The organism is Huijunlia imazamoxiresistens, assembly GCF_037132455.1.
GTDB lineage: Bacteria > Bacteroidota > Bacteroidia > Chitinophagales > Chitinophagaceae > Flavisolibacter > Flavisolibacter imazamoxiresistens.
This window is the reverse complement of the sequence record NZ_JBBBEI010000015.1, coordinates 1-115,343: the sequence shown is the minus strand read 5'-3', so window position 1 is coordinate 115,343 and position 115,343 is coordinate 1. Positions and strand designations below refer to the sequence as shown.

Sequence of the window (115,343 nt, the reverse complement as noted above, 5' to 3'; positions counted from 1 at the left end):
TCAAGGGCATCAACGGCAACCTGGCCGACGAACCCACGGTGGACCTGATCAACGCCTTCCGCGACAGCGACAAGCGCAAGGCCGTGACGCTGGCCTCCAGCTATACCATCGGCACCACCACCTACAAGGTAGACCCGGCGCAGAACGACGGCCTGAGCTACGTGGTGAACAAGTATTTCGATCCCGAGCTGCCCGGCAACCTCAATGAATCGGGCATCAACGTGCCGATCATCCGCTACGCCGAGGTGTTGCTGATCAACGCCGAAGCCAACAACGAGCTGCACGGCCCCAACAGCGATGCGTACCAGAACTACAACCTCATCCGCAGCCGGGCCGGCCTGCCCACCTTTACCGGGCTGACGGCCAACCTGACGAAGGACCAGTTCCGCGACTCGCTCTACCGCGACCGGCGGCTGGAACTGACCTTCGAATACCACCGCTGGTTCGACCTGATCCGCGAGATCGACAAGGACGGCAACCGCATCATGGTCAAGACCCTGCGGGCCATCGGCAAGCCCAGCGCCAGCAACAAGCACCTGCTGTACCCCGTGCCCCAGGTAGAGCGGGACATCAACCCCCTCCTGACCCAAAACCCCGGCTGGTAAGGCCCGGCAATAAAATCAAAACCGGTTGCCTTTAGCTGTAATAAACCAACAAAAAGCCTCCTTTGCTATGAAACAACAAAAGCAGTATCGTTCGCTTCCCTATACACGGCATAAAATGGCCCTGGTGGGCCTTTCCCTGGCCGCGCTGACCGCTTCGGCCCAGCACGACCCTACGCCGCCCTTTGGCGGCAAGATCGCCAAAACCGCTGCCGAGACCCGCCAGTGGCTGCCCCAACGCAAAAAAGCCCCCGCAGGGGCGCCCAACATCGTCTACATCATCCTGGACGATGTGGGCTACGGCGCCACCTCCGCCTTTGGCGGCCTGATCGAAACCCCCAATATCGACCGGCTGGCGAATGCAGGCCTGCGGTATATCAACTTCCACACTACCGCGTATTGCGCCCCCACCCGGGCTTCCCTGCTCACGGGCCGTAACCCGCACTCGGTGCACTTCGGCTTTTTTGCCCACAACTCCTACAACGTGCCGGGCTACGACGGCTACCTGCCCTTTGAAAAGGCCACGGCCGCCGAGATCTTGCGCGAAAACGGCTACAACACCTTCGCGGTGGGCAAGTACCACCTGACCCACCCGGCCGATGCCACCCAGGCCGGTCCCTTCAACCGCTGGCCCACCGGCCGCGGCTTTGACCACTATTTTGGCTTCCCGCCGGAAGCCTGGGGTACCGACCAGTGGCACCCCACCCTGTACCGCGACACCCAGCGCGAGCCCGAGGACCCGCAGGGGCGCCACGTGACCGAGCTGCTGGCCAACGAAGCCATCCGCTATATCTCCGACCAGAAGGCCGCCGCCCCGGAAAAGCCCTTCTTCCTGTATTTCGCTCCCGGCGCCGCCCACTCCCCGCACCAGGTGGCGCAGCAGTGGATCGACAAGTACAAAGGCAAATTTGACCAAGGCTGGGACTGGTACCGCCAGGAAGTGCTCCAGCGCCAGAAGCAGCTGGGCGTGGTGCCCGCCAACACGCCGCTGCCGCCCCGCAACAATGGTGGCAAGGCCTGGGACCAGCTTTCCGCCGATGAAAAGAAGGTGTACCTGCGCCACATCGAGGTCTATGCCGGCTTCGTGTCGCAGACCGACCACGAGATCGGCCGCATCATCGACTTTATCGAAAAAACCGGCCAGCTCGATAATACCCTCATCGCCGTGCTGATCGGCGACAACGGCGCCGAAGGCGGTGCCCGTGAATACGGCCGTTTCCTGCCCGGCAGCCGCGACGAGGGGCGGGAAAAAACCCTGGCCAACGAAGTGAAAAACCTCGATAAGCTGGGCACCGAAGCCTCGCAGGCCCTGTACCCCGACGGCTGGGCCGCTGCCACCAATACGCCCTTCCGGTACTACAAAAGCTACGGCAACTTCGAGGGCGGCACCCACGACCCGCTGATCCTGTTTTATCCCAAAAAGATCAAGGACAAAGGCGCCATCCGCGACCAGTACTCCTACGTGAGCGACGTACTGCCTACCACCCTGGAGCTGGCAGGGGCGCAGGTGCCCTCCCTGATCAACGGCTATGCCCAGGAGCCCATCGAAGGGGTAAGCCTGGCTTATACCATCGATCCCAAAAACAAAAACCTGCCCGAACGCCACAACGTACAGTACCACGAGATGACCGGTTCCTATGCCGTTTATAAAGACGGCTGGAAGGCGTCGTTCCCGCACGACCGCACGAAGCGCATACCGGCAGAAGAGGAAAAGTGGCATTTGTACAACACCCGCGAGGACTTTAACGAAACGAACAACCTGGCCGCCCAAAACCCCGAAAAGGTGAAGGAGCTGGCCGAACTGTTCGAGGCCGAAGCCTGGAAGTACAATGCCTACCCGCTGAAGGACAACTGGCAGATTAACAACCCGAACATCTTTGGCGACGCCAGGCGCGTGGTGCTGCGCCCGGGCAACTATTTTACCAGCTTTACGAGTTTCCGCTTTTACAACAGCTCCTATTCCATCACCGCCTCCGCGGAGCTCCCCAAAGCCGGGGCGCAGGGCGTGTTGCTGGCCGTGGGCGGCAATCCCGGTGGCCTCAGCTTTTATGTAAAAGGCAAAAAGCTGGTGCTGGCCTACAGTGCCGAAGGAAGGCTGGTAGAAGTGGTGTCCTCCAGGCCGCTTCCCGCCGGCAAGGTGGAACTGCGCGCCGATGTCACCTACAGCCAGGAGGGGGACAACAAAGCCCTTGCCCTTTACATCAACGGCGAGCAGGTGGCGGCCAAAGACCTGGGTAAGTTCGGCACGGCCCGTCCCGGCGTGGAAGGCGTGGAAGTGGGAGAGGACCGGGGTACGTCGGTGACGCCGGCCTACAAAGCGCCTTTTGCCTTTACCGGCAAGATCAACGAGGTAGTGATTGAAACAAAATAAAACAGTTTACCATGCTCTTCTTAGCAGCCTGGCTTTATTACGCCTACAAGCGCCGCTACAAAGGCGCACAAAGCCCCGGCCCATTATAGGCCCTTTCCTCCATACCAATCAAACCAACCATTATTAGGCATGAAAAAACAAAAACGTTATCGCCCTTATCACCGCAAATGGTACGGCCTGGCGGTGGCGGGGCTGGCACTGGCCTCCCAGACCGCCTCGGCCCAGCACGACCCCCTTCAGCCCTACCAGGGAAAGATCGGCAAGACCTTCAAAGAGACGCAGCAATGGTGGCCCGAGCGCAAAAAGGCCAAAGCCGGCGCCCCCAACATCGTCTACATCGTCATCGACGATGCCGGCTACGGCTCCTCCAGCGCCTTCGGCGGCCTCATCCCGACGCCCACCCTCGACAGCCTGGCCAATAACGGCCTGCGCTACACGAACTTTTACACCACCGCCATCTGCTCGCCCACAAGGGCCTCCCTGCTCACCGGCCGCAACCAGCACTCGGTGCATATCGGCGAAAACCAGGGCGCCGGCACCCCCGGCTACGACCGCATCATCCCCTTCGAAAAAGGCTTTGCCAGCGAGATCCTCCGCGAGAACGGCTACAACACCTACGCCGTGGGCAAATGGCACCTGACGCCCCTCTACGACCAGACGCAGGCCGGGCCCTTCCACCGCTGGCCCACCGGCCGGGGCTTCGACCACTTCTACGGCTTCCTGCCCGCCGCCACCGACCAGTGGCACCCCCTGTTGTGGGAGGATAACTACAAGGTGGAAAAAGACGACCACGACCACCAGCCCTTCACCACCCTCATCACCGACAAGGCCATCCACTACGTGGCCGAACAAAAATCCATTGACCCCGACAAGCCCTTCTTCCTGTACTATGCACCCGGCGCCACCCATGCCCCCCACCACGTGCCGAAGGAATGGATCAACAAGTTCAAGGGGAAGTTCGACCAGGGGTGGGACCGCTACCGCGAAGAGGTGCTGGCCCGCCAGAAAAAGCTGGGCGTAGTGCCCGCCTACGTGCAGCTGCCGCCCACCACCTATGGCGTGGAAAAATGGGACGAGCTGTCTCCCGAAAAGAAAAAGCTCTATGCCCGCTACTTTGAAATTTACGCGGCGCAGTTCGCCCACCTCGACCACGAGATCGGCCGGCTGGTGACGTACCTGAACGACATCGAGCAGCTGGAGAACACCCTCATTTTCGTTTCTATCGGCGATAACGGCGCCAGCAAGGAAGGCAATACCGACGGTACCCCCGGCTTCGTGCTGGACCCCCAACTGAGCGAGGCGGAAAAGCTGAAACAAACCCTGGCGAAAATCGACCTGCTGGGCACCGAGTATTCCTCGCCCAACTACCCCCAGGGCTGGGCCCAGGCCACCAATACGCCCTTCCGCTATTTAAAGCAGGACGCCAATGCGGAAGGCGGCACGCACAACCCGCTGATCGTTTTCTGGCCGAAGGGGATCAAGGAAAAGGGCACCCTCCGCAAGCAGTTCGCCCATGTAAGCGACATCCTGCCCACCACCCTGGAGCTGGCCGGCGCCCGGGTGCCCGAGGCCATCAACGGCTATGCCCAGGAGCCGCTGGAAGGCACCAGCTTTGCCTATTCGCTGGGGCAGCCCGGTCAGCCCAGCCGCCACACGGTGCAATACTTCGAGATCAAGGGCTCCCGCGCCATTTACAAGGACGGCTGGAAGGCCGGCGCCTACCACGTGGGCGGCACCGGCTACGCCACCGACAAATGGGAATTGTTCAATTTGAACGAAGACTTTAACGAGCGTTTCGACCTGGCGGCCCAATACCCCCAAAAGCTGCAGGAGCTTAAAGACCTCTTTGACGCGGAAGCCTGGAAGTACAACGTGTACCCGCTGAAGGACCGTACCGAGACCCCCGCAGTGCAGGAGCCCGGACCCTTTGACGGCAGGGACCATATCGTGCTGTACGGGGGCATTTCGCAGGTGACGCAGGGCCCGAACCTGAACAACCGTTCGTTCAGCGTCACCGCCAACGTCGTCCTTCCTGCCGGCGGGGCCGAAGGCGTGCTGTTCTCCAACGGCGGGCATTTCGGGGGCATCAGCCTTTTTGTCCAGAACAAAAAGCTGCAGGTGGTGTACAACAACGGCTTTGAGCAGTATACCCTGGTCGCCGACAAACAGCCCCTGCCTACCGGCGCGGCACAGGTGAAGCTGGACTTCCAGCTGGAAAGCCCCGGAAAAGGCGGCCTGCTGTCGCTTTCCGTCAACGGCGCCCCTGCCGGCCAGACTACGGTGCGCAAACTGATCGGCCGGACGGCGGAAGGCATCTCGGTAGGAAAGGATATCCTGACGCCCGTCAGCCCGAAGTACCAGACGCCCTTTGCCTTTACCGGTACGGTCAAAAACATCACCATCGACATCGATGCCGGCGGCAGCCGGCAGGCTTCCCGGAACCGCCCCGCAGGCGGCGCCCGTTAGTACCGGGTAAAATATGTTACCCAAAACCTTTAATCCCTTCAGATGAAGCAACAAAAATCTACGCATAAAAGAACTGCAGCGCAGCTGGCGCTCTCCCTGCTGGTGCTGGGCGGCACTGCCCACCCGGTCTTTGCCCAGCACGATCCCGTGCAGCCCTACCAGGGGCAGATCAGCAAATCCTATAACGAAACCCGCCAGTGGTGGCCCGAACGCAAATCGGCGCCCGCAGGCGCCCCCAACGTGGTCTGGATCCTGCTGGACGACGTGGGCTTCGGCGCCGTCAGCACCTTCGGTGGTTTGATTCAAACCCCTACCTTCGACAGCCTGGCCAATAACGGCCTGCGCTATACGAACTTCCATACCACCTCCATCTGCTCGCCCACGCGGGCGGCCCTGATCACGGGGCGCAACTCCCATTCGGTGCACATGGGCCTTTTCCCCAACACGGGCGGCGGCACGCCGGGCTACGACGGCTACATGCCCTTTGAAAAAGCCACGGTGGCCGAGATTTTACGCGAGAACGGCTACAGCACCTTTGCCGTAGGCAAATGGCACCTGACGCCCACCTCCGACGCCACCCCCATCGGTCCCTTCAACCGCTGGCCCACCGGCCGGGGCTTTGACCATTACTACGGCTTCCTGGGCGGCGCCACCGACCAGTACTACCCGGTGGTGTGGCAGGATACCCGCAAAATATTGCCCGAGAAAGGAAAGACCTTCAATACCGTGATGGCGGACAAGGCCATCGGCTTTATCGCCGAACAAAAGTCGGCCAATCCCGAAAAGCCTTTCTTCCTGTACTTTACCCCCGGTGCCGGCCACGAGCCGCACCAGGTGGATCCTTCCTGGAGCAACCGCTACAAGGGTAAGTTCGACGGGGGCTGGGACCGCTACCGCGAGCAGGTGATCGAAAACCAGAAGCGGCTGGGCCTCATCCCCAAAGATGCCGTGCTGCCCGACCGCGGTCCGGGCGTAAAAGCCTGGGAAACCCTGTCCGCGGACGAGAAGAAGCTCTATGCCCGCCTGGTCGAAGTGTATGCCGGCTTCGTGTCGCAGATCGATTTCGAGATCGGAAGGGTGGTGAACTATCTGAAAGACATCAACCAGCTGGAAAACACCCTCATTTTCGTTTCCATCGGCGATAACGGCGCCAGCAAGGAAGGTACTTATGTAGGCCAGGTCAACCGCAACTACGACCCGAACCTGACGGAAGAACAGCGCCTGAAAAAGAACATCGAGCAGATCGACCTGATCGGGACGGAATATTCGCGGCCCAACTATCCTTTAGGCTGGGCGCAGGCCGCCAACACGCCCTTCAAGCACTGGAAGCAGGACGCCAATTCGGAGGGCGGCACCCACAACCCCCTGATCGTGTTCTGGCCCAAAGGCATCCGGGACAAGGGTTCCATCCGCCAGCAGTACGCCCACCTGATCGACATCCTGCCCACCACCATCGAGCTGGCCGGCGCCCGGGTGCCCACCGTCATCAACGGCTACCGGCAGGAGCCGATCGAAGGCACCAGCCTGGCCTATTCCATCAGCAATGCGGCGGCACCGGCGCGCCATACCGTGCAGCACTACGAAGTCATGGGCTCCCGCTCCATCTACAAGGACGGCTGGAAGGCCGGGTCGCTGCACGTCAAGGGGCAGGACTTTGACAAGGACAAATGGGAGCTATACAACCTAAATGAAGATTTCAACGAGCGCAACGACCTGGCCGCCAAACATCCCGAAAAGCTGAAAGAGCTGCAGGAGCTGTTCGAGGCCCAGGCCTGGAAATACAACGTCTTCCCGCTGAAGGACGGCACGGAAGGTTTGGCCTCTCCCTCCGTTTTCGACGGCCGCAACCGGATCGTCCTCTACCCGGGCATCGGGCAGATCTTCGAGGGATCGTCGCCGCGCCTGGGGTCGCGTTCCTTTGCTATTACTGCCGATGTGGAGATCCCTTCCAAACAAACCGAAGGCGTGCTGTTGTCGGTAGGCGGGCGCGCTGCGGGCATCAGCCTGTATGCCCAGAAGGGCAAGCTGTGGTTCGTGTACAACAACGGCAGCGAGAAAGTGTATGCCCAGTCGGGTGCTGCCGGCCTGCCGGCGGGCCACCACCAGCTGCGGGTGGAGTACGCCTATGAAGGCAGCGGGCTGGCACCCAAACAAAGCGTTCCGGGCACCGCCACCCTGTATATCGACGAGAACAAGGTGGGCGAAGTCAGCGTCAGCCGCAGCCTGACCGGCAATATCGGCCAGTACGAAAGCATCGAGCTGGGACGGGACGTGGTTACCGCCGTTACCGATAAATACAGCGTGCCTTATGCCTTTACCGGCAAGATCCGCAAGGTCACGATCGATTTGAAATAATACCGGCCTGGCCCCAGATTGGGGGAAATAAGGCCTGGTACGTGCAAACGTGCCGGGCCTTTTCCTTAAAGGCGTATGGCTTATATTTGGTAGGCAGGCCGGGAAACCGGCCCCATCACTCTATAAACCAGACGAAAGCTATGCAAAAGATCATCCCTCATTTATGGTTCGACAAGGAAGCCAAAGAAGCGGCCGCGTTTTATACATCCGTATTTCCCCAGTCGGCCATCACCGATACCTACGTGCTCCGCAACACACCTTCCGGCGATTGCGATGTGGTGTCGTTTAACCTTTGGGGTTATTCGTTCATGGCCATCAGCGCCGGGCCCCTGTTTACCTTCAACCCCTCCATTTCCTTCATGGTCAACTTCGATCCCTCGCAGGACCCCCAGGCAAAGGAGCGGATCGACACCATCTGGCACCAACTGTCCGGGGGCGGAAAAATATTGATGCCGATCGACACGTACCCCTTCAGCGAACGGTACGGCTGGGTGCAGGACAAGTACGGCCTTTCCTGGCAACTTATCCTCACCAATCCCCAGGGGGAGGAGCGGCCCCTGATCATCCCGTCGCTGCTGTTTACCGGCGAGGTGAGCGGGAAGGCCGAAGCGGCGCATGATTTTTACCTGTCCGTGTTCCGGAATGCGAAGAGCGGCGGCATCGTCCGTTATGGCAAGGAGCAGGCACCTGAAAAGGAAGGTACGGTGATGTTTACCTCTTTCCGGCTCGAAGGGCAGTGGTTCGCGGCCATGGATAGTGCCCGGCAGCATGGCTTCGGTTTCAATGAATCGGTTTCCTTTATCGTCAATTGTTCCGGCCAGCAGGAGATCGACCGCTTGTGGGAACAGCTGTCGGCCGTACCCGAGTCGGAGCAGTGCGGCTGGCTGAAGGACAAATTTGGTGTTTCATGGCAGATCGTGCCGGCGGCTTTCGAGAAGATGATGCGCAGCAGCACGCCCGAACAGATGGACCGCCTTTCCGGGGCTTTTATGGCCATGAAAAAGTTCGACCTGGCAAAGCTGGAAGCGGCTTACGAAGGAAAAGAAGGATAATGCATCCGCATAAAAAAGTAAAAGCCCGGAAATCCGGGCTTTTACTTTTTTATGCGGATTTCTTGTGCCGTAGGCACAACTGGTGGGTAGCAAAGGTTTGGTTGGTAGCCTCCGTTCCGTTAGGAACGGCTGGTAGGTTGCAATTACCAACCGTTCCTGACGGAACGGAGGCTTTCTGGTGGTGTTTCCTACCCACCAGTTGTGCCTACGGCACAAGGAGGCTGACAGCTGGACATGACTGGAAATTCAGAACAGGGTTTTTAGGTTTCAGGACGGCGCTGCTCTTTCTAAAGCAATTATTTAGTCAGCAGGTATTTGGCCAGGGAGACGTCGTAGGTAGGGGCCGACTTATCGGCAACGATACCCGAAAGCTGCTCCTTCAATACCGCAAGGTCAGGGGCGCTGACCGATTGCAGCACGTTGAGGGCCTGCACCCGGGCCATGTGGTTGGTGCTGTGCAGCGACGCCCGGAGCACTTCCAGTGCTTTTTCCTTTACGCCCAGCTTGTAGGCCGCTTCCGCCGCTGCAATGCGTACCGCAATGCTCTGGTCTTCCAGCAACGCCACTGTTTGCTTCTTTGCCGGCAGCGCTTTGCGGCCCAGGATGGTGATGCCGGTAGCCGCCCAGTAGCGCACCGTGGCGTCCCCATCGGCCAGCCTTGTCACCAACACCGGGAGCAGCCTGGATTCCCGGGAGGAAGCGATCTCGGCCGTCTCCAGCACCTTTTCCACAGGGTAGCTTTTCGATTGTGCATAATCGTAAGGAGCGGTGCTTTGGGAAATCTCTACGATCTGCGCTTCGGGGATCAGCCCGGCATCCCGGGTGTCCCTTAGCTGCCGGTGCAGTTGTTTGCGAAACCGTTCCAGGGTGGCCTGGTGCTCTTTTTTGCCGGCCAGGTTGTGGATATTATGCGGGTCGGCGAGCACGTCGTAGAGTTCCTCCACGGGTTTTTCCTTCCAGAAGGAGGACTGGGCCTCGTTCAGCGTTCCGGCCTTGTGCGCCCGTTCCCAGGATTGCATGGAGGCGGCATTCCACAAGTACGTGACGTGCTGTCCATAGATCTTGTGGGGATAAAAATTGCGTACGTAGCGGAAGCGCTTGTCCCGCAGCGACCGCACCTTGTCGTCACTCTCGTCCATCCGTCCGCGGAAGCTGAAGGCGTATTCATTTTCCGGGGGTGTGTTTTTTCCCAAAAAGGGTTTACCCTGCAGGTAGGCGGGGAGGCGCAGGCCGGCCAGGTGCAGCACCGAGGGGGCGAAGTCCACGAAGGTCACCAGCCGGTCGGACCGCGTGCCGGCAAGGCCCGGCGCCAGGTGCCGGTATTTTGGGGGCAGGCGTACGATCAGGGGCACATGCAGGCCCGACTCGAACATAAAGCGTTTGCTCCGGGGCAGCACGCCGCCGTTGTCGGCGAAGTAGAACACGATGGTGTTGTCGGCCAGGCCGGAGGCTTCCAGTTCCTGCAGCAGGGCGCCGGCCTGTTCGTCCATTTTCTGCACCTTGTCGTAGTACAGCGCCCAGTCGTGCTTCATTTCCGGGGTAGCGGGGTGGTAGGGCGGCAGCGGTGCTTTTTCGGGGTCGTGCTGGAGTTGGGGCTGGTTGCCGAAGATGTTGCTTTCGTGCGATACGAACAGGTTAAAGACGGCGAAGAAGGGCTGGCCCGGCTTGCGGTTTTTATAAGTAGCCGTATTGCTCGATTCGTCCCAGGCCTCCGCCTGGTCGGTGGTGTTGTAGTCTTTCTTGGAATTATTGGTGGTGTAATAGCCCGCTTCCCGCAGGTACTTTGGAAAGAACTTTACAAAGGAAGGGGAGGGGTAGGTGCTTCTCATGTTCTCGGTGCCCAGCGAGGTGGGCAGCATGCCGGTAATGAGGGTGCAGCGCGAAGGAGCGCAAACGGGGGCCGTGGAAAAGGCGTTCTGGAACAGGATGCCCTGGGTGGCCAGCCGGTCCAGGTTCGGCGTGGTCGCATACGGGTCGCCGTAACAGCCCAGGAAGGTACTGTTGTCTTCGCTGACGATCCAGAGGATGTTGGGTTGGTCGTCCTGGGCCTTTACCTGCTGATAAAAGCCCAGGATCACCAGTAAGGTGATAATTTTTTTCATGGTATCGATAAATTAAAAGGTTGTTTTTTCAGGTGGGTTCTTTGGGGTTATAGGGCTATTCGCCTTGCTCATTCGCTCCCGCCTGCAGTTCGTATCCCGGGCGGATTTTTTTAGGCTGGCCGGGGTCGCCGGGTTTCCAGGAGGGCAGTTTGGCAAATTCCTCGGTAAAGCGTTTACGAACGGTTTCTGCTGCCGTGGAACCCTTTCCCAAGGCAATGGGGTGTTGCTCTTCGTAGTCCTGCTCCAGGTCGTAGAAGCGCCCGTCCTGGTACAGTTTATAGCGATGGTCGCGGAAGAAGCGGGCCGCCTGCTGGTTGACGCCGGCGGAATGCAGGGGATTGTAATGGCTAAACACCCATTGGCGGGGCGTGCCTTTTTCCCCCTTGATCTGCGGAAAGATGCTGTGCCCGTCCGTCTGCCATTCCCGGGGAACTTTTTTGTGAACGACATCGGCGATGGTGGGCAGGATATCGGTAAAGTCCACGAGGTCGTCCGTTACGTGTTTTCGATAGCGCCCGCTGCCCCAGTTGACGATCAGGGGCACATGGTGCCCGCGGTCGATGGTCAGGCCTTTTCCGCCGCGCACCTGGCTGCCGTCCTTCATGGGCGTCACCACCGGCCGGCCGGTGCCGTTATCGCCGGTAAACACGAGGATGGTATTTTCATAGAGGCCCAGTTCTTTTAAGCGGGCGACGATTTTGCCCACGTTCTTATCGCAGTAGGCTACCATATCGCGGAAGTTCAGCGTATCGTTTTTATGCCGTGCTGCCGGCTGTCCGTTCCAGCTTTTGCTGTCCGGGGTCGGCAGGAAGGGCGCATGCACCAGGGCCATGGGGTAGTATGCCAGGAATTGGTTGTCTTTGTTTTTCGTGATAAAGTCCAGCAGGAAATTCACAAAGATGTCCGGGCCGTAATCATCATCCGTGGAGTTGACCACTTCGCCGTCCCGTTCGATCAGGGGGCGGGCGTAGCGTTCGCCCTTGCTTTTGCCGTAAGTAAGCTGCCACAGGCAGTATTGGTCAAAGCCGAAGAGACCCGGCAGCTTGTTGTTGGCGCCCAGCTGCCATTTACCGGCGATGGCGGTCTTGTAGCCGGCCTCCCGGGCCAGGTGGGCAAAGGTTTTCTGATAAGGGTCCAGGTAGCCGAACTCCACGTAGTTTTTATAGTTGTACTGGCCGGTCATGATCTGGACGCGGGTAGGAGTACAGAGGGGTTGGGAGAAGCCGTAGTTGAATTTCAGTCCTTCGCGGGCCAGCTGGTCGAGGTGGGGCGTGGGATACGTGCCGCCGTACGTGCCCAGGCACTCCCGGCCCATGTCATCGGCCAGGATCAGGATAATATTCGGCCGGTCATCCGACTGCTTGTTTTTTGTTTGGGCCAGGAGTGCCTGGGACAGGATCATTGCCCCTGCAAGGAGCAGGGCAAGCGTTGCTTTTGGAAACATGGTAAAAGGATTAGGTAACAATCATCCTCTGCGAACTGGTCACGTAACTTACGGGGCGGTCGGAAGGGAGTGCCGGCACCAGGAGGCTTCCTGGCTTGCAGAAAAAGTACCCGTTTCGGGCGGCCCAAATATAGAAGGAATTTTTTACTCTATAAAATTTGTAGACTAAGGTGGCGGAACCGGCCGGCAATAAAGTTCAGGGGTGGCCGTTAGTGGGTTTATTCACCAAACCTGCTTTCATATGAAAAAGATGCTAACTGCCCTCATCTTCCTTACCTGCTCCCTTTATGGCCAAACACAAAACATCCAGGGCCGGTATTTCGCAACCCAATCCATTGATCACCGGATCGACACCATGGGTTGGGTAGAATATTATCCTTCCAGGTACCTGCTGAAGCACGAGTGGTTCTTTAATGTGTCGGTGACCATAAAGGATAACCAGATCTTCGTGGTAAAGCAGGCGGTTACCCGGGATAGCCTGGGAAATAAGCTTTATTCCGACCCCAGCGTCAATGCGTACCGGTATGCCGGTTATTTAAAAAAGGTCGACGGCTGGTATGTGACGCACATACAGCTCACCAACAGTCCTGCCTTGTTTCCCTACGTGGCCGGGACGTCTGCCTGGGACGAAAGGAGACCTAATGAACAGGCACTCACGCCCATAAAAAGGAGGGACCAGTTTGGGCACAGGCTTCATGCGTACCGGGACGGCAAGTATACCGTCTGGCAGGAAATGCTCGGGCAGGACCTGATCCTTCGTCCCGATGCGGAAGGTGTTTGGATCAATAATGCCTTCTACCGAAAAGTAAAGGACGGCCGTTAGCACCTGCCCGGCCCTGATGCCTGCCCGGCAGATGCGCCTGGTTATATACGCGTTCTTTTCCTGGGCCTGTTATTAACTTCCCTGTTTTCTAACGTATTTGGTAAGAATGATAATGGCCTGGCCTTCGATCTTTGCTTCGATCTGTTCGGTATTGTCCGCTACCAGCCGGATGTTTTTGACCACCGTTCCCAGCCTGACATTGAGGGTGGAGCCTTTCACATCCAGCGATTTGGTGAGGATGACCGTATCGCCCTGCTGCAGCACGGTGCCGTTGGCATCTCGGTGCAGGTCCACGCTGCCGTCCTGTTCGTGGTCGCCGGTGGCTTTGGCCCAGGCCAGCTTTTCGTCGTCGAGGTAGAGCAGATCGAGGTTGTCGGCCGCCCAGCTTTCGTGGCGCAGCCGGTTCAGCATGCGCCAGGCCACCACCTGTACTCCCGGCACTTCGCTCCACATGGTATCGGATAAAACCTTCCAGTGGTTGCTGTCCAGTTCTTCTTTCTTCTCTACCTGGGCCCGGCATTTGGCGCAGAGCAGGATGCAGTTGTCTTCGTTCCGGCGGTCCTGGGGGAGTACTTCAAAAAGCTGTAGATCGTCGGCGGAGCCGCAAAGCTCGCATTGGTTGCCGCTTCTTTGGGCCAGCAGTTCTTCCAGTTTCATTATTGTGCGATTAAGGCGGCGAATTTAGGCAGATACCCGTAAACCGGCCTGTCTTCCCGTACTTCATTTCCCTGCCGGTAAAATATTCCCATAATTTGATACTTTCGGGCCTCGGTTACTTTACTAAACAGGTCCCGTTTTCTTGTTGTCTCCTGATTCGCCATATCATAACGACCCCGAACTGCTTGCCGCTCTTTCCCAGGGAAATGAAGACGCATTGGTATTTATTTACCGGAAATACTGGGAACGCCTGTTCCTGTCCGCATTTAATGTATTAAAGGACAAGGAAGCCTGCGAGGACATCGTTCAGGAGATCTTTATCCAGCTGTGGCAGAAACGCGACCGCCTCACCATCACCGTTTCCCTTTCGGCTTACCTGTTTACGGCCACCCGCTACCAGGTCTTCCATGCCCTGAAGAAAGGGGCCGGGCGGCAGGAGTTGTTCGAGGGGCTGGAAGAACGCCTGACCACCGATGCGCCGGACGTGCCCCTGTATGTCAAGGATATCCAGGCCCGGGTGCATGCGGCGGTGGAAAACCTGCCCGAGAAATGCCGGAATATTTACCAGTTAAGCCGCGAACAGCATCTTTCTTATAAAGAAATCGCCGACCGGCTCCAGGTTTCCCCCAAAACCGTGGAAAACCAGATGACCATTGCTTTGAAAAAACTCCGCGAAGCCCTGGGCGATCTGTTGTTCTTCCTGGTTTGAGGGCGGCGGGGAGGGACTCATTGAAGGTCGTTCGTCCCGTCAGGGACGTTTGGTGGGTAGAAAAAGTTAGTTCGAGGGTCTCCGTCCCGCTAGGGACGGCTGGTAATTGCAGCCTACCAGCCGTTCCAAAAGGAACGGAGGCTTCTGTTGTTACTTTTCTACCTACCAGTTGTGCCTAGCGGCACAAGGTATCCCCCTGCTGAAAATCACTCCATGTCATCGCTATATTTTTTCCCGCCGAAGGCACGGGTTCGTTACTCAGAATGACCGCCTGAAGGTTGCCCCATCCCTGAATTTTTCCCTTTCCTAAAAAATATTTTGCAGTCTTTTGGGGGATACCCTGTTTTTTGAACACTTATTAGAAAACCCCACCGTGACGAAACAGGAATTCTTGGTGCTGATCGATAAATACCTGACGGGCACCGCCAGCGAAGAGGAAATGGACCTGCTCAGCCGGTATTACAACAGCTTCCAGGAACACCGCCAATGGAACGAAGCCGAACTGGGCCCGAAGGCCGGTATGGAACAACAACTGCTGGACCGGATCCGGCAGCAAATAAACGAAGCGGAGCCCGCCCGGGTGATTCCCTTTCGCGAACAGCAGCCGGAACAAAAAGCAAAAAGGTTTCCATGGAGGAAAATGGCGGCGGCCGCGGCGGTGATCGGGCTGCTCCTGCTGGGCGCCTATGCCTGGTGGCACCGGGAAGGACAGGAAAACCGGGAAGCCATGAAGGTAGACCGGCCCCTGCAAAAAGATATCCTCCCCGGCGGTGACAAGGCCGTCCTCACCCTGGCCGATGGTTCGGCCATCGTGCTCGACCAGGCGCAGAACGGCGCCCTTTCCCGCCAGGGCGGCACCAGCGTGGTGAAAACAGGAGGGAAGCTGGCCTATGTGCCGGGAGCACCGGCAGCGCTAGAAGTGCTGTACAACACCCTGACCACGCCCCGGGGCGGCCAGTACCAGGTGCAGCTTCCCGACGGCAGCCTGGTATGGCTGAACGCCGCCTCCTCCCTGCATTTTCCCACCGCCTTTGGCGGGAAGGAGCGACGGGTGGAAATTACCGGCGAGGCCTATTTCGAAGTGGCGAAGGACCGGTCAAAACCGTTTGTTGTAGCGGTGAACGGGGCGGAGGTGCAGGTGCTGGGCACGCACTTCAACGTGATGGCGTATACCGACGAAGGGGCCCTGAAAACCACGCTGCTGGAAGGCTCCGTCCGCTTTTCGGGCGCCGGCCAGACCCGCTTGCTGGAGCCGGGGCAGCAATCACAACTGACAAAGACCGGCGCTGTGAACGTGGTCAGCGGCGTGGATACGGAAAGCGTGGTGGCCTGGCGCAAAGGCATGTTCCATTTCGATAATGCCGACATCGAAACGGTCATGCGGCAGCTGGCCCGCTGGTACAATGTGGAGGTGGTCTTTAAAAATCGAAGGGAATACGACCCGCTGCACGTCTCCATCCCGCGCAGTACCAGGCTGTCCAACGCCCTGAAGATGCTGGAGCTTTCCGGCAGCGCCCGCTTCCGCGTGGACGGCAACCGGATCGTGGTGCTGGACTAGCAGAACGGCATCCCCTTTGACCCAGTTTAATCTAAAAAACCCGCTGACGGAAGTCGGGGGTCGTAAATATGTGAGCGGCTGAAATGAAAACCGTCCCGCGGCCAGGCGGGACGGCAAATAATTCAGGCCGATCCAATAGTAAACCCATGTAGTCTCTTTATTGTTTCACCTAAATCAAAACAAATTTATGCCTTTGATTGCTTGTCGCCCTCCCTTTAAACGAAAGGGGATGGGAAAAACTTTGTTACTGATGAAACTAACAGCCATCCTGTTGCTTGCCATTTGCCTGAACGTTCATGCCCGCGGGTTCTCCCAGTACGTTAACCTGTCGGAGCAGGGCGCGCCCCTGGAAAAAGTCTTTTCCGAAATCAACAAACAAACCGGTTATTCCTTCGTATACCGGAAAATGCTGCTGAAAAAAGCCAAACGCGTAACGGTCAACCTCACCAAAGCCAGCCTGAAACAGGTGCTGGACGTGTGTTTGCAGGACCAGCCGCTGACCTACTCCATCGTCGATAAGGTGGTGGTGATCAAAGAACGGGCGGAAGCCCCCAAGCGCGAACCCATCCATGCCCAGGTCGTGCAGGCGGTCGTCACCGGGAAGGTTGCGAACGACAAAGGCGAGCCCCTGGCCGGGGTGAGCGTGTCGGAAGTGGGCACCACCAACATGACCATTACCAAGGACGACGGCAGCTTTGCCCTGACGGTGACCGGGCCGGACGCCGTGCTGCAGTTCTCGTCGGTGGGTTTTGCCAAACGGCAGGTGCCGGTGAGCGGCCAGTCGTCGCTCCACGTCACCCTGCAGCAGGTGAATGCCAGCCTGAACGAGGTGGTGATCATCGGCTACGGCGCCCAGAAGCGGGCCAACGTCACCAGCGCCGTGGCCACGGTAAAGGCCGAGAACTTCGTCAAAGGTCCCGTTACGGACGCGGCCCAGCTGATCCAGGGTAAGGTGGCCGGCCTGAGCATCGCCACCCCCAGCGGCGACCCTACCGGCGGTTCGCAGATCCTCCTGCGCGGCAATACCACCCTGCTGGGCGCCAACTCCAACCCCCTGGTGCTGATCGACGGCATCCCCGGCGACCTCAAAACCGTAGCCCCCGAAGACATTGAGTCGATGGACGTGCTGAAGGACGGCTCCGCCGCCGCCATCTACGGCGTTCGCGGCACCAACGGCGTGATCATCATCACCACCCGCCGGGCCAGCGGCAACAACATCAACGCGGTGGACTACAGCGGCTCCGTCAGCACCCAGCGCATCGCCCGTAAAATGAATATGCTGACGGCGGAAGACTACCGCAAACAAATCGCCGACGGCAGCCGGGCCTCCTCCTGGGACCTGGGCAGCTCTACCGACTGGCTGGACGAAGTGACCCAAACCCCCATCAGCCATGTGCACAACCTCACCTTCCGTGGGGGGAACAGCCGGACCAACTACCTGGCCAACCTCAACTACCGCTACTTCGAAGGTATTTTCAAAAAATCGGACAACGCCACCTTCACCGGCCGCATGGACGTGAACCACGCGATGTTCGACAACAAGCTGAAAATTAACGTGGGCCTGCTCAATGCCAGCAACCGCTACACCACCACCGGCGACGGCCAGAGCTTCAACGGCTACACCTACCGCCAGGCACTGATCCGCAACCCGACCTCGCCGGTCCGCGATTCGGCCGGCAACTGGTTCGAGCAGGTCAGCCTGTTCAATTACGAAAACCCCCTGGCCCGCCTGTACGAAAGCGACGGCCGCAACAGCTCGCAGAATACACGCCTCAACGCCAACCTGTCGCTGACACCCGTGAAAGGACTGCGGCTGGCGTCCCTGTTCTCCTATACCCGCTACAACCAGACAAGGGGGTATTCCGAGACCAAGCGGCATATTTCCACCCTGCGCGATGCCCGCAACGGCTATGCCTCCGTGGGCAACGACCAGTCCATCGACCGCCTGATGGAGCTGACGGCGGAATATACCCACAACATCACCGACCACCGCATGACCCTGCTGGGCGGTTACAGCTACCAGGAGAATGACTTTATGGGTTCGTGGATGCAGAACTGGGATTTCCCCACCGATATTTTCGGCTACAGCGGCATCGGCATGGGCGACGCCCTGAAACGGGGCATTGCCCCCCAGTCGAGCACCCGGGCCGAAACCAACCTGATCGGCTTTTTCGGCCGGGCTACTTATAGCTACAAGGAAAAATACCTGCTGATGGCCAACCTGCGCCGCGAAGCCGCCAGCCAGCTCTACGGCACAAATAAGCCCTGGGGTACGTTCCCGGCCCTTTCGCTGGGCTGGCGTATCAGCCAGGAAGGCTTTATGCAGGGCCAGCACCTGTTCGACGACCTGAAGCTGCGGGCCGGCTACGGCGTTACCGGCACCCAGCCCACCACGCCCTTCATGGGCCTGGGCACCCTGGCCTACGGGGCGTATATCTACAACAACGGCCGCTGGATCCAGACCCTGGCGCCCGCCCGCAACCCCAACCCGTACCTGCGCTGGGAGGAAAAGCACGAGTCCAACCTGGGCCTCGACTTCTCGCTGCTGAAAGGACGCATCAGCGGGAACCTGGATTATTACCGTCGCCGCATCGAAGGCCTGCTGTACGACTTCCAGGTGCCCACCCCGCCCAACACCTTTGCCACCACCCGCGCCAACGCCGGCGTCATGGAAAACAAAGGGCTGGAAGTGCTGCTGAACTTCGTGCCGGTACAGCAAAAGGATTTTGTCTGGAACACCAGCGTGAACTTCTCCACGAACGCCAATAAGCTGATCAGCCTTTCCACGGAAACCTATACGACCACCAACGATTATTTTACCTCCGGCGGTACCGGCGAGCCGATCCAGACCTTTACCCACATCGTGAAGGTGGGCCAGAACATCGGCGACTTTTACGGCTTTAAAGTGGTGGACGTGACCGACAAGGGCGAGTGGATCTACGAGGACAAGGACGGCAAGGCGGTACCCCGCAGCCAGTTTGCCCAAACCTTTGAAAACAAGAAGGTACTGGGCAACGGCCTGCCCAAGTACTACGCCGGCTGGAACAACAACCTGCGCTACAAGAACCTCGACCTGGCCGTGACCATGCGGGGCGCCTTCGGCTACCAGATCCTGAACTTCCAGCGGATGTATTACGAAAACACCAACCTCCAACAGTACAACCGCCTGAAGTCGGCCTACGACCCGGTCTTCAGCAAGGCCGTGCTGAGCAAGGACATGCCCCTGGAATTCAACAGCTATTATATTGAAGATGGTGATTTCTGGAAGATCGACAACATCACCCTGGGCTATAACCTCAAAAACACCGGCCTGAAGGCCATCCGGTCGGCCCGGGTGTTCGCCTCCACGCTCAACACCTTTATCCTCACCGGCTACAAGGGCATCGACCCCGAGGTAAACCGCATCGGCCTGAACCCCGGCAACGACGACCGTGATAAATATCCTACCACCCGCACCTTTACCCTGGGTGTCAACCTGAGTTTCTAACCAACCCGATGATTGCAAATATGAAAAAGAATACAACCTATATAGTTAGCGGCCTGCTGGCGCTTTCCCTGGGAATGACCGCCTGTACGAAGCTGAAAGATAAAAGTTACAACGAGGTGATCGAAAGCCAGTTCTCCCCGGAAACCAGCCAGGACGTGGCGGCCCTGGTGGGCGCCGCCTACGTGGACTGGCGCCTGCTGCTCAACGACTGGAACGGTGTATGGCGGGCCCAGGAAGTGTCGGGCGACCAGGTGGTGATCCCGGCCCGGCCCAACGGCTGGGTGGACGGCGGCGTGTACCGCCGCATCCACGAGCACAAGTGGACCGCCGACGAAGAGATCGTCACCAACGGCTGGAACCGCACCTACCGCGGCATCACCACCACCAACCGCATCATCTACCAGATCGAGTCCGGCCGCATCCCCGTGACCACGGGCAAGGAGGCGATCCTGGCAGAGTTGAAAGTGCTGCGGGCTTCCTATTACTACGTGCTTTGCGACTTTTTCGGCAACGTGCCCATCGTGGACCGCTTCGACGTGCCCGAAGGCTTTTTGCCGAAGCAGAACACCCGCAAAGAAGTATATGATTTCGTCGTCAAAGAAATCACCGACAACCTGCCGTTGCTCAGCGCGAAAAACGACCCCTCCACCTACGGGCGGTTCAACAAATGGGCGGCCTACACCCTGCTGGCCAAGATGTACCTGAACGCGGAAGTGTACACCGGTACGCCCGCCTGGCAGCAGGTGATCAGTGCCTGCGATGCCGTCATCAACTCGGGCGCGGGCTATACCCTGGAAGGGGCCCAGAAGAGTGTGTTCCGCACCGAGAACCAGAATTCCAAAGAGATCATCTTCGCCCTGCCCTTCGATGAAAAGTACGTGACCAACTGGAACGCCTTCGACCTGCACATGGAAACGCTCCAGCCCGAGAACCAGGCCACCTATAATTTCCAGGGGGCGCCCTGGGGCGGCATCTGCGCCATCCCGCAGTACATCAGCACCTTCGATACCGACGACAACCGCTACAAGCTCAACTGGATCAAGGGACAGCAGTACACGGCCGCCGGCCAGCCCATCAACGCAACCCTGGGCGCCTTTGCCGGCAAGCCCCTGGCGTACGTGAACGAGGTGCCCGGTGTGGACAAGTCCGAAGCCGTGCACGGGTTCCGCCTGGGCAAGTTCGAGTACAAGCAGGGCGCTGCGGTTCAATTGAGCAACGACTACCCTTTGCTGCGCTATGCCGACGTGCTGCTGATGAAGGCCGAGGCCCTGCTGCGGACCGGCCAGGCCGATGCCGCCGCCGCCCTGGTAACGCAGGTGCGCCTGCGCAACTTCCCCGACAACCCGGCCAAAGCCACGGTTACCGGCGCCGACCTGCAAAAGGGAAGCTCCTACAGCTATGGCCTGCGCAACCATCTTACGTCCACCACCGAAGGCGGCGCCGACATCCAGTACGGCCGCTTCCTCGACGAGCTGGGCTGGGAGTTTGAGCAGGAGGGCCGCCGCCGGCAGGACCTGGTCCGCTTCGGCGTCTTTACCCGCAAGTCCTGGCTGTCGCATACCCCCAACGGCGACTACCGTTCCCTGTTCCCCATCCCCCGCGTGGAGCTGAACAAAAACGCCAACCTGGTTCAAAACAAAGGATACTAATAACCAAAGAAATTTCGTCTCGCCCCAGGCGAGACGAAATCCCCAAAGTCATACCTCCATCATGAAGAAAACATTGCTGTCCCTTTCTCTTCTTACATCCCTGGCCTTGTGTGGCCAGCAAAGCGATTATCCCATCCGGGCCGTGAATTTCACCTCGGTAAAATTTACCGACAACTTCTGGCTGCCCCGCCTGCGGTCGAACCATACCGGCACGATTGCCGCTTCCTTTGAGCGCTGCGAAAGCACCGGGCGCGTCAAAAACTTTGAAATGGCCGCCACCCGCCAGGGAGCCTTCTGCACCAAGTTCCCCTTCGACGATACCGACATTTACAAAACCATTGAAGGGGCTTCGTATTCGTTAAGCCTGTTCCCGGATAAAAAGCTGGAAGCCTATATCGACTCGCTGATCGTGAAGGTCGGCAAAGCCCAGGAGCCCGACGGCTACCTGTACACGGCCCGCACCATCGACCCCCAACACCCGCATTCCTGGGCCGGAAAGGAGCGCTGGCAGAGGGAGCGGGAGTTGAGCCACGAGCTGTATAATGCCGGCCATTTGTACGAAGCGGCCGCCGCCCATTACTATGCCACGGGGAAAAAGAACTTATTGAACATCGCCCTGAAGAACGCCGACCTGGTGTGCTCCGTTTTCGGTCCCGGCAAACAGCATGTGGCGCCCGGCCACGAGATCGTGGAAATGGGGCTGGTAAAACTGTACCGCATCACCGGCAAGAAAGAGTACCTCGAAAGCGCGAAGGATTTTATCGAGGAGCGGGGGCATTATAATGGCTACGATGCCAAAAGCAAGGACCCCTGGAAGAACGGGGCCTACTGGCAGGACCACCAGCCGGTGGCCGACCAGGCGGAAGCTATCGGCCATGCCGTACGGGCCGCTTACCTCTATTCGGGTATGGCCGATGTGGCGGCGCTGACCGGCGATCAGAAGCTGCTGCAGTCGGTGGACAAGATCTGGGAGAATGCCGTCAGTAAAAAAATGTATGTGCAGGGCGGCATCGGCGCCGTTCCCAGCGGGGAGCGCTTCGGCGATAATTACGAACTACCCAATGCCACGGCCTACAACGAAACCTGCGCCGCCATTGCCAACGTGTATTGGAACTACCGCATGTTCCTGCTCCACGGCGATGCGAAATACATGGATATTTTGGAAAAGTCGTTGTACAATGCGCTGATCTCTGGGGTGGGCCTGGATGGCAAATCGTTTTTCTACAGCAATGCCATGCAGGTGAAAAACAGCTTTACGCACCATGCCCTGGAGCCGGCCCGCGCCGGCTGGTTCGAATGCTCGTGCTGCCCCACCAATGTGAGCCGCCTGCTGCCGTCCATCCCGGGTTATGTTTATGGTCAGAAAGAAGGAGAGGTGTACGTGAACCTGTTCGTGAACAGCACTGCTACCGTAGCGGTACGCAACAAGCCCGTGATCCTGCAGCAGCAGAACAACTACCCCTGGGACGGCAACCTGAAATTTACCGTGTCGCCTAAAAGCGCCAGCGCCTTTACCCTGCGGATCCGTATCCCGGGCTGGGCGCAGAACCAGGCCATGCCTTCCGACCTGTACACCTTTGCCGGCAACAGCCAGGAAAAAGTGCGCATTAAAGTCAATGGCCAGCCGGTGGACGTTGTTACGGAGAAAGGGTATGCCGGCATCAGCCGTACCTGGAAAAAAGGGGATGTGGTGGAAGTTTATTTGCCCATGGAAGTGAGAAGGGTAGTGGCTAATGAAAAAGTAAAGGACGATGCGGGCAAAGTGGCCCTGCAACGCGGGCCGCTGGTGTACTGTGCCGAAGGGGTCGATAACGGCGGAAAGGCCACCAACATCCTGCTGCCGGCTACAGCATCCTTCACGGCGGCGTACCAGCCCGGACTGTTGAATGGCGTTACGGTGTTGAAAACCGAGGTGCCGGTAATTAACATTGAGCAGAATGGTGCAAGCATCAGCACGGTTCGGAAGACGGTCACCGCCATCCCGTATTATGCCTGGGCCAACAGGGGCCGCAGTGAAATGACGGTCTGGTTCCCGGAAGCGGTCAAAGATGTCGACCTCGTAACCACCAATCCTGAGGGAAAGATTGAATTGAAATAATAGTGAGTGATAAACTAAAAATGCCCGGTTTCCCGGGCATTTTTAGTTGTGGTAGTTCTTATAAAAAGAATAAGCCTCCCGAAAGGAGGCTTATTCTTTTTTGTTGCGAAGGGGAGGATCGAACTCCCGACCTTCGGGTTATGAGCCCGACGAGCTACCGCTGCTCTACTTCGCGGTGCAAATATAGGGGGATTGTCCGAGTGCGAACAATTTATGGTTATGTTTTTTTGGGAAACTATCAAGTACGTATAACCGAAACATTTATCGGCGGAAAAGCGAGCAACAATCATAAGCCCGGTGGCAACCTTTAAGACTGTCATGCCGAACGCAGTGAGGCATCCCGTCGGGAAAGAAGGATTGTTTCTATTCGAAGGAGGGGCTTCCTTTTCCAGAGAAATACTTTTCAGGTACCGACGGGATGCCTCACTGCGTTCGGCATGACAGTCTTAAAGGAACGCTTTTTTCTACTCGTCATTGGCAGGGCAGGCCTGAAAATAAAAAAGCTTCCCGTTGGGGAAGCCTTTTTTCTGTTGCGAAGGGGAGGATCGAACTCCCGACCTTCGGGTTATGAGCCCGACGAGCTACCGCTGCTCTACTTCGCGGTGCAAATATAGGGGGATTGTTCGAGTACGGACAATTTATGGTTGATTTTTTTCCGGATGCTAACAGGAAGGTATAATCGAAATGATGTGGGAATGGGAGGGAGGAAGAAAAAAGAAAAAGGAGAAGAAGTGCAGGAGGTCGGATTCGAACCGACCACCTCGACCGTGTCATAGTCGCGCTCTGCCCAGAGTGAGCTACTCCTGCAATGGGGCTCCAAATTAGGGGATTCCTTTCTATTCATCAAAAATCATTTTTTTTAAAAAAGTAAAATAATCCATGAGAATCGTAAAAAGGTGCACCTGCCGGGGCCCGCGCCCCGCCTACCTTTAACCTGCCGGGAGGGATACCCCCTTCCTGGGTTAACTACTAAACGATTTTGCATATGAAACCCTATGTGCTTGCCATTGGGGGCATGCTGCTGCTGTCTGCCCCTGCCTTCGCCGCACCACATTCCTACAGCAACGACATCCAAAAATTCTTGCAGGCCCACCCGGTCACCGGCGTGGTGACGAATGAAAAAGGAGAACCCCTGTCCGGCGTGACCGTAAGGGTCAAAGGCTCCGGCCTCGCCACCACTACCGACGCCAAAGGCCTGTTCCGCCTGGACCTGCCCACCGGCAAGGAAGTGCTCGAATTCAGCTCCGTCGGCTTTAAGCCCAGGGAACTGGCCATCGGCGGCAAAGCCACCCTCAACGTACGCCTGGAAGAAACCGCCTCCACCCTCAACGACGTGGTGGTGATCGGCTATGGTACCGCCAAACGCAAAGACCTGACCGGCTCGATCTCCACCGTCAAGGCCGCCGATATCGCCCTCAGCCCCGTGAGCAGTCCCATGGAGGCCCTGCAAGGAAGGGTGGCCGGACTCGACATCCAGCGCACCAGCGGCCGCGCCGGCACCAACCCCGACGTGCTGCTGCGGGGCAACCGCTCCATCGACGGCGGCCAAAGCCCACTCTATATTATTGACGGCATCCAGGGCAACATCACCAACCTGAACCCCAACGACATCGAAAGCATCGACGTCCTGAAGGACGCCTCCGCCACCGCCATCTACGGCGTCCAGGGCGCCAACGGCGTGATCATGATCACCACCAAAAAAGCGGCGGCCGGAAAAATCCAGGTGGATGCCAACAGCTATTACGGCGTCAACGGCTTCGCCTCCTTCCCCCGGCCGCTGGACGGCGACCAGTGGCTGAGCTACATGCGGGACCGCTACATCGCCGCCAATGGCAGTGAACCCAACCAGGAAGTGGACTACCTGACCCCCGAAATGATCGCCTTTAAAAACAACGGCCAGTGGGTGAACTGGGTGGACGAGACCCTGCAAATGGGCGCGCAGCAAAACCACCACCTTTCCTTAAGAGGAGGTACCGACAAAACCCGTGGCTATTTCTCCCTCGGCTTTATCGGCGAAAAGGGCATTTATAAAAACGACATGTCGAAAATCCTGAATACCCGGGCGGGCGTCGACCTGACCGTCAACCGCTTCCTCAAGGCCGGTATCCAGACGATCTTCACCGCCCGGAACAACGACGCCACCAACAGCCGCGTCAACAAGGCCTACGGCCTCGTGCCCCTGGGCGTTCCCTACAACGAGGACGGAAGCGTCAACCTCAAACCCCTGGGCGCCACCACGTCTACGATCAGTCCTATCGCCAACTATGCCCCCGGCGTATGGGTGGATAATTCCAAAAACCTGAGCCTGAACCTCAACCCCTATATCGAGCTGACCCCGGTGCGGAACCTGATCCTCCGCTCCAACTTCGGCGGCAGTATCTCCGGCAGCCGCTCGGGCCTGTTCCAGAACGAAAAGTCCTACAACCTGGCCTCCGAAAACCGCGTCACCAAGATCGGGGAATACGACACCGACCTGGGCTACAGCTATACCTGGGAAACCTTTGCCACCTATAACTATACGCTCCGCAACGACCACAACTTTTCGGTGACCGCCCTGACCTCCATGGCCAAGTCGAAGAACGAAGAATCGTCGCTGGTAGTGGAAGGCATGGATTACGACAACTACCAGTTTTACAACATGGACGCGGGCACCAACGTCTCCAGCCGCTCCACCAGCTACGACGAGACCAGCCGGATGTCGTACGGCGGCCGCCTGAACTACAGCTACAAAGGAAAATACCTGCTGACGGCCTCCAACCGCTGGGACGGCGCTTCCCAGTTGTATAAGAACTGGGCGTCCTTTCCCTCCGTGGCCCTGGCCTGGCGCATCAGCGACGAAGCCTTCATGAGCAACACCAAAACCTGGTTCAGCAACCTGAAGCTGCGGGCCAGCTACGGCGTCACCGGCAACAGCAGCATCGCTCCGTATCAAAGCCTGACGGAAGTAGTGTCCAAGGCCGCGAACCTTTCCCTGGGCGGCTCCAGCGTACTGCCGGTCTATGTATTGAAGCAGGCCCTGGCCAACCCCGACCTGACCTGGGAGAAAAGCTATACCACCAACCTCGCCCTGGACATGTCGTTTTTGCGGAACCGGATTGACCTGACGGCGGAAGTGTACCACACCAATACCGACGGCGTGCTGTACCGCCGCAAGATGCCGTTCACCTCCGGCGGCTTCGATGCCAAGAACGCGTATACCCGGGCCTCCAACATCGCCGAAACCGAAAACAGGGGCGTAGAGATTACGCTGAATTCCAAAAATATTTCCACGCCGAAATTCCAGTGGAACAGCACCCTGATCTTCACCGCCGCCCGCGAAAAGCTCAAAGCCATCAACCTCGGGAACAAGGAAGCCGCTACCCAGCTGATCTCCGAAGGCCTGTTCCCCGGCCAGCCGCTGAATACGATCTACGGCTACAAGAAAACCGGCATCTGGCAACTGGGCGAAGAAACCGAAGCGGCCCTGTACGGTGCCGTGCCCGGCGACATCAGGCTGGCTACCGTGCCCAAAACCGGTACCGACGGCACCTCGGACAAAGGGGTCCATGCCTATTCCGCCGCCGACCGCATGGTGCTGGGACACGAAAACCCGGACTGGTTCCTCGGTTTTCAGAACTCCTTTTTCTACAAAGGGCTCGACCTGACCGTGTTTATGAACATGCGCTACGGCCAGACCATCAACGCGCAGCTGCTGGGTTACTGGAACACGACGGCCCAACCGGCGTCGTACAACTACTGGATGCCGACCAACGCCACCAACGATTTTCCCAAGCCGGGCTCCCGATTGAGCCAGACCTACCAATCGGCCCTGTCCATTGCCGACGGCTCGTATTTCAAGATCAAGAACGTGACCCTGGGCTATACCTTGCCCGCGAAGATCGCCGACAAGGTGTCCCTGTCGCGGCTGCGGGTCTACGGCACCGCCTACAACCCCCTGATCGTCACAAAAAGCCCCCTGCTGAAGGATGTCGACCCCGAAACCGGCGGCACGGATTCCTTCCCCCTGTACAAGCAAATCGTCTTTGGTGTTAACGTATCCTTTTAATGCAAGTCATCATGAAATCTATCTATAAACATATTTCCGCCGGCCTCGTCCTGGCCACCCTGTTGTCCACCTCCTGCCAGAAGCTGGATGAATACAACCCCGCCACCATCAGCGTCGACCAGGCGTATAAAGAAAAAACCGGCCTCGAAGGCGCCATCAACGGCTGCTATACCGACCTGTACTTCCTGCACGGGAAGATCGACTTCATCGGGCCCACCGAACTGGGTACCGACAGCTGGATCAACGTGGGCAGCGCTGAATCGGGCTTTTCCATCTACGACAATACCCTCAACACCACCACGGGTACCCTGACGGTGATGTGGAACGCCTTTTATTCCATTATCAATTACTGCAATACGGCCATCAACTATGCAAAGGATGTAAAAGGCTACAACAGCCAGCAGGAAGTGAATGCAAAAGTGGCCGAGGCCTATTTCATCCGCGCTTATGCCAACTTCAACCTGGTGGAACAATTCGGCGGCGTGGTGCTGCTGTCGAAGTCGGCTGCCGAAGGCGGCATCGAGTCGGCGCCTAAAAGAAGCACGGAAAAAGAGTTTTACGACGCCATCATCGCCGACCTGAAGTTCGCCTGCGACAACCTGCCCTACGAGCAGGCCTTGCGGGGCCGGGTCACCAAAAAGGCGGCCTACGGCCTGCTGTCGAAGGTGTACCTGCAGCGGACGCGCCTGGGCGAGAAAGAGCAATATGCCCAGCTGGCCCTGGCCGCGGCGGAAGAATTGATCAATAACCCCGTGAAGTATAAGTGTGCGCTGTATGCCAGCGATGCCGCCAAGTCGGGCTTTACCAAATTATGGGAGGGCGCCAACAACAAGAACAATTCGGAGTTCCTGTTCATCCAGGCCATCGATGCTACCGCCGGCCTGAACCCGGAGGGCTATAACCGCGGCCGCACCCGCCAGTACTACCTGCCCGACCTGGGCGGCAGGGGCGCAGAATGGGGCGCCCGGGAAACCAGCATCCTGTACGGACGCTCCAACACCCGCCGGTTCCGGCCCACGAAGTACCTGCTGACCACCGTTTTCGAGCCCAGCGAAACCACGGCCGATACCCGCTTCAAGGAAACCTTTACCTATAAGTTTTACGCCAATGCCGACAAGAAGATCACCGATGCCATGGCCACCGCTTATAACAAGGACGCCTCCGTGGTAGGGAAGACCATCCTGGGAACGACGGCGCAGTATGCGGGACCGAATTATTTCCTGGGCGCCGGCGCGCAGCTGGAAGAGGAAAAGAACATGACCAATGATGCCGGCCTGGCGGTGTTCACGCCCAACTGGACCATCGATCCGGCGGTGAAAAGAAAGATGCCGATGCTGGTGGCCGATCCCAGCGACCTGTTCAGCACCGCTACCGGCGACTACAAGTCCGGCACCGAAATTCCCACCGGTGCGCCCAACCTGACAAACGTCTTCCCGGCCATGCGGAAGTTCTCTTCCAAGATGTGGGTGTATACCAACCAGTACTGGATGGGCGACATGCCGATCATCCGCTTAGGGGATATTTACCTGGTGGCGGCGGAAGCGGCGCTGCTGGCGGGCAACGATCAGCAAAAGGCGGCCGGCTATATCAACGTGATCCGCAAACGGGCCGCTCTCAAAGACCGCGAGAACGAGCAGGTGATTGCCCCGGCCCAGGCCACCGTCGATTTCCTGGTGCAGGAGCGGGCCCGCGAGCTTTCGGGTGAGCAATGGCGTTGGTACGACCTGAAGCGCACCGGCAAGCTGACCAAGTCGTACTTGCAGGCCACCAACAATGCCGCCTCCGTCAATTTCGACGAGGGCAAACACAAGGTGCGCCCGATTCCCCAATCCACCCTGGATGCCATCACCAATGCCCAGGAGTTCGGAACGAACGGGTACTAATCCGGTACCGGTTTTTTTAATGCATAAATGCAGGAACGTAGCGCTACGTTCCTGCATTTTTTTTGGGGAGGCGTAAAACCTCTCCCCCGGCCCCGCAAGCGGGGCCACCCCCTCCCCACATAGGGAGGGGGGAAGTCAGCGTGGCTTCGCGGGAGACCAGATTTTTTTTAGAACACGATGAAATTGTTGGTTTTCAGTAATTTTTTTCTGGGTGCGAAATGATTTTATGCGGAGCTACGGGACTTAACCCCTCCCTATGTGGGGAGGGGTCGGTTTCGCCTTTGGCGAAACCGGGGGAGAGGTTTTACGCTGGTCGTAAAAGGAAATTTCAGTTTACTACCCGGGGGCGATTTTCCGGAAAAATCCCCTCACTTGTTCCGGGTCGGGGCCGATATAAGAAATATGGTTGTCGGGGCGGAGGAGCACGTAAAAATTTTGTGCGTCGCCGAACAGGCCTTTGGGGATTTCCTGAAAGCGGTAACGCTCCGGTTCTATTTTTCCAGGAGTTGTAAACGCATCATTCTCCGGGGGGCCGAAGAACAGCAGCTTGAAGGCGGGCTGGGCCAGGTAACTGAAAACGGACGTGCCGTCGGAAAAAACAAAAAAGGGCATGCGGTCGCCGGCCTTTACGGTGCCGATGGAGCTTTTGAGGGTCAGTCCGCTGTCGGGGTAGGCAATGCCGGTCTGGGAAAGGAAGGGAAAGATCCGCCGGCGGAAGAACGCCTGCCCCGTGACCCACCGGAACAACAGGGGAAAGAAACGAAGCCGTAAAAAATCCCAAAGCCTGTTGGAGCCCGCCATGATGTCGAACATCCGGTCGGTGGAGCGCAGCAGGCGCCGGGCATTCTGTGACCGCTCCGTTCCATAGGTGGCGAGCACGTCTTCGTTTACGGTGCCCCGCAGGACAAAGGCCAGCTTCCAGGCCAGGTTGTAGGCGTCCTGGATGCCGGTATTCATGCCCTGCCCGCCGGCCGGCGTATGGATATGGGCGGCATCGCCCGCCAGGAAACAGCGCCCCTGTTGAAAAGCGCCCGCCATCCGGCTATGTACCTTGTAGGTGGAGAACCAGCGCAGTTCCTCGAATTGAACGGGGGAAACGATGTCCTTTTTTAATTGTTGGTCCAGTTGTTCAAACGTCCATTGCTCTTCCCCGGCTTCGGGCAGCACCCCCACGATGCGGTAATGACCGGCGCCTTCCATGGGAAAAAAAAGCACGAATCCTTTCCGCACCAGGTAGAGGTACAGCTCATCGCGGCAAATGACGGGGCTGCTCATGCGTACGTCGGCCACGTAAAATAGTTTCGGCTCCGTGCTGCCCGAAAACGGCAGCCCCAACTGGTGGCGTACCGGGCTGCCGGCGCCGTCGCAGGCTACCAAATAAGCAGCCGTAAGACGGTGTTCCTGGCCGTGGCCGTCGCGGTAGCGCAGGGTGACCCCGCTTTCTTCCGGATTCATCTGCAACAGTTCGGCGTTCCAGCGGATGCTTTTTCCCTGTTCCTGCAGGTAATCGGCCAGGAGCTGTTCGGTCTGGCTTTGCTCCAGCGACAGCACAAAGGGAAAAGGCGTCTTTCCCTTGCCCAGGCCGTTCAGGTCGAGGAAGGCCCTTTTGCTGCCCCGGGCATACATATTTAAGCCCATCGTGGTGCGGCCTTCCCCGATGGCTTTGGCGGCAAGGCCCAGCTCTTCGAAAATTTCAAGGCTCCGGGCCTGCACCACCAGGGCTTTGGAAAGGGGGGTGGGACCATCCTTCTTGTCGAGGAGGACAAAGTCGATCCCGAACCGCAGCAGCTGTGCGGCCAGGCTCAATCCTGTCGGGCCTGCCCCGACGATGGCCACCTGGGTGGATAATTGGTCCGGGGAATGCTTCATGGTGCAGGCGGTTGATCGTTTCTAAAATTACGATAATAGTAAAGGTATCCATCAGTACAGTCATATGTGACATTGCCCGGGGATGGCCGGCAAACTACCTTCACTTTCCTGAAAAGCGATTGCTCTTACTTAAACCATAGAAATGAAACGAAACGCACTGCCGCTCCTGCTGACCCTGTGCCTGGCACAGGCCGCCCTGGGCCAAACCGCTGCCCACAACAAAGACGAACAACTCCAATACCAGCAGGTGGTCACCGAACGCTCCCACAAGATCGTGGCGGGCCTGGGAATCACCGACTCCACCAGGTTTTACCAGGTGCGCGCAATCATCGCCCAGCAGTACCGCGACCTCCGGGAGATCCACGATAAGCGCGACCTCCAGCTGAAGGCCGCCAAAGAAAAGCCGGGAGTGGCAAAGGAAAAGGTGGAAGCGCAGGTGGCGGCCATCACGGCTGCGGCCGTGAAGCAGCAGGATAAGCTGCATGCCCGCTACCTGTCGCGGCTGTCGAAGCTGCTGACCGCCGAACAGGTGGTCGGCGTCAAGGACGGCATGACCTACGGGGCGTTTCCGGCCACCTATAACAACTACCTGGCCATGATTCCCTCCCTGACACAGGAACAGAAAGCAACGATCCACGGCTGGCTGTCCGAAGCAAGGGAGCACGCCATGGACGAAGGCTCTTCCAAGGAAAAGCTGGCCTGGTTCGGCAAGTACAAAGGCAAGGTGACCAACTACCTGACCACTGCCGGCTACGACCTGAAAAAGGAAGAAGCGGCCTGGATGCAGCGCATCAAGGCCGGCAAAGGAGCCGGTAGTCCCGAAGCAGCCAAAAAGGCGGCCGTTTTGGCGGAAGGCCTGGGCCTGGAAGGGGCGGAAAAACGCACCCGCGTACAGGCATTGCTGGCCGGGCACCTCGATAGCCTGTTGCTGGTATTCCGGGAGCGCAAAGCGGGCATGGACGAGGCCAAAGCCCTCAGTGGAGCGGCAGCGGAAGAAAAAAGCCGGAAAGCCTGGGATGCTTCCGTAGGCCGGCTGAACAAGATCCATGCGGTTTTTCTGGGAAAACTCTCGGTAGAACTGACGGCCCCGCAGATTGAGCAGCTAAAGGATGCCATGACCGAAGGCGGCCTGCAGCGGGAGTACGATCACTACCTGGAGCTGTTCCCCCATCTTAGTGAACTGCAAAAAGCCCAGGTGATCACTTACCTGAAGGAAGCCCGCGAGAATGCCATGGATGCGGAAACGGAAGAAATGAGAAGCGCCTGGTTCATCAAGTACCGGGGACGTGCCAACAACTTCCTGGCCGCCGCCGGCTACGACCTGCGAAAAGCCACCGAAGAACTGGATGCGAAAAAAGCGGCCGCTAAAAAATAAAAACAAGGCCGGTATTAAAAATAGCAAAAGAGACAGCCGCTACAGCTGTCTCTTTTGCATTTAGGGTCAGATGGGCCGGCATTTTTGCTGCAGCCACCGGGCTTCTTCCGCGTCCAGGTAGGGCGACAGGCTGTGGTACACCCGCTCGTGATAAGCATTCAGCCACTGCCGGTGCGCCTCGGGCAACAGGTCCGGCAAAACAGGCCGGGTGTCAATCGGGGCCAGGGTAAGGGTTTCAAAGCTTAAAAACTCCCCGAACTCCGTGGCGTCGCTGTTGACCGTAAGCACCAGGTTTTCGATGCGGACGCCGTGTTTGCCCGGCCGGTAGATGCCCGGCTCAATAGAGGTGATCATGCCCGGCTCCAGGGCCACCGGCTGCGGTGCCGGACCGATGTTTTGCGGGCCCTCGTGCACGTTCAGGAAATAGCCGATGCCGTGCCCGGTTCCATGGCCGTAGTTGATGCCCTGCTCCCACAGGGGCGCCCGCACCAGTGCATCCACCTGGTAGCCTTTGGTTCCTTTGGGAAACCGGGCGGAGGACCCGGCCAGCAGGGCCGACAGCACCAGCGTATAATCCCTTTTCTCTTCCAGCGAATTTTCGCCCAGCGAAACGGTCCGGGTAATATCCGTGGTGCCGTAGCGGTACTGGCCGCCGGAATCCAGCAGGTACAGCCCCCGGGGCTGCAGTTCGGCCTCGGTTTCGGGCTCGGGGTGGTAATGCGGCAGGGCGGCACTGGCCTGGTAGCCGCTGATGGAAGCAAAGCTGGGACCGGCAAAGTTTTGATGTTGTTCGCGGAACCATAAGGCCTTATCGGCGGCGCTGATCTCGGTGATCTTTTCTTTTCCCAGAAAATCTTCCAGCCACTTGAAAAACCGCGTCAGCGCCAGGCCGTCGGTGATCATGCACTGTCGGAAGTGCCGGAGCTCCACCTCGTTTTTAACGGCTTTGGCAACAGTGGTCGGGTTGGTCTCCAGCCGCACCCGGGTCGTGGCGGGCAGCAGCGTGTACAGTTTATAGTTGGTGCGCCTGTCGTCCAGCAGCACGGTGGCGTCGCCGGGGAGTTGGGCGATGGTGGGAACGATGCCGGTATAAGGCAGCACCGCCAGGCCGTTGGCGGCCAGTGCCTGTTCGGTTGCAGGGTCTATCTTTTCCTTATCGATAAAAAGGGCCGCTTCCTGCCGGTCCAGCAGCACAAAGCTGGTGACCACGGGGTTGTACGCCACATCCTGTCCCCGCAGGTTGCACAGCCAGGCTACGTCGTCCAGGGTGGAAACCAAATGGTGGCTGCAACCGGAGCGGTCCAGGGCGGAGCGCAGCTGTTGCAGCTTTTCGGCGATCGTTTTTCCGCAGGCTTCTTCCGGCAGCAAAAAGGCAGGGGCGGAGGGAAGCGGCGGCCGGTTTTCCCAGAGTAGGCTCATGAGATCCTGGTCGGCCAGCTGCAATTGGCGGCGCTCCAGCTGCTCTTTGAGCTGTAACCCCAATTGAACGGACAGGAGGCGGAAATCAACGGCCACCGTGGCGCCTGCCGGCAGGTGCTCCGCCAGCCAGGCGATGTATTCCGGGGTATGGGGCACCTTGAGCTGTACCAGTTCGTAGCCCGTTCCTTCCAGCTGGCTTTCGGCCTGGGTAAAATAGCGCGAATCCGTCCACAGGCCGGCAAAGCCCTGCGTAATGACCAGGGTGCCGGCGGAGCCCGTAAACCCGGAGGCAAACCGCACCGCTCTGTAATGCTCCGGCAAGTATTCGCTCAGGTGCGGGTCGGAAGAGGGAAGGATACAGGCTGCTACCTGGTTTTCTTTCAGCAACGCCCGTATGGCCGTTAATCGTTCTTTATACATAGTCTGTCCGTTGATTCCTGAAAATAATTGCTATTCCTTTAAAACGCCAGGGACCTTGTTTCTTCTACTTCCTCAATGGTGGTAGGCAACGGTGGTCCCAGCAGCTGCGCACCCGCTTCCGTGACCAGGAAGTTGTCCTCGATGCGGATGCCCGTAAAATTCCGGTAGGCTTCCACCTCCTGGTAATCTATAAACGCTGCGAATTTGTTTTCCGACTTCCACAGGTCGATCAGGAAGGGGTTGAAGTAAAGGCCCGGCTCCACGGTCAGCACAAAGCCCGGTTGCAGCTTTCGGCCCAGCCGCAGGGATTTCAGGCCGAAAAGGCTTTTTTCCTTTTGAAGGGTTTCGTCGTAACCCACATACTGTTCGCCCAGGTTCTCCATGTCGTGCACGTCCATGCCCATCATATGGCCGGTGCCGCATTGAAAGAACAGGGCGTGGGCGCCCGCCGCCACCGCTTCGTCCACATCGCCTTTCATGAGGCCCAGCTCTTTCAGCCCGTGGGCCAGCGTCCGGCAGGCGGTGAAGTGGATGTCCAGGTAGGGCGTGCCGGGCTTCAGGGCGCCGGCGGCCGTGTCCAGGGCCTTCCGTACTATTTCATAAAGGGTTTTTTGACGGTCCGTAAACCGGGGGCCTGCCGGGAAGGTGCGGGTCAGGTCGCCGCAATAGCCCAAGGGCGTTTCGGCGCCGCAGTCGTTCAGCACCAGTTGGCCCTCCTGCAGCCGGTTTTCCCGCGAATGGTTGTGCAGAATATGGCCGTTGACGGTCAGGATGGTGGGGTAGGCGAGGTTGCCGCCGGCGCGTTGGGCCACCTGCTGTACGGCCGCAGCCAGCTCCGCTTCGCTCATGCCCGGCCGGGCGGTCCGCATCGCCAGCAGCTGCATCTCCGCTGATATAGCGACCGCTTTTTCGATCTCCTCCACCTCCGCGGCGCTTTTGATCGCCCGTTGCTGCACCACGGCCCGGATAAAGGCGTTTGATGCCTTTTCCACCGCGGTGGCCGGGTCGATGCCCAGCCAGCGAAACAGCTTTACCCCGTGTTCGGCCCGGTAGGGGGGCAGGAAGTGGATGGGCCGGCCCTGTGCCCTTGCCCGCTGCAGGAAGGAGGGGAGGTCGGCCGCAGGCGAAATATCCGTTATGCCCCCTTTCAGCGCCCGTTCCCGCAGCGTTTCGGTCCGGCCCGTCCACACCAGGTCGTCGATGCCCGCCTCGTCGCCGAACAAAATTTCACGGCCTTCCTCCAGGTCGATGAGGGCGGCGACCGAAGGAACGTTGATGCCGAAATAATACAGGAAACTGCTGTCCTGCCGGAAGGGGTAGGTGTTGTGCTCGTAGTTCATGGGGCTTTCCTCGTTGCCAATAAATAACAACAGGCCCTGGTCCATCTGTTGCCGGAGCACGGCCCTTCGTTGCTGGTACGTTTGCGTGTCGAACATATCCGGGGGTTTGGTAGTATTTGGGAAAAAATGAAGGTAGAAAAACAGGGTCGATTTCCGGTGGCCCGGGAGCAAAGGGGTGAAAATCGGTAAACAATGCATTAATCCCGGAAAACCGGGGCCGGGCTGCCCGGGCTACTTTTGGGGCATTGTCAACCAAGCAAAAATATTTTTATGAATACCGTTTCCTGGCAGGGCGTTTATCCTGCCGTCCTGACTCCCTTTCTGGCCGACGACTCCATTGATTACGCACTCTTCCGGACCAATATCCTCGAACAGCTGGACGCCGGCGTGGACGGCATCATCCTGGGCGGCTCGCTGGGCGAGGCCAGCACCCTGGACAACGAAGAAAAGAAGTCCCTCCTTATCTACACCAAAGAGCTGGTGCAGGGAAAGGTGCCGGTGGTGATGAACATTGCCGAACAAACCACGAAAGGCGCTATACTGGCGGCCCGCGAAGCGGCGGAAGCCGGCGCCGACGGCCTGATGCTGCTGCCCCCCATGCGCTACAAGGCCGATGACCGCGAAACCGTGGCCTTCTTCCGGGCGGTGGCCGAAAGCACGCACCTGCCCATCATGATCTACAACAACCCCGTGGACTATAAAATTATGGTGACCCTGGACATGTTCGAAGAGCTGGCCGACCTGCCCAACATCCAGGCGGTGAAAGAATCCACCCGCGACGTCTCCAATGTAACGAGGATGATCAACCGCTTCGGCAGCCGCTACCGCATCCTCTGCGGCGTGGACCCGCTGGCCATGGAAAGCCTGTGCATGGGCGCCGACGGCTGGGTGGCCGGGCTGGTGGATGCCTTCCCCCGCGAAACCGTGGCCATCTACCGCCTGGTGAAGGCGGGCCGCTATGCCGAGGCGCTGGTCCTCTACCGCTGGTTCCTGCCGGTGCTGGAGCTGGATATCCATCCCAAGCTGGTCCAATACATCAAGCTGGCCGCCACCCTTACCGGCATCGGCTCCGAAGACGTGCGGGCGCCGCGGCTGGTGATCGGGGGCGACGAGCGCCGGGAGGTCCTGGCCATCCTGGAAACGGCCTTGGCCAACCGGCCGGAACTGGGAGACTACCTCCAACTGCAACCGGAGGCTATGCGGGCCTGAGGGAAACGATTGCCTGCCCAAATGGATATCACCTAAAAATCTGTAGCATATGAAAGCGGTAATCATCGGGGGCGGCATCATCGGACTGAGCTCCGCCTACTACCTGAAAAAAAGCGGCTGGGACGTGGTCGTGATGGACAAGACCGACATGCGGGACAGCTGCTCCTACGGCAACCTGGGCATGATCGTGCCCAGCCATTTTGTGCCCCTGGCGGCGCCGGGCATGGTGGCCCAGGGCGTGCGGTGGATGCTCAATAAGAAAAGTCCCTTCTATGTAAAGCCTTCCCTGAACCGCGACCTGCTGTCCTGGGGGCTGAAGTTCGTGAAAAGCGCCACCCCGGCCTCCGTGGAGCGGGCCGCTCCCTACCTGCTGCAGCTGAATACCTACAGCAAGGCCCTGTACGAAACCCTGGCGCAGGAGCCGGGCTTCGACTTCGCCCTGGAGCAGAAAGGTATTTTAATGTATTACAAAACCGAAAAGGTAGGGGAGGAGGAGCTGCACCTGGCGGAAAAGGCCCGGGCTATGGGCCTGGATGCCGTGCACCTCGATCAGCAGCAGGTGCAGGCGCTGGAGCCCGGAACGGAGCTCGATATCCTGGGCGCCGTACATTACCGCTGCGACGCCCACCTGTATCCCAATAAGCTGATGCCGCAGCTGATGGCCGCCCTGGAAACCGCCGGCGTGGTGTTCCGACCGAACAGCGCCGTGGAGCGGGTAGTGATCGAAGGCAAAACCATAAAAAAGGTGGTCACCGCTGCCGGCGAGGAAGCCGCCGACCTGGTGGTCATGGCCGGCGGGTCGTGGCTGCCGCGGCTGGCGCAGATGGCCGGCCTCCACCTGCCGCTGATGCCGGGAAAAGGGTATTCGTTCACCAGCGAAGAGCCCCGCCTGCGGCTGAACGTGCCGGCCATCCTGTGCGAGGCGCGGGTGGCCATCACCCCCATGAACGGGCACATGCGCGTAGGCGGCACCATGGAGATCGCCCCGGTCAACGACCAGGTGAACATGAACCGGGTGGAGGGGATCGTTCATTCCATCCCCCGCTATTTTCCCGGCCTGCAGCTGCCATTGCCCCGGAAGCGGGACGTGTGGTACGGCTTCCGGCCCTGCTCCCCCGACGGCCTGCCCTACCTGGGGCGGTCGCAAAAGATCGCCAACCTGCTGGTGGCCGGCGGCCATGCCATGATGGGGCTGAGCCTGGGGCCCGCCTCCGGCAGGGTCATCGCCGACCTGGCCAACGGCCGCGAGCCCCAGGTGGCGATCGGCGCCTTTGCCCCCGAACGCTTTTCCTAAAAGCATTGACGAACGAAATTGAATGGACCATGCCACAGACTTTCTTTTCCCTTGTGCTGCTGCAATGGCTGCTGATCGTGGGCGTTGTTGCGGTCTTTTTCCACTTGATCCATAAATGGATGAACCGGCATTACGACGTCCGCGAGGAGCAGAATGCCTTGCTGAAAGAAGCGCTGGACCTGCTGAAACAAAAATTTCCCGACAGGTAATTTTTGGGACAAGCAGGAGGCGCCTGCCGTTCCTTCTAAATACATCGCATGAAACGAATTCCCTTATGGTGCTTCCTGGCCTGTTTGCAGGCTGCCCCGGCCGCACAGGGACTGTGCGCCCAGGATAGCGGGCAGCAGCTGTTTTCGAACGCCGCCTTCACCCTCCGGGCCGAACGGCACGGCATCGGGGAATTGTTCCGTACCGGCGACGTGCACCCCACCAACTACATCCGCGCCGGAAAACTTTTTGGCGAACTCACGGTGCGGTATACCCACCAGCGGCGGCTCGATTCGGTCAGCGCCGCGGAAGGAGGCACCACGGTATCGCAGCCCGGCCAGGCGCCAGCCAAATGGAAACCTGTGGCCGCTTCCGTCAAACCGCTGCACCTGTCGCAGTCCTTTTCCCTGGACGGCGGCTCCCTGACCTGGAAGATCCGCCTGCAGAATACCTCCGCCCACCCCCTGAGGGTGGAGGATTTCGTCCTGCCCTTTTTTTACAATGCGGGCGGCGGCGAAAACCCTTTTGAGATCTTCGAGCAGCGGGTGGTAAAGCACCACTTCATCTCGGGACACAACTCCTTTATCTTCTGGCAGCGCCCCACCGGCCTGGGGCCCTACCTGGTGCTGACGCCCCTGCCGGGCACTTCTTTGGAATACTTTGCCACCGGCCGGGACCGGGCCTTCCAGGCTTATGTTCATTCGGCCCTGACCGGCAACAAAGAACTCCGGGGCAGTTGGCGCCAGCCGCACACTTCCCTGGCCCTGGCGCCGGGAGCGGACACCACCTACGGCTTTACCTTCCGCTGGGCAAGGGATTACAACGGCGTCCGCGATATCCTGGCAGCGGAGGGGCTGATCGACGTACAGGTGATGCCGGGCATGAGCCTGCCCCGCGACCTGGAAGCCACCATCGCCCTGCGCACCCGCCACCGCATCGACGCCGTCCGGGCCGAATTTTCTCCGGACACCCGCATCACGTATGCGGGCAAAAACCAACAGGGCGCCCACCTCTATAAACTGAAATTTTCCCGCCTGGGCGAAAACCAGCTGACCATCCGCTACGGCGGGCAGTACCGGACGACCCTCGAGTTTTTCATCACCGAGCCCCTGGAAACCCTTTTTAAGAAAAGAGCCTCCTTTATCGTCAACCGCCTGCAGTTTAAAGATACCGCCCAATGGTACGACGGCCTGTTCGGTCCCTACGACATGAAAAATGCCGCCCTCCGCGGCCCCGACAATGCCGATTATTTCGATACCAGCCGCCTGTCGTACCTGCTTACCTGCGATGATCCCGGCCTGTGCAAAGCGCCCTTCGTGGCGGCGAAGAACGTGGTATACCCCGATGCCAGAGAGATCGCGGCCCTGGAGTACTATGCCGAACATTTTGTCTGGGGTGGCCTGCAGCGCACCGACAAGGAGCAGCCCTACCCCTACGGGGTGTACGGCACCCCCAACTGGCTGGTGAACCGCGATACCGCGGCCCGGAAACGGAACACCAATGACCCGAACCGCGAAAAAATGCACGTGTGGCGGTCGTACGACTACCCGCACATCCTGATGCTGTATTTCCACCTGTACCAGGTCGCCAGCCTGTATCCCGGCAGCACCCACTACCTGGACCGCAAGGGCTACCTGGAGCGGGCCCGGGAAACGGCCAAAGCGTATTTCCGCTATCCCTACGAGATCCTGCCCTGGTACGAAACCTACAAATGGGGCTGCTACAACGAGCTGCTGATCGTGGACCTGGTGGAGGAGCTGAAGAAGGAAGGCTTTTCGGAAGACGCCGCCTGGCTGACCGCCGAATGGGAAAAGAAGGTAAAATACTTTTTGTACGACGATCCTTATCCCTTCCGCTCGGAATACGCCATCGATGCCACCGCCTTCGAATCATCGCATGCCCTGGCCCGTTATGCCCTGGGGCACCGGCTGCAGCCCGACAGCAACCTCTGGTTCGACAAGAACCTGAACCGCTGGTATTCCCATCCCGTAGTACGCCCCGAAGATGCGGAACGGTTTATGGAGCGGCAGCTGCAGGCCAACCTGGCCCTGCGGGGCGTGCTGGAGCCGGCTTATTATTTCCTGGGCAGCGATTTCCGGGGCCGCAGCGACCAGTACACCCTCAGCTACATGTCGCAGATGGGCGGCTGGGCTATTTTGGATTATGCCCTGCATTTCAGCAAAGCGCCGGCCGACTACATCCGCCTGGGCTACCAGTCCTACCTCAGTTCCTTTGCCCTCATTAATTCCGGTACGGCCCAGACCAATTACGGCTACTGGTACCCGGGAATTGAGAACGACGGCGCCGCGGGCTGGGCCTTCGAGCCGCAGAAATTTGCCCACACCTGGATTCAGAAGCCGCAGGGCCGCGGCCCCTGGTTTTACGACGGGGAGATCGACCTGGGCTTTGGCGGCGCCACCCGCATGGCCGCCACGGTGGTAACCCTGGACCCGGTTTTCGGCCTTGTCGCCTACGGCGGCGACCTGCGGCAACAAGGAAACACCCTGGCCGTAACGCCCAGGGACGGCCTGCGCCGTAGACTCTACTACCGCAACGGCCCGGCCCAATTTGACCTGGAACTGGACCGCGACGGCCTGGCCCGCGACCGCGAGCTGCTGTTCACGCCTTCCGAAGGCAAGCTGCAGTTTACCCTCGAAAACCGCACTTCAGATGCCCATACCGTGCACCTGTCCCTTCGTGGCTTATCGGGCGCCTTTACACTGCTGGTCAACGGCAAGCCGGTACGCCCACTACGCCTGAACGGCGAGCAAACGGTGGTCCCTGTTGCATTGGACAAAAGGCCTCTGGCAAATATTGTTTTCCGGAAGCATTGATGCGGTGGTGCGTTATTGCCCGTTTTTTAATTATAAGCTCAAAGAGTTTTTGAACGTAAAGGAAGCCTAAAAGGCTTCACTGTGAATAGCCCCGGGTGCCAACCCGGGGGATACGTGCGATTGGAGGACGCAACCCCATCAGGGGTTGATTGTGTCCTGATCGATTAACAGCAATTTTCAACCCTGAAGGATCCTCTGAAATGCCTTCCTAATCCCGACTTTTCTGTTTGTTGTGGGTCCCACAATCAACCCCTCCAGGGTTGTGCCCTTTGCGGCACCTTTCCCCCGGGTTGGCACCCGGGGCTATTCACAGTGAAGCCTTTCAGGCTTCTTTTTCCCTGCTTGCCTATCATTCCATTCTTTCCGTCCCTTCATTCCGCAGCATGTTAATATCGGTCAACCTTCAGTTAATATCGTTGCCCGGCGCCCCCGGGACTCCGGTGTATTTTTAATCTGTGAAAATTATGTGAAGGGTTGCAGGCGTAACATTCATTTCATCATTCCTGCTGCCACTCCTGTGCACCACGGGCGGACGATTGTTGCCGGTAAAGGGCGTCCGTGCTGCATGATAATTCCTCCCGGCAAATGCCGGAACAGCGCTCCCCCGACCTCCCATATGAAGCTTCCCGGCCATCAACCGCTATCGATAAATCAAACCATTCTGTATGACGTCTACCAAAAGAACCTCCCGGTATGGGCAGCTATTGCTCCTGTTGCTGCTGGTCAGTTCGGTCGCCTTTTCCCAGGCGATCATCAAGGGAACTGTCCAAAACATAAAAGATAATGCGCCCCTGCCCGGCGCCTCCGTCAGTGTCAAGGGAACGTCCACCGCCGTCGTCACGGATGCGGGCGGCAACTTCTCCGTGGAGGCCGACCCCGCTAAGGCCACGCTGGTGGTGTCCAACGTAGGCTTCGTGCCGCAGGAGTTCCGCCTCAATGGCAAAACCTTCCTGTCCGTCTTCCTGTCCGTAGAGGACAAGGCCATGAGCGACGTGGTCGTCATCGGCTACCAGGACGTGCAGCGCCGCAAGACCACGGCGGCCGTGTCCACCGTCAAGGGAAAGGACATTGAGAACATCCCGTACCCCACCTTCGACCAGATGCTGCAGGGGCGCGTGGCGGGCCTGACCGTGCTGTCGGTTTCCGGCGAACCCGGGGCCAACAACATCGTCAACATCCGCGGTACCACCAGCGTGGTGGAGAACGGCGTCAGCTCGCCGCTCTACGTCATCGACGGCATCGTGTTCGACGTGACCGACATGCCCTCCACCTACGGCAACAGCAACCCCCTTTCCTCCATCAACCCCAATGACATCGAAAGCATCGACGTGCTGAAGGACGCCTCCGCCTCGGCCATCTACGGCGCCCGCGCCGCCAACGGGGTTATTTTAGTAAAGACCAAGCGGCCCAAGTCGGGCAAGCCCGAATTCAGGGTATCGTCTTATTTCGGAAAATCCGACCGCCCGGCGCTGAAACCCATCGTGGTGGGGGCGGCGGAACGGCGCATGAAAATGGCCCTGCTGCAGCAGGGGGGTAATTACAGCACGGTGGCCAGTGGGGCCCTGAGTCCTTTTTTGACCGACAGCCTCAACCCCGCCTTTAACAACCGCACCGACTGGCAGGGCCTGTTCCTGCACTCGGCCAACCTTTCCAAGATGGACGCCAGCGTGTCGGGCAACGAGGAAAAATACGGCTACCGCCTGGCGGTCGGCCGCACGGCCGAAGAAGGCGTGATGAAAGGCTACGGCTTCCAGAGCATGACGCCCCGCCTGTTCCTGATGCTGAAGCCCGCGAAAAATGTGACCCTGACCAACAACCTGTATATGAGCTTTGTCAAAAGCCAGCACGGCCGGGGCGACGGGGCCCGCTACCCCTTCTCGGCCTGGGGCTTCCCGTCCTCCTTCTGGAACCTGTCCGAACAGGACATACAGGCCTATATCGGCAGCTACGACAACATCCGCGACGACGACCGCAGCAATACCCTCAACGGCAACACCAAGCTGGAAGTGGCCCTGCTGCCCGGCCTGAGCATCGCCAGCCAGCTCTCCTACAACATGATCAACAACCGCCGCGACTGGCTGTACGACCAGGCGGTGAACCCCTCCGGCCGCACCCAGGCCATCAACATCGTCAACAGCGCCCGCCGCTGGGAACTGGAAAATTATTTGAGCTATTACAAAACCCTCGGCAAGGACCACAACCTCAACCTGCTGCTGGGACAGGGCGCCGAGGAACAGGTGAACCACGATACCTATGTGTCTGGGACCGGCATCCCCCTGAGCGCCATCAAAACCGTACAGGGCGTGGCCCCGGGCAGCGACCTGTACGCCACCTCGGGTACGTCGGAGCGCAGCCGCCTGTCGCTCTTCGGCCGCGCCTCCTATAACTACAAGAACCGCTACATGCTCGACCTGAACTACCGCCGCGACGCCTCCTCGCGCTACGGCAGGGACAACCGCTGGGGCTCCTTCCCGGCCGTGTCCGCCGGCTGGATCGTGTCGGACGAAAAGTTCTTCCAGCCCTTCAACCGCGCCGTTTCCTTCCTGAAGTTCCGCGGCAGCTACGGCATCACCGGCGTGGATCCCGGCAGCTACTACGCCCAGTACATCAACCTCACCACCGATGCCGGCTACTATAATTCGACGCTGGGCCTGGGCGCTTCCGGCCAGATGACCACCTACAACGGCACCACCGTGGCGTATCCGAACTACTACGCCGCGGCGGCGGCCCGCGAGATCTCCTGGGAGCGCAGCCCGCAGGCCAACCTGGGGATGGACCTGAACCTGCTGCGCGACCGCGTGGCCATCACCGCCGACTGGTATGTGCGCGACTCGAAGGACAAGATCTTCGACGTGACCGTGCCCACCACCACCGGCTACAGCACCGTTTCCAACAACTTCGTGAGCCTGCGCAATACCGGCCTGGAGTTCAACATCACCACCACCAACCGGACGCCCCGCTCCAAGCTGCAGTGGAGCACCAACTTCAACGTGGCCTACAACCAGAACTACGTGACCCGCCTGCCCAACGGGGGCCGCGACTTCTACTACGGCCCGCCCTGGATGCGCCGCTCCCTCTCCATCGGCCAACCGCTGTTCAGCTTCCAGGTGTGGCAGGTCGACGGCATCTACGCCAGCGACAAGGAAGTGCCGGTAGACCCGCTGACCGCCCAGCGGATGCGCTGGGGCAGCGCCACGGGCCCCTTCTTCGGCGCCGGCGACCCCGCCCGCCGCGACATGAACGGCGACTACATCATCAACGACCTCGACCGGGTGACCCTGGGCAACCCCAACCCCGATATCACCGGCGGCATCAGCAACACCCTCTCGTATAAAGGCTTTTCGGTGTCGGTGCTCTGCACCTTCATCTCCGGCCGCAAGCTGTGGAACGGCTACCTGTCCGACAAAATGCAGGATGCCGGCACCAACAACCCCTACGCCGTCTGGGGACCCAACAGCGGACCGGCCTCCGACTTCAAGGACGCCCGCTTCTGGCAGCAGGTAGGCGACGACGCCCAGTACCCGGCCCTGATCACCAATTCCGTCGACAAATGGCACATCGCCCAGTCGTTCTACGTGGAGGACGCCTCCTTCTTCCGCCTGAAGACCGTCAACCTGGGGTACGCCCTGCCGCAGCCCCTGGTGAAGCGCCTGAAGCTGAAGAACCTCCGGTTCTACGGCGTGCTCGACAACCTGCTGGTGCTGTCCCGGGCCACCGTGCCCGATCCCGAGGCCGTGGAGGCAAACGGCTATTCTTCCGGCAACGACTACCCGATCCCCAAAAAGATGACCCTGGGCCTGGAGCTGAGTTTCTAAATCCTATCACCACCTATTACTGGAATCAAACTGACCACCATGAAAAAATTTTTTCTGATTTGTGCCGGCCTGCTGTCGCTGCTGTCCCTGGCGTCCTGCAGCAAGTTCCTCGACAAGGAACCCCTCAGCGCCGCCACCGATGAAAATTTCTGGAAAACCGAAAGCGAGGGCAACAGCGCCGTTGCCGGCGGCTATGCCCTGTTGCGCAAGGCCCTGAACGACGGCGTGGCCTTTTATGCCTACGGCGATTTTCCCACCGATGAATTCCTGCCCGACCTGGGGCAGTGGGAGTACGGCCCCATCACCCGCCTGGAGTGGAACCAGTCCATCTCCTATGCCGAAACCGGGCGCGTGCTGATGAAACTGCGCCGCTACGACAATTTTTACCGCGTCATCGACCAGGCCAACCGCTGCATCGCCTACCTGCCAAAAATCCCGCTGGAAAAATTCACCTCCTCCAATGCGGCGGCGGCCCGTGAAAAGCTGGTAGGGGAGGCCTACTTCCTCCGGGCTTTTTCCTACTTCTACATGGCCCGGGTATGGGGCGGCGTGCCCCTGGTGCTGCAGACCAACACCGACTTTGCCAATGCCGTCCACCTGCCCCGCAACACCGAAGCCCAGGTGCTGGCGCAGGCCAAAAGCGATATCGCCGAAGCCCTGAAGCGCCTGCAGTGGGGCGTCAGCACCACCGGCGAACGGGCGGTGCGGGCCAACAAGGGAGCCGCCTTCGCCCTGCTGGCTCACCTGGAAGCCTGGAAGGGCGATTATGCCGCCAGCGCCCTGGCCGCCGACTCCGTGCTGCAAAAGGGCGGCTACCAGTACGTGGCCCGCAGCAGCTACGGCACTATTTTCAAGGGGCAATCCTCCGAAGGCATTTTCGAGATTTCTCAGAACACGTCTAACGAAGGGGTAAGCGCCAGCGGCTACAGCATCGCGGGGCTTACCCTGCGGTCGCCCTACCTGGGTATAGGCATCACGGTGCCCACCCTGCCCCTGGACGAAAGCACCCTTTGGCCTAAATACGCCGATTCGGCCGTGGACCTGAGGGTGAAAAACGGGTTCGCCTTCTTTCAAAGCACCGAGCCCATTTGCACTAAGTACGCCAATATCGTGTATACCGGTTCCAACCAGTCGGGACCCGTGGCGCAGAACAACATGGTGGTCTTCCGCCTTTCGGACCTGGCGCTGCTGAAAGCCGAGGCCCTGGCCGCCACCGGCCAGTTCGGCGAAGCCCGCAACCTGCTCAACGGCATCCGCGCCCTGGCCCAGGCGCCGGCTTATACCGGTGCCGACAGCGGCCTGTTCGAGTACATCATCGACGAGCGGGGGCGGGAGCTGTTTCTCGAAGGCCACCGCTTTTACGACCTCGTGCGGCTGGGCCGGGCCAAGGGTATTTTGAAATTCGGCGGCAACCGCATGACCTCCGCCCAGTTCCAGGAGCAGAAATACTACTGGCCCCTGGAGCCCTACCTGATGACCCTGAACCCCCTGCTGACCCAAACCGATTACTGGAAAACCAGAATGTAAACCGCCAAAACCCTCCCGTTATGAACAACTTAATCAAAGGGCTGAAAGCCCTATTACTACCGCTCTTCCTGCTGGCGACCTCCTGCAAGAAGTCGGAATACCTGACCGATGAAGGCGTGCACAGCGCCGCCACCCCGCTGTCCACCTACGATTACCTGAAAGGGCATTCCTGGCAATCCTTCGACTCGCTGGTGGCCATCATCGACCATTACGGGCTGAAGGACGAAGTGAACGGGGCCAAGACGTTTTTTGCGCCCACCGATTATTCCATCAACCGCTTCTTTGCCCTGAAGAAAGCCGCCCGCGACGAGAACAACCCCTATACGATGGATACGTTGTACAAGGAAATATCCGCGGATTCGATCCGCCAGTACCTTTTTGGTGAAAAGCTCACGCTGGCGGGTGCCTCCGAGGTGCCTGCGGCCCTGCCCACCCTGGGGCATACCCAGGCCTCGGTGGTGAAGATCCGCCAAACCGACGCCGCTTACTACCAGTGGGCCGGTACCCCGGTGTACCAGCTGTATTATACGCGGGTGCGGGGCGCCCTCGACGATCCGAATGCACCGGTGGATCCCAATAATCCCGACCGCGATACGCGGGTGCTCTGCCAGACCACCGGTATCGAAACGGCCTCGGGCACCACCCTGCACGTCCTGGTCAATACACACGTCTTCGTGCGGTTTTAAACTGTCGTTCCTTCTTCATTTCAAAAACGTTTTCCATGAAACGCAATACACTCTTCCTTTCCCTTTTGGCGGCCATGGCGCTGTCGGCCGGCTGCAAAAAGTCCGTGGAAGGATTTTTAAGCGATACCATTTTTTACCGGGCCAATCCCTTCCGGGCGCCCATCGGCCAGGTAGCTTATTCCGCCCCGCTGGAAGTGGACGGCTCCACCTCCCCGCTGTCGGTAAAGCTGCTGGCCATCCGCGACAAGGCCACCGGCAAGATCGCCGACAACATGCTGGCCGAGCAGGACGTGACCACCTTTACCGGCGAGGTCACCTGGCAGGACTCCACCCTGGCCCTGCTCCAGAAAAAGATCACCACCAGCAAGAAAAAGCCCTTTTACGTCAATCCCGTGGGCGGGCGGCTGGAGCTGACGCCGGCCACCACCGGCGTGGGAGCGGGCAATTATACCATCGACCTGGAAGTAAGCAATGTCCGCGGCACCCGCGTGCTGCACGACGTTTGCGAGATCCAGCTGCAAAGCAGCGGGGCGCCCTACGAGCTGCAGTACCAGGCCTGGTCGGCCTCCGACGACAACGGCGTCTTTACCACGCCCCCCGGCGCCTACAGCGTGTCGGTGGACCGGGTGCCTTCCGGGCCCAACAAGATCATCCTGAAGTTCGTGGACAGGAACGGCAGCATATTCAACCCCAAAGGAGGGGAGGTGATCAACCGCGGCGACCGGCCAACCCTAAAAAACTGGGATCCTTATTTTCCCGAAGAAGCCACCGATACCGCGCTGGTATATCCATATCCCAATGTGCCCCAGTTTCCCATCTTCCAGGAAACGATGATGGGATCGGCAAAATGGACCGGCTTTATCTGCTATTACCGCATTCCCGCCCGGTTCACGGATATCAACCGCCACCTGAACCCGGTCTTTACCATCAAGTACAACCTGCCCGGCACCTACATCGTTACGGCCCGGATGGGCGATGTGGTCAAAAAATCCTGATACGTTCCGTTGTTCATTACGCCAAAAAGCCCCACCGCCATGGGGCTTTTTTTTATGGGCCAAACAAGTTAAAATAGGGCAACAGGGTGCTAAAATGCTTCCGCCCTCCCGGCCCGGGGCGGGCTACTTTTAGCCGGTCGTTCCCATTTATTTCACTTTACCTATTTCCTACTTATGCGCAACAGTACCATAGCGCGGGGACTGGCCTTCGCCCTTGTTTCCGTGTTTTCCGTCCAGGGCCCTTCCGTGGCCCAGAAAAGGGATTATCCCATCCAGCCCGTAGATTTTACCCGGGTGCACGTACACGATCATTTCTGGCAACCCAAGATGGAGCTGAATGCGGGGGTGACCATCCCGTATGTGCTGGAAAAATGCCGGGAGACCGGCCGCATCGACAACTTCCTGCGGGCGGCTCACCGCCTTCCCGGCGACAAGCTGACCGAATACACTTTTGATGACACCGACCTGTACAAAGTGATCGAGGGCGCCTCCTACGCTCTCCAGGTAAAACCCGACCCGCAGCTGGAACAATACCTCGACTCGCTGATCGCCATCATTGCCGCCGCCCAGGAGCCGGACGGCTACCTCTATACCTTCCGCACCGTTAAAGCCGCCCAGCCCCACGGCTGGATCGGGGGGCGCCGCTGGGAAAAGGAAGAGGATTTAAGCCACGAGCTGTATAATTCCGGCCACCTGTTCGAGGCTGCCGTAGCCCACCACAAGGCTACCGGCAAAAAGAATTTTTTGGACATCGCCATCAAAAACGCCGACCTGCTGGTAAAGGATTTCGGCTGGGGCAAAGAAGAAAAATATCCCGGCCACCAGATCGTGGAGCTGGGCCTGGCCAAAATGTACCGGGCCACCGGCAAAAAAGAATACCTCGACCTGGCCAAGTTTTTCCTGGATGTGCGCGGGCCCAAAGGCAGCGACTACCACCAGGGGCATAAACGGGTGGTGGACCAGCACGAAGCCGTCGGCCACGCGGTACGGGCCACCTACATGTACACCGGCATGGCCGACATCGCCGCCCTCACCGGCGACGAAAGTTATTTGAAGGCCATCGACGCCATCTGGGGCGACGTAGCCGGCACGAAGCTCTATATCACGGGCGGTATCGGTGCCACCGGCGCCGGCGAAGCCTTTGGCAAACCCTACCAGCTGCCCAACATGTCGGCCTATGCCGAAACCTGCGCCGCCATTGCCAACGTGTACTGGAACCAGCGGATGTTCCTGCTGCACGGCGACGCCCAATACATCGACGTGCTGGAGCGCACCCTGTACAACGGCCTGCTGTCGGGGTTGTCGTTGAGCGGCAACCGGTTCTTTTACCCCAACCCGCTGGCGTCCATGGGGCAGCACCAGCGCAGCGCCTGGTTTGGCTGCGCCTGCTGCATCTCCAACATGACCCGCTTTCTGCCCTCGGTTCCCGGCTATGTATATGCGCAAAATAAAAACAACCTCTATGTCAACCTGTATATGGGCAGCGCCGGCACCATCCTGCTGCCCGGTGGCGAGGTAAGGGTCACCCAGTCCACCCACTATCCCTGGGACGGGCAGGTGGCGCTGCAGCTGGAACCCGCCAAAAGCGGCACCTTTGCCCTGCACCTGCGGATCCCCGGCTGGGCGCAGCAGGCGCCCGTTCCCGGCAGCCTGTATCGCTACATGGACGCGGCAAAAACGCCCGTAAAAATTACCGTCAACGGCAAGCCGGCAGCCTATGCGCTGCAAAAAGGCTATGCCGTGCTGAACCGCAAATGGAAAAAAGGCGACCAGGTAAGCCTGGAGCTGCCCATGGAGGCACGCAAAGTAGTAGCGCATGAAAACGTAAAAGATGATGCCGGCCGCTTTGCCCTGCAGCGCGGCCCTATCGTGTACTGCCTGGAAGGGCCCGACAATAAGGACAGCCTGGTACAGAACATCCTGGTGGCCAAAGATGCGCCGGTGCAGGCAGCCTTTCGCGAAAGCTTTATGAACGGGGTAACGGTGCTGACCACCCGGGGCTCCAGCGCCAAGCGCCAGCTGCATACCGACGCTCTTTTAAAGACCGAGCAGGAGGTGACCGCCATTCCTTACTACACCTGGGCCAACCGGGGAGCCAATGAAATGATGGTGTGGATCCCTTACGAGGAGTCCGCCGCCAAGCCGAAGCCGGCGCCCACCATTGCCGCCACCAGCAAGGTGACGTCCTCTTCGCCCAATGCCCGCGCCAACATGGGTGTGAACGACCAGGTGGAGCCCCTGAACTCGGCCGACCAGAACAACACCTACCAGCACTGGTGGCCGAAGAGCAACACGAAGGAATGGATGCAGTACGATTTTGCCCGGGAGCAGACCGTTTCCCAGGCGCAGGTGTACTGGTACGACGACGCCCCCTTCGGCGGCTGCCGCCTGCCGTCCTCCTGGAGAATTCTTTATAAAAAAGACGGTGCCTGGGTGCCCGTAACCCCCACCACTTCCTACGAGATCGCCAAAGACAAATTCAACTCCGTCTCCTTCGAGCCCGTCAAGACCACCGCCCTCCGCCTGGAAGTGCAGCTGCCCGAAAAGCATTCCGCCGGCGTGCACGAATGGGTAGTGAAGTAGGTATAAAACATTTTCCCGATGAAAAAAATAACTTCTTTGGCTGCTGCCTGCCTGCTGTCCTTTGCCGCGGCGCACAGCCAGCAACAAGCCACCATCACCATCGATGCCGGCCAGCTGGGCGCCCGGGTGGAACCTTCGCTCCACGGCATCTTTTTCGAAGAGATCAGCCATGGCGGCGAAGGCGGCCTGTATGCCGAACTCATTCAGAACCGCGGCTTCGAGGAGTCGCGCCTTCCCCTGGCCGTTGCCCACCAGGACGGCTTTATCGTGCCCCACCGCACCCCGCATTTTTCCCTGCCCGGCGGCAAGGCTACCGACTGGAAAATGGAGTGGGACCAAAAGAGCCCCTGGCCCGCCTGGTCGCTGCAAACGGGAGGCAGTGCCGATATACACCTGGCGCTGACGCAGGAAAGACCCCTCCATCAGGCAACGCCCAATTCCCTCAAAATAACCCTCAATCGCCTGGACGCCAACGGCAAGAACAACCTGGTGAATGAAGGGTTCTGGGGGATTAATACCGTAAAAGGAGAGACCTACAACCTTGCCTTTTATGCCCGCACCGCAGGCTACAAAGGCCCGCTGACCGCCTCTTTGCAGTCGGCCGATGGCACCGTGCTGGCCACTTACCGCTTTCCTTCGGTGGCCGGCGCCGGCTGGAAAAAGTTTTCCTGTGCGCTCACGGCCGCCCAAAGCGATCCCAAAGCAAAGTTCGTCCTGAACTTCGGCAGCACCGGCACCGTCTGGCTGGACCATGTGTCGCTCTTTCCCGCCAAAACCTTTAAGAACCGGCCCAACGGCCTGCGGGCCGACCTGGCCCAGTACCTGGCCGACCTGAAGCCCGCCTTTGTACGCTGGCCCGGCGGCTGCTTTGTCGAAGGCATCAACATCGAGAACGCACCCAACTGGAAGCGCAGCCTGGGACCGGTGGAACAGCGCCCCGGTACTTACAGTCCCTGGGGCTACTGGTCCAGCGACGGTTTCGGCTACCACGAGTTCCTGCAATTTTGCGAGGACATCCAGGCCGATGCCCTCTACGTATTCAATGCCGGCGTTTCCTGCGACTTCCGCAGCGGCACCTTCATCCCCGACGAAGGCGTGGATTCCATCATCCGCGATGTGCTGGACGGGCTGGAATATGCCCTGGGACCCGTTTCTTCCAAATGGGGAAAGCTAAGGGCCGCCAACGGCCACCCAAAACCCTTTCCGCTGAAATACGTGGAGGTGGGCAACGAGCAGGTAGGACCCCGCTATGCCCGCCGCTACAACTGGTTCTATGACGCCATCAAAAAGAAATACCCCCAGGTAAAGATCATCGCCAGCATGGGCATCGCCGATGTGAACCGCCACACCCTCGACAGCATGAAGGCGGTGGAGATCGCCGACGAACATGCCTACAAAGCAGCCTGGTGGTCGATGCGCAACGACGATCATTTCGACAAGTACCAACGGGGCAACTGGGAGATGTATGTGGGCGAATACGCCACCAATGCCGGTGTGGGCCGGGGCAATATGCTGGCCGCCCTGAGCGATGCGGTCTACATCATGGCCATGGAGCGCAACGGCGATCTGGTGAAAATGTCGAGCTATGCGCCCCTGCTGGTCAATGTGAACGATGTGGACTGGCCGGTAAACCTGATCAACTTTGACGCTTCCCGCAGCTTCGGCCGCATTTCCTATTACACTATCCAGCTATTCAACCGGCACCGGGCCGACCGCAACCTGTCCACCTCGATCCAATTTGCTCCTGTCACCCGTCAGGCACCGCTTTATGCCGGCGGCATCGGCCTGGCCACCTGGGATACCGATGCGGAATTCAAGGACGTGCAGGTGCTGGAGAACGGCAACGAAGTGTACCGAAGCGATTTCGCCCAACGGCCGGAGGAATGGAAAGGAGTGCGGGGTCACTGGAAGGCCACGGACAGCAGCTTTGCCCAGGCGGGACCCGGCGCCCAGCGCTTTGCCCGGCTGCAGGGAAAAAGCTTTGGCGCCTACACCCTGAAGCTGAAAGCCCGCAAAACCTCCGACGCCACCAATGCCTTTATCATTCCCTTTGCCGTAAAGGACGACGGCACCATGATGCGGGCGCATATCGGCTCGTATGTCAATAGCCATTGCGTTTTTGAATCGGTAACTAGAGGCATGGAGGTGGCCGACCTGGTTTCCCAGAAGCGGTTGCCGGCGCCCATCGTAAAGGGCCGGTGGTACGATATTACTTTGGAGGTAGGATACGACAAGGTGGACTGCTACCTGGATGGCCAACTGCTTATGAGCTATTCCGAACCTCCAAAGTTTTTTTCCCTGGCCGGCAGGGACGAAAAGACCGGCGACATTATTTTGAAGATGGTGAATGCCGCCGCCGAACCCTTCACCGCGGATCTGCAGTTTGAAGGCGTGCAGCCTGCTGCATCGGCAGTCCTGTCCACCCTTTCCGCCGAATCGCCGGAAGCGGAGAACTCCATGGCCGAGCCGCTAAAATACGTCCCCCGCCAGGAAACGATTTCCGGCATCACTCGCAGCGGGGCGCAGGTGGAACTGAAGCCGTATTCCATCTCCGTACTGCGGCTGAAAGACCCTTCCTGGAAGGGCGTAGCAAAGGCAATAGCAAAATAGTCGGGGTATATTTTTCAGGTGTTTATTTTAAAAAAGCAGGAAGGGGGAGCGATCCCCCTTTTCCTGTTTCGCCTGGCGTAAAACCTCTCCCCCGCCACGCTGCAAGCGTGGCGGGGGAGAGGTTTTACGCCGGCCTAAATAAAATCAGTTACGAAACATTTTGAGAACATATCTAAAGGCTAGAGACGGTGGAGGTCAAAAAAAGGTGCCGTTGGAACAACGGCACCTTTATGCTGTAAGACAGGTTCATTTTATACTTCAGGCTTCCTCGTTTTTTACTTCGTACTTCGTTTCGGGGACTTCATACTTCGTACCGCTTACCTCGTACTTCGTACCTCTTTTTTTCGCCAGCGCCAGGTAATAAATAGGGATGCCTAACAACGTTATGATGAGGCCGGGCCAGGTGAATTTGGGCTTGTAGGCGATCAGCAGGCCGCAGAAGGCCAGTCCCATAACAATGTACAAAAGGGGCAGCACCGGGTAGCCGAAGGCTTTATAGGGGCGGTGGGCGTCGGGACGTTTTTTGCGGAGGATGAAGATGCCCGCAATGGTCAGCATGTAAAAGCCCACCACCACGAAGGAGATCATGTCCAGCAGGTCGCCGTAGCGGCCGCTCAGGCACCAGGCGCCGGCAAACAGGCATTGCAGCCAGAGGGCGTGTTCCGGTACCGCATTTTTATTCAGCGAACCTACTTTTTTGAAGAACAGGCCGTCCTTCGCCATCGTATAATACACCCGGGCGCCGGCCAGGATAATGCCGTTGTTGCAGCCGAAGGTGGAGATCATGATCATCAGGGCGATGGTGATGGTGCCGGCAGTGCCGAAGATACCCTGGGCGGCGGTTACGGCCACGCGGTCCTTGTCGGCGGAGGCGATCTCCTGCAGCGGCAGTATGCCTGCATACACCAGGTTGGTGGCCACGTAAATAAGCGTAACCAGCAGGGTGCCCAGGAACAGGCTGAGGCCGACGTTGCGCCTCGGATTTTTGACCTCGCCGGCAATAAAGGTGACGTTGTTCCACGAGTCGCTGCTGAAGATCGAGCCCACCATAGCGGCGGCAATAGCGCCCAGGGACGCCAGGGTGGTGTACGAAATAGTGGAGCCGTCGGGGTTCAGCCGGTGCATGTCCCAGGCGTGCGCCCAGTTGGCCTGCCATACCTCGGGTTTTAAGGAAAGCAGTCCGAAGAGGATCAGTCCGAAGAGGCTCAGGAGCTTGGTGAGGGTGAACACGGTTTGAATCAGCTTGCCGCTTTTGATGCCGCGGGTATTAATGTAGGTAAGCAGGGTGATCACCGCCAGCGACAGCAGCTGCGCCGGCGATACCGTCAGAAATCCCAGGTCCAGGGCCACGAGGTCTTCGCTGAGGGCGGGCACCAGGTAGGCGGTGAATTTGGCGAAGGCCACGCCGACGGCGGCGATGGTGGCGGTTTGGATGACGGCGAAAAAGCTCCAGCCGTAAAGAAAGCCGATCAAAGGGTTGTAGGCTTCCTTCAGGTATACATATTGTCCGCCGGCCTGGGGAAACAGGGCGCTGAGTTCGCCGTAGCTGAGGGCGGCGGTAAGGGTCATCAGCCCGGTGATCAGCCAGACGACCAGCAGCCAGCCGGCGCTGCCGGTATTGCGGGTGATGTCGGCGCTGACGATAAAGATGCCGGAGCCGATCATGGAGCCGGCCACGATCATGGTGGCGTCGAGCAGGCGAAGCGAGGGCTTGAAGGTGGGGGTATTTTTTTCCATGCAGTATATGGTTTCTTATAGGTGATGAAGTTAGTTACAGGCGTGTCTTTTACAGGCTTTGGCGGCTGGGAGAATATTGACGAGTAATAAGCGAAAATTAACCGCGGAAGCGGCTGTAGGGGAGGAAGCTGTAAATTGAAGCTATATTTTTCGGATCACTTATACTTCCGCCCTATGAAAGTATTGCCCTTTACCATTCCTGTAGCCCACGACAAGACCGTGATCGTCCTGGACGAAGTGCTCCCGCATTTTTACCCGCACCTGCACCGCCACGAAGAAGTGCAGCTGACCTTTGTGCTGCGGGGAGAAGGAACGCTGCTGGTGGGAAGTCACATGCATGCTTTCTGTGCCAACGAGATCTACCTGATCGGCGCCAACATGCCCCATGTCTTTAAAAGCGACGCTTCCTATTTTGACGAAAGCCGGAACCAGACCATCCATTCCCTGACCCTGTTTTTCAATACCGGCGGCAACCTGGCGCCCCTGTTCGACCTGCCGGAGCTCAAAGGCGTGCATTCCTTTTTCGGCAGCTATTACAGCGGCTTCAAGGTGCCGGCATCCGCCTTCGGCGCCATTGCGGGCCGCGTCCTGGGCCTGCGCAATGCCGGCGGGCTGGACCGGCTTTTACAGTTTTTTGACCTGCTGAAAGCGCTCAGCGAGCTGGACCACCTGGTGCCGCTTTCAAGCGATGTGCAGGCGGGTTCGCTGAGCGAGTCCGAAGGGGCGCGCATCGGCAACATTTACCATTACATTCTTCAGCACTACAGCCGGGAGCTGACGCTGGAAGAAGTGGCGGCGGCCGCCTTCATGACGCCCCAGACCTTTTGCCGGTATTTTAAAAAACGTACCCGCATGACGTTTGTTTCTTTCCTGAACGAGGTGCGGATCAACGAGGCCTGCAAAATGCTGGTCGGCGGCGATTACGACAGCGTGGCTTCCGTAGCCTATGCCTGCGGCTTTAACAGCATCACTAATTTTAACCGCGTCTTCAAATCCACGCTGGGTATCTCGCCCCGAGAATACCAGTCCCGTTATTTATGTAAAGTGCGTTGAAGGTTTTCTTATTCCAAAATACTTGCCTGGCTGATGACTTTCTGGTAAAAGCAGTCGATGAATTCCTTGGGTGATTTTTTCACGATCTTTTTAAATACCCGGTTGAAGTTGGTGATGCTGTTGAAGCCCGTATTGTAGGCTACCGAGGCGATGCTGTCGCATTGGTGGTCCAGCAGCATTTTGCGGGCTTCGTTGATCCGCACTTCGTTGATGAAGGACACGAGGGTATGGTTCGTGTATTTTTTAAAATAGCGGCAAAAGGCCTGTGGCGTCATGCAGGCGATGCCGGCCACTTCCTCCAGCGTGATCTGCCGCTGGTAATGCTGCAGGATATAATTGTAGATGGTGGCGATGCGGAGTCCTTCGTGCTCGTTGTGAGCCCCACTCCTGGATTCGGAAGACAGCGGCTGCAGGCCGTCGCAGGAGGAGAGGTGTTTGAGCAGGTCCACGAAATTCAGGAACTGTTCCAGCCCGCTGGTTTCGTTGATGCGGCGCATCTTTTTGGAGATGTCGGGCACACGAAGCTGGGGTACGCGGAAGCCGGAATGGTGCTGCCCGGCAAAGTGTTTCAGGTGCTTTACTTCGGGTATGGAAAAGAAAGAAGCCAGCTGCGTATCTATATTAAAAAATATGTTCAGCGTATGCATGCTTTTGGGAGCGGCCGGCTCCGAAGGGGTATGCTCCCTGCGGAATACGTGCGGCTGGTTGGCGCCGATCCAGTAGATCTCGTTGTTGTGAAAAGGGTGCATGTTGTTGTCGGCTACCAGTGTGCCGGCGCCCTCCAGGATCCAGGTGATCTGTACTTCGTTGTGGCGGTGCAGGTGCGGGTAAAACTCCGGCAGGCTTTCTTCTTTAGTGATGATGGTCTTGTCCTCAGGGGCCGGTAGGGTAAATTCCAAAATTTTCATAGATAAAAAATTTAAATTGAAATTTCATACGGCGATCTGGGTTAAACTTACAATAATTGCTGCAATTATATAGTTTTCAACACGAAAAATGGTTAAAATGTTGCCTGTTTTTTGTAAAATACAATGATTGTCGTCAATTATTATATAATTGTTTTACCTGTTTGCCGCCTGGCGGCGGGCCGGTGCTAAAATCCGTCTAGTATCGGCTAAAAAGCTGGAAGGCGCCCCGAAGGCAGCAGTTGCATCTGCGAGTAACTTTACGCATGCTTATTCAAAGGAGTGTTATCAACCTGTTTTTGCTCGGTGCGCTGGCACTGCCCGCTGCCGGAAAAGAGATCCACCAGCCGCAGGCTGCCGCCGGGATGCCCGGGGATACGACCCGCAAGGAAGGAGGAAAGGAACTGTACCTGCCGCCCAAAGTGTGGCGGGTGCCGGAACAGAACCGTTACGACCAGGACACCAGTGAATTCAGCTACAGCCGCATGGCCCAGTCGGAAAACCTGGCCCTGTTCTGGTCGAAAGAGTTTGGGGCAGACCCGGCCCTGAACCCTGACCCTTCAAAGCGCTTTTTGATCAAAGAGGCGCTGCAGGAATGCGAACGCTTTTACGATTGTTATGTCAATAAGCTCCGATTCGTGGAGAAAGGCCGGTCGGTGACCGATCGCTATAAAGTACTGTTCTATGTCATCGGCGGCAAAGGCGGCACGGCCTTCGGCGGCGGAGCGGAAAAAAAGATCGGCGTGCTGTGGACGCCCGCCGCCCGGATGAACAAAGCACCCTACGGGGCCCTGGCCCACGAGCTGGGACATTCGTTTCAATACCTGGTGAGCGCCGACGGCGCCTGGGGCTTTACCTCCGCCCCCGAGGGCAGCCGCGGGCAGTCGATCTTCGAAATGACCTCCCAGTTCATGCTGTGGCAGGTGTACCCCGAGTGGATGACCTTTGAGAACTACCACCTGGTGGATTTCATGAAAAAAACGCACTACGCCTTTTTGCACGAGACCAACCAATACCATTCGCCTTATGTGCTGGAATACTGGGCGCAAAAACACGGCATCGACTTTATCGGCAAACTGTGGCGCAAAGCCGAAAAAGGCGAGGACGCCGTGATGGCCTACAAAAGGCTGACGGGCATCAGCCAGCAGCAGTTCAACGACGAGCTCTTTGACGCCTACCGGCGCTTTATCACCTGGGACCTGCCCCGGGTGGAAAAAGTGGCGGCCCGCTATGCCAACCAGCATAAAACCTCCCTGAACGCCCAGCCGGAGGGGTGGTTCCGGATCGCTGCATCCCACTGCCCGCAGAATTACGGCTACAACGGCATCCAGCTGCAGGTGCCGGCAGGGGGCACCAAGGTAACGCTCCGGTTCCGGGGCCTGGCCGGAACGGAGGGTTTTCGCACTATGAAAACGGAAAAAGCGGGGTGGCGCTATGGCTTTGTGGCCGTTCGGGAAGACGGCAGCCGGGTATACGGAAAGACGGAGGCTGCGGCGGAGGGCACCAGCACCTTCAAGATTCCCAAGGGCACCAAATATTTATGGCTGGTGGTGAGCGGCGCCCCGACGGAGCATTGGGAACACCTGTCCGACGGCAAGGACGAGAATGACGAACAATGGCCTTACCAGATCCAACTAACAGGAACCGCACCGGATGCTACCGTGCTGGTGCACCCATAAATTTCAACAACATGTGGAGCAATTACAAAAGAATCGTTTTATCCCTGCTGCTGGCAGCAGGGGCGGGCCGGGTGGCGGCACAGAAAACCTTTACCCTGGCGGCGCCGGGCGGGAAGATCCAGGTTTCCGTTTCGGTGGGCGACAGCATCCGCTGGAGCCTGAAGAACGGCAGCGAAACCCTGGTGCAGAATGCCGTGGCCGGGATGGATATAGAAGGAAAACCGTTTGTAGGATACCGTGAACAGGTGAAGACGGCGAAGACCACTGCCGTGGACCAGCAGATCGAGGCAGTGGTGGCCGTGCGGCAAAAGCAGATCCGCGACCACTACAAAGAGCTGCGGCTGCAGTTCAAAAGCGGCCACGCCCTGCTGTTCCGCGCCTACGACAACGGGGCGGCCTACCGCTTCGAAACGGCTTTTCCCGATTCCATCAACGTTACCCACGAAACCGTGGCGGTCCGCTTTCCCCAGGACAACCGCGTCTTCTGGGGCACGGAAAAGAACAAGGAGTTTTTATCCCATTTCGAGCTTATTTTCAAGGATACCGCCCTGTCGGCCTATTCCCGCGACGAGCATTGCGGCCTGCCGCTTTATATGGCCACGCCCAGGGGGTCGCGGATGCTGCTGACCGAGGCGGACCTGCTGGATTATTCCAACCTGTTTTTCTTCGGAAGTGGCGGGCCGGCCGTTGCGGGCGGCTTTCCGAAGGTGATCAAAAAAGAACGCCTGCAGGGCGACCGCACCACCCGTATCGTGGAGAACGAAGCCTATATTGCCCGCACAGCGGGCAAGCGGGCCTTTCCCTGGCGGCTGGTGATGGTGGCAGCCGACGACAAGGACCTGCTGTCCAACAACCTCGTCTACCAGCTGGCGTCGCCCAGCGTGCTGCCCGAAACGGGCTGGATCAAACCCGGCAAGGTAGCCTGGGACTGGTGGAACGACAACAACATCTACGGCGTGCCGTTCCGCTCGGGCATCAACAACACCACCTACAAGTACTACATTGATTTTGCCGCCAAATACGGCCTCGAATACATCGTGCTGGACGAAGGCTGGTCCAAAACCACCTGGGACCTGCTGCACCCCCGCGATTCCATCGACATCCCCGAACTGGTGCAGTACGGAAAGACCAAAGGGGTGGACGTGATCCTGTGGGCCCTCTGGCAGCCGCTCGACCGCGATATGGACCGGGTGCTCGACCAGTTTGCCGCCTGGGGCGTCAAAGGCGTGAAGGTCGACTTCATGGCCCGGGCCGACCAGTACATGGTCAACTTCTACGAAAGGGTGGCGGTAAAGGCGGCGGCGCGCAAGCTGCTGCTCGACCTGCACGGCGCCTACAAGCCCGTGGGCCTTGACCGCAAATACCCCAACATCCTGACCTACGAAGGGGTGCGGGGACTGGAAAACTACAAGTGGAGCAACGACGAAGCCACACCGCCCCACGAAGTGACCCTGCCCTTTACCCGCATGGTGCTGGGGGGCATGGACTTTACGCCGGGGGCCATGCACAATGCCCGCCTGAAGGATTTTCATATCCGCTACAATTCGCCCATGAGCCTCGGCACCCGGGCGCATCAGGCGGCCATGTACGCGGTTTATGAAAGCCCGCTGCAGATGCTGGCCGACAACCCCTCCAATTACCTGCAGGAACCCGCCTGCACCCGCTTTATCGCCCAATTCCCCACCACCTGGGATGCTACGGTCCCGCTGGAAGGAAAGATCGGCGAATACGTGGCGGTGGCCCGCCGCAAAGGCAACAAGTGGTATATTGGCGCCATGACCAACTGGACGGGGCGTACCCTGAAACTGAATCTGGACTTTTTGGAAAAAGGCCGTTCTTATTCGGCCGAGATCCTGGCCGACGGCCCCAATGCCGACAAGTACGCCCAGGATCATACCCTGTCCACCGCCACGGTTGCCGGCGGCGGTTTTTTGGAAATCAACATGCAGCCGGGCGGCGGCTGGGCGGCCGTCCTCTCGGAAAACTAAGGATCGTTTAATGACTCAATTGCAGGAACATGAAACTACAGACAGCCCTCTTCTTTTGCCTGGCGGCGCCCTTGATCGGCCTTTCGCAGGGAGCTGCGGAGAAATCCTTCAGCCGTGCCGATACGCTCCGCGGCAGCATCACGGCGGAACGGTCGTGGTGGGACGTGCAGCAGTATGACATCCGGGTTTGTCCCGATTATACGCAAAAAACCATCGCCGGCCACAACCGGATCACCTACAAGGTGTTGAAAAATGCGGGCGGGCAAAAAATGCAGGTCGACCTGCAGGAGCCCTTGCGCATCGATAGCGTCCTTCTTGACCGGCAACGCCTGGCTTTTAGTAAAGAAGGGGCGGCCTGGCACCTGTCCGTGCCGGCGCAAAAGGCGGGTTCGGTGAACGCGGTGACCGTTTACTACAGCGGCGCCCCCCGCGAGGCCGTACGGGCGCCCTGGGACGGCGGCTGGACCTTTGCCAAAGACTCTCTGGGCCGCCCCTGGATGACGGTCACCTGCCAGGGACTGGGCGCCTCGGTCTGGTATCCCTGCAAGGACCACCAGAGCGATGAACCCGACAAAGGAGCTTCCCTGGAAATGGTCGTTCCCGATACGCTGGTGGCCGTGGCCAACGGCCGGCTGGAATCCCAAAAGAACAACGGCGACGGCACGGCTTCCTACAAGTGGCGCGTGGTCAACCCGATCAACAATTACAACCTTATCCCCTATATCGGCAGATACGAGCATTTTTCGGAAACCCATAAAGGCGAGAAGGGAAAGCTGGACCTGGATTACTGGGTGCTGGATTACAACGAGGCCAAGGCAAAGGATTACCTGCCCAAAGAAGTGCGGAACATGCTGAACGCTTTTGAGCACTGGTTCGGCCCTTACCCGTTTTACGAGGACGGCTACAAGCTGGTGGACGTGCCGCATACCGGCATGGAGCACCAGAGCGCGGTGGCTTATGGCAACTGGTACAAGCCCGGCTACCGCCAGCGCGATGGCTCGGGAACCGGCTGGGGCCTGAAGTGGGACTTTATCGTGATCCACGAAAGCGGGCACGAATGGTTCGGCAACAATATCACCAGCAAGGACCTGGCGGACATGTGGATCCATGAAAGCTTTACCAACTACAGCGAAACCCTTTTCGTGGATTATATTTTCGGCAGGCAGGCCGGCAACGAATACAACTGGGGTACCCGCAAAGGCATCCGCAACGACAAGCCCATTATTCCCGAATACGGTGTGAACCGGCAGGGCAGCGGCGACATGTATCCCAAGGGCGGCAACATGCTCCACGCCATCCGCCACAGCCTGGATAACGATGCGCTGTTCCGCAACATCATGCGGGGGATGAATGCGGCCTTCTACCACCAGACCGTGACGGCGCAGCAGGTGGAAGGGTATATTTCCCGAAAGGGGGGCTACGATTACCGCAAGGTGTTCGACCAGTACCTCCGGACGACGCAGGTGCCGCGGCTGGAGTATTATTTCTCCGCCGACCGCAGCCGGGTTTTTTACCGTTATGCCAACTGCGTGGAGGGTTTTAACCTGCCCCTGGTATTGAAAAACGGGGCGGCCCGCCGCAAGATCATTCCTTCCGAAAAATGGAAAAGCGCCGCCCTGAAACCTTCCGAAGTCTCCCTGTTCGATTCGGCAGCCATTGAAAAGATGTATTATGTGCAACCCGTGCAGGTGCAGCCGAGCTGACCTGTTTTTTCCTCATTGATGCTCCTGATTTTATGAAGCAAATCACGCAACTCTTTCTTATAGCTTTCTTTTCCTTCTTCCTGCAACCGCTGTCGGCGCAATCCCTGCGGGGTGTCAAATGGGCGGCGGATGGCAGCGGTTATTTTGCCCTGGAGGGCAACGCGATCGTCCGGTACCAGCTGCCTTCTTTCCAGCGGTCGGTGGTGGTGGATTCCCTGGGGCTGGTCCCGCCCGGAGGCGGGAGGGCATTGTCGGTCCGCAATTTTTATTTCACGGCCGACGGCAGCCGGGCGCTGTTGTACACCCATACCCAAAAAGTATGGCGCCAGGATACCCGGGGCGATTACTGGCTGTGGGACAAGCCGGCCCGTTCGTTGCGGCAGCTGGGAAAAGGGCGGCCCGCCTCCTCGCTGATGTTCGCCAAGTTTTCTCCCGACGGAAGTAAGGTGGCCTATGTGAGCGAGCATAACCTGTACGTGGAAGAGGTGGCCTCCGGAGCCGTACGGCAACTGACCACCGATGGCAGCAGCCGGGTGATCAACGGCACCTTCGACTGGGCCTATGAGGAGGAGTTCGACTGCCGCGACGGCTTCCGCTGGAGCCCCGACAGCCGGCAGATCGCCTACTGGCAGGTGGATGCCCGCAGCATCCGCAATTTTCTGATGATCAACAACACGGATTCACTCTACTCCTTTACCGTGCCGGTGGAATACCCCAAGGCCGGCGAAGATCCTTCCGCCGCCCGGGTAGGCGTGGTCAGCCTGGAAACAGGCAGCACCCGGTGGATGCAGGTGCCGGGAGACGCCCGCCAGCATTATATTCCCCGCATGGAATGGGCCGTCGACGGCCGTGAGCTGGTGCTGGAGCAGTTGAACCGCAAACAAAACGAAGCCAAAATATTCCGGTGCCAGCCGGCCACCGGGGAGGCCACCCTGATCTATTCCGAAAAAGATGCCGCCTGGATCGACGTCAAGGCGCGCTGGAGCGACGACCCTACCGGCTGGGACTGGCTGAAAGGAGGGGAGGAGTTTTTGTGGGTGTCGGAAAAGGACGGCTGGCGCCACCTGTACCGGCTGGACAAAAAAGGGAAAGAAGTGCTGCTGACCCGCGGCAACTATGACGTGATCGAGCTGAAAGCGGTGGACGAAAAAGGAGGCTACATTTATTTTACCGCCTCCCCGAAGCAGGCCACCCAACAATACCTGTACCGGGTACGCCTGGACGGGAAGAAAGAGCTGGAACTGGTGTCGCCGGCGGCGCAGCAGGGCACGCACGACTATTCCCTGAGCCCTTCGGCTACTTATGCCACCCATAATTTTTCGAACCTCCGGGGACAACGGGTTTCCGAATGGATCCGGGTGGCGGACCATAAAACCATCAAGCCGCTGGCCGCGCAGCTGCAGCCGCAACAGGACCGCGACATCCGCCTGTTCCAGGTAACCACCGAAGAAGGCGTAACGATGGATGGATGGATGATCCTTCCCGACAACTTTGATTCTTCCAAAAAATATCCCGTATTGTTTTACGTGTATGCCGAACCTGCCGGCGCCACGGTAAAGGATGCCGACGGCAGTGCGGGCACCCGCCTGTACCGGGGCAATATGGCGGCGGACGGCTATATCCAGATAAGCCTCGACGGGCGGGGAACGCCGGCTCCGAAAGGCGCTGCCTGGCGCAAGGCCATCTACCGCAACATCGGCACCGTCAATATCCGCGACCAGGCCGGGGCGGCGCAAAAGATCCTGCAGTGGCCCTTTGTCGATACGGGCCGCATTGCGGTCTGGGGTTGGAGCGGCGGCGGTTCCACTACCCTGAACCTCCTGTTCCAGTACCCGCAGATCTATAAGACCGGCATTGCCATTGCGCCCGTGGCCAACCAGCTGCTCTACGACAACATTTACCAGGAGCGCTATATGGGGCTGCCACAAGAGAACCGGGAGGACTTTTTGAAAGGCTCGCCCATCACCCATGCGAAAAACCTGCAGGGCAATCTTCTGGTGATCCACGGTACCGGCGACGACAATGTGCATTACCAGGGCACCGAGCAGCTGATCAACGAATTGATCAAGCAGGGGAGGTATTTCCAGATGATGAGTTATCCGAACCGCACCCACAGCATCAATGAGGGGCCGGGCACGTCGCAGCATTTATCGCAGTTGTTTACCCGCTATTTGCAGGAGCACTGTCCCGGCGGAGGCCGCTAGGGCAGGAGGGAGCGAAAATAAAGGTACCTTCGGGAACAGTATGTTTCCATGAAGGCCAATACACCCAAAAAGGACAAAGAGGAACTGGCAGCCGCCCTGGGAGCGCCTAAATATTATTTAGAGGCTCCCGGCATGGTGGAAGGCGAAACCTATGCCTGGTTCCCTAATATCGGCGACAGCATGACGGATGGGACCGACCGGTCCATTCCCGGGGGCAGCCTGGTGCTGGGGCGCTGGCTGCCAATGAAAAGTGTAGCGGATATCCCTTTGCACCGTCCCATCATAGTGATCCTCGACGATGGGGGCGTTCAGTATTGCCTGCTGAAAAGCTGCTGTGCGCTTCACGACGGTCCCGGCACTGAAGCGGGCATCTGGCTGCGCAGCTACAACCCGGCGCCCCGCTGCGATGATTTCTGGATGCCGTTCGTCCACATCAAATTCGTGTTCGTGGTGGAGCGGGTCCGCCTTCCGGACGGGAGGGAGTTTGTGCCCCGCCAGGAAGAGGTGATCCGGAAAGGCAGCGGGTCTTAGCGTTCCCGTACTTTTGCGTTCCTGATTTATTTATTCCCATGCTGAAACGAATTGCTTCTTTGCTTTTTACCCTGTTTGCCCTTACTGCGGTTGCGCAAAACAACATGCGCCCTTTGAACCAACTGGTCAATAAAGCCGATCCCGGCTGGCCGCTGGTGCAGCAGTGGATCACTGCCGCCAAAAACAAAGTAGAAATTCTGCCCGCCGATACGGCGAAAGCCGGCGATGCCCTTTATAAAACCCAGGTTACTTCTCGTTCCCCCATGGGCGCCATCATCTATGCTACGGGCGGACTGTTGGTCGATGGCGGCTGGATCCGAATCCTCGGCTCAGGACACAGACGGCTGAACCGGTCGCTTCCGGATTGGAATAAAGGGAAGTCCTTCAAAGAGTTCGGCCAGCCGCCTTCATTCCTGTTAATCGCCGATGATGCCGCCGGCGGGTTCTTTGCGCTCAATGGCGGGGCTCTGGGAGGCGATCCCGGCAAGATCTATTACCTCTCGCCCGACAACCTCGAATGGGAGCGGCTGGACCTGACCTACACCCAGTTTTTAAACTTTTGCTTCAATGGCGACCTGGCCGATTTTTACAAAGAACTGCGCTGGAAGGGCTGGCAGGCGGAAGTGGCCCAGTTGGAGAGCAACCGCACCTACAGCTTTTTTCCTTACCTCTGGACCAAAGAAGGCAAAGATATCAACAAGGTTTCCCGGAAAGCCATCCTCGTTGAGGAGCAATTCAGCTTGTTAGTGGATATGCGCAAACAGCTCGGATTGTCGAATAACGGCTTCTAGGAGAAGGGCTACTGTAATATATTTTAGGCGCCGTAGGTGCCCCCTGTTTATAGAAAACCTACAACGGGAGGAACATCGCTCCGGAGGAGCGCCCTGTGGAAATAAGCCATTTCCCTTCCGGTATTGATGCCCTCCGGTTTTCACAGGGGGCTCCCATGGAGCCCGGACTCTTTCCAATGGAGGTTTCTATAAACAGGTGGCACCTAACGGTGCCGTGCATCGTCTTTTTGAAGTCTGACCACGTACCCCGGAATTGCATTCCGGGTAAAGACAAATCAACCTGTTGGGTTCCTTAGAATGAAGTGTACTTTCCCGGAATACAATTCCGGGGTACGTGGTCAGGCATTTATCCGAGGATGCGTAACGGCCTTCGCCTAATCGCCCAGAAGCTTCTCTTTTGGGAAGGATGGATAAATCCCGGCCTCAATAAGCCAATAAATTTGATTAACGGAATGGTTCAGGTGGTATTGTTCGCAGGCATACTCGTCAATCTTTCCGTAAACCGTGTAGGTCCCGATATTGAATCCCTCCTCGATGTCATTATACCATAATACATAATTTCCGAAAAGGCCAACTACCCAAAAGCCTCCGCCCTCATTGCCGTATTCGTCTTCGGACCATTTGACCGGAGGTGTCCGTATGAGTGACCAAAGCCGAAGCTGCTTGGAATCCATTTCTGCCTGGTGCCGGGCCATCATCGATTCCAGTTCCTCCAGTGTTATAGGGGTCCACATTTCCATAGCTGCTTACTTTCCGCCTTAAGATAACCATAAAAAGCCGTTGCATTTTAATTTGTTTATTTGATCCTTCTCCGGTACGTGTTGCCTGCCTTCCCGCTGGTTCGTATATCCTGGTGATGGAGAACCGCCCGCCCCTGAGGTTTTTGAAGCAATAATTTCCGGGAAAGACGCATTGCCAAACGGCCAAGGGCACTGGGACATATTGTTTGTTCCTGGGCCTTTTGTCTTTTCATAGCAACAATCATAAGGCTGGAGGCGAACAGTGAAGCTTTCATGGACACTACAGCACATTTTTAAAAACAGGACAGGGAATTTTTAAAAAAAAGACGCGAAACATTCTTTGATTTGCGGCATTCGCGTTATATTTGTCTACCGATTTGGTAGACTATGTCTGCTGATGATTTTGAAGGGTACTGTTAACCGCCAGCACTACTCAAAACATTCACCCTTAAAGTATACAGCAATGAATCGGCAACAATCCCTGTTCTTATCCCGTATGGCGGTGGAATTTTCGTTCCGGTCTTCCGGGAGCTTCTATTGTCTTCTCCAATGATTCTTTCCTGATACAGGATACAACGTCAGGCGGAGGGGCCTTGCCGCTCCTCCCCAAACGTTCCTTTTGCCTCATGGGCTATTCTGAAGCATGGCCGGCCTGCAGCACGGGGTCGGCGGTTGATTCCTGCGCCTGTGGCCGGCTATGATTCAGGATAACCTTCGGCGCTTGGTGTACGTGTACCCCCGGTGATGTACAACCGTTTTTTACAGCCACGTGGCCGAGTGGAAAGGCCGAGGTCTGCAAAACCTCCTACGATGGTTCGAATCCATCCGTGGCGTCGCTTTAGGCAGCTATCGTTTATGCGCCCCTCTGTTTCTACAGGGGGGTTCTTTTTAATACTTAAAGGCGCGGTAGCTGGGCAGGGCCAGCTGCATCAAATAACTGATCGCGCCGGTGTTATAGTTGACCTCCATTACCCTTGGTTCCGACCCGCAGCCGATAAAGTAGCGGTCGCCTATCTTTTGCACCGATCCCATGAACTGCGAAAAAATGCCGTTGGGCAAGGGAAAAGCTTTGTAGGTCCGAATGGACTTTTCCGCTTCGCCGAGCTGGAATTCCAGTACCCGGCTGTATTCGCGTTCGCCCTTGTTGCCATTATCAAAAAGCAGGAGGGTCTGGTTGTTGTCGGTTAAGGTGGCATGGTGCTGCCGCAGGAATTTTTGGTCGGCCGCCAGCGGGAAGTCGCTGTTGGTGCCGCCCAGCCGCCAGAGGATATCGCCGGTAGTGCGGTTAATTTTCACCACCTGGTTGGTATTGCGGAAAGAACAAATAAGATTGTTATCATTGGGGTCAATGAAAACGGAATTCAGGTGCATGTAGTCGTGCACCGTTCCGGCATTGCTGAACTGGTTGCCTTCCACGCTTTGCTCATAAAATTCAGGGAACCGGCTGGCATCCCATTCCCAGACCACCTGGTCGTTTTCAATTTCCTGGATAATGGGGGCGACCACCTTGCAGTTCGTTACAGGGTTCAGCGAGGCGGGAATATTGTTGACGGCTTTTTCGAAATAAGCGATGGTGATGAAATGGTGGTCATTGAGATAGATGAACTCGTGGGCGTCGATGGCCGACGGATCACCGGCGGTGCGCTCATTATACGGCAGCAGGGAAATCCTTTTGATCTCGTTCAGGTTTTCGTCCAGCACCACGCCCCAGGCCGGAACAATAGATGGCGGGTTGATCTCGTAGGTATTCGTGTTGTGCTCCAGGTAGGTGTACCGGACTGTTCCCTCTACCTCCCATTTCTGAAAATTCAGGGCCTCGGCGGCCGTCTTCTTTTCTTTGAGCGTGTTGCCATAGGCGTCCAATACCAGCAGTTTGCCGCTTTTGGAATTGCCCGCTTCAAATGGGGCCACCAGGATTTCCCCTTCCGCGGGGTCGGTGGCTACGAGCACTTCGGTCTTGTCTTTCGTACAGCCGGCCTGCCCCAGCGCAAGGGCGCATAGGGCGCCGGCGAACAGGAAGTTCTTCAGGTTCATCAAGATCATAAATGGTAAATCTGGAAAATGAAAAACCTGAGAAGGAAGGCCGGCGGGGAAGTTTACCGGCTGTGCCGGTTTATAGACGAATGCCCGACTTTTATCTACCAGGGGTCCGGATAAATACCCGCTGCATCAGTGCGGACCATTCGGGATGCTGTTCCTGGAACTGTTCGGGCTGTTCGAAAAAGTATTCGGCCATCACCGCGAAGCATTCCACCGGGCTGGTGGCGCCGTAGGGGTCGATATCCGAATAGCCCTGCCGGATCTCCTCCATCGTCCGCTCCAAGAGTTGCCGCCAGCGCTCCACGTATTTGCGTTCCAGTAAAATTTCCGGCACACCATCCAGGGTGCCGTCCATTTTATCGATCAGGTGCACGAATTCGTGGATGGCCGTGTTTTGGGTGCTGGCGCTGTGGATAAAGCCCTGGCGCAGCTGCCATTTGGAAACGATCAGCACGTTTTCCAGGGCGCCGGTGCCCACCATGCCGGCTACGGACCGGTTGTATCCCTGCTGCTCGAAGTCAAAATTGAAATTGCCCGGGTATATCAGCACTTCCCGCAGGTTGATGTATTCCCAGTCGGGAATGTAGTACACGGGAATAACCGCGGCGGCGGCGACCAGTACCCGGTCCAGGTCTTCCACTTCGGCCTGGGCGCCGGTGATCTTTACCGAGGAAAGGAACTTTTTGAATTTATCCTCAAAAATCTTTTTGCCCTTTTCGTCGAGGTTGGCATAGAAGCGCACATAGTCCTGGAGCAGTTCCTGGTAGTTGAGCGGCCAGGAAAGGACATGCCGGGTCCGGGGCCGGAAGACAAACAGGATGATCATCAGGACCAGCGATAAGGCAAATATGATCTGCAGCACGGTTATCATCAGGGCTTGAAGGTAAAGCAGGAAGGGGAAACGGTGAGCGATCAATCCTGGCCCGGTTTGATTTTTCGTAATTGCCGGGCCAGTACCACGGCCGGCCGGCCGTCTTCGAAGCGTACGAGCATGTTGGCGTTCTTGCCCCGGATGCACTTGCCGTCGGGCCGCAGCACGGCTGCGCAGCGTTTCCCTTTATAGACGGGATCGGTATGCCGGTCGCCCCGGTAGATATAGTTCATGTTTTTGGCTTTTTTGTTCCGGTTGCCTTTGAACTGCTGCAAAGGCTGTGCTGAAATTGAAATGGTGCTTGGATTGGGCTTTGAAAAGAGTCTATTTGTTTGATAGTGTCCTACAGGTATCGATATTCTTCTACTTTTTGTCTTGGAAACAAAAAGTAGCAAAAAATTCAAGTCGGCCCTCTCGCCTAGGGCGAGACCGGGCCGACAGGCCCACGCACAGGAGGGGCACATCCATTATTTGCCTCGCATATTCATTGTTCTTCGAAGAGTTCGGCGTGCTTTAAGAGAAGCGTAAAGGCGCTGCATTCCGCCTTGCCCTTCATTACAGTAGAAAGAAACGTTAGGTCCGGCGGAATGAGGCGCGTGACCTTTAAGTTTTTACAGGCTCGTGCATTCTTTTACTTCACAGGCATGGGCGCTGCCCAAATGATCGTGGTATTCCCGATAATGTTATTTCGAAAGGAAATATGGAAAGAAATGACAACAACGAATTTCATCCCGTTAGCATTCGTTTGGGCAGCGCCCAAACCTGTTTGTAGAAAAACAGCCATCGCAAAAACATGGGCAGCGCCCATGCCTGTGCAGTAAATGACTGTACGAGCTAGGAAGAGCTTGATGGTCACGCGCCTCATTTAGCCGGACCTAACGTTTCTTTCTACTGTAATGAATGATTAGGCTAAATGCAGCGCCTTCACGCTTTTCTAACAGCACGCCGAACTCTTCGAAGGACCGGAAATATTCGAGGCAAATAATGGATGTGCCCCAATTGTGCGTGGGCCTCGGCTGCCCGGCGGAGCATCGGGCAGCCTTGAATTTTTTGCTACTTTTTGTTTCCAAGACAAAAAGTAGAAGAATATCGATACCCTTAGGACACTATCAAACAAAAAGACTCTTTTCAAAGCCCAATCATAACATTCTTTCAAATAGCAAAGCCTGGCATTCATTCATTTTCGTATTTCGTACCAGGGTGCCCGAAGGCTCCCCCGCCGTAGGTAAAGATGCACGATGTCACCCTTTTGAAACTTATTCCACTGGGCGTGGGGGATCGTTATTTCCTCCGGTTTATTCATGCGTGCCCATGGGGACAGCGTAAGGCGGTAGGAGGTATGCCGCCTCCGGTGTGTTTTTCGTTTTTCCATCACGGTGGTCGTATACTTCCTGGCCTGCGAATCATCCGGCAGGCAATTGGCAAAAATGCAGGCGCAGAAGCTGTAGGCCGCCACCACAAACAGCAGGTACATAAAAGAGGAGAACTTCCGGTACTGACGCGGGAGGCCACCGCCCAGCCGGAGGGCAAAGGCCACCGTCAGCAACAGCGTCAGCACGCCGGTCGGTTGCAGCAGGGGACGGTAACTAACCAGGTGGAAGTCGGTCACGGCCCGGTATACGAGCGCCAGGGTCGGGAAGGCCAGGGGTAGGAGCACCAGGGGAAAGGACTTTCGTCCCCGCTTGCGGCGCAGGGGTGGCTCCAGGTAGCGGGCGGGGGCCGCCAGTACCGACAAAGGTAGCAGCAGGCCAACGGCCAGGGCCGGCCCATAGGGAACCGGAAACAGGAACAGCCAGATCATACTGCCCAGGCCCAGCGTGCCGAGAAGGAGGATAAAGCTACCGCCCGACTCCAGCTTTGCTTTCCGCTCCTCGCGGGTGGTTCCCAGCGACTCATCGTTCAGCAGCTGTTCCTCGTGTTGCTGATGGCGGAGGAGGTCCAGGTCGGGCAGGTGACGCAACAGCAACTCCCTTATCTGGCGTGTTTTTTCCAGGCGCGGATGTACGCGGATGCGGGGATAGCCTCCTTCCGCAGGCAGGATGAATGCCCGGTCCCCGCGCCAAAAGAAGCCGGTGGCCCGGTCAAAGGGCAACTCGCGGGTAGCAAAGGCGCTGACCCGGGTGACCCCCTGGTCGGAGATGATGAGCTTTTCGCGGAAGCAGGCCAGCAGCCGCCAGGCGCTATAGGCTACTACCGCCCCAGACAGGAACAGCAGGAACTGGTCCACCGGGTCCGTGGAGCGGCGCTCCAAAACGGACAGGCCCAGGCGGCCGAAAAGGAACAGCAGGGGGCCCAGGATGATGCACAGCATGACTTTCCAGAGCAGGGCTACCCGGAATTCGTGGATCATGGCAGAAGGTTTTAACGATATGGAGCTGCCTGCCTCCCCTTAATAATGAAAAACAAGGTCGTCGCCGGTACGGAACCGGCCATCACTTCCGGCGGACGTCAGCAGGTAGTCGGTCCCGTCCGGGGAAAGGCGGTATTGGTAGGCCCGGCCCCAGCCATCCGATTTCCAGCCCTGCCGCATGGGATTGTTGCCGATCAGCTCCGACAGGCTGGCGGGGTAGCGGCCGGTTTTTTGGTAATAGCGTTGCAGCGCACCGGTCATCTCCCGGCCATCGGCCCGGGTATCTCTTTTTTTGATCGGCCCCTGGGCCAGTAACAACAGCAGGACGGAGGCGGCGGTCAGGGCCAGGAAAGTCAGCAGGGCCGTCTTCAGTACGTGGAAAAAGAGGCGGGTGGCCGGGGGCGAAAACGCCCGGAGCAGGGCACCCCTGACCCGTTCCTCCGAAAAGCGGACAGGCACCATTTTGAACGGGGCGAATCCGGGGGCGGAGAGGAGAGCGGCCCCCAGCAACAGCAGCAAAATAAAGGCGGGCGCCGGCCAGAAGCCGGAGAGGAGCCCAAGGACCAGCAGTACCAGGCCCAGGATAAAAAGTGTTTTGCCGGTCAGCCGGACCAGGTAGTTCCAGGTACCGGGACCTTCGGATTGGTAAGGCATATGCTTTTCTTTTAGGGTGGCCAAAGGCGTACCAACAACAAGCGGCCGGACAGGGTCCGGCCGCTTGTATAAAGGTAAACGCCAGGGCGTTCCGATAATTGTGCAGTCTTACTCATCCTTGCCGAACAGGCGGCGGAAAAAGCCTTTTTTCTTTTCCTGCGGCTGGTCGTGCGGGTCGCCGATACGGGGTGCCGCGCCGGCGGGGCGGTCTTTCCGGCCGCCCCGGTTATTGCCGTTCGGCGCACGGTTGCCGTCTTCACCCGGGATGGTATAGGTGTCGGCCGGGTGCGCTTCGCCTTCCGTGCCGTTGCCCATCAGGCCCGCATCCATCAGTTCCTGGATAACCGAGCTGTCCGACTGCTGCTGTTGTTCTTCCTGGATAATGCTTTCCGGTTTATGGAAGACGGCATCCGTGCGAATGCCCAGGCGGCCGTCGGCATATATTTTTTTGAAAAACGCTTCCCAGAGGGGGCGTGCCGCCTGCGAGCCCATCCCCAGCCCGCTTTCAATGCGGATGAAGCGGTCGTCGCAGCCGATCCAGGTGCCGGCCAGCAGCTGGGGCGTATAGCCCATGAACCAGGCATCGGCATTGTCGTTGGTGGTGCCGGTCTTGCCGCCCATCTCCAGCGCGCCCAGCCGGTCCATCAGCCCTTTGGCGGTGCCGAAGGTGACCGTGCCCTCCATCATGCGGCACATACGGTAGGCCGTTTCCTCGCTGATCACCCGCTGGCGCTGCTTTTCCTGGTCGAAGTCGCGGAGCACCTTGCCGTTGCGGTCCTCGATGCGGCTGATGATGTAGGGACGGGTGGAAACGCCGGCGCCGGGGAAGATGGAATACGCCCACATCATTTCGTAGAGCGACAGGTCGCAGGTACCCAGGGCAATGGAGGGGTGCGGGTCAATTTTGGTGGGCAGGCCGGTGCGCTTCAGGAAGCGGCTGAACTGGTCGGGGCCCACCTGCTTCATGATATAGGCCGAGGCGCCGTTGCGCGAATAGGCCAGGGCCGAGGCCATGGCCATGGTATCGCCCGAAACCGACTGGGCGGTGGCCGGCACCAGGCGCCCGCCGCCAAAGTCCTGCTGCTGGTCCAGCACCGTGGTGTTGGCCCGGTAGCCCAGCTCCTCCATGGCCTGTGCATACAGCAGCGGCTTGATGGACGAGCCCACCTGGCGCTTGGTTTTGAGGTTGGCGTGGTCGAATTTCCAGGTTTTGTAGTTAATGCCGCCCACCCAGGCTTTTACGGCGCCGCCCTGCGGCTCCATCACCATAAAGGCGGTCTGCAGCATCTGGCGGTGGTACTTGATGGAGTCCAGGGGCGACATCAGGGTGTCCTTCTCCCGCCTGCCGTTCCAGGAAAAAACCTTCATGGCAACTTTGCGCTTGAAGGCTTTCTTGATCTCGGCGTCGGTAAATCCTTCATCCGCCATATGGCGCCAGCGTTCGGAGGTACGCATCTGCGCTTCCAGCACGTTCTCGTGGCCTCTCCATACGCCGCCGGAGCGGATGTTGCGCTGGCGGTTGAGGGCCGCCTGCAGGATGGGCATCTGCTGCTGCACCGCTTCCTCGGCATAGGTTTGCATGCGCGGGTCGATGGTGGTGTAAATGCGCAGGCCGTCCTCGTACACGCTGTAGGCGCCGCCGTCCGGCTTGCCCATACCCTCCAGGGCGTCGTCGATCTCGTCCTTCAGCACTTCGCGCAGGTAGGGGGCGATGCCGTTGTTCTCGTCCAGCTTTTTATAGTTCAGCACCAGGGGCAGGGCCTTCAGGCGGCGGGTTTCGGTGGCGGAGATCATGGCATTCTTTTCCATCTGTCCCAGCACCACGTTGCGGCGTTCTTTGGCCTTGTCGGGATGCAGGCGGGGGTTATAAATGGAGTTGCCCTTCAGCATGCCCACCAGCACGGCGGCCTCCTCGCGCTTCAGCTGGAGGGGCTCTTTCTGGAAAAAGGTACGGGCGGCGAAGCGGATGCCGTAGATATTATCGCCGAAGGGAACGGTATTCAGGTAAAGGGTCAGGATCTCCTGCTTGGAGAACTGCTCTTCCAGGCGGCTGGCAATGATGTATTCCTTTAGTTTTTCGATCAGGCGGGAAGCGATGTTGGTGGCCCGGCGCTCGTGGAACAGGTTGAGGGCGAGCTGCTGGGTGAGGGTGCTGCCGCCGCCTTCCTTGCCCAGCAGGAAGATGGCCCGCAGGGTGGCACGGGTGTCGATGCCGGAGTGCCGGTAGAAGCGTTCGTCCTCGGTGGCCACCAGGGCGTCGACCACGTAGGGCGAAATATCCTTGTAGTTGACATTACTGCGGTTGCCGCCCTGGCGGTAGTATTTGCCCATCAGCGTGCCATCGGCGGCAAATACCTGGGAGGCCTGCATCAGGCTGGGGTTTTTCAGTTCGTCCAGGGAGGGCAGGGGACCAAAGACGCCCTTCATCACGAAAAAGATGATGAGGGCCAGGGTGCCCAGGGCGCCCAGGAGCAGAACCAGGAAGAGGCGGAAGATCTTTTTCATCGGTTGTGTGGCGGGCAGGGGCCGGTGTGATGCCCCTGCAGTGCGCCAAATCTATAGAATTGCGTCTAAACCTCAGGAGCAACGGCCCCGGCGGCGGGCAGGTTTTGCTTTTCGTTAAGGAAGGAAAGGGCCGGTGGCAAGGGTTTTGTTAAAGCCGTGGGGGCAAAACCCCCGTTGCGCACCGCCGGCCGGCGGCTGTAAATTTCATTAAGGGGAAATAAAGGCCCCCGGCGGGGCGTTCTAACACCAGCCTGTGACCGAGTAACTTTTTGATAATGACTAGACTCTGCCTCATTTTCCTGTTCCTGGTCCTTTCGTGTTCCCTTCTGGCACAGCCGGCGAAGAGCCGCCAGAAAATGGAGCGGGAACGGCAAGCCATAAAAAAAGAACTTCGGCTCATCCAGTCGGCCTACCAGCAGGTAAAAGGCCGCCGCGAGGAAACCCTGGGGCAGCTGGGCCTGCTGCAGCGCAAAATGACCGTCCAGGCCCAGTACATCAGCAACATCCACGACGAGATCGGCATCCTTTCGGGAGAGATCAAGCTCAGCAACGAAGAGCTCATCCGCCTCCAGCAGCAACTCGATACCCTGAAGGCCCAGTACGCCCGCAGCCTGGTGTATGCCTATAAAAACCTCAGCGCCTTTGGCTATCTCAACTTTTTATTCTCCGCCATCAGCTTCAACGACGCCCTGAAGCGGGTCCGCTACCTGCGGGCCTACCGGTCGTACCGCCAGCAGCAGGCGGACTTCATCGTGCAGACCCGCCGCGAGATGGAAGAAAAAAAGCAGGAGCTGCTGGGAAAGAAAACGGAAAAGGACGCCGCCCTGGACAACCGGCAGCAGCAGCTGCAGGTGCTGGCGGGGCAGAAAAAAGAAAAGGACCGGGTAGCGGCGAAGCTGCAGGTGCAGGAAAAAGCGCTGCAACAGAAGATCGCCCTGCGCAAGAAGCGCGACGCCCAGCTGCGCAACGCCATTGCCGTGCTGGTGCGCCGCGAGGTGGCCGCGGCCCGCAAAGCCGCCCTGGCCAAAAAGAAGGCGGCCGGCAGCGGGGCGGCGGCCGTACGCACCAAGGCTTCCTCCAAATCCACGGTCAGCGTGCTGGTAGCCACGCCCCGCGATATCGCCCTGAATGCGGGCTTTGAAAACAACCGCGGGCGGCTGCCCTGGCCGGTGGACAAGGGCCACGTGAGCGTGCCCTTCGGCCGCAGCAAGTGGGAGGGCGGCCTCGAGATCGACAACCCCTCGCTGACCATCGCCACGCCGGCGGCCGGACAGGCGGTAAAAGCGGTTTTTGACGGCGAGGTCAGCTCGGTGGCCAACCTGGGCGACGGCCTGATGGTGGCGGTGAAGCACGGCAAGTATTTTACCATCTACGGCAACCTGTCGTCGGTAACGGTGCGCAAGGGCGCGAGCGTGCGCAGCGGGCAGGTGCTGGGCCGTGCCGGCGCTTCCGATGAGGGCCGCGGCGGGCAGGTGGAGTTTATGGTGATCAATGAAACCAAGAATGTGAACCCCCTGCCCTGGCTGAGGCGTTAGGCTTCTTTCTTTTTGGAAATTTGCTTTACCGGCAACAGGATTTCAAAGGCGGCGCCTTCGTTCTCCCGGGCATGGGCCGTGATCGTTCCCCCATGGCGCTCCACGATCTTTTTGCATAGGGCCAGCCCCAGGCCCGTTCCCTCGTACTTGTCCTTGGTATTGAGGCGGGTGAAGGTGCCGAAGATCCGTTCGGCGTATTTCTGTTCAAAGCCGATGCCGTTGTCCGCCACCGTGATACAGGCCCAGTCGTGGCCGTCGCGGGAGGTGCGGACGGCAGTGAGGGTGATGACCGGGGGCGTGCCCGCCCGGGCAAACTTGAGCGAGTTGTTTACCAGGTTGTAAAAAAGCTGGTACAGCAATACCGGGGCGCCCTCCAGCACCGGCAGCCGGTCGTAGCGGATCGTAGCATTTTTTTGTTGGATGGCCACCTCCAGGTCCGTTTCGATATGCTTCATCACTTCGTTGAGGTCCACCGGCTCATAAGTTTGCTCCAGCGCGTTGATGGTGGAATAAGTCAGTACGCCGTCGATCATGAAGAACATCCGGTCCGCGGCGCTTTGCACCTTGTCGATAAAGGAGCGTTCGCGTTCGGTGAGGCGGCCGTTGAATTCCTCCTCCAGGAAGTTGGTATAGGTTTTTATTTTCCGCACCGGTTCTTTCAGGTCGTGGGAGGCTACGTGGGCAAACTGCTGGAGGTCCTCGTTGGAACGTTGCAGCTCGCGGGTGCGTTCGGCCACCAGCACTTCCATCTGTTCCATCATGGTCTTTTGCTGGTGGATGTTGATGGCGGTACCGATGTAGCCGGCTATGGCGTTGTCCTCCAGGCGGGGAACGCCTTTGAACAGGTGCCATTCGTAGGTGCCGGAGGCGGCGCACAGCACGCGGATCTCCATGGTGAAGGGCTGCTGGCGGGCCACGGCCTCGAAGTAGTTGTGGTACACCTGCGGTAGGTCGTCGGGGTGGGTAAACAGTTCCCAGAGTTTGGCCGTTACTTCGGAAGAATGTTTCAGGCCGAGGTAGTCCAGGAATTCCTGGTTGGTATAGGTGACATTCAGCTGGTCATCGGCCATCCATACCCACATCGGCGCCTGGTCGGCCAGGTGGCGGAACCGCTGTTCGCTTTCCTTCAGTTTTTCTTCGGCAATCTTCTGGTCGGTGATGTCCTGGCTGACGCCGGTGAACCGCAGGGGTTTTCCCGCTTCATCAAAGACCACCTTTCCCTTGGAGCGGATCCACCGCAGGCGGCCGTCGGTCAGGCTGATGATCCGGTATTCGGCTTCGTAGCGGCCGCCGCTTTCGGGCCGGAGGGCGTCCATGAGGGATTCCATGGTTTTTTGCCGGTCCTCGGGGTGCAGGGCCTGCAGGAAGGTGGCCTGGTCGGCCTCGGCCTCTGCCGGCAGGCCGAAGAATTCCTTGGAGCGGGCCGACCACTGCAGGGCGCCGCTTTGCGGATTGTAGTTGAAATAGCCCAGCTCGCCGCCTTCCAGGGCGATCCGCAGCAGGTCCTTGCGTTCTTTGAGGGCCGCTTCGTAGTTGCGCTGGTCGGTAATGTCGGTGTTGGTGCCGAACCAGCCGGCCAGGCGGCCGTCGGGCTTGCGTACCGGCACCGCCCGGGATAGGAACCAGCGGTAGGTGCCCTCGCGGTTGCGCAGCAGCAGGGTATCTTCCCAGTCGCTGCCGGCCGCCACCGCCGCCAGGAAGCGCTCCTCCACCCCGGCGGCCATGTCGGGGTGCACCAGCTTCAGCCAGCCCTGGCCCTTCATGTCGGGCGCCTCGGCCCCGGTATAGTCGTACCAGCGCTGGTTGTACCAGTAAATGCGGCCGCGGGCATCGGTCATCCAGGCCAGCTGCGGGATGGAGTTGGCCAGGGTGCGGAAGCGTTCCTCGCTTTCTTTCAGCTTTTCCTGCACCGCCTGGGCCTGGGTAATGTTTTCCGCCAGGCCCACGATATTGCGGGGCCGGCCCTGCTCGTCGCGGATCAGCGACACGCCGATCTTCATCCACACGATGCCGCCGTCCTTGCGCACATAGCGTTTTTCGCAGACAAAGGGCGGGTTTTCGCCCCGCACCAGCGCGTACACCTGGTCCAGGTTCTTTTTCCGGTCGGCATGGTAGGTCACCTCCTTGAAGGTGACGTGCTTCAGTTCTTCCTCGGAATAGCCCGTGATGCGGGTGTAGGCTTCGTTCACCTGCAGGTAATAGCCCTCCAGGTCGGTGATGGCGATGCCTACGGAGGCGTTGGCGAAAACGGCGCGGAAGCGTTCCTCGCTTTCCCGGATCTTTTGTTCGGCGTTTTTCTGGAAGGTGATGTTGATGGAGGAAAACAACACCATGCTGACGCCGCCCGACTCGTCCAGCAGGGGGGTGGCGGAATTGAGCAGCCACAGCACCTCCCGGGATTGTTTGTAATGGATCTGGTAGATGCCTTCCCGGGGCTGCCGGGTGCGGTAGGCCTGGGCGAGCACGGCGGTCTCAGGACGGAGGGGTACCCCGTCCTCGTCCAGCACATCGGCCACGGCGCGCCAGCGTTCCGTGATGGCCCGGCTGTCTTTTCCCCTCAGGTCGGCGGAGGATTTAAAGCCGCGGGAAAGGGCGGCCCGTTCGTTGGCAAACAGGATGAGGCCGTTGCGGTCGAACAGCAGGATGTCGGCAGGAACGTTGTTGAAGGTCAGTTCCAGTTGTTCGCGGGTGATGCGCAGCGCCTGTTCGGTATGCTTTTGTTGCGAAATATCATAGCGGGACACCAGGATCCGGTTGTAGCCGGTTTCCGGCAGCGTAAAGGAAACGGAGCACTGGATGCGGCGGCCCCGGAGGGTTTCCAGCTCGTATTCGCGGTGGAAATGTTTGTCGCCGCTGGCGATGGCCACGATTTTGTCGATAAAGGACGGCAGGGATTTGCCGTTGAAGACGATGTGCAGGCCTTGTTTCAGCTTTTCGACGCTTTCCGCCTCGAACAGGTTCACGGCGGCCTGGTTGGCATCGGTGATGCGCACCAGCGCCATCAGCCGCCGGGCTTCCGCTTCGTTGGCGTTCAGGTAAGCGGTCAGTTCGTTGCCGTGGCGGGTTTTCAGTTTTTGCAGTTCGGGTACCATCAGCGAATGGTCCTCCTCGAACAGGGCCACGGGCAGGTTGTTGAATAGCTGGTGGTAGCGTTGCTTCAGTTCGGTCAGTTCCCGCGGATCCCCTTCGGAAGGGAGCGGGCCGGGGGGAACAGCAGCGGCTGCTATTGCCCCGCCGGTGCAGCCCAGGGCCACGATGCCGGTGACGGTGCCGGTTTCGTTTTTAATGGGGTGGAGCATCACTTGGCAGCATTCCTGGGCCGGGGTTCCGTTGACCGCCGGGGTGAGGGGCAGGCGTCCTACCTCCTGCGGTTCTCCCGTCTGGAACACTTTGCGGCACAGGCGGTCGATGCCCTGGCGGGCGGTTTCCGGGAACACTTCCACCAGCGGCCGGTGGAGCACTTCGCGGGGCGTTTTTCCCAGCCGCTGCAGCAGCTCGTCGTGGAGCATATCGATCCCGAAAGATGCTCCCCGCAAAATGAAAATAGGAAAGGGGACCTGTACCGGAGTAGTAATAACGTCTTTCATCTTTTCTGTAGCATGTATCAGCGAATCCGATCATAGCGAGGTGCCTTCTTGGATAGGGAACTGGAGCGCCAGGTAGTGAAAAAAAACCCTTAATAAAAAACTCTTAGAAGTCTGCTTACCTCCCCAAATTTAGGCCGTTGGCGGCTGCCAGAAAGCGGGCAGAGCCGTATTTTCTCCGCTTTGAAGGGGCCGCAGAAAAAGAAAATTCTGCCGCTAAGGGGAAAGCACTAAGCCGGGCGGGAGGTTCGTGCTTACCCGGGCCCGGACAGCATTTTTCCCGCTTTTATTTCCCATCTTTGTTCCGGCAGTATTCATTCCAAACTGTTTTCAAGCCCCCGGCTATGTAATTCTTTCTCCCATAATTTTCGTTCTTCCCGGCGCTTGTTGCAGGCGCCGCGGCATTTTATTTTTCATTCTTTTACTTTCCGGCCCGGATTTTCCGGCCGGATCCCTCCATAAACGTTATGGCCTTATCCGAAAAATACGGACGAACGGGGCATTATCCCTTTTCCCCCGGCGCCACCCACGACGACCGGGTCCATACCCACTACTGGCACGACCTGCAGGCCATCGGGCAGCTGGTGCATACCGAGAAGCTGGACGGCGAGAACAACTGCCTCAGCCGGCACGGCGTGTTTGCCCGCTCGCATGCGGCGCCCACCACCTCACCCTGGACGGCCACCCTGCGGCAGTACTGGCAGCAGGTAAAGCACGACCTGGGCTTTCTGGAAGTTTTTCTCGAAAATCTCTATGCCGTGCATTCGCTGCGCTACCGGCAGCTGGAACACCATTTTTATGTATTTGCCATCCGGGAGCACGACCGGTGGCTGAGCTGGGAGGAAACCCAGTTTTACGCCGCCCTGCTCGACCTGCCGGTGGTGCCCCAACTGGCCGTGGAACGGCCGCCCGCCAGCCGGGAGGCGTTTGAGCGTTCGCTGGTGCAGCTGGCGTCGGGTCCCGGCGCCTTTGCTCCCGTGGAAGCCTGCTCGGGCCTGCCGGCGACCATGGAGGGGATCGTCAGCCGCGATGCCGCCGGGTACCCGACCGCGGACTTCGCACACCGTGTATTTAAATATGTACGCAAAGGGCACGTGACCACCGACGCGCACTGGACGCGCCACTGGAAGCGGGCCCCCTTAAAACAGGAAGGAGGGAATCATGTGGAAGCTGACTGAACATACCGACTGGCGCTCGCTGGTACAAAAATTCTCCTGGGTGCGCGATATGAAGGGCGTGCCGCAGGACCCGCTGTACCATGCCGAAGGGGATGTGGCGGTGCACACGCGGATGGTGCTCCGGGCCCTGGAGGAGCTGGAGGGCTGGCGGCAGCTGCCGCCGCAGGACCGGCAGGTGCTCTGGGCCGCCGCCCTGCTGCACGATGTGGAAAAGCGTTCCACCACGGTGCGCGAGCCCGATGGCAGCCTGACCTCCAAAGGCCACGCAAAAAAAGGCGCGCTGACGGCCCGCATCCTGCTGTACCGCGACGAGCCGGCGCCCTTCTTCCTGCGCGAGCAGGTGTGCGCGCTGGTGCGCTACCACGGGCTGCCGCTCTGGGCGCTGGAAAAGCCCGACCCCGTGAAAGCCGTCCTCGAAGCCAGCCTGCAGGTGAATACGAAACTGCTGGCGCTGCTGGCCGAAGCCGACGTGCGGGGGCGGGTTTCGGCCGACCAGGAGGAGCTGCTGTACAAGATCGGCCTGTTCCGGCTGCTGTGCGAGGAGCACGGCTGCTGGGGGCAGCCGCGGGCATTCGCCACCCCCAACGCCCGGTTCTGGTACTTTCATAAGGAAGACAGCTATCCCGGCTATGTGCCCTTCGACGAGTTCCGTTCGCGGGTGGTGCTGTTGTCGGGCCTGCCCGGCGCTGGCAAGGACACCTACGCCTGGCACCATTACCGCGACTGGCCGGTGATCAGCCTGGATGATATCCGCCGGGAGCTGAAAATTTCCCCGCTGGACAAAAACGGTACCGGCAAAGTGGTGCAGCTGGCCAAGGAACGGGCGCGCACCTACCTGCGGGCCGGCGACAATTTTGTCTGGAATGCCACCAACATCACGCGGTCGAAGCGGCAGCAGCTGATGGACCTGTTCCTGACCTACAAAGCTTTTGTAACCCTCGTGTACGTGGAGGTGCCCTGCTACCGGCTGTACGTGCAGAACAGCGAACGCGAAGCGGTGCTCCCGGCCGCCGCCATCGACCGGATGATCGAACGGCTGGAAGTGCCCCAGCCCCAGGAGGCACATGAGGTGGTGTACCATGTCGAAGATTTCGGATTTGGTCTCGTTTCAGGCGAGACCAAATCCGAAGTTCCTTAGAGGGGGCTATCCGTTAGGGTTTTGCTTTTTTCACCCAGGCGATGATGCGCAGGGGGCCGCCGCTGCCATTTTTTATCTTCATGGGCAGGGCCACCACGTAAGCGCCTTTTTCGGGCAACAGCTCCAGGTTGGCCACGTTTTCGAAGGCCGGGATGTTTTTTCCCAGCAGGATGCGGTGGGTACGGAAGTCGGTGGACTGGCCGTAGTCGATGCTGGGCGTGTCAAGGCCGGCGGCCTTGATGTTCCGTTGGGTGACCAGCCATTCGGCGGCGGCCGGGTCGATGCCCGGGAAGTGCAGGTGGGGGATGGCGCCGGCGCCCTTTTCGGCGGTGCCGAAATACTTTTGGGCATCGGGGTAAAATTTCCCGTAGCCGGTGCGGAACAGGACGATGGCGCCTTCGGGCAGTTGGCCGTTTTTCTTTTCCCAGCCTTCGATATCGGCCACCGAAATGAGGTAGTCCCGGTTTTTCAGTGCTTTTGCCGAAACGTCGATGACCAGGGCGGCGCCCGTCAGGTGGTCCAGCGGCACCTGGTCGGCCGTTTGCGCTCCTTCGGCAAAATGAACGGGGGCGTCGAGGTGGGTGCCCCCGTGCTCGGGAGCGGAAAAGGCATTGGACGAATAATAGTAGCCGCCCGGTGTGGGGCCGGCCGCCTGGGTGTCGAGGACAAAGCCGGTGGGGTTGTTGGGCCAGTACAAGGTGCGGGACGAGAAGCTGTGGGTGAGGTCGATCCACTGGCCGCCGGCCAGCAGGTCGGGCAGGGTGGGCTCTTTTGTCGGCTCCGCACAGGCGGAAAACACGAGCGGCAGCAGGAGCGACAGGGGCCAGGCGGGCTTCATAAGCGAAGGTTTAGGAGGAAAATAGGCGGTTCCTTTCAAAGTTGGTGAAAAAGCCCCGTAATTGTGTTTATTTTTGCCTGCTTCAATAAAATCAGGAAAAGAGATGCCCATAAGGACGCTGGCCGTTGAAACCGTTGAATACCTCGATACCCATAATCTATCCCTTAAGGAAATGCTGGCCAATGTGTCTCTTTCCGAAAGCGAATTCATCCAGCTGCTGGAGGGTTGTGATGTACTGCCGCCCGACAAGAAAAAGAAGGTCGAGTGGTCGCTGTTTCCCGGCAAGAAAGTGTGTACCAGCTGCGGGCTGGTGTTTCCGCTCAGTCCGGATGCCCGGGTAAAGGGCAGAGGACCGGCCGGCCGGCGCAAGCTGGCCCGGCAGCGGTAGTCCTGCCGGCAGGCCCGGATAAAGTGGGCCCGTTCCATCATATTTAATGCTTGAGCTTCGTTATAGAGGGGTGCGTCCGGGGACAGCGGCGATGGGATGACGTAAAACCGATACTATGGTGGGCTATTTCAAGCTGATTTCGAAGCTTTCCGGTAACGTGGTTACCTTCTTTGCATTGGATATCCGGGGTGACCAGGAGCTGGACCACCTGAATGCTTTGGGCAAGAGCAGCCAGGTCAAACAGATCGGGCGGGCCGAGTACGAAGGACTGATGGCCGAGTTGGAGGAGAAGCTCTATTTCTTTGACGGGCGGCCGTAGGGAAAATGGGGACGGCACCCATGCAGGTGCCGTGGTGAAGGAATATAGGAGGGCGATACGCCCCGGTAAGGTAATTAGAGGGTGATAATGCTGTTGTGGCCGCCGAAGGTATCGGGACCCTGGCTGTCGGCTTCGGGTTCGTTGATCCAGTCGTTGCCGTTGACGCGGTACTTAAATTCGTGTTGGGAGCCTTTGGGCAGGGAAACTTCAGTGGAAAAGGTTCCGTCTTTTTTCTTTTTCAGTTCAATGGGCGTTTGCCAGTCACCGTTTAAGCCAAATACTTCCACGGTTTGAGCGTCGCCGCCGTTATAGGTAAATTTTACTTTACAATGTTCCTTGGTCTTAAAGTATGTTTTCTGTACCATTTGTAGATTTTTAAGAAAAGTTTCCTTCCTACCTTAATACCAATAACCCGGAAAGGTAACCGGTTGCCCCAAAAAAAGCCGATGGCCTTTGCCGGCAGCAGGAGACCCGAGAGTGATTGCCTGTAGGCTTAACAGTCCAAATATAAAAACGGAACGGCTAAAAAGTGCAGCGACCTGTTTATTTGTACGCCTGTCTGTGCGATTTTGCTGTTTCCTGCGCCGCATCCGGCCCCCGGAATTGTCCGATATGCCCCTCTTCTTTCTTCCGATTCCCCCGCATCTTTGTAACCACACCAAATGCATCCCCATATGTCAAAACAGATCTTCGTGAACCTGCCCGTCAAGAACCTGAACCGGGCGGTTTCCTTTTTTACCCACCTGGGTTTTTCCTTCAACCAGGAGTTTACCGATGAAAACGCCACCTGTATGGTGGTGTCCGACAATATCTTCGTGATGCTGCTGGTGGAGCCCTTTTTTCAAACCTTTACGAAAAAAGAAGTTGCGGACGCCACCCGGACGGCGGAAGTGATCGTGGCCCTGTCGGCCGGCAGCCGCGGGGAAGTGAATGACTACATTCGCAAAGCCGTGGAAGCGGGCGGTACGACGCCGAATGAAGCCACGGACCACGGCTGGATGTATGTGCATGGTTTCCAGGATCCTGACGGCCATTTGTGGGAATTTACCTACATGGAACAACAACAGCAATAAGGACTGTACGCGGCAGGAAGAACGTACGTTCTTCCTGCCGCGTACCTGGTTTTACGCTCTTTCCTTCATGGCTCCGGTGATTGCTTTTTCAAATTCAGCGACGAAATTCTCAAATTCGGGCCAGGCGTTGCCCTTCACCTCGCGGCTTTTTTGGTATTCCTCCGTATGCTTTTCCCTGATGTCGGACAGGTTGTTCACGTAGGCCTGCGTGACCTCGTCGTCCGGGGGCGTCCGGCACTCCTGTTCCAGCTTCGCATAAATCTTTTCAAAATTGCTTTCGTTGCTCCGGTGCTCGCGGATAAATTCCAGCACTTCTTCCAGGTGGGCTTTTCCGGTGGCCATAATTTGTTTTGGAGAAACCCCTGCAAACAATGGTCCGTTTTGCGGTGGCCGTTTACCGCACTTGGCATAAAAAAGCCGGCAGGGATCCTGCCGGCTTTTTTTATTACACAACTGTCACCTCTGGACTACTTTTGTTTTTCGTAGGAATAGCTGACCATCCACTGGATGCCGAAGCGGTCGGTCAGCATGCCGAAATAGTCGCCCCAGAACACTTTATCCAGCGGCATGGTCACCTGGCCGCCGGCGGCCAGCCCGTTGAAGATATGGTCGGCTTCCGCCTCGCTTGCCGTGTTGATGGAAAGGGAGAAGTTGGTGCCCACCGTCATGGGGTGGCCCAGGGATTCCAGGGTGTCGGAGGCCATCAGGATATTGCCTTGGCCGATGGGCAGCGCCACGTGCATGATCTTGTCCTGCACATCGGCCGGCACCTCGTGGGCATGCGGCGTTTCCTTAAAGCGCTGCAGCACAAGAAATTCGCCTCCGAATACCGATTTGTAAAAGTTGAACGCTTCTTCGGTGTTGCCGTTAAAATTCAGATAGGGGTTGATCGTTGTCATTATTGGGGGAATTAATTTTTGCTGAGGGGTTGGGGTTGCTCCAGGTTGTTTTTCAGGTTGGCGAGGCCGGTTTGCAGGTCGTCGCCGATCATTTTTTCCATGTCCATGCACAGCAGCATCAGGTTCATGGGGTAGGGCATGCGGCTGGTAAAGCCCCATTTCACCTTGGTTTCCCGGTCCGACACGGCCTCGGTGGTCATGTAGGCGTTGGCCCTGCCTTCAAAGGGTTCGATGAAGTGCAGGTCGCATTCGATCCGCTGTCCCTCCCGGATGCCTATGATCTGCTGCTCGCCCTTGCCCACATCGTCCTGCTTGCTTTCCCAGGCCGAAACAAAACCCACGGTGCCGTCCGTTCCCCGGTACTCTTTTTTCATCTTCGGGTCCATGTTGGCCCATTTGCTGAAGCGGTCCTGGTTCCTGAGGTACTTCACGTAGCCGAACACTTCGTCTTTGGGTTTGCCGACGGTGATCTCCCGTTCCACGGCATAATCGTTCCGGGTAAAGAGGGCGACGGTCAGGGGGACGGCGAGTACGATGGCGACGCCGAGGAGGATTTTGTTTACAATCTTCATGTTGGTCAGTTTTGACGGTTTTAAGGTTTGGGGCGAATATACAGCGATACCGGGGATGGATACCTGCAGCCATCCGGTTGCAATCTTACGGCATTTCATCCTAAAAAAATTAGTTTTTTCTTGCTAATAAAATTCGTAATTTCTGATACAAATGTACCTTGCCGGTCTTAACTTGCCGGGGTGCGGATGGGACATTTTCAGGGGGAGGATGCGGCATTTATTATTTTACATTTACGTCATATGAAACACATTTCCATCCTGGTTCCCCATGGAGCCATACTGGGCAGCCTGGAAGGCTCCCGGCAGTTGCTGACCCAGGTCAATCATTTTTTCCGGGAACGGGGCGAGGCCCCCGTCTTTACCGTACAGCTGGTGGGGCTGACGCGGGAAACGGTGCTCAGCGGCGGCCATTTTACGGCCCATGCGGATGTGCTGCTGGAAGAGGTGGAGGCCACCGACCTGGTCCTCATTCCCGCCCTTGACGGCGACCTCGGGGAGGCCGTGGAAAAGAACCGGGATTTCCTTCCGTGGATCGTTCGCCAGTACCGGGGCGGGGCCGAGGTGGCCAGCCTGTGCCTGGGCGCCTTCTTGCTGGCGGCCACCGGCCTGCTGCGGGGCCGCAAGTGCGCCACCCACTGGCTGGCCGCCCCTGCTTTCCGGCAGCTGTTCCCCGACGTGGAGCTGGTGGCCGAAAAGATCATTACCGACGAGGGCGGGCTGTATTCCAGCGGCGGGGCCTTTTCGTACCTCAACCTGATCCTGCACCTGATCGGCAAATACGCCGGCCGCGATATAGCCGTGCTGACGGCCAAGGTGTTTGCCATTGAAATGGAGCGCGAAAACCAGCTGTCCTTTACCATCTTTCGGGGCCAAAAGGACCACGAGGACGAACCCATCCGCAAGGCGCAGGAGTTCATCGAACGGAATTACAGCGAAAAGATCTCGGTGGAACAGCTGACCTCCATGCTGGCGCTGAGCCGGCGCAACTTCGAGCGGCGCTTTAAGAAAGCCACCGCCAATACGGTGACCGAATACATCCAGCGGGTAAAGATCGAAGCCACCAAGAAAGCCCTGGAAACCAGCCGCCGCAGCGTCAGCGAGCTGATGTTCGACGTGGGCTATAATGATACCAAGGCCTTCCGCACGGTGTTCAAAAAAGTAACCGGCCTGTCGCCGGTGGAATACCGCAATAAATACAACAAGGAAGCGCTGGCCGTTTAACGGGAGCGCTTTTCCCGGGAACGGCCGGCGGCTCCGAAAAGCAAAAGCGTTCCGGCCTCCCCGTTACGGGTGCCGGAACGCTTTTGCGTTCTTGGAAATATTTTTTGGGTATCCTACAGTTTTTCCAGTGTAATGGTGGCGGTTGCCTCGGTCTTGTAATTTACGCGGACGCCCTGCTCCAGTTCGGAGGTGGCCATGTTGGACTTCATGGTCATCGACAGCCGGTTTCCTTCCAGTTTCAGCTTGGCACCCACGGGAGCCGTTTCCAGTTCCGTGTCCAGCATGATCATGGAGCCTTTGTCAAAGTAAACGGAGTCGTTGCCGACAACCTTGTAAGGAACCGAACCGCTAGAGGTGGGGACGTCAATCGGCAATTCAAATTCCATCGTATTGAACAGTTGGCCATTCATGTAGCTTTTTCCTTCCATGTCACAGTTGTACAAATAGCCCAGCTTATCGCTGGTAACCTTGGTGGCATCCAGGGTCATGGTGCCGGTATGCTGTGCGCTGGTGAAATTGGTGCGGGTAACGGTACTGTCGGTCACGCCGCCCTCCTTCATCCATACGGTAGCTACCGAGGTACCGGTGATGGAGATTACTTTATACTTTCCGAAAAAAGGTGCGGGGGCCGGGCCTTCTTCGGTTTCTTTCTGGCAGGAAACAAAAACGGCGCAGGAACATAACGCCAGTAAGGCATTGGTTAGTTTTGGCATGTGTGAAAAATTTGCGTCAAAGGTAAGGTTTCTGTTTTTAGTTGATGAGCTTATGCAGGTTTTGAGCGCCTTGTGAGGGTTTTTCCTGAGGCCGTGTTCCCTGCCGGAACTCAACCCAGTTCGTTGATATAGACCTCGATATGGGTATAGCCCTGTTTTCCCTTCGCCTTCTTCGCGCCGTCGGTGGCATCCCGGGGGTTCAGGCCGTGGGCCTTTTCCCAGGCGTCGGGCAGGCCGTCGCCGTCCGTGTCGGTACGGGGAGCGGCGGGGACGTACACGGGCCAGCCGCCCACCTCGTTTTGCGAATCGATCAACTTGCCGGTGTTGGTCCGCACCTGCCGGATCAGCCAGGTGTCAATGGAGTCCCGTACCGGGCGGGAGGCGCCCACCTGTTCCAGCACGTCGCGGTAGGCCTGTTCGGCGGAGGAGGTCTTGACGTTTGCAACCGGAAAGGGCTGGTTCGTAAGGGTAAACAGTTGCAGGCCTTTTGCGGTCCCGGCGCTGCTGTCGAACAGGGCTGCCGGCCGGGCCGTGAATTGCGGACGGCCTTCCACCACGTTGCCCGCGACATAGAATTTCACCTGGGAGGTTTCGGTCAGCACGATCGGGGCGCGGTCGCTGCTGTTGGGGCCGGGCTTCAGGTAGTTGTTGATGTAGTTGGCGCTGATGTTGCCGCCGGTCATGCCGCTGCACATCTGCGACCAGTTGTACATCACGTTGTTGCGCACGTCGATGGTGGGCCAGGGCGGCTGGTTGTAGTTGTCGCCCAGCCGCGGGTTGCGGGCGGTGTTGTTGATCCAGAGGTTGTGGTGCAGGCTGATGCCGCCGATGCCGCGCACCAGGGAGCCGAAGCCGTGCGCGCCCTTTTTGTGCACGCTTTTCTGCAGCGACTGGCCGATCAGGCACCACTGCACCGTTACGTTGTAGATGGCGCCGGAAGGCGAGAGGCATTCGTCCACCGACCAGTTGGCGGTGCAGTGGTCGGCGATCACGTCGTGGGCGTTTTTGCCGATGCTGATGGCGTCCATTTCCAGGCCGGAGATGTCGCCGGGCCGCGAACGGATATAGCGCAGGATGACGTCGTGGGTAAAGATGTTCAGTTCCCGCCGTTTGAGGCAGATGCCGTCGCCGGGGGCGGTCTGGCCGGCAATGGTCAGGTAGGGCTCGGTCACCACCAGCGGCGTCAGCAGCTCGATGACGCCCGACACATTGAAGACCACGATCCGTGGTCCTTTGGCTGCGCAGGCTTCCCGGAGGCTGCCCGGCCCGCTGTCGGCCAGGGTGGTTACGGTAAACACTTTGCCGCCGCGGCCGCCCGGGGTGGCGGCCCCGAAGCCTTCGGCTCCGGGAAAGGCAGGCAGGAAATTTTTCTGGGCGGGGCTATTGCCGGCGGCCAGGCACAACAGGCCGGCGCACAGCAGGGGCCCCGCTTTTTTCAAAAGAGGGAAGAAATTCATGGCAAGGGTTATCTGGGGTTTTAAAATTCGGCTACAGCAGCACCAGTTGGGAAAAAAGCCTTTCCAGCGCCTGCTGCACATCGGTGCAGAAGCCCGGGTGCACGCGGGAGGTTTGCACCACCGTGCTGCGGGTGGCGGTAAGCCAGCGGAAGCGGGAAGCCGGGTCGAGCTTGCCGATGGGCCCGCTGCCGGCGCTGCCCTTGCAGATCTGCTCAAAGGCGTGGAGGTGCTTTTCCACTTCCTCGGTATCCAGGCCGCCCGCAAAGCACTGCAGCCGCTGGTGGTCTACCTGGAACAGGACGTTGAGGTATTTTTGCTTTTTCGAAAAAAGGACGACCCCCACGTTCAGGAATTCTTCCCGTTCCACCCGGGGAACCACGCGGATGACGGCGTACTCAAATAAGTGATTTTCTTGCATGCTGCGCTTCGTTTACAAAGATCTCCGACGTTTCGAGCCGGGAGTTAAGGAATTGAATGTACATCTGGCGGTTTTCCTCCGCTGTGTCCGGCGTACCGTTGGTTTGCAGCCATTCGGCGGGCAGCACCGACACGATGGCACCGATGCGCTCGGGTGTCAGGAGGGAGCGGAAGGCGGCATCGACGGTGGAAAGCTCGCCGGCCCAGGGCAGCAGCACGTGGTCCTTGATCTGTGCGAAGGGCCGCTTCGACTGTTCGTGCCAGTTGGATCCGGAATGGTGAAAGTACAGGGCGGCGCCGTGGTCGATCAGCCAGAGCTGTTTGTACCAGGTGAGCATGTTGGTGTTGCGGCAGGTGCGGTCCACGTTGGTGATCAGGCCGTCGAGCCAGACGATCTGCGAGGCCAGCAAACGATCCACCTGGGTGGCCACGGGGTCGAAGGTGATGGCGCCCGACAGGTAGTGGACCGCCAGGTTCAGGCCGGCGCTGGCCTTGAGCAGGTCCTGGATCTCTTCGTCGGGCTCGGTACGGCCAAACGCCGGGTCCACCTGGGCAAATACCAGTTCGGGCACCCGCAGGCCCAGGGCCCGGGCGATCTCGCCGCCGATCAGCTCGGCAATCAGGGCCTTGACGCCCTGGCCGGCGCCGCGGAACTTGAGCACGTATAAAAACCCGTCCTCGGCCTCGACCAGGCCGGGCAGCGATCCGCCTTCGCGCAGGGGCGTGACGTAGCGGGTGATGTTGACCGTTCGGAGTTGCGGTTGCATGGTTAGTTCTTTATCGGTTCCACGTTGAAATCCTCGTACACTACCCGGAAGCCGCCTCCTTCCGGAGCGGCGGCCATCAGCCCGATCTGTACGGGCACGGCGGGCGGGAAGGGAGCGATGCGCAGCAGGGCGTAGGCGGCATTGTCGAAAGAGTAGTGGATCTCCACGAAGTCGCCCTGGCGGGTCAGCTTCAGCCAGATGGCTTCGGGGTTGTTTTGCTGGGGCGCCACCGACCAGTCGGAGCATTCATGGGTGACCACGGCGCTGACGTTCTGCACCCCGTGCACGTATTCGATGCCGGTCTTGATCCAGTGACGTTCGTCGGTGCGGATCATCAGTCCTGCCTGGTCGTACAGGTCGGTATAATCACCCCGAACCTTAACCGAAGCCGTAAAATCGCCTTCCGCTTCCCGGAACAGGAAGTGGCCGTTGTCGCGGATAAAGCCGTAGTGGGTGATGCGCCAGAAGTCGGTTTTCGGGAGCGCTTCCAGCTCGATGGTGTTTCCGTCGATGCGGAATTTTTGGGGGGCATTGTGCCAGTTCATGGTTTCGGGTTTTAGGGGGCAAACAGAGGCGGCAAAGCTAATGGTTTGGCCCCGTAAGGCGGGACAATTCCCGGCATTCCTGTTCCAGTACGCCCGTGACCACCCGGGGCGGGGCCGCCCAGCGCCGGATGCCGGTATCGGCCAGCAGGGGATAGGCGGAGCTGAGGCCCCCGATCTCGCCGGAGGTGACGCCCATCACCACGGTGGGCAGGCGCACCTGGCGGATCACGTAGGCGCACATGATGCAGGGTTCGTGGGTGGTGTACAGGGTGCAGTCCGACAGGTCCATGCTGCCCAGGAGGGCGGTGGCCTGCCGGATGGCCTCGATCTCGGCATGAAAGGTAATATCGCGGTGGGTCTTGCCGCCTTCGATGCCGCGGGCAATGACCTGCCCCTGGCGCACCACCACCGATCCCACGGGGGCGTCGCCGCGCTGTGCCGCTTCCCGGGCCAGTTCGAGGCATGTGCGCATGTAGTTTTCGTGTTCCTGCATGTAAAAAAAGGGTTTTTTCGCGCTGTTCCCGGCCGTTACGGACTTCCGGTTAGGGCGTGCTAATGGTAAGTAATTATTTTTAATAAGTGCTCTTTATTCACCGGGTATTTTCCCCCATTGACCGAAACGGGGCCGTATGCCGCTGGGGCCGGGGCTACCTTTGTCCTGTCAAAAATTAATACCCTATGACAAAGTTTAACCTGTCGGTTACCAAGGTAGCCCTCATCCTTGCCCTTTTTGCGACGTTCCAGTCCTGTAAGAAGTCAGATGTCCAGGATGTAACACCCGCGACCGAAAGCATTGACATTGCCGCCCTGCAACAATCCGTATCCAATTCGCTCGGAGCTCCTGAAGGAAGTGTCGTGTACAACAAAGAGTTAAAGCAGTTTGTAGTGGAAGAAGACAGCTATGTATCCCTGGAAGATGCCCAGCTGCGCTTTGGAAACAAGGGGATCGCCAGCGGTGTGAACGGTACCACCCAGCGCGAGCATTTCTACCTGATCGTTCCCACCAAGGTAAAAGCCATTACCATTTTTGCGGATGCCACCGTTCCGGCAGCCTGGCTGACCGCCCTGGATTCGGCCATCGCCTCCTGGAATCGTACCGGCAGCGCCGTGCAAATGAAGCGGGTGACCTCTGCCACCGGTGCCACCACCAAAGTGACCACCAACTATACAGCTTCTTCCACCATCGCTTCGGCCGCTTATCCCGACTATTACGGCAATCCCGGCAGCCGCATGACCATCAATACCTACCAGAACGGTCTGACCGCCTCGAAGAAGCGTTTTGCCATCACCCACGAACTGGGTCACACCATCGGTTTCGGCCATACCAACAGCACCTGGGGTTATGCCATCGAAGGTACGCCCACCACGGATTCGTATTCGGTGATGAATTCCACCGTACTGAACTGGAGCAACTTCACCTCCTGGGACCTGCTGGCCGTAAAGACGCTGTATCCCAAGTCCTAGTATACCTTTTCTTTCCGGGAAAAATTTTTTCAAGCCATGATCGGTCTTCCGGTTATGGCTTTTTTCATGCTCCTTCCGGGGCGATCCAAAACAAAAAGGCCTTGCAAGTGGATAACCTGCAAGGCCTTTTTATAAATGCTGTAGGGGAAGGAGTCGAACCTCCACGGGGCCATTAGAAGCAGCACAAGTGCTGTTTTTATCCGGTGATCCCCACCCCCGAGACAAGAGGGCATGTCTGCCAAAAATTTCATCACCCCACAGTGTAAAGAGCTTGTTGTTCTTTGTGAGCACAAAATTAAGAGCCCGACCCATTCCTTCAAAATAATTCAACCAAACTTTTTAAATTTTAGAAAATTTTCAATTTATGGCATCTTTTTGTAAAAATATTATTGATCACCCATCTCTATAAGGTGCCATTTTTGAAAATTGACGAATCGCCTTCCCTGCTTCCCCCGCATAAGGGCCTGATACTAACCCCGTTGGAGAAAGAGGGGAGGAGCGGAGCGGAAAAAGCACCGCCGGGACCGCCGCGAAACCGTCCCGGAAAGCCCCGAAAACAGGGGGACTGTTTACGGAAGTCAAGTTCAACTATTGAATTGCAACTAGTTGATTGTCAATATAAAATGGGGAAATAATTTTACGGCCTCCAACGGAAAGGGGCTAAAAAATTTGGTGAAAATATGTGATAAAGTTGCTCAAAAAACGGGCAGTTCGCCCGAATTTTTGGAAATTCGCCAAGAATTTTAAAATCGATTCAAAAAATCAATAAAGTATGAGCAACGCCCCAAGCACCTTGTTTGATAAAGTGTGGGATGCCCACGTGGTTCGCAAAATCCAGGACGGTCCGGATGTATTTTTTATTGACCGCCATTTCATTCACGAAGTGACCAGCCCGGTTGCCTTCCTGGGCCTCGAAACCCGTGGCGTCGGCGTGATGTTCCCCGAGCGCACCTTCGCTACTGCCGATCACAACACCCCCACCATCAACCAGCACCTGCCGGTTCAGGACCCGCTTTCCGCCAACCAGCTGAAAGCCCTGGAGACCAACTCCGCCAAATACGGCATCTCGCATTGGGGCCTGGGCGATCCCAATAATGGTATTGTGCACGTGGTAGGACCCGAGCACGGCATCACCCTGCCGGGTATGACCATCGTTTGCGGCGACTCCCATACCTCCACCCACGGTGCTTTCGGCGCCATCGCCTTCGGTATCGGTACTTCCGAAGTGGAAATGGTCCTCTCTTCCCAGTGTATCATGCAGCCGAAACCCAAGAAAATGCGCATCAACGTCAACGGCAAGCTGAACAAGGCCGTGACCCCCAAGGACGTGATCCTCTACATCATCTCCAAGATCTCCACCAGCGGCGCTACCGGCTACTTCGTGGAATATGCCGGCGATGTGTTCCGCAACATGACCATGGAAGGCCGCATGACCGTTTGTAACATGTCCATCGAAATGGGCGCCCGCGGCGGTATGATCGCCCCGGACGAAACCACCTACGCCTACATCAACGGCCGCGACAAAGCCCCCAAAGGCGAAGCCTGGGAAAAAGCGCTGGCGTACTGGAAAACGCTGAAAACCGACGAAGGCGCCACCTTCGACGTGGAATATAACTACGATGCCGCCGACATCGAACCGATGATCACCTACGGTACCAACCCCGGCATGGGCATCGGCATCACCAAAAACATCCCGACCGCCGAAGATATCCAGGCCGGCAAAGCCACTTTTGAAAAATCACTCGACTACATGGGCTTCCACGAAGGCGAACAAATGATCGGCAAGCAAGTGGACTACGTATTCATCGGCAGCTGTACCAACGGCCGCATCGAGGACTTCCGCGAATTCGCCAAAGTGGTGAAAGGCCGCCGGAAAGCCGAAAGCGTGACCGCCTGGATCGTTCCCGGCTCGCATATCGTGGAACAGCAGATCAAGGAAGAAGGCATCCTGGACATCCTGACCGAGGCCGGCTTCCAGCTGCGTCAGCCCGGCTGCTCCGCCTGCCTGGCCATGAACGACGACAAGATCCCCGCCGGCAAATACGCCGTCAGCACCTCCAACCGTAACTTCGAAGGCCGCCAGGGTCCTGGCGCCCGCACGCTGCTGGCCAGCCCGCTGGTGGCCGCCGCCGCCGCCGTTACCGGGAAGGTGACCGATCCCCGCGAGCTGATCTAAAAAGTTTACGAGTTTACAAGTTTACGCGTTTACCAGTTCTTCCCCGAACCGCCACAACTCGTAAACTTGTAAACCCGTAAACTCGTAAACTTCAATTTCATTCTTTAAACTCTTTCTAACTGAACATGGCTTACGATAAATTTACAGTGCTGAAAAGCTCGGCCGTTCCGATGCCGATCGAAAACGTTGATACCGACCAGATCATTCCCGCCCGCTTCCTGAAAGCTACCAAGCGCGAAGGCTTTGGCGACAACCTGTTCCGCGACTGGCGCTACAACGGCGACAATACGCCCAAACAGGATTTCGTCCTGAACAACCCCATCTACTCCGGTAAAATCCTGGTAGGCGGCAAGAACTTCGGCAGCGGCTCCTCCCGCGAGCACGCCGCCTGGGCTATCTACGACTACGGCTTCCGTTGCGTCGTGTCTTCCTTCTTCGCCGACATCTTCAAGGGCAACGCCCTGAACATCGGCATCCTGCCCGTACAGGTGAGCCCCGAGTTCCTGGACAAGATCTTCCGTGCCATCGAGGCCGATCCGAAGACCGAGCTGGAAGTGAACCTGCCCGCGCAGACCATCACCATCCTGGCCACCGGCGAACAAGAATCCTTCGAGATCAACGGCTATAAAAAGCACAACCTGACCAACGGTTTCGATGATATCGACTACCTGCAGGCCATGAAGGACGATATTCAAAAATATGCAGCGGAGCGGGCCTTCTAATCGCCCCTTCCGTTGCCCCTAACAGAACATGTCCTGTTTTTATGAGATCCGCCCCGGCCGTTTCATAGAACAGGACATGGTCGTTAAAACAGTTCACGCGTTTTCCCACTACCTAATTCCCCAGCACCGATGACAAAGGACCAGTGCCTGACCGACTCTCCCCTGACCAGGGACGCTTCCCGCCTGCAACCCCAGCAGCGGCATATTGAAATCATGGATACGACGCTGCGCGACGGCGAGCAAACCAGCGGCGTGTCGTTTTCCGCCTCCGAAAAGCTGACCATCGCCCAGCTGCTGCTCACCGAAGTGAAAGTGGACCGCATCGAGATCGCCTCCGCCCGGGTGTCGGAAGGCGAGTTCCAGGCCGTGAAAAAAATTACCGGCTGGGCGAAAGAGCAGGGCTTCCTGGACCGCATCGAGGTGCTGACCTTCGTGGACGGCAACACCTCCGTGGACTGGATGCTGCAGGCCGGCGCCCGCGTGATGAACCTGCTCACCAAGGGCTCGCTCAACCACCTGACCCACCAGCTGAAGAAAACCCCCGAGCAGCACTTTGCCGACGTGGCCCGCGTAGTGGCCCTGGCTGCCGAAAAAGGCATCGCCTGCAACGTGTACCTCGAGGACTGGAGCAACGGCATGCGCCACTCCAAAGAATATGTGCTCCAGTACATCGACTTCCTGCAGACCCAGCCCATCAAACGGGTACTGCTGCCCGACACCCTGGGCGTGCTGATCCCCGAAGAAGCCTACGCCTTCATCAAAGAGCTGGTGGACCGCTACCCCGGCCTGCACTTCGACTTCCATGCCCACAACGACTACGACCTGGGCATCGCCAACGTGCTGGCGGCTGTCAAGGCCGGCGTGCACGGCCTGCACCTCACCATCAACGGCATGGGCGAACGGGCGGGCAACGCCCCCCTGGCCAGCGCAGTGGCCGTGCTGAACGACTATGTAAAAGACGTGAAGACCTCCGTGGTGGAAGGCTCGCTCTACTCGGTGAGCAAGCTGGTGGAAACTTTTTCGGGCTTCCGCATCCCGGCCAACAAGCCGGTGGTAGGGGAGAACGTGTTTACCCAAACGGCGGGCATCCATGCCGACGGCGACAAAAAGAACAAGCTGTATTTCAACGACCTCATGCCCGAGCGCTTCGGCCGCGAACGCCGCTACGCCCTGGGCAAGACCAGCGGCAAGGCCAACATCGAGAACAACCTGCAGCAGCTGGGCATCCAGCTGTCGAACGAAGACCTCAAAAAGGTGACCGAGCGCATCATCGAGCTGGGCGACCGCAAGGAAGTGGTGACCCAGGCCGACCTGCCCTACATTATTTCGGACATCCTCGACAGCAATACCATCAAAGAGCGGGTGCAGATCGAGAACTACGTGCTCACCCACTCCAAGAACCTGCGGCCTTCGGTAACGCTGAAGATCACCATCGACGGCGAAAGCTTCGAAGAACATGCCCAGGGCGACGGCCAGTACGACGCCTTCATGAATGCCCTCAAAAAAGTGTACGGGCTGAAAAACCTGGAGCTGCCGGCCCTGACCGACTACGCCGTACGCATCCCGCCCGGCGGCCAGTCCGACGCCCTCTGCGAGACCATCATCACCTGGGAGCACAACGGCCGGGAATTCAAGACCCGCGGCCTCGACAGCGACCAGACCGTGGCCGCCATCAAAGCCACCCAGAAGATGCTTAATTTGATGAGCTAGGGGGCCTTCCTGCAACTTTTTTATCAATAGTAAAAGCCTGGCAATAAAATGCCAGGCTTTTTATTTTCGCCGTGCCCCAGCCCGGACAAAAAAAATCCCTGCTCAGCCCGTCTCAATTCGTCGAATTGGCTCAAATTCGCGGTCTGATTGCAAATTTTCATATAACAAATAGAAATCAATGGCAAAAAAACACATCCTGGTAGTTCCCGGCGACGGTATCGGGCAGGAAGTAACCGCTGTAGGCAAGAAGGTCCTGGACCGCATTGCCGCTAAATTCGGGCACGAGTTTACCTACGACGAAGCGCTGATCGGCCACGTGGCCATCGAAGCTACCGGCAACCCCCTGCCGGACGAGTCGCTGGAGAAAATGCGGGCCTCCGATGCCGTGCTGTTCGGCGCCGTGGGTCACCCCAAGTACGACAACGATCCCAGCGCCAAGGTGCGTCCCGAACAGGGCCTGCTGAAAATGCGTAAAGAGCTGGGCCTGTATGCCAACCTGCGTCCCATCAAGCTGTTCGACGAGCTGCTGGGTGCTTCCAGCATCAAGCCGGAGATCCTCAAAGGCGCCGACATCCTGTTCTTCCGCGAGCTGACCGGCGACATCTACTTTGGAGAAAAAGGCCGCAAGAACGACGGCGATACCGCTTTCGACATTGCCGAATACAGCCGCTTCGAAGTGGAGCGCATTGCCCGCAAAGCCTTTGAAGCCGCCCGCACCCGCCGCAAGAAGCTGTGCTCGGTGGATAAAGCCAACGTGATCGAAACCAGCCGCCTGTGGCGCGAGGTGATCCAGAAGATCGCCCCCGAATATCCCGACGTGGAAGTGGAACACCAGTTTGTGGATGCCACCGCCATGCTGCTGATCAAGGATCCCCGCCGCTTCGACGTGGTGGTGACCGCCAACCTGTTCGGCGACATCCTCACCGACGAGGCTTCGCAGATCGCCGGCTCCATGGGTATGCTGGCCTCCGCCTCCATCGGCGACGGCACCGGCGTGTACGAGCCCATCCACGGTTCGGCCCACGACATCACCGGCAAAGGCGTTGCCAACCCGCTGGCTTCCGTGCTGTCCGCCGCCCTGCTGCTCGACATCTCGTTCGGCATGAAGCAGGAGTCCGAAGCCGTGATCAATGCCGTTGACCAGGTGCTGAAGGCCGGCTTCCGCACCCGCGACATCGCGGATGCTTCCACCCCGGCCGACAAGATCCTCGGTACCGAGGCGATCGGTGAAGAGGTGCTGAAGTTTTTGTAAAAAAATAGAAAGCCGCATAAAAAAACAGGGCGCACCGGTGGGTGCGCCCTGTTTTTTTATGCGGTGGCGGGCAGCAGCAGGCGAAAGGTGGCGCCCTTGCCGGGTTCGCCGATGGCCGAAATATGGCCCCCGTGGTTCTGCACTACTTTTTGTACGATGGCCAGGCCTACGCCGGTGCCCTCGTATTCGGAGCGGCCGTGCAGCCGGTGGAATACCTTGAAAATATTTTCAGCGTCCTCGGGGTCAAAGCCGATGCCGTTGTCGGTGACCTGGATCCGGTGCCAGGGTCCGTCGGCGGTTCCGCCCGTTGCCGGTGCGCCGGGGTCGTTCCGTCCGGCCGCCCGGCAGGAGACCGTTACTTCGGGGGGAACGCCGGGTTTGCGGTACTTCAGCGCGTTGCCGATAAGGTTCTGGAACAGCTGGCGCAGTTGCCGCTCGTCGCCGGCGATCCGGGGCAGGGGATCGACGTGGAGGACGGCCCCGGTTTCGGAAATCGCCGCCTCCAGGTCCTGGAGCACCTGGTGCACCACGTCGCCGAGGTCCACGGGGCTATGGGCCGTGGGCTTCGAGCTTACCTGCGAAAACGCCAGCAGGTCGTCGATGAGGGTTTTCATCCGGATGGTGGCCACTTCCATGCGTTCCAGCATGCGGTGGCTGTCGTGCCCGGGAGGGAGGTCGAGGCCGGCTTTCAGCCGTTCCGAGAAGAAGCGGATCTTGCGCAGCGGCTCCTGCAGGTCGTGGGAAGCCACGTAGGCAAATTCCTCCAGGCTGGCGTTCGACCGCTGGAGATCTTCCACCAGCTTTTGCTGGTCCAGCTGGGCCTTTTTAATGGAGGTGACATCGGTAAAGATGTAGATCTGGTGGGTTTCATCCATTTTGGAAACCGATACTTCCAGCCACTTGCCCGAGGAGGCGAGAAAATACTGTGCAATAAAGGGCTCCCCGGTTTCCATGCACCGGATGCAGCGCTGGAAAAAGTCGGACTGGGGAAAGTGCGCATCCAGTTCCGACCCGGTTTGGGAAAGGACGGTGTTCCGGGGCAGGCCAGTGAGGGTGGCGGCGGCCTCGTTGGCCATCACCGTTTGCATGTCGATGATGCGGCCGTCGGCATCGCGGATCATTTCGCCCACGGAGATGCCGTTGGACGAATGTTTCAGGATGTTATCGAGCAGGCTCCGCTGTTCCTGGAGCTGCAGGCTGGCTTCCCGTTGCGCCTGGCGGCCGCGGTTCGTGCTCAGGACGCCGCCATCCAGTGGCTGGCGGATAACTTCCCGGAGGCTAGGGGCAGCCAGCAGGCAGAATTCCCGGCTTTCGGCCACCTGGTGCACTTCCAGGTATTGCCGGAAGCAGGCCGGCGCCAGTTCGGGGGAGGGGAGGCCATCGCGGAGCACGCGGAGGCCCGTGAGCGAGCCGGCGGGATGATGGGCGCCTGCGTCGGCCGCTTTATTGGCATACCCGATCTCGAAATCTACTACGGCGCCCGTGCCGTCCAGCACCGGGCGGGCCCAGGTGATGGCATCGGGCAACTGGTCGAGAACCGAGAATGCAAAAGTTGAATGAATGGATTCTTGGATCATCATAGTGGAAAGTGGCAAGTTAAGCGTTTTCATAACGAATTCCGCAGCAGCAGGTAACCGCCGGGGGACGGGGCAGTACGTTTTTTACCGTTTGGCTGGGGTTTTCAGGTAAAACAATGCAGGCGGTAAAAGGTTGAGCGGCAGGGCAAAAAAATCCCCCGGTATACCGGGGGAAGTGCTTTGTTGCGAAGGGGAGGATCGAACTCCCGTCCGCCTCTGGCGGATATGAGCCCGGCGGGCTATCGCTGTAAAATGAAAAAGCCTCCCGGAAAGGAGGCTTATATCTTTTGTTGCGAAGGGGAGGATCGAACTCCCGTCCGCCTTTGGCGGATATGAGCCCGGCGGGCTATCGCATAAAAAAAGCCTCCCGGAAGGGAGGCTTATATCTTTTGTTGCGAAGGGGAGGATCGAACTCCCGTCCGCCTCTGGCGGATATGAGCCCGGCGGGCTATCGCATAAAAAAAGCCTCCCGGAAAGGAGGCTTATATCTTTTGTTGCGAAGGGGAGGATCGAACTCCCGACCTTCGGGTTATGAGCCCGACGAGCTACCGCTGCTCTACTTCGCGGTGCAAATATAGGACGCCGGGCCGTTGCAGCCATATCTTTTTTGATTTTTTGGGAAAATATTTTCCGCAAGCGGTAAGGGGTTGATTCGTAAGCTGTTGGGGCCGGCGGGCCCGTCCGGGCGGTTTATACCTCCCGGATGTCCTTTCGGACGCCTACTTTTTGCGCCAGCAACAGTTCCACCATTTGTTCCAGCTTCCTTTTATAAAGGGGCGAAAGGTTTTGTTCTTCGTCAAACAGGCCGGCGCGGGCAATGGGCAGGGAGAGCGGCAGTACCCAGGCGCGCAGGGCTTTGGCCACCGCCTCCATGGTATTGATGCCCTGCATCGCCTGCAGGCCGCCCGACCAGCACAGCAGGCCGACCACCTTGCCGGTCAGGTACGGCTCCGGCTCGTGGCTGCTGACCTCCAGCCAGTCGAGGCAGTTCTTCATTACCCCCGGTATGCTGCCGTGGTACAGCGGCGCCAGCCAGATGTGGGCGTCCGCTTCGCGGAAGGCATGGACCATCTGCAGCACCTCCCCGGGAATGTGTTCGCTGCGCAGGTTCAGGAACGGGATGCCCGCCTCCGACAGGTGGAACAGGGTGACGGTATGGCCCTGCTCCTCGATCAGTTCCTGGAAGCAGTGCGCCAGCCGGACCGCGGTATTGGAGGGGTGGCTGTCCTGCGACCCGTTGAAGATCAATATGTTCATAGTGCTGTTTTGGGTTTGTAGGGACGAGGGAAGTCCGAAGGACCGAAAGTCGGGAAGCCGGATCGTCCGGAAGCCGTTCGCCCTGGTGGGTAATTGGTTTACGAAATTGAATAAAAGTTTTGAAAGACTGCAGAGTATTAGTCGTAACCGGGAACATTTTGGGACGGCCCAGCCTTCAAAATTTTCCATGGGCCCAACTTCCGGACTTTCGGACTTCCTTTTTCCTACTTCCTACTTCCTTTTTCCTACTTCGTCCGCACATACACGTGCTTGATATTGTTCTTGCCCGTATCCCGTTCGTCCACCTGGAACTCTTCGATGCTTTTGATCAGGTGCAGCATTTTGGCAAAGCCGTAGTTGCGGGGGTCGAAGTCGGGCTGCTTTTTGAGCAGCAGGCTGCCCAGCTCGCCCAGGAAGGCCCAGCCGTTTTCGTCCGCCAGGTCGAAAATGGAGTCGGTAAGCAGCCGGATCAGCGCATTGTCCACCCTCGTCAGGGGCGGGCGGGCGGCGCGGGGCGTTTTGCTGACCTGCGCCGGCTTGGCGTCTTCCTGGGCTTCTTCTTTGAGGATCTCGAGGTAGATAAATTTTTCGCAGGCGGCGATGAAGGGCGTGGGCGTCTTCTTTTCGCCGATGCCGATCACCTTCATGCCGGCTTCGCGCAGGCGGGTGGCCAGCCGCGTGAAGTCGCTGTCGCTGGAAACAATGCAGAAGCCGTCCACCTTGCCCGTATACAGGATATCCATGGCGTCGATGATCATGGCGCTGTCGGTGGCGTTTTTGCCGGAGGTATAACTGAACTGCTGGATAGGGGTAATGGCATTTTCGTTCATGACCTTTTTCCAGCTGGCCGCGGCAGGCTTGGTCCAGTCCGTATAGGAACGTTTAAAGGTGGGGGTGCCGTATTTGGCGATTTCCTCGAACATCTCCTTGATGTTCGAGAGGGGAACGTTGTCGGCATCGATCAGTACGGCCAGGCGGAGGTCTTTTTTTGCATCCATAGTTTTTGCATTGGGTCCTCAATAAGGGAGCGTTCCGGCCGGGAGGCTGCCGGGCCGCGGGAAATCAGCCCAAACTTAGGAAGGCCGGAATTAGAAAAGGAATATTGGAACGTTTTTTCTGGTACAAGGACTGCAATGATGCAATACCTCAAAGAATCAGCCATGAACTATATTACCACGAAAGAGGCGGCGACAGGGGAGCAGGTGCAGCTGTCCTATGAGGACTACGGGTCGGGGCGGCCGGTGGTGCTGCTCCACGGCTGGCCGCTGAGCAAAGAAATGTGGGAGTACCAGGTGCCCGACCTGGTGAACGGCGGGCTGCGCTGCATCCTGTACGACCGCCGCGGGTTCGGGGCTTCCTCCCGGCCCTGGGAGGGCTACGATTACGATACGCTGGCAGCGGACCTCCATGCCGTGCTGGAGCAGCTCGACCTGAAGGAGGCCGTGCTGGTAGGCTTTTCCATGGGCGGCGGCGAAGTGGTGCGTTACCTGAGCCGCTACGGCGCCGGCCGGGTAGGCCGGATTGTTCTGATCAGCTCTGTGCTGCCGTACCTGTCCAAGGCGCCCGATAACAAGGAGGGCATCGATCCCATGGTGTTTGCCGACATGATGACCAATATGCAGGAGGACCGCATCGGTTTCCTGGACGACTGGGGCAAGCTGTTTTTCGGGGTCAACCTGCTGAAGCACCCGGTCAGCACGCCCCTGCTGGAATACTACCGCCACCTGGGCGCCCAGGCGATGCCCTGGGCGATGCAGCAGTGCGCCCTGTCGTTTGCGCATACCGATTTCCGTACCGATGTACAGGCCGTCACCCTGCCCACCCTGATCATCCATGGCGATGCCGATAAAACGGTGCCCATCGATGCCAGCAGCCGGCGCACCGCCGCCATGATCCGGGGAGCGGATTTCCGGGTGTATGCAGGCGCTACGCACGGGCTGTTTTATACCCACCGGGCGCAGTTGAACCGCGACCTGCTGGAGTTTGCCTCGGTACCCAGACCCCTGGCCCAGCAGGCCGGCAACCCTGCGGGATCCGGGCCGAAATCCGGGGTATAACGGCAGCGCCCAACGGCGGCGCCCAGGGTTTTTTTTCACTTTTTTTTCCCTTCCGAAAGGGTGGGGGATTTTTTTAATATAAGGCGGGCAAGGTCAGCTTTAAATTTTTTATTTGCGGCGCCGGGGCAAAAAGGAGGCAGCTGCAAGCGCCGGGAAGAAACGACCGGAGCGGGCCCGTTTTCTTTTCAGATTGCAAAAAGTTACATAAGTAAGCGGCTTAAAATCAGCGGGAAAACTGACTTTGGCCGCTTTGTTTTTTGTTCAAGAGTATCTACTTTGGTGGTATGGAATTCAAAGAATTAAAACGGAACGGCGCCGAAAACCCCATCCAACTCCTCCTGGATCAGGCCGTTCCCATCGCTTCCCGTAAAACCTTTTTTTGTGAAGTGGCCCTGTACCAGCTGGAGGGGATCTATATCGAGGTATTCTACCGGGGACGCACACACGAAATTTCCCGGGTCCGGACCTTCAGCTCCACCGACCTGCTGGCGCCTTACCTGAAACAGATCCCGGTAAAAAACATCTTTGCCGCCGAGCGTGCCTGCCCCCGTTGGTAATCGTTTTCTCTTTGCCCTAAGGAACAGGCCCAACGTCCCCGGCTAACTTCCGGACCCGCCAAACGGGCCCGGAACTCGTGAATTTGTAAACTCGTGAACCCGTAAACTTTACAAGGGCATAAAGTTTTGCTCCAGCCCCTCATTGGTGGCGAAGGAGACAAAGCTGTAATGACGGGGCAGGAACCAGCCGAGGCTGCGCATCAGCTTTGCCTGTTGTTCCCGGGAGGGAAACTGGTCCTGCGCCAGGTTGAAGGCCAGTTCCTGTACTTCACCTCCGGGCTTCTGGCGCACCATCAGGAATATTTGCGGGTCGTTGAAGCCGTGGGCCACCAGGTGTTCGCGGAGCACGGCCCTTGCCTGCTGCGGCAAATAGGATTCCGACGGCTGGGCCACCAGGATTTGTTCGTCCTCCTGGATCACCTCTTTTTCCTCCGAGGCCGCCTGCGGGCGGGGCGAAAAGAATTTCCCGGTGAGGTGGAAATTCACGATATCGCCATAGGTAAACACCCATTCCACTCCTTTTCCCCTCGGGTTGATGACCACTCCGAAACCCTTTTCCAGCAGGAATTCATCCTTCATGGAGGTGATGGTAAATTTTTCAAAAGGGGCGCCCGCTTCGGGCAGCTGCAGTACGAAGTAGGGGAAGTTGTCGGGGCCCAGCATTACCTTGGGCTCGCCGGCGCGGAAGGGCGCTTCCGCAATATGGGTGGACACGATCTCCTGCCATTGTTCGTCCCGCTGGTCCGGGGGGATGTTAAACAGGCGGTCCAGCAGCCTGATTTTTTCTTCCTCCGCCAGGCCGGTTTGTTTTTTTGCGGGTTCTTCTTTCTGCAGGCCGGTCTTCAATACATTTCCCTTGGGCACGGTTTCCTTCGGTACCGGTTGCGGCTGCACCCGCTGCGGCGGCTGCTGCTCCTGCGGCGCTTCCGGGGGTGTAGTTTCTTTTTTCTTTTTAAAGAAGTCGAATAATCCCATAGTGATTCTTAGTTACTTGCCAAACGTAAACAGAAACCGCTAATTGTAAAAGCGGCGGCGCTAAAATACTCCCATTTTAACAGGGAGCCCCGTTATTTTGCGATAAAATCGTCCCGGCAGCTGCAAAAACCCGGAACTTTGCCGCCCGGCCCCCAAACCGGGCAAACGTACAAACCTATGTCTACTACTTTTACAGCGCTTGATTTTGAGACCGCCCAGGGCTACCGCCACAGCATCTGCCAGGTAGGGCTGGTACGGGTGGAGGAAGGAAAAATAACCGGGAAGATCAACCTGCTGGTGCAGCCTCCCGGCAACGATTACTGGTCCATGAACATCGGCATCCACGGCATTACCCCCGCCATGACCCGGACGGCGCCCACCTTCGACCAGGTATGGCCCCGGCTGGCGCCTTATATCTGCAACCAGCACGTGGTGGCGCACAATGCGGCCTTCGATGTCAGCTGCCTGCACAAAGCGCTGGAATATTACGGCATCGCCGCTCCCTCTTTCCAGAAGCACTGCACCTACCGGCTGTACAAAAGCAAGCTCAGCCTGCTGTGTGCTACTTATGGCATCGAGCTGAACCACCACGACGCCCTGTCGGATGCCCTGGCCTGTGCCCGGCTGTTCCTGATGCACCAGGGACAGCAGGATTTCCGCTAGGCGGGAAATGCAGGGCTTTTTGGGCTTAACTTGTTGAACGAAAGGGGATTAAAGGGCAATGGAGGGGACGGCTGCCGGGGGCCTGCATGGCAACAGGCCTGCCTGTATTTCTTTTTTCAGAATTAAAATAAAATTCATAAGATAGCGTTAAATTTACAGTGATTGTGCTCAGAAGAAGGGCTTTTACAAGGAAGGTGACGGGCTCTCTCCACGAATCAAATCTCTAACGATTTTGCCTCTGCCTTTGATTTGGAAACCATTTCCCGGTTGGACACGGATCGGATTATTTTGACCTGTATATAAATGTTTATATTCATTTGGTAAGATAAGGAGGACCGACGAACGGAAGGACGCGGAAGCAACCGATAGGCTGCCGTGTGCCAACAGGGGTTACTTAAAATCCTTTTTCTATGACGCTGAATCAATTTATTTCGCTTTCCAGGGAGGAACAGGTAGCCATTGTCCTGAAAGACGGTGCCCCATTGATGCAACTGGAAAACGGAGGCTTTACCATAGCCCTGCACCAGCTGAGCGGCTTTTATATCGAATTGTTCTTCCTCAAACAAAACAACCAGATTATTTGGATCAACAGCTTCGAGGATCTTTCGAAGCTGGCCCATTACCTCCATAAAATCGACCTTTCGCCCCTGGCCGACTGCCTGCATAAGGCGAGGTAACGGCCTCACCCCCGGCCCCTCTCCATGTGGAGAGGGGTGCCCAAACCAGTACCTTTTCCTACAGGCCTGAAAGGCCGTAATATCCCAGCACAGGGCACAGCCCTGTGTTAAGGAACGTCTCTAGCGAGTAGCCCTGAAAGGGCGTAAGACCTTCAAAGGAAAGCGGCAGATGTTAGGCCGAACCACATATTACGCCCTTTCAGGGCAAAGCGACCATTTCCCCGGGAACACAGGGCTGCGCCCTGTGCCGGGGGAGTCTGAGGTTTTTTGCAGTTCCCTGTTCGCAGTTTTTCTCCAAAAACGACTAATAAATGAAGCCACAATACGGAGCCGGCAGCGCCGGCGACCGGGAGCTTCACATTCAGGAACAGGTGTTTTACCGCAATCAATCATATGGACAATCGATCAGACTACATGGAACGCTACTTCGGCGGCAGGCTGACGGAGGCGGAAAGAGCCGCTTTTGAACAGCGCTGCCAATCCGATCCCGGCTTCGCCGACGAAGTGGCCTTTTACGTTTCAGCCCGGGCGGCCCTCAAAGAGCAACTGCAGGAGCAAAAAAGACAGCAGCACCGCCAGTGGTACGCCGAGCTGTCGGCGGGGCAGGCCGCCGCACCGCCCCGGGAAGGGCAGGAGCTACCGCCGGCCGGAAGGGTGCGCCGCCTGCCCACCTGGCTGAAAGCGGCGGCAGCCGCCTGCGTGCTGCTGGCGCTGGGCTGGCTGTTGTTCCTCAAACCGCCTTCGGCCCAACAGCTGGCCGACCGCTACATCGAGGAGCACCTGCAGGTGCTGGGCGTTCACATGGGGGCGGGCGACAGCTTGCAAACGGGCATAGCGGCCTATAACCAAAAAAACTATCCCGAGGCGGAGCGGGTGTTCACGGCCCTGCAGGGGCACGGGCTCTACGCGGCGGAGGCGGTCAAAAACCTCGGGCTGGTGTACCTGGTCACCGGCCGCTACGATGCGGCGGTGCGGCAGTTCGACGTGCTGACGGGGTTTACCGACCTGAGGGTGAACGAGGGCTATTTTTACAAGGCCGTTGCGTTGATCAAGCGGGACCGGGAGGGCGACCGCCTGCAGGCAAAGGCCCTGTTGGAAAAAGTGAAAAGGCAGGGGCAGTTCGGAAGCGAACAGGCGGAACAATGGCTGCAGGACCTGTAGGTAGATCCCGGTGGAAAACAGGCAGGCATAACCGAAAAACGGCAGGATACTATTTGCCGTAAGCGGTACCGGGACCGGCCGGGAAAAGAACCGTTGCGGCCCGGTTTGCGGTTCGGCCGAAAGGGCGCTAATTTGTACCGGAACGGCAACGGTTAATTTTGTAATTTAATGTCCTCAACTACCTTAATTCACCGCAAACCATATGGACTCCCAGGTAAAAGAAGGCTCCCCGGAAGAGAACAGTATCATCGACGGGTTACAGGCGGGCGGTTCCCGGCGCCTGTTATCGGAGAAGGGATTGTATGAGCGTTACTTTTACCTCATCCGGCAGGGCACCCTTAAATACTCTATATCCGAGGAAGAAGCGGCCAGCGCCTATTCCGACGCGGTGATCAGCGTGATCGACAACATCCTTACCGGCAGGTTCGAAAGCCGGTCTTCCCTCAAGTCGTATATCTACCAGATTTTTCTGAACAAGTGCGTGGACGCCGTGCGCAGGAAAACGACGCAAAAGAACGTGGTGCACAAGACCACCGGCATCAGCGAGTTCCTGTTTGCCCTGCCCGACAAGGCCCGCAACGTGATCCAGCAGCTCACCGAAAAGCACCAGCGGTCCACGCTGCTGGAGAAGCTGGCGGAGCTGGGCGAGAAATGCCGGCAGCTGCTGCTGCTGTTCGAGGACGGTTATTCCGACCGCGAGATCGCCGAAGTGATGGCCTATAATTCCGCCGACGTGGTCAAGACCAGCCGGCTGCGTTGCCTGGAAAAGTTAAAGGAAAAGGTATTTCACCGCAACCCATAGCATGAGCGACACACTAGCCTATATCGAACGCTACTTCAGCGGCGGGCTGACGGAGGCGGAAAGAGCCGCCTTTGAACAGCGCTGCCAATCCGATCCCGGCTTCGCCGACGAAGTGGCCTTTTACGTTTCGGCCCGGGCGGCCCTCAAAGAGCAGCTGCAGGAGCAAAAAAGACAGCAGCACCGCCAGTGGTACGCCGAGCTGTCGGCGGGGCAGGCCGCCGCACCGCCCCGGGAAGGGCAGGAGCTACCGCCGGCCGGAAGGGTGCGCCGCCTGCCCACCTGGCTGAAAGCGGCGGCAGCCGCCTGCGTGCTGCTGGCGCTGGGCTGGCTGTTGTTCCTGCGGCAGCCTTCGGCCCAACAGCTGGCCGACCGCTACATCGACGCCCACCTGCAGGCGCTGGGCGTTCACATGGGGGCGGGCGACAGCCTGCAAACGGGCATAGCGGCCTATAACCAAAAAAATTATCCCGAGGCGGAGCGGGTGTTTACGGCCCTGCAGGGACACGGGCTCTACGCGGCGGAGGCGGTCAAAAACCTCGGGCTGGTGTACCTGGTCACCGGCCGCTACGATGCGGCGGTGCGGCAGTTCGACGTGCTGACGGGTTTTACGGACCTCAGGGTAAATGAAGGCTATTTTTATAAGGCCGTGGCGCTGATCAAGCGGGACCGGGAGGGCGACCGCCTGAAGGCAAAGGCCCTGTTGGAAAAAGTGAAAAGGCAGGGGCAGTTCGGAAGCGAACAGGCGGAACAATGGCTAAAAAAGATCTGATGCAAGGGCCTGGCCGGGCTATCTTTTGGCCCCGTTTTTTGAAGCAGTTTTGACGGCCCTGTCCGGCCGGTTGCCGCGCAGTTTCTCCTTCCATAGTCGATCACGGATGCCAGCAACTGGAGGTACATGCCCTGGTAGTAAATGGCCGGCTCGGTGATTTCATAGCTGTTTTCATTAAAGCTGCCGTTCCAGTGGGTATTCCAGTCCCGGTAAGCCTTTTGTGCCGGCTGGTTATAGGGCGGAACTATTTTGCTTACGGAAAAATCCCGGTTGGGTCCACCGGTCACAAAGCCGGGCGCCGGGCCTTTTGGGGACGAGCGTGCACGATCATACACCGTTCCATCGCTAAACCAGGAATGATAGAGCTCGTTGGCGCTGCTGTCGGCGCCAAAGGCATACATGTTGCTCAGCATGACGATCCCTTCGGGGTTCACACCGTGCAGCCAGTGGAGGTATTGTTCGGCCAGTTCGATATATGCGGGGGCGGACGGGCCGTTTATTTCGAAGTGTACATAATCCAGGGCAAGGTTGCCGCAGGCGCTTTTGGTCCTATTGCTGCCCCAGGTATATTGTGCATCCGGCATATACGCCCGGTAGAGGTCCAGGGCATCGTTGTATTCGGTCAAACCCATCGCCACCCCGGTATTCTGCTTGCTTTCCCGGATCTCCAGGGCCACCGCCGGGGAGACGCCGGGCAAATGTGCGTAGCGCAGGAGCGCCTTTTGCACAAAGAGCAGGTAGGGGCCCCACCAACCCGAAAGCACCGGTTCCACTTTTCTGAACTGGCTTTCCACGAACGTTTTGTAGCCGGCCTGCCCGGTGGCTTCGTACAGGTAGGCGGCCGCGGCCAGGGCGCATTGTCGTTGCCAGTCGGCATCCTGGTCGGCATCCCCTGCCCGGATGTCCCCGTCGTCGCAGTCCGTTTGGTAGCCGGTGAAGTCGGCCGTAGTGACCTTCGCCCGGTTCCAGGCACGAACCGCACGAGCTTTTAATGCATCGGCATAGGCGGTCATCGCCCCATCCTGCAACTCCCGGTACACCACCGACGCCAGGGCAAATACCAGCGCCCCGCTCAGGGTGGAGGAGGTGCATTCCGGCAGGTAGTACCGCTTGTTGCGGTCCGCGCTGGGAGGGGAAGCGGCCTCCCAGGTATCGGCGCCTACTTTCAGCAGGAGCCCATGGGTGCCGGTGGCCTCCTGCATCCGGATCAGCCAGTCGAGCTCAAATTTGACCTCATCCAGGATATCGGGCAGGCCGTTACCGCTTTCGGGCAGCTCCCAATGGTCGGTGAAAACAGAGGGGTGGAGGCGGTAGGCCTCCAGCAACTGTGTCAGCGGTTCCACGGTGAAGGGAACATACTTGTTGTAATCCCCGGCATCGAACCAGCCGCCGCTCAGGTCTTTCGCGGTGGCAGGATTGTTTTTATCCCACCGGCTCCGGGCCTGGCGGTCCTGCTGTGGGCCTTCAAAAGCTGCCGCGTCGGTCCAGCGGTGATCCGCGTAGGGCGGCGACTTGGAAAAATTGCACCGCTGGTAAAAAAACATCCGGCCGGCTTGTTTCAGGGTCTGCACATAGACGTCCCGGTCGATTTCAAAGCGGTACGAGCCCATGCCGGTTTGGAGGTCGTAAATGTAGTAGGCTCCGGGTTGCCACACGCTGGTAAAATCGAACCACCAGCCCCGGTCGCCGCTTTGCTCCTGTACGCCCCCGTCGTTCCATGCGTGGAGGGTACCGGTAAAAACCACCGCATCGTCCTGCCACCGGCGTACCTGGTATTGGCCGTCGCCGGTGCCCGGGGTATAAGCGTCCCGGGCATTGTATCCCTTTATGGGATCCGCTACCACGGCCACTTTGCGGCTGTTGCAGGAATAGCCAAACTGGTCAATTCGGATAAAAGGGGTGATCCGGGCGGGAAGCGCCAGGGCGTTATTGGCAACCATGGCCCATAATACGGCAAGGATGCATTTCACGGCAGGGAGGTTTTTGTTTTAAAAGTGTGGACCAGTTTCCTGATGGCCTGAACGAAATCGGCGCCCGTTCCCCGGAGAATGCCTGCCTTTACAAGGGTTCGACTGTTTCCTGGTCGATCTCCAGGTAATAACGCTTTTTGCACGCCCTTACGTATTTGCTCTGGCCCGGGCGCGTTTTTTCGGTTGTTCCCATTCCTTCCGGAATCACGACCAATGAGTAGGCGGCCGAACCGGTTTCAGCCGTTGATCCGGACGTTCCTTGTTCCGAATGTTCCTTTACCACCCTTAAAATCATGTGTTATGACCTTCCGGCAGTTCCAGCAACTTTCCAAATTCGAGCAACGCGTCCTCCTCGATACCATTGCCGTGTACCTGATGAACCTGGAAACCACAAGTTTTGCCATTTCGCTGTTCCAGCTGGAATCTTTTTACGTTGAGCTGTTCTTTTTAAAAGAGCGGAACGAGGTGATCTGGGTAAACGCCTTCGAGGAAACCGCCAAGCTGTCGCCCTACCTGGAAAAGATCGACCTGTCCGAGTTATCGGATTGTTTGCTGTAAACCTTGGATAGAGGTTCATGGCAAGGAGTTTTCATTCCACCAATGCGGAACGGTTGCCCATTGACCGAAGGTACAACAGCGACCGTTTTTGGGAAAGCCTGCTTATTATAAGGTTGATTGTTTTGGGGGGGCGGCTTTTGATTATGAATGCATTTTGCAGGTCCTTAAGTAGGGATGCCTATCGTATAGAGAATCTGACTAAAATCAAGGCTTGTGATAGAGTAGTGTAGTTTGTAAGCACTTCTAATTAACAAGTTATTCATGAAGAGTCTTTCGCAAACTCATCAAGCTTTTGGCTGAATAGCCATCTTGATTCGTATTTTTGCCTTATGAACCGATCCGTAACTGCTGACCTTATTAAGGTTATTTCCATTTTTGGTGTTGTATTTATTCATGGTTCTTATCTTATGGGGGCAACTTCGTTTATAAGTCAAAATTTACTTTACCTTTTTCGATTTGCCGTTCCCTGTTTTATTTTCATCTGGACGTATTTTTTTGAAAAGTCTTATGCTAAAAAGGATGATGCTCAGCGCAAGCTATATCTAAAGGAGCGTTTTATCCAGTTGTTTCGAATTTTTCTTATTTGGAGCTCTATTTACTTCATTTATTTAGTTAAATGGGATACACTTACTCCACAAAAATTCATCAGTACTCATTTTACGGGATTTGGCTGGGCTGGACAATATTTCTTTATAATTCTTTTTCAATTAATATTACTATTTCCATTTATAAGATTTGTGTATTCTAAAAAGATATTACGAAGTTTTACTGTAATCCTGTTGATTTTTCTTTATATTTTATGGGGGTGGGGATATTCTTCAGTCCCTCCATTATTAAAGAAATTTAGTGATACTCCTTTTGTTTTTTGGCTGCCTTATGTCTTACTTGGAATAGCAACAGCTCGCGGGCATGTGAGAAGGTTACCTGTAGTTTGCTCCGCTGCACTTGTTTTAATTCTTTTAGAATTTCATGTACTTCGGCATTATAATATTGATCATTCTCCCTATGTCACTCCGGGGGTATTAATTGGTTCTTCTTTATTTTGCATTTCGCTTCTTCAGTACCCAATGACAATCAAAAGTTTTTGGCTAAGTAAATTGATAGGCTTCATTGGAAATAACACAATGACTATTTTTGTGCTTAATCCAATGGTTATTCTACTCTTGGCTCTTTTCCTTCCTCAGCATTTATTTAAGGGAATAAATTTTGTGGAGCTGGTATTCATTCCATTTTTATCTAGCCTAATTGTATTTTGCATTTGTCTGTTAACAGGCGAGTTTTTAAAAAAAATTAGATTAAGTAAAATGATAAATTAATAAAATATTATGGTTGGATAAACAAGAAAAAAGAGGATTGTAAGATCGAATGGATGCTTGTGAGCAGTATTAGAAGTTCTTTTAAGTGATATTGGAACAACCTTTACCTGTTTTCTGTTTTTTTTAAGTTATTGATAATAAGGTGGCTGCGGGCCTAGTTAGGGAGTTGTCTACGGTAGAAGTCCCAAAAGATAGTTATTGAAGAGGTTTGCTGCTTAAAGCGGTAAACCTTTTTTATTTTTCGGTCTACTGTGGTTTGTTTATGATTCTTTAAAAGCCTTGGCTGTTTTCGGGGGCCATAGCTAATTGAGCATTATTAATTTGTCCGAGAACTCCAGCAGTTCTTTCTTATATATCTTATTTTTTAATGAACTGGAAGCCAGCCGCAGCGCGTATCATGCGAGGAAAAGGTGTTAAATGTTCCTGCATCCATAGCTTAGCTGAAAGTCTTGCCCAGTGCATCTAAAGGCGATGCAGGAATGACGATGTGCGCCGGATAGGGGCCAAACGCTGGGCGCAATGCTTGGAAGTGAGCGTTTCCAAGGCGCGGGAAGTGCTGTGCCGCAACGAACTTCAGGTCATCCCGCCGCGGAGCTTGTTACCTGGTATTTTCCGTAATGTTCAATAAACCTTCGAGCCGTTAATCAAAGTGGAATTAATAGGGTTCCTGCACGAGGCGGTAGTGGATGGCATGCGACAGCAGCTTGATGGGCTTGCGCCGGTAGGTGCCCCAGACCTTGGTAAAGGCAGCCCCGTAGTACAGGATCAGCGAGGAGTAAAACACGAACAGCAACAACAGCACGATCGAGCCGGACGCCCCGTAGATGGAAGAGATGTTGCTCCGGTTCAGCAGCCAGCGGATCAGCAGTTTACCGATGTTGAACAGCAGGCCGGTGACAAAGGCGCCCGTCAGGGTAACGTTCCATTCCTGCCGCCCATCGGGCAAATAGCGAAACAGCAGGGCAAACCAGACCGTAACGACCAGCAGGGAAATGACATAGTTCAGGGCGCTGTTCAGGTAAATGGCCGCCAGCGGCGAAAATTTTGATACATGCGATCCCAGGAAGGCCTGTGCCCCTTCGGCCACCAGGGTGATGACAAACAGCACGCCCGTTACCAGGATTACCACCACCGCCACCAGCCGGCTCCGCAGCTGCTGGCCGAAACTTACCTTGCCGGTCAGGCGTATTTTCCAGATCTGGTTCAGCGAGCTTTTGATGACCCGGAACAGGGTGGTGGCCACGAAGAGCAGGAAGAGGAAGCCTGCCGAGGTCAGCAGCCAGTCCTGCGACATCCGGCGGAAGGCGATCAGGACCCCGATCACCTGCCGGACGCTGGCAGGCCCGATGACGGTTTCCAGCTCCTGCAGCAGCTCGCGGCTGATGGTGCGGGGGTCGAATACCAGTCCCAGCACCTGGATGATGATGAGCAGGATCGGCGGCAGGGCAAAGGTGGTAAAGAAGGCCGTGGCCCCGGCCATGCGCAGGGGGTCATTGGCCATCAGCTCCGCGAAGGCGCCCTTCAGCAGGCGGGGAATATGCTTTATGTCGGCCATCCTCCAGCTCATGGTTCAAAAGTTTATGGGTTTCCGCGACTTGTTTCTCACTGTAAGCAACAGTTATACCGTTTCTGGTAACTGGGCAAGCCCCAAAACCCATAAACGTTAAAGCAGTACAGGAACTTTTTTCAGCTACTAGGGCGACACTGCAGGATTTTAAAAAAAGAAGAGGCTGTCTCAAAAGCAATTTTTGAGGCAGCCTCTTTTTTTATTAAGCCATATAGGGGCTATTGTATTTTGAAG

85 protein-coding genes and 5 tRNA genes (1 of these 90 running past the window's edge) are annotated in these 115,343 nt (G+C 58.0%); 52 read left to right on the top strand and 38 right to left on the bottom strand.

The window, feature by feature from the left end; all coding sequences use genetic code 11:
- From V9K67_RS17875 to V9K67_RS17855, 5 genes are all read left to right on the top strand, one after another.
- A protein-coding gene (locus V9K67_RS17875; RefSeq protein ID WP_336724766.1) for a RagB/SusD family nutrient uptake outer membrane protein crosses the window boundary here: on the top strand, nt 1–605 show its 3' portion. The gene continues 898 nt to the left of window position 1, outside the view; 605 of the gene's 1,503 nt are visible here — the last part of the coding sequence; its start codon lies beyond the left edge, outside the window; its stop codon occupies nt 603–605.
- Nucleotides 606–672: 67 nt separating this feature from the next.
- Complete coding sequence (locus tag V9K67_RS17870; RefSeq protein WP_336724764.1) at nt 673–2,973, top strand: sulfatase-like hydrolase/transferase; 2,301 nt, start codon at nt 673–675, stop codon at nt 2,971–2,973.
- 129 nt (nt 2,974–3,102) lie between these two features.
- Complete coding sequence (locus V9K67_RS17865) at nt 3,103–5,439, top strand: arylsulfatase (protein WP_336724761.1); 2,337 nt, start codon at nt 3,103–3,105, stop codon at nt 5,437–5,439.
- A 42-nt stretch (nt 5,440–5,481) separates the two neighbouring features.
- Complete coding sequence (locus V9K67_RS17860; protein ID WP_336724758.1) at nt 5,482–7,794, top strand: arylsulfatase; 2,313 nt, start codon at nt 5,482–5,484, stop codon at nt 7,792–7,794.
- Between the two features lie 140 nt (nt 7,795–7,934).
- Nucleotides 7,935–8,846, top strand: a complete 912-nt coding sequence (locus V9K67_RS17855) for a VOC family protein (RefSeq protein WP_336724756.1) — start codon at nt 7,935–7,937, stop codon at nt 8,844–8,846.
- Nucleotides 8,847–9,142: 296 nt separating this feature from the next.
- Here the strand turns inward: V9K67_RS17855 and V9K67_RS17850 are convergent, their stop codons facing one another.
- Nucleotides 9,143–10,948 carry a sulfatase-like hydrolase/transferase gene (locus tag V9K67_RS17850; RefSeq protein WP_336724753.1) on the bottom strand — a complete coding sequence of 602 codons (1,806 nt, stop codon included), beginning with the start codon at nt 10,946–10,948 and terminating at the stop codon, nt 9,143–9,145.
- A 55-nt stretch (nt 10,949–11,003) separates the two neighbouring features.
- On the bottom strand, nt 11,004–12,392 hold the full coding sequence (locus V9K67_RS17845; protein WP_336724750.1) for a sulfatase family protein: 1,389 nt from the start codon (nt 12,390–12,392) through the stop codon (nt 11,004–11,006).
- A gap of 241 nt (nt 12,393–12,633) precedes the next feature.
- Here V9K67_RS17845 and V9K67_RS17840 point away from each other — a divergent pair, with 241 nt between their 5' ends.
- Nucleotides 12,634–13,215 (top strand): hypothetical protein, encoded by a 582-nt coding sequence (locus tag V9K67_RS17840; protein ID WP_336724748.1) that lies wholly within the window; start codon nt 12,634–12,636, stop codon nt 13,213–13,215.
- A 72-nt stretch (nt 13,216–13,287) separates the two neighbouring features.
- Here the strand turns inward: V9K67_RS17840 and V9K67_RS17835 are convergent, their stop codons facing one another.
- The gene (locus V9K67_RS17835; protein ID WP_336724745.1) at nt 13,288–13,872 is read right to left on the bottom strand and encodes a PhnA domain-containing protein; all 585 of its coding nucleotides are present in this window, start codon (nt 13,870–13,872) and stop codon (nt 13,288–13,290) included.
- A gap of 142 nt (nt 13,873–14,014) precedes the next feature.
- On the opposite strand from V9K67_RS17835, the gene V9K67_RS17830 reads away from it, so the two are divergent.
- The 5 genes from V9K67_RS17830 (at nt 14,015) to V9K67_RS17810 (ending at nt 23,373) form a co-directional block, all read left to right on the top strand.
- Nucleotides 14,015–14,581: an RNA polymerase sigma-70 factor gene (locus tag V9K67_RS17830; protein WP_336724742.1), complete on the top strand. Its 567-nt coding sequence runs from the start codon at nt 14,015–14,017 to the stop codon at nt 14,579–14,581.
- A gap of 373 nt (nt 14,582–14,954) precedes the next feature.
- The gene (locus V9K67_RS17825) at nt 14,955–16,139 is read left to right on the top strand and encodes a FecR domain-containing protein (RefSeq protein ID WP_336724740.1); all 1,185 of its coding nucleotides are present in this window, start codon (nt 14,955–14,957) and stop codon (nt 16,137–16,139) included.
- Nucleotides 16,140–16,389: 250 nt separating this feature from the next.
- Entirely contained in the window at nt 16,390–19,626 is a 3,237-nt protein-coding gene (locus V9K67_RS17820; RefSeq protein WP_336724738.1) for a SusC/RagA family TonB-linked outer membrane protein, read from the top strand.
- A 20-nt stretch (nt 19,627–19,646) separates the two neighbouring features.
- Nucleotides 19,647–21,275 carry a RagB/SusD family nutrient uptake outer membrane protein gene (locus V9K67_RS17815; protein ID WP_336724736.1) on the top strand — a complete coding sequence of 543 codons (1,629 nt, stop codon included), beginning with the start codon at nt 19,647–19,649 and terminating at the stop codon, nt 21,273–21,275.
- Nucleotides 21,276–21,336: 61 nt separating this feature from the next.
- Complete coding sequence (locus V9K67_RS17810; protein ID WP_336724734.1) at nt 21,337–23,373, top strand: glycoside hydrolase family 127 protein; 2,037 nt, start codon at nt 21,337–21,339, stop codon at nt 23,371–23,373.
- A gap of 103 nt (nt 23,374–23,476) precedes the next feature.
- Here V9K67_RS17810 and V9K67_RS17805 read toward each other — a convergent pair.
- The 3 genes from V9K67_RS17805 to V9K67_RS17795 form a co-directional block, all read right to left on the bottom strand.
- A tRNA-Met gene (locus V9K67_RS17805) sits at nt 23,477–23,548 on the bottom strand.
- A gap of 355 nt (nt 23,549–23,903) precedes the next feature.
- Nucleotides 23,904–23,975: transfer RNA gene (locus V9K67_RS17800), tRNA-Met, on the bottom strand.
- Nucleotides 23,976–24,105: 130 nt separating this feature from the next.
- Nucleotides 24,106–24,180 (bottom strand) — tRNA-Val (locus V9K67_RS17795).
- Between the two features lie 178 nt (nt 24,181–24,358).
- On the opposite strand from V9K67_RS17795, the gene V9K67_RS17790 reads away from it, so the two are divergent.
- Both V9K67_RS17790 and V9K67_RS17785 read left to right on the top strand, forming a co-directional pair.
- Nucleotides 24,359–27,418 (top strand): SusC/RagA family TonB-linked outer membrane protein, encoded by a 3,060-nt coding sequence (locus V9K67_RS17790; RefSeq protein ID WP_336724731.1) that lies wholly within the window; start codon nt 24,359–24,361, stop codon nt 27,416–27,418.
- A gap of 11 nt (nt 27,419–27,429) precedes the next feature.
- Nucleotides 27,430–29,301, top strand: coding sequence for a RagB/SusD family nutrient uptake outer membrane protein (locus V9K67_RS17785; protein WP_336724729.1), 1,872 nt, complete (start codon nt 27,430–27,432; stop codon nt 29,299–29,301).
- 336 nt (nt 29,302–29,637) lie between these two features.
- Here V9K67_RS17785 and V9K67_RS17780 read toward each other — a convergent pair whose 3' ends face one another.
- On the bottom strand, nt 29,638–31,170 hold the full coding sequence (locus tag V9K67_RS17780) for an FAD-dependent monooxygenase (protein ID WP_336724727.1): 1,533 nt from the start codon (nt 31,168–31,170) through the stop codon (nt 29,638–29,640).
- 142 nt (nt 31,171–31,312) lie between these two features.
- Between V9K67_RS17780 and V9K67_RS17775 the strand changes: the two genes are divergently transcribed.
- A complete protein-coding gene (locus V9K67_RS17775; protein ID WP_336724725.1) occupies nt 31,313–32,545 on the top strand; it encodes a DUF3826 domain-containing protein in 1,233 nt (410 codons plus the stop codon).
- Between the two features lie 66 nt (nt 32,546–32,611).
- On the opposite strand, the gene V9K67_RS17770 is transcribed toward V9K67_RS17775, so the two are convergent.
- Together V9K67_RS17770 and V9K67_RS17765 are read right to left on the bottom strand one after the other, a co-directional pair.
- Nucleotides 32,612–34,384, bottom strand: coding sequence for an aminopeptidase P family protein (locus V9K67_RS17770; RefSeq protein WP_336724722.1), 1,773 nt, complete (start codon nt 34,382–34,384; stop codon nt 32,612–32,614).
- 38 nt (nt 34,385–34,422) lie between these two features.
- Nucleotides 34,423–35,820, bottom strand: coding sequence for an aminopeptidase P family protein (locus tag V9K67_RS17765; RefSeq protein ID WP_336724720.1), 1,398 nt, complete (start codon nt 35,818–35,820; stop codon nt 34,423–34,425).
- Nucleotides 35,821–35,994: 174 nt separating this feature from the next.
- Between V9K67_RS17765 and V9K67_RS17760 the strand changes: the two genes are divergently transcribed.
- The 10 genes from V9K67_RS17760 to V9K67_RS17715 all read left to right on the top strand — a co-directional run bounded on the left by V9K67_RS17760 (nt 35,995) and on the right by V9K67_RS17715 (nt 53,484).
- A complete protein-coding gene (locus V9K67_RS17760) occupies nt 35,995–36,933 on the top strand; it encodes a dihydrodipicolinate synthase family protein (RefSeq protein WP_336724718.1) in 939 nt (312 codons plus the stop codon).
- A gap of 49 nt (nt 36,934–36,982) precedes the next feature.
- Nucleotides 36,983–38,227, top strand: a complete 1,245-nt coding sequence (locus V9K67_RS17755; protein WP_336724715.1) for an NAD(P)/FAD-dependent oxidoreductase — start codon at nt 36,983–36,985, stop codon at nt 38,225–38,227.
- A 29-nt stretch (nt 38,228–38,256) separates the two neighbouring features.
- Nucleotides 38,257–38,436 carry a hypothetical protein gene (locus V9K67_RS17750; RefSeq protein WP_336724712.1) on the top strand — a complete coding sequence of 60 codons (180 nt, stop codon included), beginning with the start codon at nt 38,257–38,259 and terminating at the stop codon, nt 38,434–38,436.
- Nucleotides 38,437–38,484: 48 nt separating this feature from the next.
- A complete protein-coding gene (locus tag V9K67_RS17745) occupies nt 38,485–41,268 on the top strand; it encodes a DUF5695 domain-containing protein (protein WP_336724709.1) in 2,784 nt (927 codons plus the stop codon).
- Between the two features lie 665 nt (nt 41,269–41,933).
- Complete coding sequence (locus V9K67_RS17740) at nt 41,934–45,083, top strand: SusC/RagA family TonB-linked outer membrane protein (RefSeq protein ID WP_336724706.1); 3,150 nt, start codon at nt 41,934–41,936, stop codon at nt 45,081–45,083.
- Nucleotides 45,084–45,122: 39 nt separating this feature from the next.
- On the top strand, nt 45,123–46,610 hold the full coding sequence (locus V9K67_RS17735; protein WP_336724703.1) for a RagB/SusD family nutrient uptake outer membrane protein: 1,488 nt from the start codon (nt 45,123–45,125) through the stop codon (nt 46,608–46,610).
- A 20-nt stretch (nt 46,611–46,630) separates the two neighbouring features.
- Complete coding sequence (locus tag V9K67_RS17730) at nt 46,631–47,296, top strand: hypothetical protein (protein ID WP_336724700.1); 666 nt, start codon at nt 46,631–46,633, stop codon at nt 47,294–47,296.
- Between the two features lie 35 nt (nt 47,297–47,331).
- Nucleotides 47,332–48,291 (top strand): hypothetical protein, encoded by a 960-nt coding sequence (locus V9K67_RS17725; protein WP_336724697.1) that lies wholly within the window; start codon nt 47,332–47,334, stop codon nt 48,289–48,291.
- A gap of 174 nt (nt 48,292–48,465) precedes the next feature.
- Nucleotides 48,466–50,874, top strand: a complete 2,409-nt coding sequence (locus V9K67_RS17720) for a glycoside hydrolase family 127 protein (protein WP_336724694.1) — start codon at nt 48,466–48,468, stop codon at nt 50,872–50,874.
- 18 nt (nt 50,875–50,892) lie between these two features.
- The gene (locus V9K67_RS17715) at nt 50,893–53,484 is read left to right on the top strand and encodes an alpha-L-arabinofuranosidase C-terminal domain-containing protein (RefSeq protein ID WP_336724691.1); all 2,592 of its coding nucleotides are present in this window, start codon (nt 50,893–50,895) and stop codon (nt 53,482–53,484) included.
- A gap of 258 nt (nt 53,485–53,742) precedes the next feature.
- Here the strand turns inward: V9K67_RS17715 and V9K67_RS17710 are convergent, their stop codons facing one another.
- On the bottom strand, nt 53,743–55,221 hold the full coding sequence (locus V9K67_RS17710; protein WP_336724689.1) for an APC family permease: 1,479 nt from the start codon (nt 55,219–55,221) through the stop codon (nt 53,743–53,745).
- Nucleotides 55,222–55,395: 174 nt separating this feature from the next.
- On the opposite strand from V9K67_RS17710, the gene V9K67_RS17705 reads away from it, so the two are divergent.
- Complete coding sequence (locus V9K67_RS17705; RefSeq protein ID WP_336724686.1) at nt 55,396–56,274, top strand: AraC family transcriptional regulator; 879 nt, start codon at nt 55,396–55,398, stop codon at nt 56,272–56,274.
- 8 nt (nt 56,275–56,282) lie between these two features.
- On the opposite strand, the gene V9K67_RS17700 is transcribed toward V9K67_RS17705, so the two are convergent.
- On the bottom strand, nt 56,283–57,182 hold the full coding sequence (locus tag V9K67_RS17700; protein ID WP_336724684.1) for an AraC family transcriptional regulator: 900 nt from the start codon (nt 57,180–57,182) through the stop codon (nt 56,283–56,285).
- 263 nt (nt 57,183–57,445) lie between these two features.
- Here V9K67_RS17700 and V9K67_RS17695 point away from each other — a divergent pair, with 263 nt between their 5' ends.
- The 6 genes from V9K67_RS17695 to V9K67_RS17670 all read left to right on the top strand — a co-directional run bounded on the left by V9K67_RS17695 (nt 57,446) and on the right by V9K67_RS17670 (nt 66,075).
- Nucleotides 57,446–58,858 carry a DUF6055 domain-containing protein gene (locus V9K67_RS17695; protein WP_336724681.1) on the top strand — a complete coding sequence of 471 codons (1,413 nt, stop codon included), beginning with the start codon at nt 57,446–57,448 and terminating at the stop codon, nt 58,856–58,858.
- Nucleotides 58,859–58,869: 11 nt separating this feature from the next.
- Nucleotides 58,870–60,846, top strand: a complete 1,977-nt coding sequence (locus tag V9K67_RS17690) for a glycoside hydrolase family 97 protein (protein WP_336724680.1) — start codon at nt 58,870–58,872, stop codon at nt 60,844–60,846.
- 29 nt (nt 60,847–60,875) lie between these two features.
- Entirely contained in the window at nt 60,876–62,549 is a 1,674-nt protein-coding gene (locus tag V9K67_RS17685; RefSeq protein WP_336724678.1) for a M1 family metallopeptidase, read from the top strand.
- A 32-nt stretch (nt 62,550–62,581) separates the two neighbouring features.
- Nucleotides 62,582–64,753: a S9 family peptidase gene (locus V9K67_RS17680; RefSeq protein WP_336724677.1), complete on the top strand. Its 2,172-nt coding sequence runs from the start codon at nt 62,582–62,584 to the stop codon at nt 64,751–64,753.
- Nucleotides 64,754–64,801: 48 nt separating this feature from the next.
- A complete protein-coding gene (locus V9K67_RS17675; protein WP_336724676.1) occupies nt 64,802–65,284 on the top strand; it encodes a hypothetical protein in 483 nt (160 codons plus the stop codon).
- Nucleotides 65,285–65,388: 104 nt separating this feature from the next.
- Nucleotides 65,389–66,075 (top strand): DUF2625 domain-containing protein, encoded by a 687-nt coding sequence (locus tag V9K67_RS17670; protein ID WP_336724675.1) that lies wholly within the window; start codon nt 65,389–65,391, stop codon nt 66,073–66,075.
- 374 nt (nt 66,076–66,449) lie between these two features.
- Here V9K67_RS17670 and V9K67_RS17665 read toward each other — a convergent pair whose 3' ends face one another.
- Nucleotides 66,450–66,815 carry a hypothetical protein gene (locus V9K67_RS17665; RefSeq protein ID WP_336724672.1) on the bottom strand — a complete coding sequence of 122 codons (366 nt, stop codon included), beginning with the start codon at nt 66,813–66,815 and terminating at the stop codon, nt 66,450–66,452.
- Nucleotides 66,816–67,578: 763 nt separating this feature from the next.
- Here V9K67_RS17665 and V9K67_RS17660 point away from each other — a divergent pair.
- Nucleotides 67,579–67,649: transfer RNA gene (locus V9K67_RS17660), tRNA-Cys, on the top strand.
- Nucleotides 67,650–67,703: 54 nt separating this feature from the next.
- Here the strand turns inward: V9K67_RS17660 and V9K67_RS17655 are convergent.
- From V9K67_RS17655 to V9K67_RS17625, 7 genes are all read right to left on the bottom strand, one after another.
- Nucleotides 67,704–68,858, bottom strand: coding sequence for an arylsulfotransferase family protein (locus V9K67_RS17655; protein ID WP_336724670.1), 1,155 nt, complete (start codon nt 68,856–68,858; stop codon nt 67,704–67,706).
- A 91-nt stretch (nt 68,859–68,949) separates the two neighbouring features.
- Nucleotides 68,950–69,726 (bottom strand): M90 family metallopeptidase, encoded by a 777-nt coding sequence (locus V9K67_RS17650; RefSeq protein WP_336724667.1) that lies wholly within the window; start codon nt 69,724–69,726, stop codon nt 68,950–68,952.
- 41 nt (nt 69,727–69,767) lie between these two features.
- A complete protein-coding gene (locus V9K67_RS17645) occupies nt 69,768–69,959 on the bottom strand; it encodes a hypothetical protein (RefSeq protein ID WP_336724664.1) in 192 nt (63 codons plus the stop codon).
- 398 nt (nt 69,960–70,357) lie between these two features.
- On the bottom strand, nt 70,358–70,582 hold the full coding sequence (locus V9K67_RS17640) for a hypothetical protein (RefSeq protein WP_336724659.1): 225 nt from the start codon (nt 70,580–70,582) through the stop codon (nt 70,358–70,360).
- A 321-nt stretch (nt 70,583–70,903) separates the two neighbouring features.
- Nucleotides 70,904–72,076 carry a hypothetical protein gene (locus tag V9K67_RS17635; protein ID WP_336724656.1) on the bottom strand — a complete coding sequence of 391 codons (1,173 nt, stop codon included), beginning with the start codon at nt 72,074–72,076 and terminating at the stop codon, nt 70,904–70,906.
- 39 nt (nt 72,077–72,115) lie between these two features.
- Nucleotides 72,116–72,730 (bottom strand): type II secretion system protein GspG, encoded by a 615-nt coding sequence (locus tag V9K67_RS17630; protein WP_336724653.1) that lies wholly within the window; start codon nt 72,728–72,730, stop codon nt 72,116–72,118.
- A gap of 108 nt (nt 72,731–72,838) precedes the next feature.
- Nucleotides 72,839–75,235, bottom strand: a complete 2,397-nt coding sequence (locus tag V9K67_RS17625; protein ID WP_336724650.1) for a transglycosylase domain-containing protein — start codon at nt 75,233–75,235, stop codon at nt 72,839–72,841.
- A gap of 275 nt (nt 75,236–75,510) precedes the next feature.
- On the opposite strand from V9K67_RS17625, the gene V9K67_RS17620 reads away from it, so the two are divergent.
- The gene (locus V9K67_RS17620) at nt 75,511–76,770 is read left to right on the top strand and encodes a murein hydrolase activator EnvC family protein (protein ID WP_336724647.1); all 1,260 of its coding nucleotides are present in this window, start codon (nt 75,511–75,513) and stop codon (nt 76,768–76,770) included.
- Here V9K67_RS17620 and V9K67_RS17615 read toward each other — a convergent pair.
- Nucleotides 76,767–80,306: a PAS domain S-box protein gene (locus V9K67_RS17615; protein WP_336724644.1), complete on the bottom strand. Its 3,540-nt coding sequence runs from the start codon at nt 80,304–80,306 to the stop codon at nt 76,767–76,769. The two genes, V9K67_RS17620 and V9K67_RS17615, sit on opposite strands and share 4 nt — an antisense overlap.
- A 515-nt stretch (nt 80,307–80,821) precedes the next feature.
- On the opposite strand from V9K67_RS17615, the gene V9K67_RS17610 reads away from it, so the two are divergent.
- Both V9K67_RS17610 and V9K67_RS17605 read left to right on the top strand, forming a co-directional pair.
- Complete coding sequence (locus V9K67_RS17610) at nt 80,822–81,532, top strand: RNA ligase family protein (RefSeq protein WP_336724641.1); 711 nt, start codon at nt 80,822–80,824, stop codon at nt 81,530–81,532.
- Nucleotides 81,516–82,670 carry an AAA family ATPase gene (locus V9K67_RS17605; RefSeq protein ID WP_336724639.1) on the top strand — a complete coding sequence of 385 codons (1,155 nt, stop codon included), beginning with the start codon at nt 81,516–81,518 and terminating at the stop codon, nt 82,668–82,670. Before V9K67_RS17610 ends, V9K67_RS17605 begins: the two co-directional genes overlap by 17 nt.
- 13 nt (nt 82,671–82,683) lie before the next feature.
- On the opposite strand, the gene V9K67_RS17600 is transcribed toward V9K67_RS17605, so the two are convergent.
- Nucleotides 82,684–83,508, bottom strand: coding sequence for a cyclase family protein (locus tag V9K67_RS17600; protein WP_336724637.1), 825 nt, complete (start codon nt 83,506–83,508; stop codon nt 82,684–82,686).
- A gap of 103 nt (nt 83,509–83,611) precedes the next feature.
- Between V9K67_RS17600 and V9K67_RS17595 the strand changes: the two genes are divergently transcribed.
- Nucleotides 83,612–83,896, top strand: coding sequence for a hypothetical protein (locus V9K67_RS17595; protein ID WP_336724634.1), 285 nt, complete (start codon nt 83,612–83,614; stop codon nt 83,894–83,896).
- 115 nt (nt 83,897–84,011) lie between these two features.
- Nucleotides 84,012–84,215 (top strand): hypothetical protein, encoded by a 204-nt coding sequence (locus V9K67_RS17590; RefSeq protein WP_336724632.1) that lies wholly within the window; start codon nt 84,012–84,014, stop codon nt 84,213–84,215.
- A gap of 74 nt (nt 84,216–84,289) precedes the next feature.
- Here V9K67_RS17590 and V9K67_RS17585 read toward each other — a convergent pair whose 3' ends face one another.
- Nucleotides 84,290–84,580 (bottom strand): isoamylase early set domain-containing protein, encoded by a 291-nt coding sequence (locus V9K67_RS17585; RefSeq protein ID WP_336724630.1) that lies wholly within the window; start codon nt 84,578–84,580, stop codon nt 84,290–84,292.
- A 309-nt stretch (nt 84,581–84,889) separates the two neighbouring features.
- Between V9K67_RS17585 and V9K67_RS17580 the strand changes: the two genes are divergently transcribed.
- Nucleotides 84,890–85,288, top strand: coding sequence for a VOC family protein (locus tag V9K67_RS17580; RefSeq protein ID WP_336724629.1), 399 nt, complete (start codon nt 84,890–84,892; stop codon nt 85,286–85,288).
- 51 nt (nt 85,289–85,339) lie between these two features.
- On the opposite strand, the gene V9K67_RS17575 is transcribed toward V9K67_RS17580, so the two are convergent.
- The 3 genes from V9K67_RS17575 to V9K67_RS17565 all read right to left on the bottom strand — a co-directional run bounded on the left by V9K67_RS17575 (nt 85,340) and on the right by V9K67_RS17565 (nt 86,759).
- Complete coding sequence (locus tag V9K67_RS17575) at nt 85,340–85,630, bottom strand: hypothetical protein (protein WP_336724627.1); 291 nt, start codon at nt 85,628–85,630, stop codon at nt 85,340–85,342.
- Nucleotides 85,631–85,755: 125 nt separating this feature from the next.
- On the bottom strand, nt 85,756–86,187 hold the full coding sequence (locus tag V9K67_RS17570; RefSeq protein ID WP_336724626.1) for a VOC family protein: 432 nt from the start codon (nt 86,185–86,187) through the stop codon (nt 85,756–85,758).
- Between the two features lie 11 nt (nt 86,188–86,198).
- Entirely contained in the window at nt 86,199–86,759 is a 561-nt protein-coding gene (locus tag V9K67_RS17565) for an SRPBCC family protein (RefSeq protein ID WP_336724624.1), read from the bottom strand.
- A 240-nt stretch (nt 86,760–86,999) separates the two neighbouring features.
- Between V9K67_RS17565 and V9K67_RS17560 the strand changes: the two genes are divergently transcribed.
- On the top strand, nt 87,000–87,980 hold the full coding sequence (locus tag V9K67_RS17560; RefSeq protein WP_336724622.1) for a GlxA family transcriptional regulator: 981 nt from the start codon (nt 87,000–87,002) through the stop codon (nt 87,978–87,980).
- A 113-nt stretch (nt 87,981–88,093) separates the two neighbouring features.
- Here the strand turns inward: V9K67_RS17560 and V9K67_RS17555 are convergent, their stop codons facing one another.
- The 6 genes from V9K67_RS17555 to V9K67_RS17530 all read right to left on the bottom strand — a co-directional run bounded on the left by V9K67_RS17555 (nt 88,094) and on the right by V9K67_RS17530 (nt 92,372).
- Entirely contained in the window at nt 88,094–88,693 is a 600-nt protein-coding gene (locus tag V9K67_RS17555) for a hypothetical protein (protein WP_336724619.1), read from the bottom strand.
- Nucleotides 88,694–88,803: 110 nt separating this feature from the next.
- Nucleotides 88,804–90,150, bottom strand: a complete 1,347-nt coding sequence (locus tag V9K67_RS17550) for a hypothetical protein (RefSeq protein WP_336724618.1) — start codon at nt 90,148–90,150, stop codon at nt 88,804–88,806.
- A 31-nt stretch (nt 90,151–90,181) separates the two neighbouring features.
- Nucleotides 90,182–90,568, bottom strand: a complete 387-nt coding sequence (locus V9K67_RS17545) for a DUF3037 domain-containing protein (RefSeq protein ID WP_336724617.1) — start codon at nt 90,566–90,568, stop codon at nt 90,182–90,184.
- Entirely contained in the window at nt 90,546–91,334 is a 789-nt protein-coding gene (locus tag V9K67_RS17540; protein WP_336724615.1) for a HipA family kinase, read from the bottom strand. Before V9K67_RS17540 ends, V9K67_RS17545 begins: the two co-directional genes overlap by 23 nt.
- A 2-nt stretch (nt 91,335–91,336) precedes the next feature.
- Nucleotides 91,337–91,879, bottom strand: a complete 543-nt coding sequence (locus tag V9K67_RS17535) for a DUF1349 domain-containing protein (RefSeq protein ID WP_336724613.1) — start codon at nt 91,877–91,879, stop codon at nt 91,337–91,339.
- 37 nt (nt 91,880–91,916) lie between these two features.
- A complete protein-coding gene (locus V9K67_RS17530; protein ID WP_336724610.1) occupies nt 91,917–92,372 on the bottom strand; it encodes a nucleoside deaminase in 456 nt (151 codons plus the stop codon).
- 185 nt (nt 92,373–92,557) lie between these two features.
- Here V9K67_RS17530 and V9K67_RS17525 point away from each other — a divergent pair, with 185 nt between their 5' ends.
- From V9K67_RS17525 to leuB, 5 genes are all read left to right on the top strand, one after another.
- Entirely contained in the window at nt 92,558–93,343 is a 786-nt protein-coding gene (locus V9K67_RS17525) for a M57 family metalloprotease (RefSeq protein WP_336724608.1), read from the top strand.
- A 772-nt stretch (nt 93,344–94,115) separates the two neighbouring features.
- Nucleotides 94,116–95,519, top strand: coding sequence for a 3-isopropylmalate dehydratase large subunit (leuC, locus tag V9K67_RS17520; RefSeq protein ID WP_336724607.1), 1,404 nt, complete (start codon nt 94,116–94,118; stop codon nt 95,517–95,519).
- A 125-nt stretch (nt 95,520–95,644) separates the two neighbouring features.
- Nucleotides 95,645–96,241 carry a 3-isopropylmalate dehydratase small subunit gene (gene leuD / locus V9K67_RS17515; protein ID WP_336724605.1) on the top strand — a complete coding sequence of 199 codons (597 nt, stop codon included), beginning with the start codon at nt 95,645–95,647 and terminating at the stop codon, nt 96,239–96,241.
- Nucleotides 96,242–96,370: 129 nt separating this feature from the next.
- Entirely contained in the window at nt 96,371–97,951 is a 1,581-nt protein-coding gene (locus tag V9K67_RS17510) for an alpha-isopropylmalate synthase regulatory domain-containing protein (protein ID WP_336724603.1), read from the top strand.
- A gap of 178 nt (nt 97,952–98,129) precedes the next feature.
- Nucleotides 98,130–99,203: a 3-isopropylmalate dehydrogenase gene (leuB, locus tag V9K67_RS17505; protein ID WP_336724602.1), complete on the top strand. Its 1,074-nt coding sequence runs from the start codon at nt 98,130–98,132 to the stop codon at nt 99,201–99,203.
- Nucleotides 99,204–99,259: 56 nt separating this feature from the next.
- Here the strand turns inward: leuB and V9K67_RS17500 are convergent, their stop codons facing one another.
- The 4 genes from V9K67_RS17500 to V9K67_RS17485 all read right to left on the bottom strand — a co-directional run bounded on the left by V9K67_RS17500 (nt 99,260) and on the right by V9K67_RS17485 (nt 103,035).
- Nucleotides 99,260–100,783, bottom strand: a complete 1,524-nt coding sequence (locus V9K67_RS17500) for a sensor histidine kinase (RefSeq protein ID WP_336724600.1) — start codon at nt 100,781–100,783, stop codon at nt 99,260–99,262.
- 491 nt (nt 100,784–101,274) lie between these two features.
- A tRNA-Met gene (locus V9K67_RS17495) sits at nt 101,275–101,346 on the bottom strand.
- Nucleotides 101,347–101,470: 124 nt separating this feature from the next.
- Nucleotides 101,471–102,037 carry an NADPH-dependent FMN reductase gene (locus V9K67_RS17490; protein WP_336724597.1) on the bottom strand — a complete coding sequence of 189 codons (567 nt, stop codon included), beginning with the start codon at nt 102,035–102,037 and terminating at the stop codon, nt 101,471–101,473.
- 245 nt (nt 102,038–102,282) lie between these two features.
- Nucleotides 102,283–103,035, bottom strand: a complete 753-nt coding sequence (locus V9K67_RS17485) for an NYN domain-containing protein (protein ID WP_336724594.1) — start codon at nt 103,033–103,035, stop codon at nt 102,283–102,285.
- Nucleotides 103,036–103,197: 162 nt separating this feature from the next.
- Here V9K67_RS17485 and V9K67_RS17480 point away from each other — a divergent pair, with 162 nt between their 5' ends.
- Nucleotides 103,198–104,094: an alpha/beta fold hydrolase gene (locus V9K67_RS17480; protein ID WP_336724592.1), complete on the top strand. Its 897-nt coding sequence runs from the start codon at nt 103,198–103,200 to the stop codon at nt 104,092–104,094.
- A 284-nt stretch (nt 104,095–104,378) separates the two neighbouring features.
- Complete coding sequence (locus tag V9K67_RS17475) at nt 104,379–104,651, top strand: hypothetical protein (RefSeq protein ID WP_336724591.1); 273 nt, start codon at nt 104,379–104,381, stop codon at nt 104,649–104,651.
- A 108-nt stretch (nt 104,652–104,759) separates the two neighbouring features.
- Here the strand turns inward: V9K67_RS17475 and V9K67_RS17470 are convergent, their stop codons facing one another.
- Entirely contained in the window at nt 104,760–105,626 is an 867-nt protein-coding gene (locus V9K67_RS17470; protein ID WP_336724590.1) for a hypothetical protein, read from the bottom strand.
- 177 nt (nt 105,627–105,803) lie between these two features.
- On the opposite strand from V9K67_RS17470, the gene V9K67_RS17465 reads away from it, so the two are divergent.
- From V9K67_RS17465 to V9K67_RS17450, 4 genes are all read left to right on the top strand, one after another.
- The gene (locus V9K67_RS17465) at nt 105,804–106,289 is read left to right on the top strand and encodes a 3'-5' exonuclease (protein ID WP_336724588.1); all 486 of its coding nucleotides are present in this window, start codon (nt 105,804–105,806) and stop codon (nt 106,287–106,289) included.
- 410 nt (nt 106,290–106,699) lie between these two features.
- Nucleotides 106,700–106,966, top strand: coding sequence for a hypothetical protein (locus V9K67_RS17460; protein ID WP_336724585.1), 267 nt, complete (start codon nt 106,700–106,702; stop codon nt 106,964–106,966).
- A gap of 393 nt (nt 106,967–107,359) precedes the next feature.
- On the top strand, nt 107,360–108,127 hold the full coding sequence (locus V9K67_RS17455; RefSeq protein WP_336724583.1) for a hypothetical protein: 768 nt from the start codon (nt 107,360–107,362) through the stop codon (nt 108,125–108,127).
- Nucleotides 108,128–108,329: 202 nt separating this feature from the next.
- On the top strand, nt 108,330–108,929 hold the full coding sequence (locus V9K67_RS17450; RefSeq protein ID WP_336724581.1) for an RNA polymerase sigma factor: 600 nt from the start codon (nt 108,330–108,332) through the stop codon (nt 108,927–108,929).
- A gap of 636 nt (nt 108,930–109,565) precedes the next feature.
- Here the strand turns inward: V9K67_RS17450 and V9K67_RS17445 are convergent.
- Nucleotides 109,566–111,668 carry a glycoside hydrolase family 9 protein gene (locus V9K67_RS17445; RefSeq protein ID WP_336724578.1) on the bottom strand — a complete coding sequence of 701 codons (2,103 nt, stop codon included), beginning with the start codon at nt 111,666–111,668 and terminating at the stop codon, nt 109,566–109,568.
- A gap of 300 nt (nt 111,669–111,968) precedes the next feature.
- On the opposite strand from V9K67_RS17445, the gene V9K67_RS17440 reads away from it, so the two are divergent.
- Nucleotides 111,969–112,226 (top strand): hypothetical protein, encoded by a 258-nt coding sequence (locus V9K67_RS17440; protein ID WP_336724576.1) that lies wholly within the window; start codon nt 111,969–111,971, stop codon nt 112,224–112,226.
- Nucleotides 112,227–112,555: 329 nt separating this feature from the next.
- The gene (locus V9K67_RS17435; protein ID WP_336724575.1) at nt 112,556–113,542 is read left to right on the top strand and encodes an acyltransferase family protein; all 987 of its coding nucleotides are present in this window, start codon (nt 112,556–112,558) and stop codon (nt 113,540–113,542) included.
- A 655-nt stretch (nt 113,543–114,197) separates the two neighbouring features.
- Here the strand turns inward: V9K67_RS17435 and V9K67_RS17430 are convergent.
- Nucleotides 114,198–115,109, bottom strand: coding sequence for a YihY/virulence factor BrkB family protein (locus V9K67_RS17430; protein ID WP_336724573.1), 912 nt, complete (start codon nt 115,107–115,109; stop codon nt 114,198–114,200).
- Nucleotides 115,110–115,343 lie beyond the last annotated feature (234 nt).

Coding starts and splice junctions, on each gene's coding strand:
- V9K67_RS17680 (WP_336724677.1), top strand. CDS start 62,582: ATGAAGCAAATCACGCAACTCTTTCTTATAGCTTTCTTTTCCTTCTTC.
- leuD (WP_336724605.1), top strand. CDS start 95,645: ATGGCTTACGATAAATTTACAGTGCTGAAAAGCTCGGCCGTTCCGATG.
- V9K67_RS17460 (WP_336724585.1), top strand. CDS start 106,700: ATGACGCTGAATCAATTTATTTCGCTTTCCAGGGAGGAACAGGTAGCC.
- V9K67_RS17435 (WP_336724575.1), top strand. CDS start 112,556: ATGAACCGATCCGTAACTGCTGACCTTATTAAGGTTATTTCCATTTTT.
- V9K67_RS17745 (WP_336724709.1), top strand. CDS start 38,485: ATGAAACGAATTCCCTTATGGTGCTTCCTGGCCTGTTTGCAGGCTGCC.
- V9K67_RS17755 (WP_336724715.1), top strand. CDS start 36,983: ATGAAAGCGGTAATCATCGGGGGCGGCATCATCGGACTGAGCTCCGCC.
- V9K67_RS17535 (WP_336724613.1), bottom strand. CDS start 91,879: ATGAACTGGCACAATGCCCCCCAAAAATTCCGCATCGACGGAAACACC.
- V9K67_RS17650 (WP_336724667.1), bottom strand. CDS start 69,726: ATGATAACCGTGCTGCAGATCATATTTGCCTTATCGCTGGTCCTGATG.
- V9K67_RS17635 (WP_336724656.1), bottom strand. CDS start 72,076: ATGATCCACGAATTCCGGGTAGCCCTGCTCTGGAAAGTCATGCTGTGC.
- V9K67_RS17620 (WP_336724647.1), top strand. CDS start 75,511: ATGACTAGACTCTGCCTCATTTTCCTGTTCCTGGTCCTTTCGTGTTCC.
- V9K67_RS17590 (WP_336724632.1), top strand. CDS start 84,012: ATGGTGGGCTATTTCAAGCTGATTTCGAAGCTTTCCGGTAACGTGGTT.
- V9K67_RS17570 (WP_336724626.1), bottom strand. CDS start 86,187: ATGACAACGATCAACCCCTATCTGAATTTTAACGGCAACACCGAAGAA.
- V9K67_RS17760 (WP_336724718.1), top strand. CDS start 35,995: ATGAATACCGTTTCCTGGCAGGGCGTTTATCCTGCCGTCCTGACTCCC.
- V9K67_RS17850 (WP_336724753.1), bottom strand. CDS start 10,948: ATGAAAAAAATTATCACCTTACTGGTGATCCTGGGCTTTTATCAGCAG.
- V9K67_RS17665 (WP_336724672.1), bottom strand. CDS start 66,815: ATGGAAATGTGGACCCCTATAACACTGGAGGAACTGGAATCGATGATG.
- V9K67_RS17655 (WP_336724670.1), bottom strand. CDS start 68,858: ATGATCTTGATGAACCTGAAGAACTTCCTGTTCGCCGGCGCCCTATGC.
- leuB (WP_336724602.1), top strand. CDS start 98,130: ATGGCAAAAAAACACATCCTGGTAGTTCCCGGCGACGGTATCGGGCAG.
- V9K67_RS17870 (WP_336724764.1), top strand. CDS start 673: ATGAAACAACAAAAGCAGTATCGTTCGCTTCCCTATACACGGCATAAA.
- V9K67_RS17605 (WP_336724639.1), top strand. CDS start 81,516: ATGTGGAAGCTGACTGAACATACCGACTGGCGCTCGCTGGTACAAAAA.
- V9K67_RS17500 (WP_336724600.1), bottom strand. CDS start 100,783: ATGATGATCCAAGAATCCATTCATTCAACTTTTGCATTCTCGGTTCTC.
- V9K67_RS17845 (WP_336724750.1), bottom strand. CDS start 12,392: ATGTTTCCAAAAGCAACGCTTGCCCTGCTCCTTGCAGGGGCAATGATC.
- V9K67_RS17440 (WP_336724576.1), top strand. CDS start 111,969: ATGACCTTCCGGCAGTTCCAGCAACTTTCCAAATTCGAGCAACGCGTC.
- V9K67_RS17840 (WP_336724748.1), top strand. CDS start 12,634: ATGAAAAAGATGCTAACTGCCCTCATCTTCCTTACCTGCTCCCTTTAT.
- V9K67_RS17625 (WP_336724650.1), bottom strand. CDS start 75,235: ATGAAAAAGATCTTCCGCCTCTTCCTGGTTCTGCTCCTGGGCGCCCTG.
- V9K67_RS17430 (WP_336724573.1), bottom strand. CDS start 115,109: ATGAGCTGGAGGATGGCCGACATAAAGCATATTCCCCGCCTGCTGAAG.
- V9K67_RS17690 (WP_336724680.1), top strand. CDS start 58,870: ATGTGGAGCAATTACAAAAGAATCGTTTTATCCCTGCTGCTGGCAGCA.
- V9K67_RS17740 (WP_336724706.1), top strand. CDS start 41,934: ATGACGTCTACCAAAAGAACCTCCCGGTATGGGCAGCTATTGCTCCTG.
- V9K67_RS17490 (WP_336724597.1), bottom strand. CDS start 102,037: ATGAACATATTGATCTTCAACGGGTCGCAGGACAGCCACCCCTCCAAT.
- V9K67_RS17525 (WP_336724608.1), top strand. CDS start 92,558: ATGACAAAGTTTAACCTGTCGGTTACCAAGGTAGCCCTCATCCTTGCC.
- V9K67_RS17705 (WP_336724686.1), top strand. CDS start 55,396: ATGAAAGTATTGCCCTTTACCATTCCTGTAGCCCACGACAAGACCGTG.
- V9K67_RS17580 (WP_336724629.1), top strand. CDS start 84,890: ATGTCAAAACAGATCTTCGTGAACCTGCCCGTCAAGAACCTGAACCGG.
- V9K67_RS17480 (WP_336724592.1), top strand. CDS start 103,198: ATGAACTATATTACCACGAAAGAGGCGGCGACAGGGGAGCAGGTGCAG.
- V9K67_RS17565 (WP_336724624.1), bottom strand. CDS start 86,759: ATGAAGATTGTAAACAAAATCCTCCTCGGCGTCGCCATCGTACTCGCC.
- V9K67_RS17725 (WP_336724697.1), top strand. CDS start 47,332: ATGAAACGCAATACACTCTTCCTTTCCCTTTTGGCGGCCATGGCGCTG.
- V9K67_RS17540 (WP_336724615.1), bottom strand. CDS start 91,334: ATGCAACCGCAACTCCGAACGGTCAACATCACCCGCTACGTCACGCCC.
- V9K67_RS17575 (WP_336724627.1), bottom strand. CDS start 85,630: ATGGCCACCGGAAAAGCCCACCTGGAAGAAGTGCTGGAATTTATCCGC.
- V9K67_RS17765 (WP_336724720.1), bottom strand. CDS start 35,820: ATGTTCGACACGCAAACGTACCAGCAACGAAGGGCCGTGCTCCGGCAA.
- V9K67_RS17815 (WP_336724736.1), top strand. CDS start 19,647: ATGAAAAAGAATACAACCTATATAGTTAGCGGCCTGCTGGCGCTTTCC.
- V9K67_RS17785 (WP_336724729.1), top strand. CDS start 27,430: ATGAAATCTATCTATAAACATATTTCCGCCGGCCTCGTCCTGGCCACC.
- V9K67_RS17670 (WP_336724675.1), top strand. CDS start 65,389: ATGCGCCCTTTGAACCAACTGGTCAATAAAGCCGATCCCGGCTGGCCG.
- V9K67_RS17530 (WP_336724610.1), bottom strand. CDS start 92,372: ATGCAGGAACACGAAAACTACATGCGCACATGCCTCGAACTGGCCCGG.
- V9K67_RS17860 (WP_336724758.1), top strand. CDS start 5,482: ATGAAGCAACAAAAATCTACGCATAAAAGAACTGCAGCGCAGCTGGCG.
- leuC (WP_336724607.1), top strand. CDS start 94,116: ATGAGCAACGCCCCAAGCACCTTGTTTGATAAAGTGTGGGATGCCCAC.
- V9K67_RS17645 (WP_336724664.1), bottom strand. CDS start 69,959: ATGAACTATATCTACCGGGGCGACCGGCATACCGATCCCGTCTATAAA.
- V9K67_RS17585 (WP_336724630.1), bottom strand. CDS start 84,580: ATGGTACAGAAAACATACTTTAAGACCAAGGAACATTGTAAAGTAAAA.
- V9K67_RS17790 (WP_336724731.1), top strand. CDS start 24,359: ATGAAACCCTATGTGCTTGCCATTGGGGGCATGCTGCTGCTGTCTGCC.
- V9K67_RS17675 (WP_336724676.1), top strand. CDS start 64,802: ATGAAGGCCAATACACCCAAAAAGGACAAAGAGGAACTGGCAGCCGCC.
- V9K67_RS17780 (WP_336724727.1), bottom strand. CDS start 31,170: ATGAAGCATTCCCCGGACCAATTATCCACCCAGGTGGCCATCGTCGGG.
- V9K67_RS17475 (WP_336724591.1), top strand. CDS start 104,379: ATGGAATTCAAAGAATTAAAACGGAACGGCGCCGAAAACCCCATCCAA.
- V9K67_RS17510 (WP_336724603.1), top strand. CDS start 96,371: ATGACAAAGGACCAGTGCCTGACCGACTCTCCCCTGACCAGGGACGCT.
- V9K67_RS17855 (WP_336724756.1), top strand. CDS start 7,935: ATGCAAAAGATCATCCCTCATTTATGGTTCGACAAGGAAGCCAAAGAA.
- V9K67_RS17770 (WP_336724722.1), bottom strand. CDS start 34,384: ATGTATAAAGAACGATTAACGGCCATACGGGCGTTGCTGAAAGAAAAC.
- V9K67_RS17700 (WP_336724684.1), bottom strand. CDS start 57,182: ATGAAAATTTTGGAATTTACCCTACCGGCCCCTGAGGACAAGACCATC.
- V9K67_RS17455 (WP_336724583.1), top strand. CDS start 107,360: ATGGACAATCGATCAGACTACATGGAACGCTACTTCGGCGGCAGGCTG.
- V9K67_RS17485 (WP_336724594.1), bottom strand. CDS start 103,035: ATGGATGCAAAAAAAGACCTCCGCCTGGCCGTACTGATCGATGCCGAC.
- V9K67_RS17710 (WP_336724689.1), bottom strand. CDS start 55,221: ATGGAAAAAAATACCCCCACCTTCAAGCCCTCGCTTCGCCTGCTCGAC.
- V9K67_RS17685 (WP_336724678.1), top strand. CDS start 60,876: ATGAAACTACAGACAGCCCTCTTCTTTTGCCTGGCGGCGCCCTTGATC.
- V9K67_RS17610 (WP_336724641.1), top strand. CDS start 80,822: ATGGCCTTATCCGAAAAATACGGACGAACGGGGCATTATCCCTTTTCC.
- V9K67_RS17450 (WP_336724581.1), top strand. CDS start 108,330: ATGGACTCCCAGGTAAAAGAAGGCTCCCCGGAAGAGAACAGTATCATC.
- V9K67_RS17470 (WP_336724590.1), bottom strand. CDS start 105,626: ATGGGATTATTCGACTTCTTTAAAAAGAAAAAAGAAACTACACCCCCG.
- V9K67_RS17865 (WP_336724761.1), top strand. CDS start 3,103: ATGAAAAAACAAAAACGTTATCGCCCTTATCACCGCAAATGGTACGGC.
- V9K67_RS17715 (WP_336724691.1), top strand. CDS start 50,893: ATGAAAAAAATAACTTCTTTGGCTGCTGCCTGCCTGCTGTCCTTTGCC.
- V9K67_RS17560 (WP_336724622.1), top strand. CDS start 87,000: ATGAAACACATTTCCATCCTGGTTCCCCATGGAGCCATACTGGGCAGC.
- V9K67_RS17555 (WP_336724619.1), bottom strand. CDS start 88,693: ATGCCAAAACTAACCAATGCCTTACTGGCGTTATGTTCCTGCGCCGTT.
- V9K67_RS17465 (WP_336724588.1), top strand. CDS start 105,804: ATGTCTACTACTTTTACAGCGCTTGATTTTGAGACCGCCCAGGGCTAC.
- V9K67_RS17600 (WP_336724637.1), bottom strand. CDS start 83,508: ATGAAGCCCGCCTGGCCCCTGTCGCTCCTGCTGCCGCTCGTGTTTTCC.
- V9K67_RS17550 (WP_336724618.1), bottom strand. CDS start 90,150: ATGAATTTCTTCCCTCTTTTGAAAAAAGCGGGGCCCCTGCTGTGCGCC.
- V9K67_RS17545 (WP_336724617.1), bottom strand. CDS start 90,568: ATGCAAGAAAATCACTTATTTGAGTACGCCGTCATCCGCGTGGTTCCC.
- V9K67_RS17730 (WP_336724700.1), top strand. CDS start 46,631: ATGAACAACTTAATCAAAGGGCTGAAAGCCCTATTACTACCGCTCTTC.
- V9K67_RS17835 (WP_336724745.1), bottom strand. CDS start 13,872: ATGAAACTGGAAGAACTGCTGGCCCAAAGAAGCGGCAACCAATGCGAG.
- V9K67_RS17810 (WP_336724734.1), top strand. CDS start 21,337: ATGAAGAAAACATTGCTGTCCCTTTCTCTTCTTACATCCCTGGCCTTG.
- V9K67_RS17595 (WP_336724634.1), top strand. CDS start 83,612: ATGCCCATAAGGACGCTGGCCGTTGAAACCGTTGAATACCTCGATACC.
- V9K67_RS17820 (WP_336724738.1), top strand. CDS start 16,390: ATGAAACTAACAGCCATCCTGTTGCTTGCCATTTGCCTGAACGTTCAT.
- V9K67_RS17775 (WP_336724725.1), top strand. CDS start 31,313: ATGAAACGAAACGCACTGCCGCTCCTGCTGACCCTGTGCCTGGCACAG.
- V9K67_RS17735 (WP_336724703.1), top strand. CDS start 45,123: ATGAAAAAATTTTTTCTGATTTGTGCCGGCCTGCTGTCGCTGCTGTCC.
- V9K67_RS17720 (WP_336724694.1), top strand. CDS start 48,466: ATGCGCAACAGTACCATAGCGCGGGGACTGGCCTTCGCCCTTGTTTCC.
- V9K67_RS17630 (WP_336724653.1), bottom strand. CDS start 72,730: ATGCCTTACCAATCCGAAGGTCCCGGTACCTGGAACTACCTGGTCCGG.
- V9K67_RS17750 (WP_336724712.1), top strand. CDS start 38,257: ATGCCACAGACTTTCTTTTCCCTTGTGCTGCTGCAATGGCTGCTGATC.
- V9K67_RS17695 (WP_336724681.1), top strand. CDS start 57,446: ATGCTTATTCAAAGGAGTGTTATCAACCTGTTTTTGCTCGGTGCGCTG.